The following is a 115,343-nucleotide window of genomic DNA, read 5'->3' on the forward strand; positions in this document are numbered from 1 at the left end:
TGCTGGCATCGTGGGTTGCCACGGAGGTGGCGGTGTTGGTGTGGGTGGTGCAGGTGCCGTCCAGGGCATCCGGGTTCGGGTTCGTGAAGATCACCTGGTAGGTGAACTGGGTGGGAACGCCGTCGGAGTTCCAGTCCGCGGTGCCCAGGGACACCGGGGTCTCGACGGTTCCGGCCTTGTCGTCAAAGACCTCAAGGTCCTTGTTGGTGGAGCCGGCTTCTGCGTATTTCACCTCGGCCGTGCCGGTGGCGGACACCTTATCGCCAGTGGCGTTTGCCCAGGTGGCGGTGGCGGTGTTCGCGCCTGTGTAGTCCATGTCCTGGGGGGTGCCGGTGCACGTGTAGTCAAGGACCACGGCGCCCGGGTTCCCTTCGGTTCCCACGGGGACCTCAACCTGCAGGCCGTCAAAGGTATCGTCGGCGTCCTCGGCGTTGATCTGGCAGGTCACGCCCTGGATGTCGAGGCTGTCGGAGACGGTGGCCGTGATGGCACCCTCGGCGAACTGGTTCGGGTTTTCCAGGGTGATGGTGCCGGAAACCGCGTGGTTCGAGTCCTCGAAGCCGGACGGGGTCGCGGCCACCGTGTAGTCGAAGGTTGCCGTCCCGTCCAGGCCGATCGCGACCTTGGTGGCCGAGACCTTCTTGTCCAACTCCCACAGGTATTCGCGGTCGAAGGATGCCTCGGCGGTCTTGGTGACCAACAGGCCCTCCTTGGCGCAGATCCTGACGTCCGTCGAGTCGGTGTTGTCGCCGGCGGCGCTCATCGACATGGCCTCGGCGGGGCCGTTCTCGGTGCTTTCCTCGAGCACCGCGTTGTTGGTGTAGGTGGTGCACTGTCCGGCGACTCCTGCGAGTTCCACCGGGTAGGTGAACGTCCTGGCGTCCTCGTCGTCTCCAACGCTGACGGTGCCCAGGTCGTGGGTGGCACCCGGAACCGTCTTGTCGTCGAGGACGTTGACCGTCTCGTCGATGCTGCCGGTCTGTGTGAACAGCACGTCGGCGTCGAAGGAAGCGGTGTTGTCCTGGCCGTCAACGCCGGTCCAGGTGACCGTGGCGGTGTTGGTGTGGCCCGAGTAGTCGGACTCGGCCAGCTCGCCCTCGAACACGCAGTCGTAGCTGACCGTGGTCTTGCCGCTGGTGACGGTTCCGTCCGTTTCGGTGGCCGCGGGGACCACCACGTCCGTGCCGCCGCCGGCGACGGTGCACGTTGCGCCCGGAACCGATGTGGCATCGCTGATGTCGACGCCCAGCTCGCCCAGCTGGTTCGGGTTGAACACGTCGATCGTGCCGGACATCGTCCAGTCCTGGTCGGCATGCCCGTCCAGGCTGGCGGTGACCGTGTAGTTCGCGGTCGCCTTGCCGTTGCCGTCAACGGTGAAGCCGGTCTCGTCGACCTGCTTGTCAATGCTCCAGTCGTAGTCGCGGGTGAATCCGGCCTTGACTGTCTTGACGACCGTCATGCCCTTCTCCACGCAGACCTCGACGGCCACGGAATCGGTGTTGTCCTCGTCGCTGCCGGCCTTTTCCTTGAGCACCGCGGTGTTGGTGAACGTGGTGCATTTGCCCGCCGTGCCCACCAGCTCCTGCGGGTAGGTGAAGACGTTCTCGCCGCCCAGGGTCGCGGTGCCCAGCTTCACGGGCTCCGCTTCCGGGTTGGTCAAGTCGTCGTAGACGTCGACCGAGGAGTCGGTGGTTCCATCGAGCGTGAAGTCCACGTCGACCGGATCGCTGGACGCGCTGCGGCCATCGCCCCAGGTCGCGGTCGCGGTGTTCTTGATGAAGCCGGCGTACTTGGCTTCGTCCACGCCGGCGGCAACGTCGCAGGTGTAGTCGAGCGTTGCCGTCTCACCGGCAGCGATCGTCACGTCCGCACCGCCGCTGACCGTGCAGGCGATGCCCGGGACGTTCAAGGCGTCGGTGACGTTGGCGCTGATCGAGCCGAAGTCGTTCGGGTTGTGGACGGTGATGGATCCACCGAGCGTCCAGCCCGAATCCGTGTGTGCATCCTGCGTTGCGGTCACGGTGTAGTTGGCAACGACCTTGCCCTCGCCATCGACGTTGAAGGAGGTCTCATCGACCTGCTTCTCGATCTTCCAGTCGTAGTCGCGGTCGTAGCTGGCCGTGGCGTCCTTGGAGACATCCAGGTCCGCCTCGACACAGACCGTGACGGTCTGCTCGTCGGTTGCCAGGATGTTCGTTTCCCCGGTTGCCACCATCGCCCTCGGCTCCCCGGCCATGCTGGCCAGGGTCGCGGTGTTGGCGTAGTCGGTGCAGGTGCCCAGCACGCCCGGGAACGACAGGTCGTAGGCGTCAAAAGTCGTGGGCCCGTCAATCCAGTGTGCGGTGCCCAGCAGGACCGGTTCCCCAACCGTTCCGGCCTTGTCGTCAAAGACCTGCACGTCCTCGTCCGTCACGGTGGCCTCGTAGGCGAAATTGACCGTGTTCTTGGCGGAAGCGGGTTCCCCGGCTGCGTCGGTCCATGTCACGAGCACGGTATTGGTGCCGTTGTAGCTGGCGGGTGTGCCGGCGCAGTGGTACGTCAGCTCCACGGTGCCGTCGGTGGTGCCGTCGGTGCCCGCGGGCACCAGGACCTGGAATCCGGCCTTGTCCGGATCATGATCCGTGGGGTTGGTGATGTCGCAAGCCAATCCGGCGATGCCCACGGTGTCCGTGACGGTTGCGGTGATCGCACCGTCAGCGAATTGGTTGGGGTTGGTCAGCGTGATCTTGCCGTCCAGCGTGAACCCGGTGTCGATCTTTTCCTTGGGTTCGGCCGTGACCGTGTAGGCGAACGTGGCCAATCCGTCCGGGGCGATAGTCTGCTTCGACGGCTTCGCGGACTTCTCCACGTCCCAGGTGAACAGGCGGTTGAAGGATGCGGTGGCGTCCTTGGCCACCTGCAGTCCGGCCTTGGCACAGACTTCCACGTCCTGGCTGGCCTTGTTGTTTGCGTCCTTGCCGTCGGTCGCGGTTTCCTCGTTCAGCACCGCGGTGTTGGTGTAGGTGGTGCACTGCCCGGCAGTGCCTTGGAGTTCAACCGGGTACGGGGCGAACGTCCTCGGAGCGTCGGACACGCTCGCGGTGCCCAGTTCATGCTCGGCCCCGGGAACGGTCTTGTCATCGACGACGGTGACGGAATCGTCGATGCTGCCGGTCTGCGTGAAGACGATCGGCGCGCTGTTGGTCACGGTGCGGTCCATACCGTCGACACCCTTCCAGGTGACGGTGGTGTGGTTCTTCTTGCCCGTGTAGTCGTCAGCCAAGACCTCGTCGGCAAAGGTGCAGTTGTACTGCACCGTGGCGCTTCCGTTGGTGACCACGCCCTCCGACCCGGTGGCGGCGGGAACATTCACGCCGGTGCCGTTGGCCACCGCACACATTGCTCCCGGGATCTCCGGGGTGTCGGTGACATCGACGGTGATCGCTTCCTGCTGGTTCGGGTTGAACACGGTGATCACACCGGTCATCGCCCAGTCCTGGTCCTTGTGCCCGTCCAGGAGCGCCTTGACCGTGTAGTTGGCGGTGGCCTTGCCGTTCCCGTCAACGGTGAACTTGCCCTGGTCGACCTGCTTGTCGATGCCCCAGTCGTAGTCGCGGGTGAAGCCCGCATCGACGGTCTTGACCACGGTCAGGCCGTCCTCGACGCAGACTTCGATGTCGGCGGATGATTCGTTGCCTTCGGGGTTGTCGTCGTCGCCCTCGAGAACGGCGGTGTTGGTAAAGGTGGTGCACCTGCCGGCAACGCCCTGCCAATCAACGTTGTAGTCAAAGGTCTTCGGTGACTGGTCGCGGATCACCGTGCCCAGCACGCCGTCATTCTCGGCGTAGTGGTCGTCGGTCACCGTGATCTCGGTGTCCGTTTCCGTGGCCAGTGCGAAGTTCGCGTCGATCGGGCCGCTGGAGGCGCTGCGGCTCTCTCCCCAGGTGGCCGTCGCGGTGTTGGTGATCTTGCCGGTGTAATCGGCTTCGGCCACGCCGGCTGAAACATCGCAGGTGTAGTCGAGCGTTGCCGTCTTGCCGGCAGCGACCACCACGTCCTGGCCTTCAGCGACGGAGCAGGTGATGCCCTCAACATTCAAGGCATCGGTGACATCGGCGGTGATTGAACCGAACTCGTTCGGGTTGGCCACCGTGATGGTGCCCGTGAGCTTCCACTTCGAATCCGTGTAGCCGTCCTGGGTGGCGGTCACCTTGTAGCCCGCGGTGACTTTGCCGTTCCCATCGACCTTGAAGGAGGTCTCGTCGGCCTTCTTTTCAATGTTCCAGTTGTAGTCGCGGTCGTAGGTGGCTTTGGCGGTCTTATCGACCACCAGGTCCTGTTCGACACAGACCGTGACGGCCTTGCTGTCGGAGTCCAGGGTTGCCTGGTTCCAGCCCTTCTCGGTCACGATCGCGGTGTTCGTGTAGTCGGTGCAGGTCCCCGGGGTTCCCTCGAACTTCAGGTCGTACGTGAATGCCGTGGGTACCTTGTCCTTGTTCCAGGTGGCCTCGCCCAGCAGCTCGGGGTAGTCGGTCTCGTAGACCTTGTCGTCGAAGACCAGGACGTTCTTGTCGTACTCGGTGTCGAGGAGGTACTCGACCTTGGCCGTTGCCTGGGTCGACTGCGGGGTGCCGGTCGCATCCTTCCAAGACACGTCGACCGTGTTGCTGCCCGTGTAGCTGGCGGGCTTGCCCGTGCACGTGTAGTCCAAGACGACGATGCCGTCGTCTTGCCCGATATTGGCCGGGACCAGGACCTGCAGTCCGTCGGTGGTCGGGTCGTGGTCGGTGGCCTGGATTTCGCAGGTCACGTTGCCGATGCTGACCGTGTCCGTGAGCGTTGCGGTGATCGCTCCGTCGGCGAACTGGTTCGGGTTGGTCAGGGTGATCGTGCCGTCCAGGGTTTCGTCAAAATCGTCAAAGCCGTTCGGGACTGCCTTGACGGTGTAGTTGAAGGTTGCCTTTCCATCCGGGGCGATCGTCTTTTCGGTCTTGTCGACGTCCTTGGTCACGTTCCACTGGTAGATGCGGTCGAAGGATGCCTTGGCGGTCTTGGAGACCTGCAGTCCTGCCTGGTCACACACGGTGGCGGTGGCTTCGTCGGAGGGGTTCTCCGAGCCGTCGCCTTCAAGCTCGAGCCAGGCCTTGTTGGTGAAGGTGCCGCAGGTGCCGGGATCCACTACGTGCTCCAGCTCGTACGGGAACGCCTTGGATCGAGTCGCCTTGTCCTTGACCTCGCCCCAGGAGATGGTGCCCACCTCGGTGCCTTCGGCACCGGGGGCCGCCTGGTCGTCGAATACCTTGACGGTTTCGTCGGTGATCGTACCCGGCTTGAATTCGATGGGCTTCGCCTCGCTGGTGGCTTCGCCGCCGGCCCAGGCAATCTTTGCGGTATTGGTTCCGCCGACGTAGTCGGATTCGGCTACATTGCTGGGATCACAGGCGTAGTTCACGGTCGTGGTTCCGGGAATCCAGTTCCCGTCGACCAGGGTGGCCTGCGGTACGTTGACCTGAATGCCGGCAGCGTTCAGGTTCACGTCTTGGGTGGCGTCGACGGTGCAGACCAGGCCTGTCAGCGACGTGCTATCCGAAACCGTGGTCTCGACGTCTCCGCCGAACTGGTTCGCGTTGGCCACCGTGATGGTGCCGCCCATGGACTTGGTGTCCGTGTAGCCCTCGCCGGTGACGTTGATGTCGTAGCCAACCGTCGCCTTTCCTTCGGGGCTCGCATTGACGGTCCCGTCGGTCTTGGCCGTTTTTTCGATGTCCCACGTGTAGGTGCGATCGTAGCTTGCAGCCACGGTCTTCGACACGCTCAAGCCGGCCGGGAGGCAGGCCTGGATGGTCGCGTCATCGGATGCGAGGACCTCAGTGGCGGAAACCTTGGCGGTGTTCGTGAACGGTACGCATTGTCCGGCGTCTGCCGTCGGGACCGTCCAGGTCACCTCGTAGTCCTTGGACTGTGGCTTCGTGCCGTCGGCCCCGTCAATGGTCCATGCGGGGTCAAAGGTGAACTCATCGTCGGTCACGGTCACGTTTTGGTTCAATGGGCTCTGCGTCCACGAACCAGCGGTGACCTCGGCGGCGCCCTCGTCGAACTCGCCGGGGGTTGAGGCTTCGGCCTTGCTCCAGTCAACCCTGGCGGTGTTGGTTCCCGTGTATCTGGGCTCCGAATCGAATTTACAGGCGTAGTCGAACTCGATGGAGCTGTCCTCCGGGATGACCGTCTGGAATCCGGGCTTGGTCGGGTCCAGGTCGGTCCCGGTGCCCGGGTTGGTCTGGCCGGTCACGGCACATACCGCGTCGCCGCCCACGTCCACCGCGTCGGTCAGGGTTGCGGCAACGTCCTGCCACTTGTTCGGGTTCTTCACCGTCATGGTGCCGGTCATGGCCCAGTTGCTGTCCACGTATGGCTGCGGCGTCACCGTCACCCGGTAATCGACGGTGACCTCGCCGTTCGCATTGGTGGTGTACTTCGTGTTGTCCTCAACCGGCTGGCCGTTCAGCAGCGGGGTCTTGTCGATCTTCCAGGAGTAGGCCCGGTTGAAGCTTCCCTGGACGTTTTTGGTGACTTCCAGGTTGGCACCGATGCACACCTGGACCGAAGCCGAATCGCTTCCGGTGCCGCCGTCGGCTTCCTTGTAGGTTGCGGTGTTGTCGTAGGCCGTGCATTCGCCGGAGACCCCTGGCCACTTGATGGAGTAGTTGAACGTCTTCGATGATTGCGCCGCGGTGACCTGGTTTCCGTCCGGAAGGGTGCTCAGGTCAAAGTTGTTGTCCGTGACGGTGACCTTGTCATCGGTGACGGTGGGTTCCACACCTGCGAAGGTGAAGTCCTTGGTGGCGCTGGCTTCGCCATCCGTCCCGAAGTAGGATGCTGCGTCCCAGTTGGCCTTGACGGTGTTTGTTCCCGAGGTTGCAGCCGTGGTTCCGGTCGGCATCTCACAGGTGTAGTTGAAGTTCGTCGTGCCGTTCGGAATCGAGATCGGGCCGGTAACGGCGGTGCCGCCGGCTGTTTCGATGGCACATTGCGCGCCGGGGAGGCTGTCGCTCAACGTCACGCCGTTGATCGCGGCGGAGTTGCTGTTCTCGACGGTGATGACACCGTCGACGACAAAGTTGCTGTCCTTCGGAGCACTGGCCTTGACCAACACGCTGTAGTCGACACTGACGTTCGTCGTCGGCGACTTCACGCTGGCATCCTGGCCGGTGGCAAGGTTCTTGTCGATGGTCCAGTCGTAGTCGCGGTCGAACCTGGGCTTGGCCGTCTTGGAGACCGCAAGATCCTTGTATGTCGTCTTGCTGTTGAGGAACGTACAGGCAACTTTGGCATTGTCCGCCAGATTGAATGAAGCAGTGCGTGCTGACATGTCGATCGTCGGGGTGACTCCGGTGCAGGTCAGGTCGGTGAGGTTCCAACCGGCGGAAAGGTCCCCTTCAGAAATGCTGACCCCTCCCGGTGCCACCGTGTAGGTGACGCTGTCCGGAAGGTCCGTTGCTCCGGAGTCCGAGGTTGCGCTGTCGTCCAGATCAAACGCAACCGTATCCCCGGTCTTCGCGGACTTCAGCAAGAACGAAAAGTCGGTGCCATCTGCTGGGACGGCGTCCTTGATGATCGTCACGAAGCCGGCTTGGACGTCGCTCGCCGAGATCTGGTTGTCCATCCTTCCCGTTTCAGCGCAATTCAGCGTTGACAACGACACGTGATAGGGGGAACCACTGATCGATGAGGCGCCGGTGACCGACCCATGGTCAAGTTCCGAAGCTATGTGTGCGCTGAAGAGGAGGGTAACCGAGGACGAAGTTGCATCAAAGGTGAGTTTGACGGTGTCTTCGCGTTCGCCTCCGGACCCCTCGATCACCTGGATATTGGTGATGGTACCGCCGGTCATTGAGTACTGGTCGATGAAGTCGTAGGCCCATGTGCCAGCTTTCTTGACCCGGTAATTAAAAACGAACTCGTTCTCGCCCGATGCCATGTTGATGAATTCAACCCGCTGGTGGACGTAGCCTCCTTCGTACAGGCCCTTGGACAGATTGCCGTTGGCAAATTCCGTGGTGTCGGAGCGTTGCATGAACGAATCAATCTTGCCGGTGTTGAGGTTCGTGTCGCAAACGCCGGCAACTCCGGCGAGGGCGGCCACGACGGGTTCTTCCTTTGCCAGGGACTCCTTCGATTCAGCTGCCGGTGCTTCGGTCTTCTTGGGAGCTTCGTTCGCGGGGGCCGGCGACGTCTTCGTCTCAAGGGGCTTCTTTGTCACTGGAGCTTCGGACTTGGGGGCCGCGGACTCCTGCGGTTCGGCGACCTTCTCGGCCGCGGGCGGTTCGGTGCCCTCGGCAGGTCCTTCCGCAGCCTTCTCTTCCGTGGCGGCGGCCACGGATTCCTTCTTCGACGCGTCCGATTCGACCGTCGTTTCGCCGTCCTTCACCGCGTCGAGCAGTTGCTGCTCCACGGCGGTGTCTTGGTTATCGGCTGGCGCGGCTGCGGCGGGATTGAATCCACCACCGCCAAACATCATCGTCGCAACGAGCGCCGTCGTTGCGCTGGCACCAACGGTTGAACGGACGACACCGTTCCTCCAAATGGATGCCAAAAAAGAGCCACTGCGCATCGCGCGGTGACCCTTTGGAATCCGTGCAGCATTATCCCCAATTTTGCCGAACACTTTAATTACCCCAATTACCCCAAGGGGCGCGACAACCACGCAATAAGCACCGTTTACGGAACGGCCCCAGCCGATCCGTTAGATAAGTTCAAACCCCAAGTTCAAACTTCCCCCAGTATTTATTGGGTCCCCAGCACCCAATTTTGTGTTGCTTGTGCTGCCGACATTCTAATCACACAATGTGTTCCACGTCTACTACAACCAATGGAATATCTATTTTCGGTCGAATTCAGAGGAATGGATACTCGATCTTGGGGCAGGTGTCCATCACGACTTCCAGCCCGGCTGCCTTGGCACGTGCGGCTGCCGATTCGTCAATGACACCGAGTTGCAGCCAGAGTGCATCCGCTCCGACGGCGATCGCCTGGTCAACAATGTCGCCGACTTTTTGCGAGTTCACAAAGCAGTCAACGACGGCGATGTGCCCCGGAATATCCGCCAACCGCTTGTATCCGGTGTTGCCCAGGACTTCCTCGCCGCTGAGGGATACAGGGATGACTTCCATCCCGAGTTGCTCCTGCAGAAAGTACGAGACCCCCGGTGCCACGCGCCGCGGGTTGTTGGTCAGTCCGACCACTGCCCATCGCGCGGGGGTTTGCAGGAGCCGGCGAACTACCGCCGGGTCGTTGACGTGGCGTTGGCCAACTTCGTTGCTCATGTTCCCTACGTTACCGCCATATTCTGGGTCTTGGCCCAAAGTCGATGCGTCGCCAAGACGCGACAGGGGAGCCAAAAGGTCAAGTGCCCTTCCGGCTCCCCGCATCTCCGGGGCCGCCCGATGCGATCTAGAGTGAGCGCTCCAGCGCCTGCTCGGTGTTAGCCGCCGAGTGCTCCGTGAAGGCGCCACGGAAACGCGCCGCCGGATGGGATTCCTCGAGGCGGGCACCGCGGCCGAAGACCTTCTCACGCAGGGTTCCCGGGGCGTACTCGGTCTGCGCCAGTCCGCGCTTGTGCAGCTCGGGCAGGATGCCGTCGATGAAGTCGGTGTAGGAGCCGGGCAGGATCTGGTTCATGATGTTGAGCCCGTCCATGCCGGCGTCCTGCCAGCGTTCGATCTCGTCCACGATCTGTTCCGGGGTGCCGGAGATCTGCTGGGCCTTGGCCCGGTAGCGTGCCAGGTCGCCAATGGTGGGCTTGCCTCCCGGCACCGAGGCAATGGCCGCCTCGAGGACGCCGCGGGCCCCCTCGGTCTGTACATCCCCCAGCGGGGTGTCCAGGTCCAGGCCGCCCAGGTCGATCCCGATGCCGCCACCGATGTGGGCAACGATTGCGTCGAGGTCCAGGTACTCGTCGTACTCTGCTTCCTTGCGCTTGGCTTCCTCCTCGGTGCTGCCGACCACGAAGGACAGTCCCGCAAAGACCTTCACGTCTCCCTTGGCGCGGCCTGCAGCGGCCTCGAGCTCGCGGATCTTGCCCACCTGCTTGGCCACGTACTCCGGGTGCGGGGCAAAGAGGAAGGTCGCTTCCGCATGCTGGGCAGCGAACTGCTTGCCGCGCGCGGAGGAGCCCGCCTGAAACAGGAACGGGGTGCGCTGCGGGCTTGGCAGGGCGGTGTGCGGGCCCTCGATGGAGTAGCGCTTGCCCTGGTGGTGGATCTTGTTGACCTTGGCCGGGTCGGCAAAGAGCCCCGATTCCTTGTCGGCAAGAAGTGCGTCGTCTTCCCAGGAACCCTCCCACAACTTGTAGGTGGCCTCGACGTATTCGTCGGCCCAGTCGTACCGGTCGTCGTGGGCGGCCAGGCCCGCGGCGCCGAAGTTGCGGTGCGAGTTCTCCAGCACGCTGGTCACGATGTTCCACGCAACGCGTCCGTTGGAGATGTGGTCAAGGGTGGAGAGCTGGCGCGCGAACTGGAACGGCGAGGCCTGCACCACCGAGCTGGTCATCGCCAGGCCGATGTCGCTGGTGGTCGCGGCGAGCGCCGAGAGCAGCACCAGCGGGTCGTGCGAGGGAACCTGCATGCCCTTGCGGACCATCGAGGCCCACCCGCCCTCGTGGTTGCCATACAGTCCCACGACGTCGGCAAAGAACATGTTGTCGAACTTCGCGTCCTCGAGCTGCTTGGCCAGGTCGACCCACAGCTTCAGCTCGTTGAAGCGGTGCTGCTGGGCCTCGGGATGGCGCCATTGGCCGCCGAGGATGTGGCTCGGGGTGTTCATCAGGAAGGCGCTCAGCAGCAGCCGTGGACGCGCATCAAAGGTACCCATTTACTTGCTCTCCGATTTCGAATCCTTGGCGTCCCCGATGGAGTGCAGCCCGGTGGGAATGGTGCCGTTGATGTAGTAGTCGCCCACCGAGCGGGCCTTGAAGGCCACGGGATTGTGGGTCGCGACGGTGCGGGCGTTGCGCCAGTGCCGGTCCAGGGACTTGCCGCGCGACACCGAGGAAGCACCGGTGACGTCAAAAAGTTCGCTGGTTGCATCCAGCACCAGTTTCGGGACGCTCACGTGTGCCTGCTGCACGGCAAGCTCCGCGCGGATAAAGGCAGCCGTCGGATCCAGACCCAGCGAGGTGTCGACCGCGGCATCTAGGTCGCGGGCGGCGGCGAAGACGATCGCGTCGGCCGCGTAGACGGCCGCGGCGATGCGGCCGACCTTTTCCTGGATCAGCGGGTCGTTGCGGAACAGGTCCCCGGAACCGGTGTTGAAGGTCCGGGTGCGCTCGCGCACCAGCAGTGCCGCATCCGCCAGCGCAGCGCGGCCGATGCCGGCCAGCACGCTCAGCAGCGACAGCTGGAAGAAGGCGGGCTCGAGCGTGGAGGAAACCTTGCGCGCGATGATGTCCTCGAATTCGACCACGACGTCATCAAAGATCGCGGTGCCGGTTCCCGTCAGGGGCTGGCCGAAGCCATCCCAGTCGTCAATGATCCGGACCTTGGCGTCGTCGGCGCGCACGATGGCGTACTGACGGCCCTCGACGCCTTCGGTGCTGGCCATGACCACGACCCAGTCGGCAAAGATCGACCCGGTCGTGTAGTACTTTTCCCCGTTGAGCAGCCACTGGCCGTTTTCCTCGCGGAGCTTGGTGTTGGTCGTGCCCAGGGCGTTGCCGCCCTTCTCGGTGGCCGCATTGCCGAAAATCTCGCCGGCAAGCACCCGCGGGAACCAACGGAGCCGGAATTCCTCGGGCTGCAGGGCAATGGTTTCGACAAAGGAGAAGTGCGAGCGCAACAGGTGCCCGACGTTGGAGTCGGCCGCGGAAAGTTCCACGATCAGCCGGAAGAGGTGCTCGTGGCTGACGGGTTCCCCACCGTAGGCTGCCGGGACCCGAAGCGTGGTGAAGCCCGCGTCCTTGAGCCACTTCACTGGTTCAAAGGGCAACACGTGGTCGTTTTCGCGCTCCACGGTGCCTTCGGCGATGCGCTCAAACACCGGGGCAAAGCGCGCGCTCAGCTCCGCGTAGCGGGCTTCGGCTGTTCGTTCCTTCACGTACGTTGCACTCATTTGTCTTCCTTTGCATCCATGAGTTTCAAGAAATTGTTGTCCAAGGCCTAATTCGTTGCCATCTCGCGCAGCAGCGCCCCGGGGTTCGAATCCAGCAGGAGCCTGGTGTATTCGCTGGCGGGACTGTTCAGGACCTGTGCCGCCGCCCCGACCTCGACCAGCCGGCCTTGGCGCATGACTCCCACATCGTGGGAAATGCGTTCGACCACATGCAGGTCGTGGGAAATAAAGAGGTAGGACAGGCCCTGGTTGATCTGGAGATCTTCCAGGAGCGCCAGGATCTGCGCCTGGGTCAGGACGTCGAGTGCGGAAAGGGCCTCGTCCAGCACGAGCGTCTTGGCACCCAGTGCCAGCGCCCGGGCAATGGCCACGCGTTGGCGCTGCCCGCCGGAGAGTTCCTTGGCACCCAATGCGGCCATGCGGCTGGGCAGGTTGACCGCGTCCAGCAGCTCGGCCACCCGGATCCTGCGTTCGGCCTTGCTGCCGACCTTGTAGTTTTCCAGCGGTTCGCTGATGATCCGGGACACCGAGTAGCGCGGGTCCAGGGCCGAATCCGGGTTTTGGTACACCAGCTGCAGGCTGCGCCAGAGTTCGCGCTTGGCGGCCCCGCGCACGTGGGTGACGTCCTGTCCGTGGATTTTCACGATTCCGGCGGTGGGCTCCAACAGCCTCATGATCATCCGCGCGGTCGTGGATTTCCCGGAACCGGACTCGCCCACCAGGGAGAAGGTCGTGCCGGGGCGCACCGCGAACGAAACCTCGTCCACGGCCGCGCGTTCGGTTTTCCCGCTGCCGAAGATCTTGCCCAGGCCCGCCACCTCGATGGCCGGGACCTCGATGCCGCGTGCATCGCCGGTGGTCCGTGATCCGTCGCCCGAGGCGGTGGCCTCGGTGAGCAGCATTCGGGTGTAGGGGTCTTCGGGTGCCCGCAGGATCTCACGCACCGGGCGGTCCTCGCGGATCCGCCCGTGCTGCATGACAACGATGCGGTCGGCGATGTCCGTGGCCACGGCGAGGTCGTGGGTCACGAAGATGACAGCGGTTCCGAGCTCCCGCGCCAGCTTGGTGAAGACCTCCAGGATCGTCTGCTGGACCGTGACGTCCAGGGCGGAGGTGGGCTCGTCGGCAATCAGCAGCTCGGGCTCCAGCGCGAAGGCAATGGCAATGAGCACCCGCTGCTTCAGACCGCCCGAAAGCTCGTGCGGGTACTGGCCGATGCGCTGTTCCGGGGTGTCGATCCCGACCAGTTCCAGCAGCCGGATGACTTCGGCGCGCAGCTGCGCCTTGGAGCGCTTGCGGCCCTGCGGGTGCAGGCGGAAGACCTCGGAGATCTGGGATCCCACGGTCTTCACCGGGTCCAGTGAAGCTCCCGGATCCTGCGGGACCATGCCGATACGCCGGCCGCGGATCGATTCCAGCTCCTTGGCCGCCATGTCCAGGAGGTTCCCGCCGGCCAGGTCGATGCTGCCGTCCAGGATCCTTGCGGATTCGGGAAGCAAGCCGATGATGGCCTTGGACAGGGTGGACTTGCCCGAACCCGATTCGCCGACCAGGGCAACGATTTCCCCGGGCCTGAGGGCGAGGTCGATGTTCTCCGCGGCGACGACCGCTTCGTCGCCGTGGCCGTAGGTGATGCTCAGCCCGCGGATATCCAGCAATGCTGGTGCCGAGTCGATGGTGCTCATGCTGTTCTCCTGGCTAGAAACGGAAGATCTTGTGGAGCTGGCGGCCGAGTCCCGCAAGCAGGATGACCACCGCGACGATGACCACGCCCGGAAGGGTCGTGAGCCACCAGGCCGAGGCGAGGTATTGGCGTCCCTCGGCGATGAGCAGGCCCCATTCGGGGGTCGGCGGCGGGGACCCGAAGCCCAGGAAGCCGAGCCCGGAGATCGCCAGGATGGCAACCCCGAGGTCCACGGCCAGCAGCGCCAGGACCGGGCCGCAGGAGTTGGGCAGGATGTGCTTGAAGACCACCGACCAGTAGGTCCCGCCGTTCATGAACGCGGCTTCGACGTAGTCAAGGCTGCGCACCCGCAGCACCTCGGAGCGGACGACGCGGGCGAAGGATGCGATGGAGGCGATGCCCACGCCGATGCCCAGGGAGATCGGTCCCGGCGCAAAGGCGGTGACGATGATCAGCGACACCAGGAAGCCCGGGACGGCAAGCAGCACGTCGATCAGGCGCATGGTCACGGCGTCGGCGGCACGTCCCGCGGTTGCGGCCAACAGGCCCAGGCCGGTTCCCACCACGAGGCCGATGGACACGGCCAGTCCCGCGGTCAACAGGGTCTGGCTGGTTCCATGGACCACCCGGGCAAACACGTCCCTTCCCAGGTGGTCGGTGCCGAACCAGTGTTCGGCACCGGGAGCCTGGAACTTCTGCGCGGGAACACCGCTGATGGGGTCGAATCCGCTGAAAAGCGTCGGGAACAGCGCCCAGCCCAGGACCATGGCCAGCGGGGCGCAGGTGAGCCAGAAGGCGGGGGAACGAAGGGCGCCGGCCTTCTTCCTCGGCGCGGCAACCTCGTCCACCTTGAGGGGTGCAACGACCGGGACGTTGTCCTGGGCCTCGACCCGGGTCAACGGTTCATCTAGTTTGATGCTCATGGTTTTCTCCGTTCGTTCCTAGGCCACAAGTGCGCGCGGTGCCCCGTGCGTTCCACTCTTGAGGATCCGCGGATCCAGCAGCGGGTAAAGCAGGTCGACCACCAGGTTCACCACGACGAATGCCGTGGCCGTGAGCAGTACGAGCCCCTGGACCAGGGCGACGTCCTGCGCCGTGACCGACTGCAGCACGACCTGGCCCAGGCCCGAGCGGGCGAACACCGTCTCGGTGATGACGGATCCGGCAAGCAGCGTTCCCACGGTGATCCCGCTGATGGTCATGGCCGGTGCCGCGGCGTTCTTCAGGGTGTGGCGGAAGAAGATCCACGACGGCGAAGCACCCTTGGCGCGCAGCACGTCGATGAACGGCTGGGCGTGCACATTGTCCACGCTCTTGAGGAGCACCTGGGCGATCGGGGCGGAGACGTGGATGGCCAGCACGAGCACCGGAACGGCGATCGAGGCAAAGGACCCGTCCGGGAACAGCGACATGATTCCCAGCTTGATGGACAGCACCTGCAATAGCACCAGTCCCAGCCAGAACACCGGGACCGCCGCGAAGAGCGGCGGCAGGTTGAGCACCAGCCGCTTCAGCCACGCCTTGCGTGCCAACGTGGCCGAGGCGACCAGCACCACCGCGAAGACGACCGCGGTGACGAAGGCGCTGGAGGCCAGCACCAGCGTCGATCCGACGACGGCGCCGATGCGTTCGGCAACCGGCTGGCCCGAGGCCAGCGAGTAGCCGAAGTCCCCGGTGAAGAGGCCGGCCAGTTGGCTGAAGTACTGCACGATCAAGGGCTGGTCGTAGCCGTACTGCGCCTTCATGGCGGCAATGGTTGCCGGGTCGGCCGCAGCATCGGCTGAAAGGAAGATCGTTACCGGGTCATTTGGCAGCAGCTGCACGGCCAGGAAGACCAAGGTGTAGGCAAGCCAAATGACGAGCAAGGCTTGTCCGATGCGTCGCGCGATGTATGCGGCCATGGTTGGCTACTTTCCGGTCTTCCAGGCGCCCTGGAAGATCGGGGCGGTGCCGGAGGTGAATTCAACGTGGGCGTCGGAGTTGCCGCCGTAGACCTGGACTTCGTCCCACAAGACGAGGGACAGCGCCTTTTCGGTGACCAGCTGGCGCTGTTCCTCGGCGACCAGTTCCTTGTGCTCCGCTTCGCTGGTGGCGGCGCGTTCCTTGGCGAACAGCGCGTTGAGCTCGGTGTCGGCGTTCAGCGTCTGGGTGTTGTTGGCCGGGCCGAAGACCGGGCCCAGTCCGCCGTATGCAAACTGGCGGGTCCCGAAGAACTCGATGTTCGGATCGATCATGGCCGTGGCCAGGAAGGTGTTGTCGGCGGCGCGGTTGATGAGCTTGACGCCGATTTCGCGCCACTGCTGTTCGATCAATTCGAAGGCGGGCTTGATGACGACGGAGTTGTTCGAGCTGGTGATGGTGAGTTCCAGCTTCTTGCCGTCCTTCTCGCGGACGCCGTCGGCTCCGACGACCCAGCCTGCCTCGTCGAGCAGGGCCTTGGACTTTTCCGGGTTGTAGGCCAGGTCCGCGGACAGGTCGATGAATCCGGGTGCCGCGTGGTTCAGGACGGAGTCGGCGATGACGTAGCTGTCGGAAAGCACGGTGTCCTTGATGGACTGGCGGTCGATGCCGACCTGGAGTGCCTGGCGCACCTTGGCATCGGCGAGCTTGCCGTTGCCGATGCGCACCGCTGCCATGTTCGTGGTCAGGTCGACGCCCTGGGCCGGAAGGACCTGGTCGCCGCTGCTCTTGAGTGCCTGCTCGTCCACGGGCTGGAGTCCGCGCACCAGGTCGACCTGCCCGGTTTGCACGGCGCCGGCGCGGTGGGCGACCTCGGGCAGGTACTTCACCACGAGCTTGTCCAGGTATGCGGCGCCCTGGTTGGGGGCCGTTTCCGGTGCCCACTTGTAGTCGGCGCGCTTGGCGAAGGTGACTTCCTCGTCGGTCTTTTCGGATTCAAAGACGAACGGGCCGGATCCGATGATCTTCGCGATCGCCGACTGTCCGGCATTGTCCAGCTTCAGTGTTGCCGGGGAAACCAGGCCCGCAGTGACTGACGAAGTGGCGCGCAGGAAGTTGGCGTCCGGTGCCTTGAGCGTGACCTTGACCTGGTTCTTTCCCACGACCTTCGAGGACTTGTAGGAGGCGAAGTCGACGTTCGGTGCGACCTGCGCGTCCTTGATCCCCAGCCCAAGCGCGTCAAGGTTTTCCTTCACGGCCTTGGCATCGAGCGGAGTTCCGTCGGAGAAGGTCACGCCGTCACGGATGGTGAAGGTGAATTCGGTCTGGTCCTTGCTGGCGCTGAACTCGGAGGCGATCCAGCTTACGAGCTTTCCCGATTCCGTGTCGAAATAGGTCAGGCGGTCCAGCACGCTGTTGAGGACGTTGGACTTCTCGTAGAAGCGTGCGGCCTGGGTCTGCCAGTTGTTGATCGGGGCGACCTCCGCGTAGACGAAGGTTCCTCCCTGCACCGGCTCGGTGCTGACCGGGCCGGCCGCGTTGCCCGTTGCTGGGGCTCCGGACCCGCACGCGCTCAGTGCAAGGGTGGCGACGGAAAGTACCGTAAGAATCTTGACGCTGAGGCTGGCGCGAATACGTCGCTTGGCCGGTGGGTTGGTGTTGCCCATGAGTATTTCCCTCTCGGTTCACCCGAGGAACGCCGCGACATGGCTGGTCAATCGGATACCGCGTGGGGCATGACGGTATTCGGTGGACCGCGCAGAGTTTGGCTATCTCCATCGGTCCTGGCGGTAGCACCGGCTCCCCGTGACGGGAGTGGTTGCTGCGACGTCAACGAGCCAGGTCTCTCAGTCGCTCTGGATGGTGTGTGCCCGTAAGTGGCTGGTTGCCGACTTCGAACACTTCAAGTGTGTTGCAGGATCTTCGATATGACCAAGGAAATGGGGCCCGCGGTGAAACAAACCGACGCAATGGGTCGATTCCTGGCTTGAATCGAGTCGCCGGACGTCACAAGACCGATTGTGACGCACCGATTTCCGGAAGCTTGCGTCATCATCGAGTCATGTTGACAATGAAGCGCTGGTATCGGCGGCATTTCAGCGCCCCGAAAAGCACTCCGACCAGTTCGCCGCTTGATGGTTACGGACCCTGCCAATCGCAAGATCCCATGCTCGGCCATCGCTTGCGGGCAGCGGTCCACCGTATGCCGGTGCGCCCCAAACGTGGTTGGATCGGTTCATGAAAAGCACGTTGTCGCAGCGCGCCAGGCACCGCAGGCTGCGCGTTCTGGGCATGCTCGCCGGCGGAGTCGCCGCCACTGCATTGACCGGCCTCCTGGGAGCCTGGGTTTACGCTCCGGCCGTCGGCTGGACCGTGGCAGCGCTGATTTACAACGCCTGGGTATGGATCACCATTGCCCCCATGGACCATGCCCGCACCGCGGCCCACGCACAGGAGGAGGACCCGGGATTCCAGACCACGGACCTGCTGATCCTCTTCGCGGCCATCGGCTCGCTGGCCGCGGTCGTGATGGTGATGGCCGGCAGCAGGGACCTGGCCGGAGGCGCAAGGTTGCCGTTGGCACTGCTGGCACTGACCTGCACCGCGATGTCGTGGCTGATGGTCCATACGCTCTACACGCTGCGCTACGCCATGATCTATTACAGCGGCACACCGGGCGGCATCGAATTCAACCAGGACGAGGCCCCGCAATACACGGACATCGCCTACATGGCGTTCAGCGTGGGCATGACCTACCAGGTCTCGGACACCAGCATCACCACGCGTGAAATGCGCTCGGCGGTCTTGCGCCACAGCTTGCTGGCGTTCCTCTTCGGCACCGGAATCCTCGCCACCACCATCAACCTGGTGGTCAGCCTTGCCGCGTAAATGGCTGGGGAGGCGGTGCATCCATGGTGCGCCACCTCCCCAACCGGCAGGGAACTTTGCCCCGCTATTACTTACTTGACCTCGGCGTTCGAGAACCGGTAGTTGGCCGCGCGGTGCGAGTCCTGGACCCGGTCGCCCTTGCCGAAGAGCTTGTTGCGCAGCGTGCCCTCAACGTAATCGGTCGGGTAGGCACCGCGGGCCTGCAGCTCGGGAACGATGAACTCGACGATGTCCTCGAAGGTGCCCGGGGTGATGGCGTAGGCCAGGTTGAACCCGTCCACGTCGGTGTCCTGCACCCACTCGATCAGCTTGTCGGCGACCTCGGTCGGCGAGCCCACGGTGATCGGGCCGAAGCCGCCCACGCCGACCCACTCGGCCAACTGGCGGATCGTCCACGGGTTCCCGGCGTCCCCGCTGGCCTTCTGGAAGGTCGCCACGGAGGACTGGATGGCGTTGGACTTCACGTTGTCGCCAATGACGTCGTCCGGACCGTAGGTGGACAGGTCGATGCCCATCCAGCCCGAGATCAGGGCCAGGGCGCCGTCGATGTCGGCGTAGGACTTGTAGTCCTCGAACTTTGCCTGGGCCGCTGCGGAGTCCACGTCCGTGATGATGGTCTGCATGGCGTAGATGCGCACATCGTAGCGGTCGCGGCCGGCGGCCTCGACCTCGTCGCGGATCTTGGTGACGGTGGCCTTGAGCAGTTCCTTGGTCGGGGAGGTCACGAAGACGGCTTCGGCGTTCTCCGAGGCGAACTTCAGCCCGCGCGGCGAGGTGCCCGCCTGGAAGACGACAGGGGTGCGCTGCGGGCTGGGCTCGGTGATCGCGATGCCCGGGACCTTGAAGTACTTGCCCTCGTGCTTGATCTCGTGGACCTTGGCCGGGTCGGTGAAGATGCCGCGCTCGGCGTCGCGCACCACCGCGTCCTCTTCCCAGGAGCCCTCGAGCAGTTTGTACACGACCTCCATGTACTCGTCGGCGTGGTTGTAGCGCTCGTCGTGCTCGAGCTGGTCTTCCTGGCCCATGTTCCGGGCGGCGGAGGGCAGGTAGCCGGTGACCACGTTCCAGCCGATGCGACCCTTGGTCAGGTGGTCAAGGGTGGCCAGGCGGCGGGCAAACGGGTACGGGTGCTCATAGGCGGTGCCGGCGGTGACGCCGAAGCCGAGGTTCTCGGTCACCGAGGCCATGGCCGAGACGAGCATGAACGGGTCGTTGACCGGGACCTGGGTGCCGGCACGCAGCGGAACCTCGTTGGAGCCGCCGAAGACGTCATAGGTGCCCAACACGTCGGCGATGAAGATGCCGTCGAACTTGCCCTTTTCCAGGGTCTTGGCCAGGTCGGTCCAGTAGGACAGGTCCTTGTAGCGGGCTGACTGGTCCTTGGGGTGCTTCCACAAACCCGGGGACTGGTGTCCCACGCAGTTCATGTCGAAGGCGTTGAATCGGATCTGGCGTGTGGCCGGCGTCGTGCTCATGGTTGTCCTTTGCGGGAGTGTCGGGTGGTTGTCGGTCCGGTACGGGACGGGCCGGCGGTGTGGGTTCTGGGGGCGGGATGCCTAGGGCAGTGCGGTGGCCGGGGTCGGGCCGACGTCGCCGATGGCGTTCAGCTGCTGGGGCGCCGCGCCGTTGACCTCGTAGTCGCCGATGATCCGCGACTTGTAGATCGCCGGGTTGTGCGTGGCCACGGTGCGGGCGTTGCGCCAGTGCCGGTCGAGGTTGCAGCTCGTGGCGGTTGCCGAGGCGCCCAACCCGTCAAAGAGCTTGGTCGCAGCGGAGAGCGCCAGCGGTTGCACGATGGCCTGGGCCCGGTCCGCCGAGAGCTCGCAGACCGCGAAGCGCTCGGCCGCGCTCAGCGACGTGTCGGCCAGGGCGACCTCGATCTCCGCAACCGCCGCCAGGACGATGGAATCAACCGCGAACGCGGTGCCGGAAATCTCCCCGACCAGCTGCAGGACCTGTGGCTCCTCGCGCACCGGCACCCCGGTTCCGGTGCTGAACGACCGGGTGCGGGCCTGGACGGCGGAGCGCACGTCGTTGAGCGCCGCGCGGGTGATCCCGGCCTGTACCGCCAGGAGCACCAGCTGGAAGATCGCGGATTCCGGATCGTTGATCTGCTGCTCCTCGGGAAGGACAGTGTCGACCGGGACGTTCTCGAACGTGGTCGATCCGGTCCCGGTGAGCTGCTGGCCGAAGCCGTCCCAATCATCAAAGATCTTCACGCCGGAGTGCTGGGTGGAGACCACGGCGATCTGCCGTCCGGCGCGGGTGGGGTGAGCCGCGGCGACGGCGACCCAGTCGGCGTAGATGGTGCCGGTGCAATAGTATTTTTCGCCGTTGAGGATCCAGCGCTCCCCATTCTTGGCGATGGTCGTATTCAGCGTGCCCAACCGGTTTCCGCCACGTTCGGTGTAGGCATTGCCGACGATCTGTCCGGCAACGATGCGTTCGACCCAGCGGTGCCGCAGGGCGACGTCTTCGAGCTGCAGCACGGATTCCACGAAGCCGATGTGCGAACGCCAGAGGTGTGCGACCTGCGAATCGGCCTCGCCCAGTTCGATGAGCAGGCGGAACAAATCCAGCAGGCTGGCCCCGTAGCCGCCCTCGGCCGCCGGGATGCGCAGGGCCCCGAAGCGCTCGCGGTTGAGCCAGCCGACCGGCTCGAAGGGAAGTGTCCTGTTCGCGTCGCGCTCGCTGGCCCCGGCAGCGATCTTGGCGAAGACCGGGCGGAAGATTGCGGCCAGCTCGTCGTAGTGCCCGTCCTTGGGGACTCCGGGGGTGAGCTTGAGCAGGTGCCTGGCAGGGGTGTTGCCGGTGAACGCGTCTAGATTGACGGCCCCGAAAATGTTCGGATCCGCTTCGACATTGTGTGCATCGTTGAAAGACTCGACAGCCATGATTTCTCTCCATCGGTTCTGGCGTGAGCACCTACCGCCCAATCAAGGGGAGGGGTTGCTGCGGCGTCATGGAGCCAGATCTCTCGGCCGCTCTGGATGGTTGTTGGTCATATTTCTACACGCCGCGGCGCAGGGGTGACAACTCGGATCGTCACAATTGGGCCCTGCGCCACCGGCTGGATGGCGATCCACCAACTCAGTCCGGCCCGCGGGAATCATCGGATGTGCGGCGTTCTTCAGGCCATTCATTCGAAGCATCTGCCAATATCCCTCGGACCTGCCGAAAAACCCCGTCGGCCGTACAATCATTGGCAAATAGGATGGTGGCATGAGACTTCCAGTGTCCTTCCCGGGTGCCAGCTGCACCGGGAACACTGATTCGCAGCGTTTCCGCCATTCGATAATTTTCGATTTATACGAAGATTATTCGACCTTGAAACCAAGAAAAGCCTGACATCGAACGTTCCGTCACATTACGGTCGGTTTGCTCCCGTGACACGCCATCGAGTTTGATGAATGAAACTACCCATCCCGAGCGGCCGAGAGATCTGGCTCCCTGACGCCGCAGCAACCACCTCCGTCAGGTGAAGTGCTAACGCCAGAACCGATGGAGAACAAAATGCCTGAAACCCTTTTGCCCGTGCTCGCTGCCGAGGAAACCTTGTGGAGCGAAGACGAACGCCTCGCGTTCTGGGATGCCGCGGCGCGGCGCCTGAGCTGGTCCGAGGACTGGCACACCATCCACTCGAGCACCGGTGTCGATGCCGAGGCCCGGCGCGGGCCCGAGCTTCGCTGGTTTGAGGGCGGCAAGCTCAACGCCGCCTACAACTGCGTGGACCGCCACGTGGAAGCCGGGCGCGGCGACAAGGTCGCCCTGCACTTCGAGGGCGAGCCCGGCGACAGGACGACCGTCACCTACCAGGACCTGCAGGACCGGGTGTCCCGGGCCGCCAACGCGCTGCTCGCCCTGGGCGTGGGCAAGGGCGACCGCGTGGTCATCTACCTGCCCGTGCTCGTGGAAACCGTGGTCATCACCCTGGCCTGCGCGCGCATCGGCGCGGTGCACTCGCTGGTCTTCGGCGGCTTTTCCGCAGAGGCGCTGAGGTTCCGCGTCGAAGACACCGGCGCGAAGCTGCTGGTCACCACCGATGGGCAGTTCCGCCGCGGCGAGGCCGTGCCGGTCAAGGACAACGCCGATGCCGCGGTTTCCGGGGAGAACAGCATCGAACACGTGCTGGTGCTCCGGCGCACCGGGAACGAGATCGCCTGGACCGAAGGCCGGGACGTGTGGTGGCACGAAACCGTCGACACGGCGAGCAAGGAGCACTCCCCCGAGGCATTCGACGCCGAGACCCCGCTGTTCATCATGTACACCTCCGGCACCACCGGCCAGCCCAAGGGCCTGGTCCACACCACCGGGGGCTACCTGACGCAGGCCTCCTGGAGCCACGAGTTCCTCTTCTCCCATCCGGACCCCGCGCAGCGGGAAAACGATGTCCACTGGTGCACTGCGGACCTGGCCTGGGTCACCGCGCACACCTACGAGATCTACGGGCCGCTGTCCAACGGCGTCACGCAGGTCATCTACGAGGGCGTGCCCAACGCCCCTCACCCCGGGCGCCACTTCGAGATCATCGCGCGCTACGGCGTGACCAGCTACTACACCGCGCCCACCCTGGTGCGCTCGCTGATGGGCTGGTTCCCCGAGGGGGTCCCTGCCGACTACGACCTGTCCTCGATCCGATTGGCCGGAACCGTGGGCGAGGCCGTGAACCCGGAGGCATGGCGCTGGCTGCGCAGCCAGGTCGGCCGCGACACCGAAGCCGGCATTCCGATGGTCGACACCTGGTGGCAGTCCGAAACCGGCTCCACGATCCTTTCCCCGCGGCAGGGGGACACCGAGTTCAAGCCGGGCTGCGGCACCCGGGCGCTGCCCGGGGTAACCGTGGACATCGTCGACGAACAAGGAGCCGGGGTGGAGCCGAACGTGCAGGGCAACATCGTGCTGACCAAGACCGGCCCGGCCATGGCCCGCACCGTGTGGGGAAACCCCGAGCGCTACTACACCTCCTACTGGGAAAAGTATGCCGAGCAGGGCTGGTTCCTGGCCGGGGACGGCGCACGCTTCGATGCGGACGGGGACATCTGGATCCTGGGCCGGACCGACGACGTCATCAACATCTCCGGGCACCGACTTTCGACGATCGAGATCGAATCGGCGCTGGTCACCCACCCGGCGGTCGTCGAGGCCGGGGTCTGCCCGACCAAAGATGCCAAGACCGGCCACGCGGCCACCGCTTTCGTGGTGCCCTTCGACAAGTCGGTGGTGGGCACGGACCTGTCCGGCGAGGCGCTGGCCAGGCAGCAGGCACTCACCACCGAGCTGCGCAACCACGTGGCAACCCAGATCGGTCCGATCGCCAAGCCGCGCGAAATCGTCTTCGTGCCCGACGTGCCCAAGACCCGTTCGGGCAAGATCATGCGCCGTCTGCTGACGCAGCTCTTTGAGGGCAGCGCCCTGGGCGACACCACCAGCCTGCAGAACGAGCCGTGCATCGCGGACATCAAGGAAATCTGCGAGCGCTAGAACCCCTTTTGGCGCACGGTCGGGCGCCGAACCGCACGACTTTCGCCCCCTTCCCCATGCCGCGGGAAGGGGGCGAAAGCCTTGGGCCCGGCACCCGACGCCCAAACCCATGGCGTCGGATGCACCCGACGGTTAAGCTTGGTGCTGGGCGTTCCAACCGGTCCAGCCCGCCCGGATCGCATGCCGCGATGCGGGGTTCCACCAATCACTTCAATCCGATTCCGTCCCCCTCCTGGCCAGACCCGGGCGAGCGGGAAAAGTTGGGCATGGCAATGCCGGTTGAACTCGATCAAGTGCCGCACGAGGCGTCCCTGCGCATGACGACCCCGCAGGCCGCCGCAGCCTGCGCCGTCCCGGATGCCGCCACCGATGCCGTGCTTGATTCCACGAGCCGGGAGCACTCCTCGATGCCATGCCGGGCCGTGCACGGTTCCCGGGACCTGTCGACCTGCCTTTCGGACCCGCACGGGCGTATTTTCCTGGCCTTCGCAATGCGGCCCCGCGGAACCCCCGGCCGACAAAACACCCCAAGAAGGAAGCCATGTCTGAAACCACGAGCGGCCAGTGCCCCGTATTCGACGCCGGCCGCGCCCACCCCGCCTATGCAAACACCAACACCGAGTGGTGGCCCAACAAGCTCAACCTGAAGGTCCTGGCCAAGAACACCCCCGTTTCAAACCCGCTGGATGCCGGCTTCAACTACGCCGAGGCATTCGAGGCCCTTGACCTGGAGGCCGTGAAGGCGGACCTCGCCGAGGCCATGACCAGGTCCTACGACTGGTGGCCGGCCGACTTCGGCCACTACGGCCCGTTCTTCATCCGCATGGCCTGGCATTCGTCCGGCACCTACCGCAGCCACGACGGCCGCGGCGGCGGAGGTGCGGGCCAGCAGCGCTTCGCCCCGCTGAACTCCTGGCCGGACAACGTCAACCTGGACAAGGCCCGCCGTCTGCTCTGGCCGGTCAAGAAGAAGTACGGCCAGTCCATCTCCTGGGCCGACCTGATCATCCTGGCCGGCAACGTGGCCATGGAGACCATGGGATTTGAGACCTTCGGCTTTGCCGGCGGGCGCCCGGACGTCTGGGAAGCCGACGACGACGTGTACTGGGGCCCGGAGAAGGTGTGGCTGGACAACGAGCGCTACACCGGGAACCGCGAGCTTGCCGACCCGCTGGCGGCGGTCCAGATGGGCCTGATCTATGTGAACCCGGAAGGCCCCGACGGCTTGGCCGATCCGCTGGCCGCGGCCATCGACATCCGCGAGACCTTCCGCCGCATGGGCATGAACGACGAGGAGACCGTCGCGCTGATTGCCGGCGGCCACACCTTCGGCAAGACCCACGGCGCCGACGCCGAGTCCCACAAGGGTCCCGCCCCGGAGGCCGCACCGCTTCAGATGCAGGGCCTGGGCTGGAAGTCCGGCCACGGCACCGGCCACGGGGATGACACCATCGGCTCGGGTCTGGAGGTCACCTGGACCTACCACCCCACGCGCTGGGACAACGAGTACTTCCACATCCTCTTCGCCTACGAGTGGGAAATGTTCCTCTCCCCCGCCGGCGCCCAGCAATGGCGACCGAAGGACGGCGCCGGCGCCGACATGGTCCCGATGGCCCACAACCCCTCGGTGCGCCGCGAACCTCGCATGCTCACCACGGACCTGTCCCTGCGCTTCGACCCGGTCTACGGCCCGATCTCCCGGGACTTCAAGGACAACCCGGAGAAGTTCGCCGACGTCTACGCCCGCACCTGGTTCAAGCTGACCCACCGCGACATGGGGCCCAAGTCCCGCTACCTGGGCAAGGAGGTCCCGGCGGAGGACCTGCCCTGGCAGGACCCGCTGCCGGCCGCCCCGGAAACAACCCTCGGGGAAACGGAAATCGCGGCGCTGAAGGAGCTGATCTCCTCCTCGGGCCTGGGCGTGAGGCAGCTGGTCTCCACCGCATGGAAGGCCGCTTCGACATTCCGGTCCTCGGACAAGCGCGGCGGGGCCAACGGCGGGCGCATCCGCCTTCAGCCGCAGGTCTCCTGGGCCGTGAACCAGCCCGATCAGCTGCGGGACGTCATCGCCGTGCTCGAAGGAATCGTTGACCGGTTCAACGCCACCTCGGAGACCAAGACCTCCTTCGCCGACGTGGTGGTGCTGGCCGGCAACGTGGGCATCGAGCAGGGCGCCCGCGCCGCGGGCACCGAAATCACCGTCCCGTTCACCCCGGGCCGCGTGGATGCCACCCAGGAGCAGACCGATCCGGAGCAGTTCGCCTGGCTCGAGCCGGTGGCCGACGCGTTCCGCAACTACGACTCGGGCCTCTTGAAGATGCCCAGTGAGTTCCTGCTGATCGACCGTGCGAACCTGCTGGGGCTCTCGGCCCCGGAGATGGCGGTGCTGCTTGGCGGGCTGCGCGTGCTGGGCAACAACTGGGACGGCTCGGACCTGGGCGTCTTCACCGACACCCCGGGCACGCTGACCAACGACTTCTTCGTGAAGCTCACGGAGCTGGGCCTGGAATGGGTTCCGGATGCCGAGGAGCTGACCTTTTCCACCGCCGATGGCCGCTTCACGGGCAGCCGCGTGGATTTGGTCTTCGGCTCGGATTCCGAGCTGCGCGCCCTGGCCGAGGTGTACGCCTCGGACGACGCGCAGGAGAAGTTCGTGCGCGACTTCGCCGCCGCCTGGGCCAAGCTCATGGATGCCGACCGCTTCGAATTGCGGAGGCATCTCCGGGCCTGATCGGGCCAGCGGGGGCAGGTGTTTCACCCCCTCCGGTTCCCGCCCGCATGCGGACCCGCGGCCGGCTGTTCAGCCGGCCGCGACCATCCGCTCGACCAGGTGGGCGGCGTCGGCACCGACCCCGGGGATCACCGCCGACGGCTCGGTGTGCAGCCACGGCAGCCCGATCGCGTAGAGGCCCGGCTGGACGGTGACGCCGCGGCGGTGCAGCGGGTAGCCCCATTCGTCCAGGATCGGCAGCCCCAGCCAGGAGAAGTCCAGCCGGTAGCCGGTGGCCCACACCACCGCGGCGATCCCCTCCGCATCCATGTCGAGATCGATTCCTCCCTCCGGCACCGGACCGAGGCCGGTGGCCGGTGGATCCTGCGGCAGCTCGAGCCCGGTGGCCGCTGCATAGGCATCGAACATCGGGCGGAAACGCACGTCGAAGTCGGTCTCGGCAAAGGCCACCTTGCGGGCCACATCGTCCCCGAAACCCACCGTGGACCCTTCAACCCCAAGGACCTTCCCGTGCAGCACCGCGCCACGTTCGGCGAGGCGGCGAGGAGAATCCTCGAACAGGTGCGGATGGCATTCGAAGCGGGCGGCCGGGGTCGGCAGGTCATCCACCGTGGGGACCTTCATGCCGAGTTCCGGGCCCCGTAGCAGCACCTGCATCAGCCACCAGTACAGGTTGCGGCCGCGGTAGCTGCGCGGGGCGCCGGTGCAGGAGGACACCGCCACGTGCACGCGCCGCCCCGCGGAGAGCAATTCGGAGGCGATCTGCGTGCCGGACTGCCCGGTCCCGACGACCAGTACCGCGCCCTCGGGCAATTGGCCCGGTTGCCGGTAGTCGTTGCTGTGCAGTTGCCGGACCGACTCCGGGAACCCGGCCGCCGCGGCCGGCAGGCTCGGCACCTGGAAGGGGCCGGTGGCCAGCACCACCCGGTGCGCCGAAATCGAGGCGCCCTGGGCGTGGACCAGGAAACCGCCGTTGGCCACTTCCATCCCGGTCACTTCGGTGGCCAGGCGCACCGGGGCGGCGATCCGCCCGGCGTAGTCGCGGAACAACTCGATGACGGCATCGCGGCCCGACAGCGCGTTGGGGTCGGGCCCGTCGTACGGCATGCCGGGCAGCTGGAGCGCGAAGTTCGGCGTGACCAGCCGAAAGCTGTCCCAGCGGTCCTGCCAGGCGCCGCCGAGTGCTTCGCGGCGGTCCACCAGCAGGTGCGCGATGCCGGCCTGGTTGAGCCAATAGCTGGTCGCGAGTCCGGCCTGGCCGGCGCCGACGACGAGCGTGTCCACTGTTTCGGTACCCATGATGTCCTCCCCGGGGCGGGATTGTTCCCTTGTGGTCTTGGTACCGAGGGTAGGGGGCGGAGGGGGCCGGCGACTTCCGCAGAATCACCCATCCCGGCCAAATGGGTTCTTTTGTGTAGTGTGCAGGCGCAGGTAGCGCGGCGTGCGTGCCGCATAGTGCTCGTACCGGCTCCCGAATTCCTCCAGCAGCCGGCGTTCCTCGTCCCGGATGGCCCGGTGCACCAGCAGCGCGGCGGCCGGGAGGGTCAGCGCCGTCCAGCCGCTGCCCGCCGCGGTCCCGGCGCCGGCGTGGAACAGCAACCACGCGAGGTACATCGGGTTGCGGCTGAGGCGGTAGGGCCCGGAGACGACCAGCGCCTGCGGGCGTGCCAAATCGACGGGGCGTGCTGCCCTCCAGGCAGCCGCGGCAAGCAGCACGCCGGAACCGGCCAGCAGCGTCCCGCAGGCCGCAGCGGCGGGAGGCTGCCGGGGTGTCGCGCCGAGCCTGCCCAGCAGGACCGCTGCGCCCAACCCGGCCAGGTGCGGCACGGGGACCGGGACATTGGACAGTCCGCGGCGCCACCGGGCGCTGCGGCTGTCCGCCGCCATGCTAATGGACCCCATGGTTCCCGCCGTCCGCGACCCGGCGCGCTCCGGCGCGCGCGGCGATGCCGCGGTCGTACGCATAGGCGGTGGCGGCCGCCCGGTTCTCCACCCCGATCTTCGTGTAGATGTTGCTCAGGTGCCGGGCCACGGTCTTCTCGCTGAGAAACAGTGTCTGGGCCACCTGGCGGTTGGTCATCCCCGTGGCGACCAGCCGCAGCACCTCCGTTTCGCGCGGGGAAATCGGCCCGAAGCCGACTGTCTGCGTTGCGGTGTCCGGCTTCGCCCCGGGACCGGGTACCGGGCCGGCCTCCAGCGACTTGGCGGCCCGGCCCAGCGCGGCCGCTGCCCCCAGTTCGCGCAGAGAGGCCCGAGCGGCATCCAGTTCCATCCGGGCGCCCTCCGCGTCCCCCAGCAACCGGCAGGCCTCCGACATCGGCAACCGCGTGCGGGCCACCTCCAGGGGCAGGCCCAGGGACGACCAGTGTTCCCGCGCCCGGCTGAGCAGCGCCAGCGCCTGTTCCGGATGCCTCTGCGCCAGCAGGATCCTTCCCTGCAGCAGCAGCGCCTCGGCCTGCAGCTGGACCGAGCCGAAGTAATGGGAGATCCCTGCCAGTTCGCGGGCCAGTTCGGTGGCCCGCGCCAACCGTCCGACGGCCAGCAGCGCTTCCCCCGCCGCGGGCAGCAACCGCGCCCGGTCGGTGGCGGCCGAGGCTTCGGCAAGGGCACGTTCCAGGGCCGGAGCGGCTTCCCGGGGTCGGTCCTGGTCCAGGCGCAGCAGGCCCAGCCCGGGTTGCGGCGAGACACCGAAGCCGTGTGCCCGCCCGTAGTGCCGCTCGGCCTGCGCGGCGTCACCCCGGATCCGTTCGAGTTCGCCCAGCTCGTAGTGGGCCATCCCGAGGGCCGGGTGCCGCGGCCTGGCCAGCCAGTCCGCGGCACGGGCGGCCTCCGCCGCAGCTCTGTCCAGCTCGCCGCGAAGGCGCATCAGCTGGGCGCGGTGCACCAAGCACTGCCCGCGGTATGGGACCAGGTCGGGCTGGTGGTCGCACCAATCACCCAGGGCTTCGGTCCATTCCCGGGCACGGCGCAGATCGAAGACGTCCTGGCATTCGGAGATCGCGGCACAGTAGACGATTCCCACGGCGATCGGGCACACCGGATCGCGAGTGACCACCAGCATGGCCTCGTCGATCAGCGGCAGGGCCTCGGCGATCCGTCCGAGCCGGATCAGTGCCTGGCTGCGTCCCAGGATCCCCAGGGCCAGCAGCTCCGCGTCGCCAAGCCGTTCCCCTGCCTCAAGCGCCGTGGTCGATGCGACCAGGGCGGAACCGGGATCGGAATCCAGCTGAAAGAGGGCCTCGGGAATCAGCATCAGCATCTGCTCGGCGCAATCGGGCCGGCAGTGCGGCAGCAATCGCCGGGCATTGGCCATCCAGCCTTGCGCCCGGGCCACGTCGCCGCCCAGGGCCAACTCAAGCACCAGCCAAAACGCCGCACGCACCGCCTCGGGAAACCGTCCGGCGGCCATCTGGCCGTGGTACGCGCGTTCAAGGTTGTCGCGGCTTTCGGCGTCGAAGCCCAGCAGATAGGCCGCGATGGCCAGGCGGAGCAGGTCCGTTCCGTCCAGCGGCGCCTGGTTCCGCGCCGCGGAAAGGCCTCTGTGCGCGGCCTTCCAATCTTGCCCCGCAAAGCTTTCACGGCCCTGTTCCAAGGCCCCGTTTGTCGCCACGACGACCACCTCTGCGGCCAGAATACCGCAGTTGCGAGGTACGGTGGCCGCCGCGTCGAGACGGTCTTGGGCTGCGTTGTTTGGCCTCGCGGCTAGAGCGAAATCTCCACGTAGCCCATGGCCCCGCGGCGTGTCACGGTGACCTGTCCCAGCCCGGCGTCCCGCACCTCGTCAAAGAGCTCACCGGCCGTGCGCGCCACCGCGATGTCGCCGTGCGCCTTCAGCAAGCCCAGGTAGGCGTTGGACCGTCGCGGGCCCTTGACCAATGAGGCCAGGAACAGTTTTCCGTGATCCTCCAGCTGCCGGCCAAGCGCCCGGACGGTGGCAGCGACATCCGGGACCAGGTGCAGCAGCCCGAGCCCCAGGATCGTCTCGTAGCGCAGGTCCTGGGGCGGTTCAAGCATGTCCCGGCATTCCAGGGTGATCCGTTCGGGCAGGGTCCCGCCAGCCGCCTCGGTGATGGCCTGTCCGGCCAGCTTGAGCATCGGCGCGCTCATGTCCACCAGGGTTGTTATCCGGGCGCTGGCCACGTGAAGGGCCGCGGTGGCCTGCGCCGTGCCGACGGCCACCTCCAGCATCGGGCCGGTTCCCGAGCCGATCGCCCGGGCCGCGAAGGCGGTGTATTGCCGGGGATCGGCACCCCAGAACATCTGGTTGTACAGCCTTGAGCCGACCATCGCGTCATAGGCACGCGCAAAGCGCGCATAGTATTCGGGGTCCCCGAAAAACGTTTCGTTCATGCACACATGGTGCGCCCGCCGGAGCGGTCTTTTCTAGTGCACGGCCTCGCGGAAATGCTCGCGCAGCTTGTGCACGTCGACGTGCACGATTTCGCCGTTGCGCATGATGGGGCGCTTGGGTCCGCCGCCGATGGTGTCCAGGGCCAGGCGGATCAGCGTTCCGTGGGCCACCGCGATGATGTTCCGGCCCTCGTGGCGCTGGATCAGTTCGTGCAGCACAGCCAGGCCGCGGGTTGCCACCGCGTCCTCGGGTTCGGCCGATTGCAGCAGCTGGTCGATCCTCTCGCGCGGCAGGTCGCGGACCACCTCGCCCTCGGCCTGCCCGTAGCTGCGTTCCTGCAGGCCATCGAGCTTTTCGGTCAGCGCGAGACCCAGGTTCTGCCCGATCAGTTCCGCCGTCTCGACTGCACGCTCGAGCGACGAGGAGACCAGCACGTCCCAGGATCCGGAGCCGAGTTCCTGGCCCGCGACGTGGGCCTGTTCGCGGCCCAGGTCGTTGAGCGGAATATCCGTTTGCCCCTGGAGGCGGCCCTCGGCGTTCCAGGCGGTCTCACCGTGCCGAACCAAAACCAATGTTGCACTCATGCCCCCAAGCCTACCGGGCGCGGTTTGCCGGCAGTTCCGGATGCAGGATCTTCGATTTGCCTCCCCGCGTCCGCAACCTAAGCTCACATTCTTTGGCCGCGGGCGGTTTTCTTGCCACAATGGATGGCAGACCACCATCCCGAGCGGCCGAGAGATCTGGTTCAGTGACGCCGCAGCAACCTTCCACACTCCGGTGGACCAGGTGCTACCGCCAGAAGCGATGGAGAGCGCGCAAGCAATCTTTGGGAGTGCCGGGCCCCGCCACGGCATCGACCCTGCATTGACCCCGGGAAACCACGCAACACAGCCCCACCCCCCTCAGGGCATGGCATCCACTGGCAGTGGAAGGCCGCGCCCGCACATGCAAGGAGTCAGCCACCGATCATGGCCGAACATCAATTTGGATTCCGCACGCGCGCACTTCACGCCGGCGGCACCCCGGACGCCGAGCACGGTTCCCGTGCCGTGCCGATCTACCAGACCACCTCGTTTGTCTTCAAGGACTCCGACGACGCCGCGAACCTCTTTGCGCTGCAAAAGTACGGCAACATCTACTCGCGCATCGGCAACCCCACGGTTGCGGCATTCGAGGAACGCATCGCGTCCCTCGAGGGCGGCATCGGCGCGGTGGCCACCGGCTCGGGCATGGCCGCCGAGTTCATCACCTTCGCCGCGCTGGCCGGCGCCGGGGACCACATCGTGGCCTCCTCGAAGCTCTACGGCGGCACCATCACGCAACTTGACGTGACGCTGCGCCGCTTCGGCGTCGAGACCACCTTCATCGATTCCACGGACCCGGCGGAATTCGCCGCGGCGATCCGGGAAAACACCAAGGCGATCTACACCGAGGTCGTCGCCAACCCCTCCGGCGACATCGCCGACCTCAAGGGCCTGGCAGAGGTCGCACACGCCGCGGGCCTGCCGCTGGTGGTCGACTCGACGCTGACCCCGCCGTACCTGCTGCGCCCGATCGAGCATGGCGCGGACATCGTGATCCATTCGGCCACCAAGTTCCTCGGCGGCCACGGCACCACCCTGGGCGGCGTCGTCGTGGAGGCCGGCACCTTCAACTGGGGCAACGGCAAGTTCCCGACCATGACCGAACCGGTCGCCTCCTACGGCAACGTCTCCTGGTGGGACAACTTCGGCGAGTACGGATTCCTGACCAAGCTGCGTTCCGAGCAGTTGCGCGACATCGGACCGGCGCTTCCGGCGCAGTCCGCGTTCCAGCTGCTGCAGGGCGTCGAAACCCTGCCCCAGCGCATGGACTCGCACCTTTCCAACGCCAAGGCCGTGGCGCAATGGCTGGAAAACGACCCGCGCATCTCCTACGTGAACTTCGCGGGACTGCCCTCCCACCCGCACTTCGAGCGAGCGAAGGAGCTGCTGCCCCTGGGTGTCGGCTCGGTGTTCAGCTTCGGAGTCAAGGGCGGCCGCGCCGCAGGCACCGCCTTCATCGAGGCGCTGCAGCTGGCCAGCCACCTGGCCAACATCGGGGATGTGCGCACCCTGGTGCTGCACCCTGCCTCCACCACGCACCAGCAGCTGAGCACCGAGCAGCTGGCTGCCGCGGGTGTTCCCGAGGACCTGATCCGCTTCTCGGTGGGCCTCGAGGACCTCGAGGACATCCTCTGGGACCTCGACCAGGCGCTGACCGCCTCGCAGCAGGTTGCCAATGCTCCTGCCGAGGAAACCTACGACGGGGCTGCCTGCTCCATCGATGCGGCTCGCGCGGCCGCCGTGACGGGAGCCAAGTAATGACCGCCACAGATACCCGCAGCTGGGTCGGCCCGAACGCGGCCGAGCGCCTGGAGATCCTGCGCAACACCAAGTCGATCGCGATCGTGGGGGCCTCGAACAAGCCCTCGCGCGCGAGCTACTTCGTGGCGACCTACCTGCTCTCCAGCTCCAAGTACAAGGTCTACTTCGTGAACCCGGTGCTCGATGAGATCCTGGGCCAGCCGGTCTACAAGTCGCTCGCGGACCTGCCAGAGACCCCGGATTTGGTCGAGGTCTTCCGCAAGCACGACGATTTGCCCGGCGTCCTGGACGAGTCGATCGCCGTCGGCGCCAAGACCCTGTGGCTGCAGCTGGGTTCCTGGCACGAGGAGGTCGCGGCGAAGGCCGAGGCCAACGGCCTGGACGTGGTCATGGACCGCTGCGTGAAGATCGAGCACGCCCGCTTCCACGGCGGGCTGCGTCTGGCCGGATTCAACACCGGCGTCATCTCCTCCAAGCGCCAGCTGCTCGCCTAGCAAGCCGAACAGCGCGAAGGGTCCGGGTCCGAAACCATCTGGTTCAGGATCCGGACCCTTCGTTTTTGGCTGGAACTCCGGCCGTTAGCGCAGCCCCGGCAGATCCTCGCGGGCCATGACCATGGAAAAGTTCCACAGCTTGCGTTCGGTGCCGTCGCCGGCAGCGGCAATGCTCCCCGCCTTGGTCCGGCGCAGCAGTTCCAGCACGCCCTCCTCGAGCTCTTCGGCTTCACGGGCATTGAGCCTGAGGCTTGAGATGTCCAGCATGGCCCGGGCCTCGGGCTCGGAGCCGGTGGCGTATTTGGTGCCCCAGTCGACCACGGCCCGCAATTGCCTGATCTGGTCCTCGGCCTCCTGCCCCAGGTAGGCCCGCAGGGCCAGGGCGTCGTCGGTCTCGCTTGGCCGGTTGGGCGAGCCCACACTCAGTCCGCCGGGCACCGCTCGCCAGACCCGGTCGCGCTTGTCTCGGGCCAGTTCCGGGGCGTCCTCGATGATATGTGCCTCGGCCAGCACCCGCAGGTGGAAGCTCAGCGAGTTGGCCGGCACGCCCAGGCGCACGGCCAGGTCGGCGGCCCGGGCGGCCTCCACGGCGGAAAGCTCGGCAAGGATGCGTCGGCGCAGCGGGTTGGCCATGGCCTTGAGCATGGGCGTGGTCATCGTGGTGCGGTCGGGTTGCCTGGTCTCCGGTTCCGGGTTGCTCATGGTTCCAAGTGTAGCGAATCCACAAAATTAGTTGCGCAACTGTTATTGCGCAATTAAGTTTGCGGGTTTACCGTGGGTTGCATGGAGAACATCTCGCAGCACCGCACCCTCCCCCTGTGGCGCGACCGGCAATACCTGTTGTGGCTCGGTTCCGACACCGGCTCGGCGATGGGCATGGCCCTGCAATCATTCACCGTCCCGCTGGTGGCGCTGGTGGCGACAGGATCGCCCGCGCAGGCGGGGCTCATTGCTGCCCTGGGCCAGCTGGTGCGGGTGGTGTGCACGCTGCCCGGCGGCGTGCTCGCCGACCGTCGGGACCGGCGCAAGCTCATGGCGCTCGGCGGCGTGCTGGGAGCCGTCGGCGGCATCGGGTTGTGCCTGGCCGTCGTCGGCGGCGTCCTGGGCTTCTGGACGCTGCTGGTGCTGCACCTGTTCATGTCTGCGCGCAACGGCGTCTTTGGTTCCGCCTCGGATGCCGCGCTCAAGGACCTGGTGCCGGAGTCCCGGCTGGCTTCCGCCCTGGCAGCGAACCAGGGCCGCGATGCGGTGATCTCGCTGGCGGGCGGACCGCTGGGCGGACTGCTGCTGTCGGTGTCGCAGGTCCTGGCCTTCGGAGCCATGGCCGGAGCCCATGCGGTGGCAGCGCTGGGCGCCCGGCTCATCGACTCCCCCGCAGCTCCGCCGGTGCCGGATTCCCGGACCGCAGAGGCCCCGAAACCAGACGATGGATCCGGGGCGTTGCGCAGCTACCTCGCCGAAGGGACCGCCGGGATGGCATGGCTGCTGCGGCGCCGGGATTTGCGCGGCATCCTGCTGATCTCCACCCTGCTGAACCTGGGCATCAATGCGTCGATCATCTCCGTCATTTTTGCCTTGCAGCAGCGCGGGGAATCGGCTGCCACCATCGGCTGGGTCTCGGCAAGCATGGGTGCCGGGATGTTGCTGGGGAGCCTGCCGGCCGCCGCGCTGCTCAAGCGCCTGCCGACAGGGCTCGCGGTGTGCAGCGGGCTGGTGGTGATGGCCTGCGCCATGGCCCTGCTGCCATTCACCCAGTCGCCCATCTGGGCCTCGGTGCTCTTTGGCATCTCGATCTTCGGCGCACCCACCATCAACGCCGGGCTGGGCGGCTACTTCATGGCCGCGGTGCCCAGCGAGCTGCTGGGCCGGGCCACCAGCGCCTCGGCCTTGCTGGGCATGGCAGCGGTTCCGCTGGCACCGTTGATTGCAGGATTCGGCTATCCGGCATGGGGTTGGTCGGGCCTGCTGGCCTGCTGCGCAGGGATCTGCGTGTTCGCCACCGTCCTGGCCGTGGCAAACCGGCCCTTGCGCACCCTGCCCGTCCAGGCGGAGTGGGCAGGGCACGCGTCGGTCCACACGAATCACGGCACCACGGCCCCGGCTTCGGGGCGCTAGGTGTTCGGGCCTACCAGTCGGCGTCTTCGTCGTCGTCGGCCTCGGAAATCCCCAGGTCCGGCTGCTGGTTCGAATCGAACTCGGCCCAGGCCTCGGTAAAGCCGAGGATGTCCTCGAGCGCCTCTTCCTCTTCGTCCTCCAGCAGCTCCAGGGCCTCCGGGGTGTCAAGAATGGTGCCGATGGCCGATGCGGGGTGCTCCTCGAAGTAGTCGACAGGAGAGTACTCGGCGTTGAAGGTCATGTCCTTGCTCTGCCCGTACAGGTCGATGAACGCCCGCACTGCCTTGGGGACCCGAGCCAGGTCCAGGCCCGACAAGGAGTCGTTGTATGCCTGCGCCGTCGCCTCGGCCCATTCCTCGATGATCGCTTCATTCATTTGCGAGTTGTTGTTGCCCACTGCCTTTTCCTGCCTGTTCGGAGATACTTCGAGCACCAATAGTAATGGGCGGAACCCGGGTGCGTACATGCCGAAAATGTGACGTTCGCCCGGGCCCGGCACATGCCGCGTCCGTGGCGTCGCACCTGGCGCCCGCGACGGCAAAAAGGGAGCCGGCGCTGGATGCCCGTCGGGCTTCCAGCACCGGCTCCCGGCAAGGCCTTGCTACAGTCGGCGGTTGGCCAGCACCGGCAGGAACTCGCGCACCTCGTCGATGCGGCGGCGGGTGACATCGGTGGTCACCAGCCCCTCGGAGTCCTCGCCCAGGTACTCGATCGGGACACCCATCGGGTCCAGGATCGCGGAATGGCCAATGGTGTGGCTGGAACTGGTTCCGGCCGCGGCGACCCACACCGTGTTCTCGATGGCACGGGCCCGCAACAGGGTTTCCCAGTGCTCGATCTTGTGCTCGCCCTTGAACCAGGCAGCGGGCACGAGCAAAAGCTCGGCCCCCTCGGTGACCAGCCGGCGGGCAACCTCCGGGAATCGCAGGTCGTAACAGGTCAGCACGCCTACCTTCAGGCCACCGATCTCAAAGATGGGAACCTGCCCCACATCCCCGGCCTTGATGGACTTGGATTCCTGGTAGGAGAAGGCGTCGTAGAGGTGGATCTTGCGGTACGTGCCCAGGATCGAGCCGTCGGCCCCCAGCACCGCCAGGGTGTTGTAGGGGCGGTCGTCGCCGCTTTGCTCGTACCCTCCGGCCACGATGGCGATGCCATGTTCTGCCGCCAGGAAGGACAGCTGCTGGACGAACGTGGTCCAGTTCCCTTCGATGGCCGCGTTCAGCGGGCCGGTCACCTGGGACACGGCGAGCATGGCTTCCTCGGGGAACAGCACCAATTCGGAGTCCTCGGCCTTCGCCTTGGCGACCAGGCTGCCCATGATCTTCAAGTTCTCGGTGACGGACCCGGAGGGGGCAAACTGACCAACACTGACCTTCATGGCGATTCCCTTCGTCGCTGAGTGCTTCCATCCAGCGTAACGACAATCGCCCATACGGTGGATCCGTCACCGCCGATTTCGCCATAGCCTGAGGAATGTGACGAGAAAACTAGGCAATAAGTGGTTTACGCTGGCGGTGCTGGCCGGGGCCCTGGCCATGATCGTGCTCGATGGCACGATCGTCGGGGTCTCCCTGCCGGCCATGATCCAGGACCTGGGCATGGGCCTGACCCAGGCCCAGTGGGTCAATTCCCTCTACTCCGTGGTGCTGGCGGCGCTGCTGATGACCGCCGGACGGCTCGGCGACAGGGTGGGACGCCGCCGGTTGCTGGCCCTGGGCGTCGGGCTCTTCGTGCTCGGCAGTCTTTCGGCAGCCCTTGCCACAGGACCCGGCACGTTGATCACCTCGCGCGCGCTGCAGGGCATCGGCGGTGCCGCAGTGTTGCCGTCCACGCTTTCGAGCATGAACTCGCTCTTCCGCGGCAAGGAACGGGCTGCGGCGTTCGGCGTGTGGGGCGCCGTCATGTCGGGTGCCGCAGCCATCGGCCCATTGGCCGGCGGCGCCTTCACCACCTACCTGGACTGGCGGTGGATCTTCTGGGTCAACCTGCCCCTGGGCATTCTGGTGATCCTGGGCATCTGGCGTTTTGTCCCGGAAACGACCAACGCTGCCAAGGGTCGCGGTGCCGACCTCCTCGGCGTGCTGCTCAGTGCCGTTGGGTTCGGGTTGCTGGTCTTTGCGCTCATCGAGGGTCCAAGCTGGGGATGGTGGTTCCCGCGCTCCGCGGTGGACTTCGGGCCGCTCGAGTGGCCGGCCGACGCGGCAGTCTCGCTGATCCCGCTGCTGGGGCTCGCGGCCCTCGCCTCACTGGCTGCGTTCATTGGCTGGGAGCTGCGCCGCGCCAGGACGGGCAAAAGCACGCTGCTGGATCTCTCGCTTTTCACCCACCCAACGTTTTCCTGGGGCAACGCCACCGCCACGATGGTGGCAATGGGAGAGTTCGGGCTGCTGCTGGTGCTGCCGCTTTACCTGATCAACGTGCTGGGCACCGACCCCATGGGCGCAGGGCTCATCCTCGCCGGCATGGCCGCCGGTGCATTCCTCTCCGGGGCCCTGGCCCGCCGCCTGGCCGAGGCCATGGGTGCCGACCGCGTCGTGATGCTGGGGCTGGGCATGGAAATCACCGGCGTGGCGGCCCTGCTGTTCGTGCTGGGGGCCGGGGCCCCGCTGCTGCCGCTGGTGGGCTCCCTGGTGTTCTACGGGCTGGGCCTGGGGTTGGCCTCCGCCCAGCTGACCAGCACCGTGTTGCGCGACATTCCCACCGAGTCCTCGGGCCAGGGCTCGGCAACCCAGAGCACCGTGCGGCAGCTGGGCGCCGGGTTCGGCACGGCCATTGCCGGCAGCGTTCTGGCCGTGGCCACCACGCATGCCGCCACCACCAACCTGGTGTCCCTTGCGCTGCCCGGCCTCGACGCCGGCGACTGGGCGCGGAAGCTCAGCGATTCGGCCGGCGGGCTGATCCCGCTCATCCAGCACGGCAACGCCGGAGCGGCCTTCGGGCCACACGCCGCGCAGGTCGCCGGGGCCATGTCCGAGGCATTCACCTCGGGAGTCCAGGCGGCCATGGTTGCCGCCGTCATCTGCCTGGCCATTGGCTGGGTCGGTTCGTTGCAGGTCAGCCGCGCAGCCCGGCGCGCGCAGCTGGTTCCCGCAACCGACCACTGAGCAAACGCCAAGGGCGTGGTTCCCGCACCGGCTGGAGTTCATCCTGCCGGTGCGGGAACCACGCCCCCTTGTTGTGTGGAACCTAGTCGTTGATCAGGTCGTGGCGCACGATGGTCTGCTCGCGATCCGGTCCAACACCAATTGCCGAGAAGCGGGTACCGCTCATGGCCTCGAGTGCCAGCACGTAGTTGCGTGCGTTCTCCGGAAGGTCTTCCATGGTGCGGGCCGTGGTGATGTCCTCGGTCCAGCCATCGAAGTACTCGAAGATCGGCTTGGCGTGGTGGAAATCGGTCTGCGTCATCGGCATTTCGTCGTGGCGCACCCCGTCCACGTCGTAGGCCACGCACACCGGGATCTTCTCGATGTTGGACAGCACATCGAGCTTGGTGACGAAGTAGTCGGTGAAGCCGTTCACGCGCGAGGCGTGGCGGGCCAGGACCGCGTCGTACCAGCCGCAGCGGCGCGGGCGGCCGGTGTTCACGCCGAACTCGCCGCCGGTCTTCTGCAGGTAATCGCCCATGTCGTCAAAGAGCTCGGTGGGGAACGGTCCTGCACCCACGCGGGTGGTGTAGGCCTTGATGATGCCGATCGAGCGGCTGATGCGGGTCGGGCCGATGCCCGAACCCACCGAGGCGCCGCCTGCGGTCGGGTTCGAGGAGGTCACGAACGGGTAGGTGCCGTGGTCCACGTCCAGGAACGTGGCCTGGCCGCCCTCCATGAGCACGACCTTCCCGGCATCCAGGGCGTTGTTCAGCTCGAGGGTCGCATCGATCACCAACGGGCGCAGTCGCTCGGCGTAGGAGAGGAAGTACTCGACGATTTCCTCGACCTCGACGTTGCGGCGGTTGTAGACCTTGACCAGCAGCTCGTTCTTCTGGCGCAGTGCGCCCTCGACCTTCTGGCGCAGGATGGATTCGTCGAAGACGTCCTGCACCCGGATGCCGAGGCGGCCGATCTTGTCCATGTATGCCGGGCCGATGCCGCGCCCGGTGGTGCCGATGGCGCGCTTACCCAGGAAGCGTTCGGTGACCTTGTCCATGGTCTGGTGGTACGGGGCAACCAGGTGTGCGTTGGCCGAGACCCGCAGCTTCGAGGTGTCCGCACCGCGGGCTTCGAGCCCGTCGATCTCTTCAAAGAGCGCTTCGAGGTTCACGACGCAGCCGTTGCCGATGATCGGGATGGCATTTGGCGAAAGAATGCCGGCGGGAAGGAGCTTGAGCTCATACTTTTCACCGCCAACGACGACTGTATGGCCGGCGTTGTTGCCGCCGTTTGGCTTCACAACATAGTCGACCTGGCCACCCAAAAGGTCTGTGGCCTTGCCTTTGCCTTCGTCGCCCCACTGGGCTCCGACGATCACGATTGCTGGCATGGGATCCTCCCCCTTGCTCGATTCAGCGCGGCCGGCACATGGTGCCGGGTCCCGGCGGTGCCGGGCGCAGAAATGCCCCTCGCTCTTCGATTGGCCCAAGCAGGATCAGGAAGAACAGTAAGGGGCTCTTACGTCACGAGTTTACCCGATGAAGGATCAATGGGTGGATTTATGCTTCCTTGGGCTCGTCCTCTGTCTCGATCGCCGCAGTTAATGCGGCCCGCACCAATGTTTCCCAGTGGGCAATCGAACTTTCGGGAACCGACACCCAGTCGCGGAAGGGCCGCCCCTGCCCCGAGGGGTCGAAAAGAGCCGCGCCGGGATAGTCCATGGCCGTGCGCATGGCTTCGCTGTCGCGCCCGACCTTGAATCCCATGGTGTCCGCGAGCAGGCAGGCAATGGCCTTGGATTCGTACTTCAAGGCGTCTTTGCCAAACATCTTTCCAGCAACCACTCCCTCGCCGAGCAGGGCACGGGTGAGCCGCTGAAACTCGTTCATTGCTTCTGGTGTCGGAAATTGCATACTCATGCCCCCATCAAACCTCGCCATTGCCCCTCGCGTCGAGGGGATGGCGCGTAAAGATTCCCGGTGGAAGCAAAAAGCGACCATTCCTACCTGGCGGACTGGCGCTGGCTGCGTTTTTCCCTCAGCCACCAGAACGGGAGCAGGAACGTCCCCAGTGCGCTGACAAGCCAGACCAGCAGGGCGCCCAGCACCCAGGTGCTCACCCCGGTGATATGCAAGCCGCCGCGGAAGAGTTGGGCGATGAAGGGCGCCCGTGCTGTGGCAAGCAATCCCGCCCCACCCAGGAACGCCGAGGCGTAGCAATTGGCAATGGTTGCGACATACGGGGTGATGAGCGTCTGCACCACTGTGGACACCAGCACGGCGGCAACGAACCCGGACACCCGGATGTTGAAGCCATCCAGGATCCAGCTTGTCACGAGGAGTCCCGGCATCGAGGAAACCGCCAAGATAACGGCCTAACCAGGAAGCGAATCGTGGTCCCGAGTGCACGGCCGGCGACAGGCGCGGCGCAGCTCTGCCGGGCAGAGTTTCCAACTGCGCCGCCTAGACTTGGGCCATGGCCCTGACGCGAGAACAACTTATCGATGCCGCGGTCGGCATTCTCTCCGAATTCGGCCTGGCCGACCTGTCCATGCGTCGGCTGGCCCGGGAACTCGATGTCCAGGTCGGGGCGCTGTACTGGCATGTGAAGTCCAAGCAGGAACTGCTCGTGGACGTCGCGGCCAAGCTCCTGGATTCGGTGCCCCGACCCGCGACCCCGACCCCGGCATTGGCGCCCCTGTCGATCGCTGCGCTGCTGCGCCAGCTGCGCAGCGCGTTGATCGCCGTGCCCGACTCTGCCGAGGTCATGCAGCTGGCCCAGTCCATGCGGCCCGAATCGCTGGACCCGATGGGTTGGTTGTTGGAATTCCTGCAGCTCGCAGGCGTCCCGCAGAATGACGCGACCTACGCCCGCCACGTGCTGGTCAACCATTTGCTGGGGTCGATTGCCTCCCACCAGGAAGCGGTGGCGCTTTCGGCAGAAGCGGAGCCTGATACGGTCTCCACCGAGTGGGAAGAGTCAGCCTTTGACTACGGGGTGCGGGTGATCCTGCAGGGCTTGGCCCTGGAGCACCCGGCAGTCGTTTAGCTGCCCAATCGTCCGTTCGAGGCCTCAAGATAGCAGGCGCCGCACAGCGACTCGTACCAAACCTCGTCCCCGTCGATGGCCACCTGGTCGCCGTCGAAGATGATCCGGGTGCCGATGCGCCGGGTGTTGAACACCGCTTTCCTGCCGCAGCGGCAAATGGTCTTGAGCTCCTCAAGGCTGTGCGCGATTTCCAGCAGGCGCCGTGATCCGGGAAACGCGTGGGTGCGGAAGTCCGAGCGGATCCCGTAGGCAAGCACCGGGACGTTGTCCAGGATGGCTATGCGGAACAGGTCGTCGACCTGCTCAGGAGTCAGGAACTGGGCCTCGTCAACCAGCAGGCACGCCACCGGCGGGGCATCCACGTGCTGGACCAACGCGTCGGGGTCGTCGCCCGCCGCCTGCCGGGCGAAAAGTTCCCGGATGTCCTCGGTCGGGGGGATCAGGAAATCCACGTCCCGGCTCATGCCCAGGCGGGACACGATGCGGGAGTCACCCTTGGTGTCGACCCCCGGCTTCGTCAACAGGACCCGCTGCCCGCGCTCCTCGTAATTGAAAGCGGCCTGGAGCAATCCCGTGGATTTGCCGGAATTCATTGCCCCATAACGGAAATACAGCTTCGCCACATCGGTCCTTTCGAGTTGGGCATCGTGGAAGATTCTATGCGCTGAACCATTCACCCACGGACCGACCGGAGTGGGCAGCGCACGCAAATGTCCCGGTGCCCGGGGACTTTGCGGTCCCCTGGCACCGGGACATCACGGCCGCGGCGCCGGCCAAAAGACGGGCACCGGCGATGCCTCTAGGTCACGGCGTGGCGCGTGCGGTAGGCCGGCACGTCCCAGGAACTTGTTTCCAGGACGTCGCGCAGGATCTCCACGGCATCCCAGATATCGGTGTAGGAAAGGTACAGCGGGGTGAGGCCAAAGCGCAGCACCTCGGGTTCACGGTAATCGCCGATGACACCGCGGTCGGTCAGCGCCTGGATGATCGCGTACCCCTCGGGGTGGCGGAAGCTGACGTGGCTGCCGCGCTCGGCATGGACCTCGGGGGTGACCAGCTCGAGCCCGAACTCGCCGCAGCGCTCGCGCACCAGGGCGATGAACAGGTCGGCCAGCGCGAGGGACTTGGCGCGCACCAGGTCGATGTCGGCCTCCAGTGCCACGTCCAGCCCGCATTCGACCATGGCCATGGAGGTGATGGGCTGGGTGCCGCACAAGAAACGGCGCACGTCGTTGGCAGCGGTGTAGCTGTCGGCCATCTCGAACGGTGCTGCATGGGACCACCACCCGGTCAGCGGTTGCCAGAATCGGCCCTGGTGGCGCTCGTTGACCCAGATGAACGCCGGGGAGCCCGGGCCGCCGTTGAGGTACTTGTAGGTGCAGCCCACCGCGTAGTCGGCGTCGGCGCCGTTGAGGTCCACCGGCACGGCCCCTGCTGCATGGGCAAGGTCCCAGATGACCAGTGCACCGGCCGCATGCGCTGCGGCGGTGACGGAGTCCATGTCCCACATGGCGCCGGTGCGGTAGTTGACGTGGGACAGGGCAAGCACCGCCACCGAATCGTCCAGAGCCTGCTCCAGGGTCAGGTTCTCGTCGATCAGGCGCACTTCGTAGTGCTCGCTGGTCTCGGAGTTGACCGAGTTCAGGAAGTCGCTGATCCCTTCGGCAATGTAGATGTCGGTGGGGAAGTTGTCGCGTTCGGTCAGGATCACGCGCCGCTCCGGGGCGTCCTGCTGCTGGATGCGCACCGCCGAGGCCAGCGCCTTGAACAGGTTCAGGCTGGTGGTGTCGGTGACGACGGTTTCACCATCGTTTCCGCCGATGATCCGGGCCAGCTTGTCACCAAGCCTGCTGGGCATCTCAAACCAGCCGGCGGTGTTCCAGGAACGGATCAGGCCGTGGGCCCATTCGTTGTTGATGACCTCGGCCGCACGTTCGGCGGCACCAAGCGGCAGCGGTCCCAGTGAGTTTCCATCGAGGTAGATCAGCCCCTCGGGGAGGGAGAAGCGATCCTTGAACGAAGCCAACGGGTCAGTTGCATCCGCTGCCTGGAGACTTGCGCGGTCCGTGTGGATGGGATTGCTCATGGTGAGGTTCGATGGCCTTTCTGGAATGCGTGCCGGGACCCCTGCCATCGCTCGGCGAACAACGACGGGGAATGCCCATCATAGAATTATTCATGGTGCACTAGATAGGGCCCTGAATAAGTGCCCAAAACCTCAGGAGTTTTCCGTGCTAAATTCTGGTTCCATCAAGAACCATGCCGGCTGGCAGAATGCTGTTCGCCTCGATGAAGTCGACTTGCGGATCCTTCGCGAGCTCAGCGCAGACGCGCGCATGCCCAACAACCTTCTGGCCTCGCGCGCAGGGGTCGCCCCGTCCACGTGCCTTGGCCGCGTCCGTGCGCTGCAGGATGCCGGGGTGATCCGCGGGTTCCATGCCGATATCGATCCGGCCACGCTGGGCCTGCGCGTTGCCGCCATGGTTTCGGTGGTGGTGCGCTCCGAGGCGCGCAACGCCATGCTGGAATCGGCGCGCACCCTGCGCGGGCTTCCCGAGGTCCAGGACGTGTTTGTGCTTGGCGGGACACCGGACATCCTGGTTCATGTCGTCACCGACTCCATCGAGTCCCTGCGGGATTTCGTGGCCGCGCACCTCGGGGCAAACCCCGCCTTCTCCTCGACGCAAACCAACATCGTCTTCGAGCACCTGTCCGCGGCCAACCCGAACTGACAATTGCCGGGCGAGGCCAATCACGTCGTTACGGGGCTGCCTCCGCATAGGAACGCAACGACTTCAAGGTGCCGGCCTCGGAACCGGCGATGGCGGCCAGCAGGTCCCCGACCTCTTCCCGCAACTCCTCGGCCGCGTCCACGCTGATGGTCAGCCGCACGCGCGTTTGCTCGGATTCCTCGTTGAGTTCATAGCGGTAGAGCACGCTGATGTCTCCGCCTCCGGAAGACAAGGCAATCACGTGCTCTTCGCGCAGCTCAGTGATGATCAGCTGGCGTTCGTGGGTTCCGGAGCGGTAGTCAAGCACCGCCCCGGGGCTGGTGAGCTGTTCCGGTTCCATGGAATCGACGCCCGGCATCCATTTCGGGGCCGCAACCCAATCGGTGAGCAGTTCCCACACCCGTGTCACCGAGAGGTGAATCAGCTCCTGAGTATCCAAAGCCTGAAACTGTGTCATAGCCGAATCGTGTCACGCGTCGGTCCAAAAGGAAACGCTTAATGGGCCCGCGGCTTCCTGCGCCTGCGCAATGCGACGGCGCCGAGCAGGAGCATTGCGGCACCCACCCCGGCGTAGGCCAATACACCGCTGGACCCGGTCTCGGCCAAATCCCCAGTCCGGGAACCCACGACCGGCTTGAGGACCGCCTTGACGATCGGCTTCTTGTCCAGGACCGGCTTGGTGACGGTGCCAGCGGGCTTGATTTCGGGCTTGGCGGTTTCGGCGGGCTCCGTCGGTTCCGGCTTTGCTGACGGTTGGGGCGACTCCGATTCCTTCGGATCGAAGATCCCGGCATCCACCTCGCCGTTCTCGATCAACCCGAAGACGATCTCCTCAAAAACTTCCTGTGCGGCAGCTTCATTGCCGTCGAACATCCACAGCAAGTGCCCGTAGAGCGCGTCAAGATCCGATTCCCGACCGTGCTCCACGAGTCCTGCAATGATGGAATCGAGTTCCTGGAACGCTGGCTCGTTCTCGAGCTCTTGGGCGATCTGCGCGTCGAAGTCCTCCCATTCGGCATCGGTCCAGTTTTCCGCGCCTTCGGGTATTTCGATTCCTTCAAGCCACCATGGCAGGTCAACAAGCTCGCCCTCAGCCTCGGTGGCATCGTCTTCCTCGCTTTCGAGAACTCCGGATTCCTCGGCCTGCGTGGATGTCGGCCCGGGGATCGTCGATTCCGTGACCGGCGCCGTTACAAGAACTGAGGTATCTTCCGGATCGGTGACGGTGATCGAACCGGTGCCTTGGGTTTCAGCGACGGCCACGCCGTTGGGGGCCTCGGTCGTGTCACCTTCGGGCGGAACTAGTGTTTGAGGCGGCTCCGATGCCGAATTGCTGCCCGGGGAAGCCTGCTGGGCATCGACCGAGATTTCGTCTTGAACGGGCTCGACGCCATCCGTTTCCGAGTTCTCCGTAGCAGCAACACCGAGTCCGGCGCGGCCGCCGGACTCGGTTCTTCGTCTTTGGTTTCAGCAGCGGGCACGGTGGGCTCTTGAATGCCTTCGGTCACGTCGCCTTGCGTTGTTTCAGCCTTGCCCTCGAGGATCTGTGCTTCCACGGGGGCGGAGCTGAACAGCAACCCGGAGGCCACAGCGGTGGTGAGCAGCGCGGTACGGAGATTCTTTGCCATTTGTGCGTTCCTGTCCCAGGGCCAATGCGGTGAAGGCAGGAATCAACACCAAGAAACCAGCGGTCAGATCCCTATTGAGGTGTGGTGCGACAACGACGTTGAGGATCAATCTATGGCACCGCACGGGTTTCCACCAGTCACAATTCGGCAACGGCTTCAACGGGAATCACTCCGGGGGATTCTGGCTCACGCAAGTCGGTTCGTCACCGACGTATAACCAGAAGGAGTTTGCCGAATCAGGCTCGCCCAATGCGTTGTTCCCCAAATCTCTAAAGTGCCGGCCCGAGAGCAGCGAACTTTTTGTCCTTGGGTGCGGCCACAGGCTGAAGGCTGTCCGATCTCGCGATCAAGCCAGGGTCCAGCTTCCTGGCCTGCCCTGGATCCGATCCACAGCGGCCTTCACGCTGGGCCAGCTCAGTTCGTCATGGGGGGATAGATACTGCCGCCGATGGATCGGGCAAACCGGTCGTCCGCCATGCCGTTAATGATGAGGTTCGCGAAGTCCCGATCGGGCAACTCGCCGACCATCTTGTGGGCCTCGTTCGGTCCAGGTGCCAAACCCGAAGGGCGCCTTTTCAGCACCGTCCATTCCGGAACCGACGCACGGATTGGCGGGAATTCGCGGAGTTAATAGTTACGCAAAGGACCTCGCTGAGCAATGGTGTTTCTTGGAGTGTCCCAACATGTTTTCGGGTCCCGACGTGCATTTGGCAGCGACCCAGGCGGGGTCGGTTATGCACCTCTCACGGTGGCTTTTCTTGTTACAAAACCATCACCATCGAAACCCATTGAACATCCAGGAAAGCCTTGCTTCCCGAAGATTCCGACGTGCAAACACCCGCAGCTCCATGAGCAAGGCGTAATACTTTTCGGTCTCAGCTTCATCGGGCGATCCATCGGGCTTCTGGACATAGACAACGAGGAGGCCGTCCGGGTGCGCACCGATTGAATTCAACACCGCCTTGCAAATCTCATGCAGTTGATCCGGCGTCACTCCGTTTTCGAGCCGACCCGCTGCTTCCTCATACATTCGTGCTATTTGAGGTTGGCGCATTCCATCGACGTAGTTCTTAAAACTACGCATTTGACGGGCCACGTCCTTGAATGATTTGCGAACTTGCTTAGGGTCCATTCGGCTAATGTCACTCCTGATTTCTGTTCTTCATGTAAGCCTCGTTAGCTTCGCAGTACCGAAGCCACAATCCATCGTTTTGGGATGGAGCCCTTGACACCTCGCTGGAATCAGGATGGCAATGGCCGCCGATCATATACCTCCGGCGAGGTGAACCATGTCGGATTCGGATCCGCTTCACCGGTCTCCGCAAAATACCGTGCGGCAGCAACGACTGCCTCCCGGCATAAAGTTTCCTCGAAGGTGCACGTTCCCTTCAGCTCGCCAATAACAACACCGGGTGCTGCCCGATTCAGCACCCTGCGTTGTCAGGACGCTCCAGGAGTCTGCTTTCCTCGTATCCGGAGAGAAGTAGAACACCATGTTGCCTCGGGCATCGCCACCAGTCCGGCCGCAGGTGATGTTCGAAGCGATTTTGAATGGGCTTGCCGGTTGCGCTAGTTGTCCCGGATGCACCATTCCGCGGCGTAATCGCCGAAGTCCACGGCGGCCGAGACCCGATAGAAACGTCTGATCAGCCCAGTTCGTCTTGGGGGTATAGAGACTGCCACCGATGGATCGGGGCAAACTGGTCGTCCGCGATGCCGTTGATGATGGTGCTCGCGAAGTCCCGATCGAGCAACTCGCCGACCAGCTTGTGGGCCTCGTTCGGTCCAGGGGCCCAACCCGAAGGGCACCTTTTCAGCACCGTCCATTCCGGAACCGACGCACGAATTGGCGTGAATTCGATTTCCACCATCTGCTCGGAACCCTCGCCCACCCAGCGCGCCCTTACCCGCGGGACAGGAAGAAGCCCGGACCACGCGCTCACGCCATCCGAATCAGGAACCAGGGCCCACAAGGAAGCGACCTCACCCTCCGCAACCCCAAACCGCCGCGCCATTCGGTCCAGCGCGACCGCATACCTGCGCGGAACCGACAACTTCCGGTCGATCGACACCGCGATGAGCCGCCCCATGGCAGGACCCGCAAGGCCCTGGCCAAGAAGCGAATACACATCCAAGACCCTCGAGTCACCCAAAAGGCGGCTGAACCACTCGGCCACCCATTGGCACTGCATGAGATCGGCACGCGCAGCATCGTCCGATTCCGGCCATAGGGGGTCGGCATCATCTGAATCCAACCCGCGCCAAGGCCCCTGTTCCTCGCTCTTGGCACGAATGGCCCACAAGGGCCAACGCCTGCCGGCCGAGCGATCGGCTGCCTCGACAATCCTTGCCGCATCCTGCGCATCAATCAGGTTCGATGACCCCAGTTTGCTTCCGGGTTCCCGCTTCACGCTCATGACATCTGCGGGAAACCGCGTCCGCAGACGGAACGCGGGAATGGACGCACCTCGCGGAACGGCCTCCACCTCATACACGGCCGCAGATGAACGATGCATATCCGGGATGAATATCCGACGGACACGAAACCTTGGACTACTCACAATTGGCTCTTTCATCCCAGGAGCCTGCCCAAATGGACGGGCCGCTGGGTGTCTTGGACATACTTTGGGTAGCTATTTACGGACTCAAGCTCCATGTTGTAGTACACGCTCGGAGCGGGACCCGACTCCCCAATATCTATGATCGTTTTTCCTTGCCTAACCTGCCCATTGATCCAAACCTTATTGAACGCTAAATCAACCTTCTCCGTGAACGCTTCACTGGTGTGATCCTTAAAGAAATTATGAATGCGCTGTGGCGTGGCGTTGTAGTAACCATAATCATGGGCATCCGCATACGGTATTACGCGCCCTTCCATCCAGCGACCCATCACAATGGTGTCGGCCTGGGGGCGCGTCGTCAGAGGCGCCAGGAGTCGTCCCGCTATCTTATGACCGACACCTGCTCCTGCACCGCCCATGGCTCCACCACTAAGTAGACCCATTCCGGTGGCGCCCAGGAACCCTGTCGCCGTATGCGGCCCCGGTCCGGTGGCATAGGTGTATGCGTTTCCGGTGCCACCGGAAGCCGCGCCCGAGGCCATGCCTTCCCCTACGGCGGCCTTGATCCCGGTTACGCCAGCAGCGCCGAGACGCCCCGCCATGGCCAGACCGCCCAATCCTCCGGCTAGCCCCATGACAGCGGTTTGGCCCCAGTTGACGTCACCCGTCGTGGCTTTTTGGATAATCACGTCGGCCCCGGCACCGATGAGCATCATGCCCGCTGGTCCACCCACGCCGGTTGCCATGAGGACCCCGCCGGCCACCACCATGGCGCCGCCAGCGAAATACTCCCAGTTGTCGGCACACCAGTCCCCGGCGGCAGCCAGGGCGCCATTGTTGCCGTCACGGTACGCCTGCAGATCCGCCTCGGTCACGGCCTGCAAACCGAGCGGATCGATCGCATGCAACGGGTCGTTGCCGGCAAACGAATACGGGTTTCCGGCCCAGCCCGAACCCGCCACCGGATCCAGCGGATCAACCGACAGGAACCCACGCGTCAACGGGTCGTAGGCGCGGGCGCCAAACCAGTCCAGCCCCGCCACCTGCAATCCGCCGGAAGCGCCCACGGCCAACCCCGAGGGGATCCCCGGAAGGGCATCCGCTGCAGTGCCCCACGGACTGCCCGCCTGCGTCGGGTGCGCACTGCGCCACCCGGCCGAGAGCACCGTGCCGCCGATGGCCGTCACGCCGCCGGGCAGTGCCACCACGGACTGGTCACCCACGGACATCAGGCGGGGGGCAACCTCCGCCGAATCCCACCACACCGCGGCACCATCAACCTCTGCCAGCTCGCCAAGTGCATCAACCCACAATTCGCTGCGGGACGTTTCCCCGCCGGAATCCTCCGTGGCCACGGCACCCAGCCAGCCCGCGGGGGACCATTCGAAGGACCGCACCGAACCATCGGGGGCCACGGCCTCGGTCCGGCGGCCCAAGCCGTCGTAGGCATAGGTGCTGGCTCCGGCGTCGTCGGTGCGGGAACGCAACTGGCCCGCAGCATCATAGGCGAGCTCCGCGCCGAGCCCTTGAACGGATTCGGCGACCAGCCGGCCGGAAAGGTCGTAGCGCCACTCGGAGACCACGCCGTCCCCGCGCACCGAACGCTCCAGCTGGCACGCGGCGTCATAGAAGAACCGGGTTTCGGTGCCGCCGGCCAGGATTGCGGCAATGCGTCCGTCGGCGTCGCGGCGAATGAGGGTCTCGGTCACCCCGTCGACGGTGGTCGTCGTGTGGCGCACCAACGCACCCTCGACGTAATCCCAGTTTTGGACCGCGTCGCTGGCGACAGCGCCGACCATCCGCCCGGCGGCGTCCCGCTCGTAGGCAATCCGGCCGAAGACCGGATGCTCGACGACAACCACGCGCCCGGCGGCATCATGGCCGAACTCGGTGCGCGTTCCCAGCGGGTCGACCATGGCGGTGCGGTTGCCGTCCGCGTCGTATTCCCATGACGGACCGGCCCCGTTGCGCAGCCGCTGGATGAGCTGCCCGCGTCGGTTGAAGCGCAGCAGTTGCTCGACCGCGGCCCCGTCTTCCCGGGTGCGGTCGGTGATCCGCACGGTCCTGGAGCGTGCATCGCGGCTGACCTGCATCAGCACCTGTCCGTTGACGCCAAGCCAGACCTGGCGGCCGGCGGCGTCGTAGCGCCATTCGGTGCGCCGACCCTCCGGGTCGCACTGCCACAGCTGGCGCCCGGCCGGGTCGAATCCCGCGGTCGTGCTCCGGCCCAGCGGATCGGTTTCGGCAACGACCTGGTCGGATTCGTTGTAGCTTCGGCGCGTGGTGGCGCCCAGCGGATCGGTGACGGTGACCAGGCGGCCGCGCGTATCGTACTCGTAGCGGGTCACCCCGCCCAGTCCGTTGACGGCCTCGACCAATTGTCCCGCCGCGTCGTAGCGGAACTTGCGCCGCCCGAAGGATGAATCCACGGCCCGGACCATGCGGCCGGCAAGGTCATACTCGAAGCGCGAGGTTCCGCGGCCCGGGGTGTAGCGCGAGGCGACCCTGCCGACGGCGTCGTATCCCAGGCGCTCGGTTTCCCCGCCGGGGAAGACGCGGGCGACGACGCGGGAGTCGGCGTCGTATTCCAGGGTGGTGCGCGCACCGGTCGGGTCGATGCTCGCGGCCGGGCGGCCCGCGGCGTCGTACGCGAAGCCCGTGACGGCCCCGCCCGGGGAGCGGTGCTCGATGACCCGGCCGGCCGCGTCGCGGCGCAGCAGGGTCAGCCCGCCCTCGGCGTCCACCAGTTCAACCGGGCGGCCGCACGCGTCGTAGGTGACCAGCTCGGTGCTGCCGTCGGGCCGCTCGGTGGCCACGGGCCGGCCGAACTCGTCGCAGCGCACGCTGCTGCGCTCGAAGGCGTCCTGGACGGTCACGGTTCCGGAGGCCGCATCCGCCGACATCTGCCGACGCACGCCGGTCGGGTCCACCACGGCGGTGAGCTCGCCGTTCTTGTTGTACTCGCGGGACCAGGCGTGTCCCGACGGGTCGGTGACCTGCGTCAGGCGCGAGAGCGCGTCGTGGTCAAAACCCCAGCGGGCCCCGTCGGGCAGCTCGACGCCCGTGACCAGGCCGAAGTCGTCGAAGCTGCGCGTGACAGCGCGGCCCAGCGGGTCGACGGATTTGGCCAGCTGACCGTGGGGGCCGTAATGCATCTCGGTGCGGGCACCGAGCGGGTCGGTGACAACCGCCAGGGCGCCCCCGGGTGCGTACTCGAACTTCCACAGCGCCCCGTCAGCGTCCCGGCGGGAGACCAGCCGCCCGCATGCGTCATACAGGTAGGTGGTCCGGGCCCCACCCGGGGACACCGCCCCGGTGACCCGGCCGGCGGCATCACGGTGCAGCGTGGCGGTGTCCCCGAACGCGTTGGTGATGGTGGACAGGTCCCCGTGCGCGTCGTGGCCGAAGGACAGGGTGACCCCGACCGGGTCGGTGACCTTCTCCAACAGGCCCTCGCGCCAGTGCAGCTGCGTGCGCCCGCCCTCGGGATCGATGATGATCGAGGGGTTGCGCGAGGAGCCGTCCGCGTATTCGTAGTGCACGGTGGCGCCGGATTCGGCCACCACCGCCACCGGGCGGTCGGCCTCGTCGTAGCCGTAGGTGATGTCGGCCCCGCTGGGGGTGAGGGTGCGGATCTTGCGGCCGCGCCGGTCGTAGGCGTGCACGGTCAGGGAGCCGTCGCGCTCGGTGGCGGAGACCAGGTTGCCGTACCTGTCGTAGCTCATGGATTGCCGGTTGTCGTCCGCGTCGATGACGCCGACCAGGCGGCCCTTGGCATCGGCGATCCACGCGTTCGAACGGGTCCCGTCCGCATCGGAGACCACGGTGAGGCGGCCGGGCAGGTAGGCGAAGCGGGTGACCCTGCCAAAGGCCGAAACCTGGGTCTTCACCCGTCCGTGCTCGTCGTAGGTGTTGACCGCTTCTTCGACGCCCGCGGCGTCGGTGACCGCCTCGATCAGGCCCGCGTCGTTCCAGCGGTAGCTGCGCACCCCGCCGGGCCCGGCGGCGGAGAGCAACTGCCCGTTCTTGTCGTATTCGAACTCCACGCGGCGTCCGTCGGAGGCCGCAAGCGCCGTGATCCGCTCCCCCGTGAATTCGGTGCGCACCCAGCGGCCTCGTTCGTGGGCCAGCTCGGCGATGCGTCCCTCGGCGTTCCGGCGAACCAGCACCGCGGTGCCCGGGCCGGTGTCCGAGGACAGCCAGGTCCCGGCCGTCGTGAACACCCAGCGGGCGCCGGCGTTGTCGCGCACCACGAGCACCTCGGCGGATTCCGATTCATATTTGGCGCGTACCTCGTCGCTCGGGATTTCCCGGGCCAGCCAGGAGCTCTCCCCCTCGGCCCGGTCCCAGCCCTCGCCGAGGCGGGGGAACCACAGGTGGCGTCCGTCGGACAGCACCATCCAGGCGCCCTCGTCCTCCAGCTCGAGGCGGGTGTCGAACACCGAGGCCCAGCCAAGGCCAAAGGCCCCGATCCGTTCGTCAAGGGAGTTGTAGGTCCGTGTGGCCACCAGCGCCGCTGCGGCCCCCGCGAATCCGAGGTCGACCTCGGTTTCCAGGAAGTTGCCGGTGGAGGTGTTCACCGGGTCCATCGAATAGCCGGTGGTTGGAGGGGCGCCGAGGGCGAATGCCGCGTCGATGGCGATGTCCTGGCGGGTCGCCCCGACCCCTTGGGACGCCAGCGCCGCCATAAGCGCCGAGTCGGCAAGCCGCGAGACGTTTCCTTCGCCGCCGGCCGCGGCGAACGCGTTGGCGATGGTCAGTGCCCAGGCCACGTCCTGGCCGTTGGCCTCGAGCCACTTGTCGAAGCCGTTGACGACCCCGTTGGCGTGCAGGGAGCCGAAGCTGCAGCGGGATGCGAAGTCTGCGAGGTGTCCGCGCAATGCCGCGGGCCGGCCTGCAAGTTCGGTGTCCAGGTTCGCTGAACCGGTGGCGAATGACCGCAGGTCGCTGGGGCGGGCCGCCGATACACCGGTGTTGGAACCACCGCCCGGGGCCGGTGTCTGCCGGACCCCGGCCACCGGGGCCGAGGCCTCGATGCTCACTTCCCGGGCCGGGGGCCCGACGGGCGGATCTTCCTCGCCGAACACCCAGTCCCATCCCCTGGCCAGGAAGTTGTCCCGGCGTTCGTCGGTTCGCTGCTTCCATTCGCGGGCCAGGCGGCGGCGTTCGTTTTCCTTGCTGGCTTCTTCCTTCAGCGACTTGGCGCCGGCGGCTGCCTCGCGCAGGCGTGCCGCGAGCTCGGTCGCGTCCGCGGACGCGACGCGTGCGTTGTCGGCGAAGAGCTGCGAGAAGTGTCCCTTGAACTCGGTTCCGGCCGTCGCCACCAGGGACGAGCGGGAGCCGGACTGCTCCTCGATGCTCAACGCCGCGAGGTTGAACGCAGCGATCAGGGCGTCTGCCGTCCCGTTGTCGAACACAACGTCATGGTCAAAGACCCCCAGATCGGCCACGCAAAAACTCCCTCATCAACCCGCGGAACCCGCAGGTCCCCGAACAACGACCCGAGGAACCTCAGCGGCCTCGGCTTACCTAATAAGGACGGAAAACGCCCCCGCCGCCAGGGGCGGCGCCACCTTTTGGCGGCAACGGGGGCGTTCCAGGGGCTGGCTAGCTTCCGCCGCCCGCGGTGAAGATGTTCGTCGAGATCTGGTTCAGTTGGCCTCGAAGCTGCTCAAGTTCGGTGCGGGCCTTGTCCAGCGCGGCCTTCGTCTCGGGCCACGTTGAACCGCGGAACTGGGAAGCCAGGGGGCCGTCCCACACGTTCGGGTCCGACAAGACCCGTCCCTGGGCATCCAGCTGGCTGATCTGGTCGGTGAAACCGCCGTTGATGATCGCCTGGATCTGCTGAATGGCCGTCTTGGCCTGCTCCGTTGATAGGACACGCGACATGAAATCCTCCAAGAATCTTGGTGATGCCCCCGCGCCGATGCGCAATTCGGAGACTCGAACGAAATAACACTAACAAGATGACAAGGCTCGGCCAAGTAACGCGCGGCACATATTTCCTACATCCGCGCGAAGCGGGCGCATTTTGGCGAAACGCGCCGTATTCACTTGTCAGCGACAGGGTTTGGCTGCGGCGCGGGTTTATCGATTCGGACGATGCACCACCTATTATTCAAGAGGAATTTGAATCATGAAGGGGAGCAAGTGGCCAGCACACGCCCAGCCAAGAAACACGCAGCACGACGAATATCCAGCCCGGGGCCCGTCCGTGCGGCCGGCGCGCTCCTGGCAGTGGCCGCCTTGGCGTTCACCGCATCGTGCACCAACGCGCCGAACGTGGTCGGCACGCCCTCGCGCGTGCTGCAGTCGGTAAACGTGGACCTTGCCTCCAACGGTTCGATCTCGGCGGTCAACGGGACCGCCATCTCGGTGGATGACACCACGGGTGATTCCTCCAGCGCGGACACCTCCTATGTTCCGGGCGAGGTCGCCAACGACCTGCCCGTCCGGGTGAGCGCGCAGTACCGCACCGCGGAGAAGACCGGCACCAATCTCGAGGAGCTGGCAGGCTACACCGGCCGAATCGAGATCGGGTTGACCGTGGAAAACCTGACGGTGGCCCCGCGGGACGTGACCTTCGACGTCGCGGGCCATTCCCGCACCGAACCGGCGCTCGTGGGCGCCCCGATGACCATCGCCGCCTCCACGGTGCTCGCCGGGGTCTCCCCCGGCAACATCGTGGGCGAATCCGGCTCCGGCTCCGCCGGGACCAACGGCATCATCAGCGCCTCGCCCGAGGGCGAAGCAGTCATCCAGTGGGCAACGCTCCTGGCCCCTCCGGCCACGGGCGCCAGCACCACGCTGCGCCTTGTCGCCGACGTCACCGATTTCGCCGTCCCGGGCATCGATGTGGCCGTGCAGCCGGGCATGTCCACCGATCTCTCCGTCGACGGTGTGCTGGCCTCCGCGTTCGACACCAGCCCCACCTCCGAGCTCGCCCTGCAGCGGCGCACCATCGACCTCATCGCCGAGGTCAACGACGTGCTCAGTCGCGCGGGCTCCACCATCACCGACGTGCGCAGCAACCTGGAGAGCACCTCGAAGACCCTGGGCGTGAGCACCGCGGCGCACTTGAAGGACAGTAGCGACTCCCTGGCCGGGACCCTCAGCGGTCTCAAGGAGCAGCTCGGTTCGCTGAAGACCGACCTGGATTCCACCGTCACCGGTGCCGAGACCACGACCCTGGCGCAGCTTTCGCAGACCGTCAACACCGTCGACGCCATGCTGGGCGACACCTCGGTTGCCGTGCCGCGACCCGTGATCAACGGCCAGGGCTGTTCGGCGATTGTCGCTCCGCCCGGCGAGGCCGCGACCGTTTACTCCAGCCTCGTGCTGATGTCCGCCCAGCTCGACGGCTACGCTCAATCGACTGCGGGTTGCCGCGACGAGGTGGCCACCGCACTGCAGAAGACCGTGGGCCCTGCCCAGCCGAATGCGGAGAACTGCACCGAGGCATCCCTGACCTGCGCGTTCCACGCTTCGTCGATCACCGTGACCGGCGCCCTGTTGAAGCTGGTCGGCCAGGGCGACGAATTGGTCGCCACCCTGAAGCCGGAGGTCATCACCGGCGCACGGGCCCAGCACCGGAACCTCTCGGATTCCATCGAGGCGCTGTCCACCCAGGTCCAGGCGCTGGACGAGGCCTCTGCCAAGGGCGAATCCAACAAGGCTCAAGCGGCCAAGGACTCCATCGCGGCCCTGAAGGCAACCCTCGAGGACGCCTACGCGCCACTTGACGCCGTGGGCAAAGCAGTCGAGGCCCTGGTCAACACTGAGCAGACCCGGATCGGTGGCATCCGCAAGACCGCGCTGGGCGCCGGCGCCCTGGTGGACGGCTGGAAGAACGACACGCAAAACCCTTGGATCTATGAGCCGATCAAAAACGAGAACCCTGTCGGTGTCATGGTCGACCGAAACACCCAGATGAAGGTCCAAAACGACGAACTCGCAGACAAGCTGTGCAAGCTGATCAAGACCGAGGAAGCTGAACCGACCCTCAAGACAGGAAGCAAGAAGCTCAAGGACCTTCGCGCGTACCTGACCGATGTCCCCTGCCCCGGCAACGAGGACGGTCCGTTGACGGTGCCCGAGCAAGAACCGATGGACCAGCAGCTGTCCACCCAGGAGCAGGATCTGACCGACCATGCCAAGGACCTTACGGTCCAGGCCGGCGAGCGGGCCGAGCAGGCCCGGGACCAGGCCACGGCGTGGACGAGCTGGGTGGAAGAACAGGCCGGCATCTGGGACGAGCGCGCCAAGAAGCAGAGAGCTGCATGGAAAGACGTAACCTCGGCGACCACGGACCCGGTCTCTGGTGAACTCATCAAGGCAGATATCGAGGCCGCCAAGGCCGGCCTCGATGCGATCGGTGAGAGCGTCGACTCCCTGGAAGCCAACGTCAACGAGGGCGACAGCCTCAAGGGCTCCATTGCCGATCTGCACACGCGCATCGAGGAGGCCAAGGTGAGCCGCGATTTGATGGGCGGCGCCCTTCAAACCCTGCAGACGCAGCAGGACGCCCTCGAAGGAAGCATCAAGAAGGCCTTCGCGGACACCCAGACCGCGATGACCAAGGAGGTCACCGCGCTGATCGACAGCCAGATCCGCGTGGTCTCCGCCCAGGGCGCCGAGGGCAACGACGCAGTCGTGAAGGCCTTCGACCGCTCGGTTGCCGGCCTGTCCGCCACCGCCGCCGACGTTGAGGTCAGCGCCAAACGCACGGTCGACGGCCAGCACGCCGAACTCACCAAGCAGGACGCCGGCCTCTCCGAGGCGGTCAGCAAGCAGACCGCCGCTTCGCTTGAGGGCATCGCCCGGAGCACCGGGGCCTCGACGCGGGACGTCGAGGGCGCCTCGAAGCTCCTGGCCTCCGGCCTTTCCAAGGTCATGCTCGATCTGGGCGACCGCAAGGTCAACGGGTCCGGCCTGCTCGGCTCCATGGCCACCAGCGCCGCGAAGGCTGACACGGCCGACTACCAGCTGGCCCTGGCCACCAAGAACGCCCAGGGCTACGCCAACGTGCGGGCCGAGGACGTTGCCGGGATCCTGCGGCGCCAGGCGCAGTTCAAGGCCTCGCTCGAGGCGGTGTCGGCGCTGCCGACCTTCCACCTCGAGGTGCCCGCGGGCGCCGCGACGCAGACGCTGTATTCCTTCCGCCTGGGAAGCGCCAAGTGAGCCGGCTGGCAACGCGACGCAACCTCATTTCGGCAGCCGTCGTGGTGGTGGCAGTGGCCACCGTCATCGCACTTGCGGTTTTCCTGTTCCGGCCGGCCGACGCGGCCAAGGGCGATCCGGTGGAGGCGGGGGTCCCGGTGGCGTTGGCCGCCGCCAACGTCCCGGCCGGCACCACGCTCGGCGTCGTGCTGACGCTCGGCTCCGGGACCGGCGCGGCGTGGAAGGACGCGGCCCAGGGCGCGGCGGTCGCCGCGCACCGCTTCTCCCTTTCGGGCACGCCCGTCACCCTGTCCACCGCCGATGACCGGGGCACCGCCGAGGGCGCACGCAAGGCCGTTGCGAAGCTGGTTTCCGAGAACGTTGCCGGGATCGTGGTGGCCACAGACGGTCCGCAGGTGCGCGACGCGCTTGCCGCGGCCGCCGACGCCGGGATCCCGGTGCTGCTGCCCTACGACGCGGGCAAGATCGAATCCGCCGGGCCCGCCTGGCGCACGGGACCCACCGCGGCGCAGCTGTCCAAGGCACTGTCCGCGGCCCTGGCCGGCGCGAAGCGCCCGCTGCTCATCGACGCCGGCGGCGGGGCCCCGGATTTCGTGGACGTCTCCGCGAGCATTTCCTTCAAGCCGGGCGCCGATCCGGAAGCGCTGGCCGCCGATGTCGCCCGCCGCACCGGGGGCGCGGAACCCGAAAAGGCCGACGGCTCCCCGGGCCGGGCCCCGGTGACCAAACCCGCCGATGCCATCCTGCTCACGGGCAGCCAGGCCCAGCAGGCAACCGTCGTCCACGCCCTGCAATCGGCCAACGTCGCCGTCCCCCTCGTGCTGGCGCCCGGGGCCACCAGCCCCGCATTCGCCGCCGGGCTCGCCGAGGCCGGCGGCACCGCCTCCGGGCGGCTGTCCACCGTCGGCGCGGGCGCCACAGACGCCGCGGCCCTGCGCCCGGATGACTCCGGCCGGGCCATGTCCGGCTTCCTCGCCGGCCTGCGGGTCCTGGCCCAGGAGCCCGGGGCCAAGAACCTGACCGGGGATGTGCCCTTCGCCGAGGTGGCGCATGCCGCGGACTCGCGCAGCCACGACGCCGTGGTGGCCCTGGTCCGTGCGGTCTCCGCCGCCGGCAGCAACGATCCGGCCAAGGTCGCCCAAAACCTCGGAACCCTCGTGCTGGGCCCCGCGGACGGGGTCGCCGGAGGCGCACTGGACTTCACCCGTCCCGACGCCCTGGACGGGGAAGCGGTGGTGCTGCACCTCTCGGGCCAGGACCTGGGCCTGCGCCCGCAGGGTTCCTCCGGCGGTGCGCCGGTCTCCTGGTTCGCGCGCCCCGCCATAGACTGACCCACAGGTTCCCCCAACGAAAGGAGCGCGCGGTGCGCGTGCTGATCCGGACCGATGGCCAGCGGCTTGACCGGGAGTTGGGCAGCTTCGCTCCCGCCACGACGCTCGCGCAGCTGCTGGTTTCCGCCGGCGCCGCCGCCCCGGCCCTCGGCTCCACGCTCTACGTGGACGCCGCCGCGGTGCCCGCCGACACCCCGCTTGCCGAGTTGCTGCTGCTGGAGGGCAGCACCATCTCACTGGCCCCGGTCCCGCGCCCGGAGCCGCTGCGCCGCTGGAGCGCCACGGTCTCCGGCGGCCTGGAAGCCGGGACCATCGTCCCGCTGCCGGCCCACCGTCCGCTGGTCATCGGCCGCTCCCCGCAGGCGGATCTGGTGCTGGAAACCGAAAGCGCCTCCTGGAACCACGCCAGCGTGCAGCTCGAGGGCGAGGGCGTGCGGGTGAGGGACGCCGGCTCGACCAACGGCACGCTGCTCGCCGGGGAACCGGTGGACCAGGACGGAGTACTGCTCACCGCGCCGGCCACCCTGCTCATGGGTGGCACGACGGTGCTGCTGCGTCCGGGGCTCGTCGAAAGCCTCGCCCCGGAACCCGGGTCGCTGCACAACCTCACCCCCGCTGCCACCGCGCCCTTCAACCGGCCCCCGCGCCCCGGAAACCCGCCGGAACCCGATCCGCTGTCCGCGCCGGTGCGCAAGGACGTCCCGCCGGCCTCCAAGTTCAGCTACATCACGGTGCTGGCCCCGCTGCTGCTGGCCGGGGCCATGGTCCTGATGCTCGGGGACGCCCGCTTCGCGATGTTCGCCGCGCTGAGCCCGGTCATGGCCGTGGGCATGTTCTTCGAGCAGAAGCACCGCCGGAAAAGGAACCTCAAGGAAGAGGACGAGCGGTTCACCGCGGCCCTGGCCGACTTCGCCGCCGAGGTCGCCGACGCTGCGGCCGCCCAGGGAACCCGCCGCCACGCACGGATCCCCGATCCTGCAACGGTGCTGCGCATCGCCGCGCTGCCCACCACCGCGCTGTGGCAGCGCAGAAACGGTTCCCCGGGGTTCCTGGCGCTGAACGCCGGGACCGGGGACGTGCCCTGGGCCCCGAAGCTCGATGAGCGCTCCGCCCCGGTGCCCGACAAGCTGGTCCGCGAGGCCCTGGACGCCAGCCGGATCCCCGCCGCACCGGTGCTGGTGGACCTCACCGACGCCGGGGTCGTGGGCATCGTCGGGGATCGCGCCGGCGCCCTGGCGCTCGCCCGCTCGCTGCTCACCCAGGCCGCGGTGCACGCCGGGCCGGCGGACCTGTCCGTCGCGGTGTTCTGCGACCGCGGGCGCCACGAGGACTGGGCGTGGGCCTCCTGGCTGCCGCACACCCGCCGGCCGGGCACCTCCGAACGCTGGCTGTCCGATGACCGCAAGCGCAGCGCCGCCCTGCTGCGGGCCCTGCGCGAGGGCCTCGACGAATCCCCGGGCGGAACCACGTTGCTGGTGCTCGATTCCGAGGTGCTCACCGAGGGCCGCGACGCCCCGGCGCGCGAGCTTTTGGGCCACGGACGCCTCATCCCGGGCCTGGGCACCCGCGGCCCGGCGCAGGGGCCGCGGGTGGGCGGCATCGTGATCGCCGCTTCCGAGCAGCAGCTGCCCGCCTCCTGCACCACCGTCATCACCGTCGGCGCCGATGCCGCCGCCTCGGTGCACGACCTCGGCGAGCTCACTTTCGTTCCCGACGTGGTGCTCGCCGGTCTCGGCATCGAAGCGGCAGAGCGCTGCGCCATGGACCTGGCCCGCTTCGAGGACCCCGAGCTGGTGGTGCCCGGGGCGGCACTGCCCTCCCTGGTGCGCCTGCCCGAGCTGCCCGGCATGCCGGCGCCCGACGCGGCGTCGATCCGTGCGGCGTGGGCCAGGGCCAAGGGGTTCTCCGCCCCGATCGGCACCTCAGAGTCCGGGACGATGTCCTTGGATTTGGTCAAGGACGGGCCGCACGGGCTGGTCGGCGGCACCACCGGATCGGGCAAGAGCGAATTCCTGCGCTCGCTGGTGGCCGGGCTCGCGGCCCGCAACGACGCCACCCGGCTGAACTTCATCCTCATCGACTTCAAGGGCGGCGCCGCGTTTGCCGCCTGCGAGGGGCTGCCGCACACCATCGGCACCATCTCCAACCTCGACGAGCAGCTGGCCGACCGGGCCCTGCGCTCCCTCGAGGCGGAGATGGCCCGGCGCCAGCGCATCTTCGCCGCGGCCGGGGAGGACATCGACAACCTCGACGCCTACCTGGCAACCAACCCGGAAGAGCCCATGCCGCGGCTGCTGCTGGTGGTCGACGAGTTCGCGATGCTTGCCAAGGACTTCCCCGAGGTGCTCTCCTCGCTGGTCTCGGTCGCCGCGGTCGGGCGAACCCTGGGCGTGCACATGATCCTGGCGACCCAGCGCCCCGCCGGGGTGGTCAACGACGACATCCTGGCCAACACCAACCTGCGGGTCGCCCTGCGCGTGCAAAGCCGCGACGATTCCTCCAACGTCATCGGCGTGCCGGCGGCCGCGGGCATCACCCGCGCGCAGACGGGTCGGGCCTACATCAAGCTGGGGCAGGACGAGATCACCGGTGTGCAGACCGCGCTGGTCACCGGGCGCGCCTCCCGGGCCGATTCCACCGAGCTGGTGCTCAACGACATCGGGCACTTCGGGCATCGGGCACCCGTGCGGGCCCCGGCACCGGGCACCGAATCCGGGGCCAGCGACCTGGACGAGCTCATCGAGGCCATCAACGAAGCCCACGCGGCGGCGGGCTTCGGGGTGCCGCGGCCCGTGTGGCCCGTGGCGCTGGGAGAACGCGTCGCCCTGGCCGGCTTCGGCCCCGCGGACGAGGGCGCCGATACCGCGCCGGGGCACCGGGCCCCCGGGGTTCCGGTGGTCGGAGCGGTGCGCGGGCGCTGCATCGAGGTCGCCCTGAAGGACGAGCCTGAGGCCCAACGCCAGTCTCCGGCCGGCTGGGACCTGGGACTCGGCAACCTGCTGCTGCTGGGCATCGCCGGATCGGGCACCAGCACCACGCTGGCCTCCCTGGCCCTGGCCGCAGCGGCCGCCACGGACCCGAAGGACCTTGACCTGTTGGTGCTGGACACCGGGTCCCGCGCCCTGGCCCCGCTGGCCGCCCTGCCGCACACCTCCGCGTACGTGGGCACCGGCCCCGGCTCCCGGGAACAGCAGGCCCGCTTCCTGCGCCACCTGCGCACCGAGCTTCTCCGCCGCCGCGCCGATCCGGCCCTGCGCCGGGAGACCCTGGTGCTGATCGACGGGCTGGCAACGCTGCGCGACGAATTCGCCGACTACGACGGGCAGGGCCTGCTCGACGCGCTGAACCGCGCCTACGCCGACGGCCCGGCCCTGGGCCTGCACTTCGCCGTGTCCACGACCCGGGCCAAGGCGGTGCCCTCGGCCATCGACGAGGTCACCGTCCAGAAGTGGCTCTACCGGCTGGCGGACCCCTACGACTACTCGGCCCTGGGCGTGCGCGGGTCCAACATCCCGGCCGCGGTCCCCGGCCGCTGCGTCGATGCCGGCTCGCTGCGCCAGTTGCATGTCGCAACCCCCGCCATCTCCCTGGCCGCCGCCGTGGCGCAGGTGGCGGCGCGCTGGGCGGATGCGGAGCCGAAGCCCGCTGCCATCGGCCGGCTGCCCGAACAGCTCACGGTCGGCCAGCTCGGTGTACCGGCCTCGCTGGCCGGCGAGCCGTGGCGCTTCCCGGTCGGGTTGCGCGAGGAGGACCTGGCCCCGGGCGTGCTGGAGGTCTACGACGGCGAGCACGTGCTCATCTCCGGGCCCGCACGCTCGGGCAAGTCCACGCTGCTGCTGGGCCTGGCCGAATCGATCCGCGCCGCGGCCACGGCCGACGGGCAGCCCGTGGCGCTCTGGGGCGCCTGCGACAGGCGCTCCCCGCTGGCCACCGCGGACCTGGACCGCGTGGCGGTGGGTCCGGAGGACCTGCCGGCGCTGCTGGCCTCGATCCGGCTCGAGCGCGGGCCCGTGGTGCTGCTCATCGACGACGCGGAACGCTTCGAGGACTCCGACCAGGCGCTGGCGAACCTGCTGGCCTCCTCGGCGCGGGTCTGCGTGATCGCCGCGGGCCGCTCGGCGGACCTGCGGGGGCTGTATGCGCACTGGACCAAGACGCTGCGCAAGTCCCGCTGCGGGGTGCTGCTGGTCCCGGACGTCGACTACGACGGCGAGCTGCTCGGGGTGGCCCTGCCGCGCCGGGCCCCGGTGGCGGTGACCCCGGGGCGCGGCTACCTCTGCGTCGGCGGGGCCCCGGCCTTCATCCAGGCCATGGGTCCGGGCGCCGCAAGCGGCGACTGAAACGTGCCGGGGCGGCGGGTCAGTCGCGGGTGGTGATGGAAAAGGGTTCGCTGGCCAGGTCGGTGAAGTTTCCGACCCCGGCCCGCAGGATGCAGCTCGGGGAGACCGTCAGCGCGGTGACCACCAGCCCGTCGGCGGAGACCGCCAGGGAGCCGGAGCAGCCGTCGGAGAAGCGCACCCCGTCCTCTCCCCCGGCGACAGCGGCGAGCATCGCCGAGGCCTTGCCCGTGGACGGGGAGGTGTACAGCGGGTTCAGCAGGTCCTCGCCGCCGGGCCACACCGGCACCAGGGTGACCGGCAGGGCCGTCTGGCTCACGGTGCGCGCCGGGGTGGTGACCAGGATGTCGCGCAGGCGCTGCACAGGGTATGCGGGTCCGGCAGCCGCGGGATCCGAGACCGCCGCGGTGGTGGCCGCGGCGGCGTCCTTGAGCCATTGTTCCAGGGCGTTCTCGCCGGATAGTTCCACGGGGATCGTGGCGCGCAGCTGGATGCTGCCCTTGGCCGGGACGCCGACCCCGGCAAGGCTCCAGCCGCAGGGTGCGTCGATGCCCGTCAGGCTCGGTTGGTTGCGGGTTGCCCCGGACTTTTCCCAGCGCGCCGGCGGGCATGGGGCCGCGGCGGAGGCACCCGGGAGCACCTCGAGGAAGGGCCCGGACAGCGGCGCCTTCTGCGCCGTGTAGGTGATCTCCAGCGAGACCTCGCGGGCGCGGGCGTCATAACGGGCGCTGCGGCCGATCGACAGCCCGGAGGGCAGCGGGGCGTCCTGCTGGCTCGCGATGGAATCGGCCACCGGGGCCGCGGCCGGGGCCTTCGGGGTGGCCAGCGCCAGGGCGCCGACGGTGATCGCGACGGCCGCCACGAGCCCGGCGGCGATCCACATGACGGCCTTGCGGCCCAGCCACGCCGGGCGCCGGAGTGCTGTGCGTGGGGAGGCGGGTGCCGCACCGGCGCCGGGCAGTGTCCCGGGCCGGGAGATGGAGCGGACCACGGTGTGCCCGGCCGCCGGTCCCAGCTCGGGAAGCGCGGAGGCGGGCAGGGAAGTGCCCGGTGCGGAGGCGGGCTCCGGCTGCAAACCCGCCCCGCGCAACACCGTCGCCGGGCGCGCCAGGGGCTCGAATTCCCCGGGTTCCCCGGCCACCGGCAACGGCGGCAGGTCGGGAAGGCCGGCGGCCAGCCGGCGCAGCAACGCGGCGGCCTCGGGCGCGCCGGGCCGCCGGCGCGGGTCCTTGCCGAGCAGCGCCTCGAGCGCCTCCCACAATTCGTCGGGCACCAAAAGCCGCGGCGGCATGGTGGTCACGTGGCGGTAGGCGAGGGTGAAGTCGGTTCCGGTGCCGGCGAACGGGGTCCGTCCGGCCAGCAGCTCGTAGAGCATGATCCCGGTGGCGTAGAGGTCTGCGGCGGGCCCGACCTCGCCGGAGCTGAGCAGTTCGGGCGGCATGTAGGCGGGGGTGCCGACCAGGCCGGTGGTGTGCCTGGCCCGCTCGTGCATGACCGCGGCGATGCCGAAGTCCGAGACGCGCACCGCGTTGGCGAGCCCCGGGGTCCAGGGTTGGGCCAGCAGCACGTTGTCGGGCTTGATGTCCCGGTGCGCGGTGTTTCGGGTGTGCGCGTACGCGAGCGCGTCGAGCACCTCGGCGCAGAGCACCAGGGCGTCCGCTGCGGGCAGCGTGCGGTGTTCGGCCAGCAGGTCGCGCAGCGAGCCGCCGGGCACCAGGTCCATGAGGATGGCCAGCCGCTCGCCCTCGACGACCAGGTCCCGGACCTTGACGATGTTCGGGTGCCGCAGCCCCAGCAGCACCGAGCGTTCCTTCACGAAGCGTTCCACCAGGGCCGGGTCGTGCGCGTGTTCCGGGCGCAGCACCTTGGCCGCAAGATCGGTCCCGCCCGAGGGCGCGCTGACCCGCCACACCTCGCCCACTGCGCCGGAACCGAGGGGCTCGACGAAGCGGTAGGAGGCGCCGAGCGCGTCACCGGGCTGCACGTTTGCCATGTTGGGTTGCTTGCTCCTTGGTTAAGCAGCAATTGTTCGTGCCGGACCACAAAGGTCGGCACGAACAATTGCTGCCCGGGCCCCGCAGGGGGGCCGGCGGGACTACTCGGCTTCGAGCGCGGCTACGGCCAGCGGGTCGGAGTCGTTGAGGAAGCGGCCGATGCGGTCGACTTCCTCGGCCTCGCCGATGGCCGCGGCGGCACGCTGCAGCGCGTAGAGCGAACGCAGGAATCCGCGATTGGACTCGTGCGCCCACGGCACCGGGCCCTGGCCGCGCCAGCCGGCCTTGCGCAAGGCATCCAGTCCGCGGTGGTAGCCCACGCGGGCATAGGCGTAGGACTCGACGATGTGGCCCTCGGCGTGCGCCTCGTTGGCCAGCAGCGCCCAGCCGGTCGAGGAGGCCGGGAAGGCCGCGGCGATGTCCACGGCCTCGTCTCCGGCCGCCAGCCGCGCGTTGACCTCGGTTTCCTCCGGCAACAGCGTTGCGGGGATGCCCAGCAGGTTTGCTCCAAGATCGGCCATGGTTACTTCAATGCCTTTCCGGCGGAGCCGAGCTGCTGTGCGGCCTCCACGATGCGGGCGGCCATGGACTCTTCGGCCTTGGCACCCCAGACGCGCGGATCGTAGGCCTTCTTGTTGCCGACCTCGCCGTCGACCTTCAGCACGCCGTCGTAGTTGGAGAACATGTGTCCAACGACCGGGCGGGTGAAGGCGTACTGGGTGTCGGTGTCGATGTTCATCTTGATGACGCCGTAGGCGACGGCGTCGGAAATTTCCTTGGCCGAGGAGCCGGAGCCGCCGTGGAAGACCAGGTCGAACGGGTTGGCCTTGCCGATCTTGGCGCCGACCTTTTCCTGGATGTCCTTGAGCAGCTCGGGGCGCAGCTTGACGTTGCCCGGCTTGTAGATGCCGTGCACGTTGCCGAAGGTCAGCGCGGTGATGTAGCGGCCCTGCTCGCCGGAGCCCAGTGCGGCAACGGTGGCCAGGGCATCTTCGACGGTGGAGTAGAGCTTGTCGTTGATGGCGTTTTCCACGCCGTCTTCCTCGCCGCCGACGGCGCCGATCTCGACCTCGAGGATCTGCTTGGCGGCGGCGGTGCGCGGCAGCAGTTCCGCGGCGATGCGCAGGTTCTCTTCAAGGGTTTCGGCGGAGCCATCCCACATGTGGGAGTTGAAGAACGGGTTGCGTCCGGCGGCGACCTCGGCCTCGGATGCGGCCAGCAGCGGCAGCACGAAGTCCTCGAGCTTGTCGGCCGGGCAGTGGTCGGTGTGCAGGGCGATGTTCACGCCGTAGCCCTTGGCCACTTCGCGGGCGAAGGCGGCGAAGGCCAGCGATCCGGTGACCATGTTCTTGACCGAGGAACCCGACCAGTAGGCTGCACCGCCGGTGGACACCTGGATGATTCCGTCGGATTCGGCCTCGGCGAAGCCGCGGATGGCGGCGTTCAAGGTCTGCGACGACGTCACGTTGACTGCGGGGAAGGCGTAGCCGCCGGCCTTCGCAGAATCAATCATGGCGTTGTACTGTTCCGGGGTTGCGATGGGCATACTGACTCCTATGTAGATAAGGAATGTGTGGGGAGTAGACCTCGTTGGCTACCTCCATCCTAGCTACTTGTGTGCTGGATCGCTCACGGGATGACGCACCGGCCCGGAGGGTGACATGCCAAGGGCGCCGGTTCACGGCGCCCCTGGCATGCGATTCACTTGTCGGCGGCCGCTTCACCTCCCGTGTCGGCGGGTGCGTCGGCTGCGCTTTCGGCGGCAGGCTTGGCCACCGGTTCCGGGGCCTTTGGCTTGACGGCTTCGGCCTTTGCGGGGGCCGGGGCCGGTGCGGCAACCTTTTTCACCGGGGCAACCGGTGCCTTGGGTGCCACGGGCTTCGGCTTGGCCACGGGTGCGGCCTTGACGGCTTCGGCCGGGGCCTTCGGCGCGGCGACCGGCTTGGGTGCCGGTGCGGCAACCTTTTTGACCGGGGCCGGTGCTGCGACCTTCTTGGGCGCCGGAGCTGCGACCTTCTTGCCCGGGGCCGGGGCCTCGGCCTTCTTGGGTGCCGGAGCTACGACCGTCTTGGCCTCGGGTTCCCCTGCGGGCTTCACCGGGGGCTGTTCGACGGCTGGCGCCTTCTGGACCGCGGGGGCTTCCTGGTCGGATTCCTTCTTCGCCGGTTCGATTTCGGCTGAATCCGAGGTGGTCCCGTCGTCCTTGGGAGTGGACGTCTTCGGTTCGGATTCCACCTCCGGTGCTGCGCCTTCGGCCTTCGGTGCAGTTGCCCCGTCCGTTGGTCCGGTCGAGGGCTCATCGGTCTCAGTTCCCGGAAGTGGGACCTCAAGCGTCGGAACTTCGTTCACCTCGGGCAGCGGGGCGGTCGTTTCCGGTGCCTGGGTCGTTGGCGACTCGGGTGCCGGCGTGGTCGGAGCCGGCGTCGTTGGTGCCGGCGTGGTCGGAGCCGGCGTGGTCGGAGCCGGCGTCGTTGGTGCCGGCGTGGTCGGAGCCGGGGTGGTCGGAGCCGGAGTGGATTCCGGCTTCGGCTTCGGCTTTGCCTGAGGTGCCGGAGCCTGGGTGGTGGGTGCAGGCTTGGTGTCAGGCGTCGGCTTCACATGCGGCGCAGGCTTCGGCTTTGCTTCCGGCTTGTGTGTTGCCGGTGGCTCAGCCTTCGGTGCAGCGACCGGTGCCCGGTGCCGGCTTGGTGCCGGACTTGGGTTGTGCGCGCGCGGTGCCGAGGCCCAGCGTGTCGGGAAGTCCGCCGCACCGCCCTCGGATGAGCGGGGAGCCCCGGTGTTGCGGATCGGTTCGGCGGCGATGGTGGTGCGGCGCGAATCGATCATGGGGTTGGGCTGGCCCGAGATCGGAGGCAGGAAGTTCCGTGGATCGTTCCAGCGCCCATTGATGATGACCTCGAAGTGCACGTGGCAACCCGTGGAGTTCCCCGTGGTGCCGCTCAACGCGATGAGCTGGCCCTGCTTGACGATGTCGCCCACCTTGGCAATGAGCCGGGAATTGTGGCTGTAGCCGGTGCGCACGGAGGACCCGTGGTCGATGGTCACGCGCATGCCGGAGTGCCCGGCCCAGGCCGACTGGATCACCACGCCGTCGGCGGATGCATACACCGGCGACCCGCACGGAACGGCGTAGTCCTGGCCGATGTGGATCTGCGTGCCTGCGCCGGTCGGGTTGTGTCGCCACCCGTACGGGCTGGTGATGTGCCGCGATGTCACCGGATGCATGAGTTGGATGTTTCCGGGAAGCGCCCCAAGCACTCCCACGTTCTGGCCAACCATGAAGCCGGCGGCATTGGGCTGCGCAGCAGCCCCCGGGCCGGAGCCGGAGTGCGTCTGGAAGGCAGGTAAGGCACCGGCCGGTTCCCCGTCGATGCCGATCCCGGCGGCGGTGCTGGTGATGCCCAGCGTCTGCCACGCGATCGCGTCCACGCCGCTGAGCAATGAGACCCTGACCGGCTGCACGTATGCCGTGGCTTCGTAGTTCGGTGCTTGTACGGGTTGCGGTGCGATTTGGTCCGCGGATAGTCCCAAGCCGGGCGCACCCGACATCGCCACGGCCGCGGCCACGGCAAGCCCCAAGGCTGAAATTTGTGGGATCTTGTTCGTTGAACGGCCGACTCTGCCCGGCACGGGACCCCTATTGACCTGATGTTTTTTCATCGGTAACAACCCCCTGTTGAGTCACCATGAAGTTTTTGCGCAGCCAAATGAGGGAGGTGGCCTGGCCGAGACCAGCGAGTTGTCCGTGTCACCCCAAGTAACTGAACACTTAGGCATCACCGTAACGCACGAGTGGCAAGGAATAAAGGGTTCATTCCGCAAGATCCCCAATTGATTTCATCGCACCCGATTTTCCCGCCCTTGAAGGGATGCGGAAATCGCGCCGACACTGGCCTGGACGGGCTTGTTCTTGTTCGCGCGCGTTGCCATGACGGGCTCGCTATTCCCTGCCCAGGCCGAAGCTACTGCCCCGTGTGGGAGCGCATGTCACTTCATCGATGATTCCGCAGCGGACCCCGGGGTGCGGAAATCCGCCTGCCCCGCAGGGACCGGCTCCTTCGATCCGTGTGGCGTGGAATGACTACGAGGATGGAGTTGCGGTCGCGGAAGACGACGGCGTCGCAGCTGTTCCGTCACCGGTAGTCCCCGCGCCACTTGAGGATTTCGCGCTCGGAGTCCCGACACCCGGATCGGACAACGTGCTTGCAGACCCGGTCGGTGCACTGGTCGAAGACGTGGTCGGCGTGGAGGATTGAGACCCAGTGGATGCGCTGGACGGCGAACCGGTCGGATCGTCAGACGGTGGATCGGCCGGTGTCGCGCTGGTCGGGGATGAACTGGGTGGAGGCGTTGTTTCTTCGCTGGGCTCCGGCGTCGGGGTCGGCGTCGGGCTCGCGTCGGGAGTTGGCGTGGCCGAGGGTTCCGGGGATGTGTCCGGTGTCGGCTTGGGAGTGGGTGTCGTGCCGGGTTTGGTCGTTTCGCTTGGCCTGGTCGTTTCGCTCGGCTTCGGCGACGCCGTTTCGTTCTCTGGCGCCTTGGTCGAAGGTGCGGGCTTGGTCGGATCTGGCATCGGTACGTCGATGTCGTGCCCGTTCTCGCTTTCGCTCCGGGGTTCCCCGGTGTTTCGAATGGGTTCGGCCGCGATGGTGGTCCTGCGGGAATCGAGAATCGGGTTGGGTTGGCCGGGAATCAGCGGCAGGAAGTTGCGTGGATCGTTCCAGCGTCCATTGATGATGACCTCGAAGTGCACATGGCACCCGGTCGAGTTTCCGGTGGTCCCGCTCAGGGCAATCAGTTGGCCTTGCTTGACCACGTCCCCGACCTTGGCCACGAGCGTCGAGTTGTGGCTGTAGCCGGTGCGCACCGAGGACCCGTGGTCGATCGTCACGCGCATGCCCGAGTGTCCCGCCCAGGCCGACTGGATGACGGTTCCGTCCGCGCTGGCATACACCGGCGACCCGCAGGCAATGGCATAATCCTGGCCGATGTGGATCTGTGTGCCGGCGCCGGTCGGGTTGTTCCGCCAACCGTAGGGGCTGGTGATGTGCCGGGATGAGACCGGATGGATCAACTGGATCCCCGCGGGAAGCACACCGAGCGGGCCCACGTTTTGACCCACGAGTTGGGCGGACGCTCCGGAGATGCCCAGCAAGGCACCGGGGTCGGAGGCGTCTACAACCTTGACACCGGCAGCGGCGCTGGTGATGTTTTCCGATTCCCAGCGGATCGCGTCGACTCCGCCGAACAGCCCGACCTCGACCGGCTGCTTGAACGCGGCCTCGTCCACCTGGAGCGGGGAAGACGCCACAGGCATGGCGTCGATCTGGCGCCCGTCAAGGGTGGGGGAAACCGATAGGGCAAGTGTCGCAAGAACCGCGATCCCCAGGGCCGCGGCCTTGGGGTTTTTCTGCTTGGTGCGCAGTTCGCGGCGCGCGGGCAGCGGGAGCGGGTGGTTGACTTGGTGCTTTTTCACCAGCGGATGGCTCCGTTCACCGACTCGAGACCTTGGCCGTTGCCGGCGCGGACCTTGGGTCGTTCCCCGGAGCGTGGGTGCCGGTGGTTTCACCGGCCCGTTGCACTGGATCGAACGCCCACGGTTCACGCTAACGCACGCGGGGCGGTGAGTGAAGGGATATTCGCTAAACGTTTGGCTTTCTAGACAAACGACTACCCGAGGTTAGACCGACTGGTCGAAAACGTGCCGGCGGATCCACGCATGCATGGCGATCCCGGCGGCCGAGGCGGCATTGATGGAGCGGGTGGAGCCGAACTGCTCGATCGACAGGGTTGCTTCGGCACTTTGGTGGACTTCCTCGCTCAGCCCCGGCCCTTCCTGGCCAAAGACCAGCACGCAATTGCGCGGCAGCTCGTAGGTTTCCAGCTTCTGGGAATCCGGGAAGATGTCGATCCCGATGATCGACAACCCCTCCCCCTTGGCCCAGGCAACGAAGTCCTCGACCGTGGGGTGGTGGCGCACATGCTGGTAGCGGTCGGTGACCATCGCGCCGCGCTTGTTCCAGCGCCGGCGTCCGATGATGTGCACTTCCTTGGCCAGGAAGGCGTTGGCGGTGCGCACGACCGTGCCGATGTTCATGTCGTGCTGCCAGTTCTCGATGGCGATGTGGAAGTCGTGGCGGCGCTCGTCCAGGTCCGCGACGATCGCCTCCATGCTCCAGTAGCGGTACTTGTCCGCCACATTGCGCCGGTCCCCGGTTTCCAGCAGCTCGGCATCGAAGTGCTCACCGGAAGGCAGCTCGCCCTCCCACGGGCCAACGCCCACCTCGGGGCGCTCCTCATGGACGGGATCGTACTCGGTGGGCTCTGGTGCGGGGGTTTCAACGGCGGAAGTCACGTCTTAAGGGTAGTCGCCAATCCACGCACACCGGATTCCGGGTGCTGCACGGCACACCCGGAGCGCCGCTCCCGCACCTGCCCGGTTGATGGCAAACTGGCCTAAGGCACTTTTGGTCCGCCGGGAATCCCCGGCCCGGCACGCAAGGAGGATCCATGCCCATCATTGACAATGCGATTTACGTTTCGGGCAAGCGCGTGATCCATCCGCCGGATCTCAGCTCCACGTTCGAGTCCATGAAGGAGTGCGGCGGCATGGCCTGGCTCGGGCTCTACCGTCCCGACATGGCCGAGATGCAGGAGGTTGCCGCGGAGCTTGGCCTGCACGAGCTGGCGGTGGAAGACACCCTCTCCGGCCACCAGCGCCCCAAGTTGGAGCACTACGGCGACCACCTGTTCGTGGTCCTGCGCCCGGCCCGCTACATCGACGAGTCCGAAAAGGTCGAGTTCGGGGAGTTGCACGTCTATGTCGGGGTCGACTTCGTGGTCACCGTCCGCCATGCCGAGTCGCCCAAGCTGGCCCAGGTGCGCCAGCGGCTCGAAGATGAGCCGGGGCTGCTGGGCATTGGCCCGGCAGCGGTACTCTACGCGGTCCTTGACCAGGTCGTTGACGAATACGAGCCGGTGTTTGCCGGCCTGAGCAACGACATCGATGAGATCGAGGACCAGCTTTTCTCCGGGACCTCCCACGTCTCGCGGCGGATCTACGAACTGTCCCGGGAAGTCATTGATTTCCAGCGCGCGCTGGCACCATTGGACGACGTGCTGGCCCGCTTGCGCAGGGACTTCAGGCTCAGCGACATCTCCGAGGAAGACGCCCTGGAACTTGACCGCAAACTCATCGACGTCCAGGACCACGCGATCCGGCTCACCGAGCGCATCACCTCCTTTCGGGCCCTGCTGTCCAACGCCCTGTCGCTGTCCTCGACCCTGGCCTCGCAGCGGGCCACCGAGGCCGGCCTGGCCCAGAACGAACAGATGAAGAAGATTTCCTCGTGGGCAGCGATCATTTTCGCCCCGAGCCTGGTCACCGGAATCTACGGCATGAACTTCAAGCACATGCCGGAACTGGAATTCAGCTTTGGCTATCCGGCGGCGATCGGGCTGATGTTGGCACTGGCCGTGAGCCTCTTTGCCATTTTCAAGAAGAACAATTGGTTATAGTCTTCGCAATCCCCGCCCACGGCCGCGGAACCTGAAAGACTGGTTCTCAGCAGGTTGTCTCTTGAAAGGAACACCCACTCGTGCCAACGCATGAACCACGCAACGTCCACGACATTGAATGCTGGCTCACGGACATGGACGGGGTGCTGGTCCACGAGAACCAGGCCATCGACGGTGCCGCGGACATGATTGAGCATTGGGTCTCCACCGGCAAGCGCTTCCTGGTGCTGACCAACAACTCCATCTACACCCCGCGCGACCTGCGCGCCAGGCTGCTGTCCTCCGGGCTCGATGTCCCCGAGGCGAACATCTGGACCTCGGCCATGGCCACCGCGGAGTTCCTGCGGCGCCAGCGCCCGGGCGGGCGCGCCTTCGTGATCGGCGAGGCCGGGCTGACCACCGCATTGCACGAGGCAGGGTTCATCCTCACCGACCAGGAGCCCGAGTACGTGGTGCTGGGCGAAACCCGCACCTACTCCTTCGAGGCCATCACCAAGGCCATCCGGCTGATTGCCGCGGGAGCCCGCTTCATCACCACCAACCCTGATGCCACCGGCCCCTCCCCGGAAGGCCTGCTCCCGGCCACCGGATCGGTGGCCGCACTGATCACCCAGGCCACCGGGCGCGACCCGTATGTGGTGGGCAAACCGAACCCGATGATGTTCCGCTCGGCCCTGAACCGGATCGACGCGCATTCGGAGACCACCGCAATGATCGGGGACCGCATGGACACCGACATCATTGCCGGGATGGAGGCCGGGCTGCTGACCATCCTGGTGCACACCGGGATCACCAAGCCCGGCGACGTGGCTTCGTTCCCGTTCCGCCCGGACCTTGAGCACGATTCGGTGGCAGACATCCTGGCCGAGCTTCGCGAGGGGCGCGACTCCCACCACGCGGGCCCGGCCTCGGGACCGCACGAACACTAGGCAGCACCCCGGCACCAGAAGCGGCAGTGCCCCGCATGGGGCACTGCCGCTCTCCCTCAAGGATCAGGTCCTTCTAGAGCATCTCCAGCTGGTCCGCCACGACCCGGCCGTCATGGATGACGGTGCGGTCGGCGCCGCGGTCCATGACGGCGCTGGTCACGGTCTCCCCCGCAAGCAACACGAGGTCCGCCCGGTCCCCGACCGCCAGTCCCGGACGGTCGCTGGTCGAGCGCAACCGGCCCAGGCTCCGGTCCATGATGCCCGCCCCGCCCCAGGTGGCAATGGCCGCGGCGTGTTCGATCAATTCGTCCTGCCGCAACCCGTGGGTGAAGGCCAGCTGCCAGGTGCGCGAGAGCAGGTCGCAGTCCCCGTAGGGGCTCCAGTAGTCGCGTTGCCCGTCCTCGCCGAGCCCCACCCGGATGCCTGCCTCGGTCATGGCCGCGAGATTGAATTGCTTGCCCGAGGTGGCCGGGGCAACCGTGGCCCAGGAGATGTCCAGGGCGCCCATCTGCTCGATGACCCGCGCGGTGGCAGCCTCCGAGACGTTCCCCAGCTCGTACGCGTGCGAGAGCGTCACCCTGCCCTCCATGCCCAGGGCGCGGGTGCGTTCCATGATGAGCTCGGTGCTGAAATGCGCCAGGTGCCCGGGCTCGTGCAGGTGGATGTCGACGTCCACCTGGTATTTCTCTGCCAGCCCGAACACGATGTCCAGATGCCGCACCGGGTCCCGGTCCAGCTGGCACGGGTCGATGCCGCCCATGACCGTGGCCCCGAGCTTCAACGATTCTTCCAGGTAGTGCACGGTGCCGGGTTCGCGCAGCAGCCCGGCCTGCGGGAATGCCATGATCTGCACGTCGGCACGGTCGCCGAATTTTTCCTTGGCCGCGAGCACCGCCTCGAACTTCTCCAGCTTGCAGTCGACATCGATCTGCGCGTAGCTGCGCACCCGCGTGGTGCCGTGCGCGATCATGCGCTGCAGGGTTTCGGCGACCCGCTCCGGCAGCGGAACCTCGGCCTTGCGCCAATGGTGACGGTCGTTGAGCATCATGCCCCAGACCCCCGGGGCCCCGGTGTGTTCGCGGAACGGCAGCCCGATCCGCGTCGAGTCCAGGTGCACATGGACATCGGAGAACGCGGGAAGCGCCAGCCGCCCACGGCCCTCGATGCCACCGGCCACCGGGAGGCGTGGGTTGTGCGGGGAAACGGAGCCGATCAGTCCGTCGGTGATTTCAAGGTCCACCGCTTCGTTTCCCCATGGCCTCACGTTGCTGATGAGCACTGCGCATTTCCCCTTTGCTGGTTGCTTGCCGCATTCCTTCGGCCTCACGATTCCCAACTCTTCCACGCGGGAATCGTCGGTCAAGGCATTTGGGGTGGCGTTGCCTGGTCTTCTTCCCCGTGGCTGCCGGCGGTCGCTATGTGGGTCATCGATTTCCAGACCAGCAGCAGGATGATGAACGAGCCGAAGAACCCGAACCAGAACGGCGCCCGGTAGCTGAACACCTGGCCCAGCACACCGCCGAGCAGGGAACCGGTGGCGATGCCGCCGATGCTGCCAAGCATGTAGACCGAGTTGATCCGGCCGCGCAGCCGATCGGGCACCGCCCGCTGGCGCACCGTGGAGGAGACCGAGCCCCAAACCAGGGCGTGGATGCCGAAGAGGAACAGGATGGCCATGGCCAGCCATGCCTGATGGGTGAGCACCAGGGCCAGATGGGTGACGGTTTCCAGGACCAGTCCGGTGCGCAGCAAGGTGGCGTAGCTGAACTTGCGTTCCAGCAACGGAAAGAGCAAGGAACCAATGATGCCGCCCACGGCGCTTGCGCTCATCAGCAGTCCGTAGCCGATGTCCCCCAGTGCCAGCTGGTCCGTCGCATAGAGCACCAGCATCGCGAATGTGGCCCCGAAGGTGACATTGAAGCAGGTGATCAGGATCGCCAGGGTGCGCACGGCAAAATGCCTGCGCATCCAGCCGAGTCCTTCCCGGACCTCCAGCAGCATCGAGGTGCCCGGTGCCCTGGAGCTTCCTGGTGCCGGCAGCGGGACGGCCACCTTGGAATAGAGCACCACGGCCAGGGCCAGCAGCGCGGCAAATCCCGCGTAGGGAAGCGAGTGGGATATCGCGAAGAGCATGGCTCCCAGCGGTGGTCCGGCCAGTTGATTGGTCACGGTGATGGTGCCAAAGAGCCGCGAGTTGGCCAGCCCCAGCTGCGCGCTGGGCACCAGTGTGGGGATCAGCGAGGTGGAGGCGTTGTCCGCAAAGGCCTCCGCGGTGCCCAGGAGGAAGAGGCAGCCATAGAGCACCGGCAGGCCCAGCGCTCCGGAGAAGATGATGGCGGCCAAGGAGATGATCACCAGCATCCGCAGGAGGTTGACCAGGATCATGAGCTTGCGCCGGTCCACCCGGTCCACCACCGCACCCGCGAGCAGCCCGAAGAGCACCCACGGGATCTGTTGGGCGAAGGGTGCCAGGGCCACGGCCAACGGGTCGCGGGTGATGGTGGTGACCAGCAGGGGTCCCGCGGCCAACAGCATGCCGTCGCCGAGGTTGCTGGTCGCTGCACCGGCCCACAGCCAGCGGAAGGGAACCGGCAGCGACGAAGATGGTTGCTTGGTGGTCACGGACCCCAGCGTACGGGCTACCCCGGCTCCAGGCGTTGGCGTGCCGGAATGCCCGTTGGGAGATTCCCAGTCAGTGCTGCGGGTGCTCGGGGTGCAATTCCGAATGCGGCGCCTGCATCTGGTGCAACAGCCGGTGGACATCGGGGTGGGTCAGGGTCCAGCGGCGGTAGCGGCCGTCGGCGCGCACGCTCACCACGCCCGCCTTGTGCAAGGTGGCCAGTGCCTGGGTGACGGTGTTGGCGCCAAGTGCCGTGGCGGCGGCCAGCTGGCTGACCGAGGAGTCCGGGGCGGCATGCATGGCGATGAGGATCTTCATCCGCGTGGCATCCGCAACCAGGGCAAAGACGTCGATCCAGTCGGGCATGTTTGGCGCCGAGGCGGCCACCGCGTCCGCCCCGATCTTGCTGTGTTCCGTTTCCGGCATGCGGTCATCTCCTTCCCTTCGTTGCGGGCTGGTGCCCAAGCTCACCGGACTCATTCCCCGAACCCTTAATCTGTCTGTCCAGACAGATGTACAGTAGGGGCGTTGCCGCATCCCGTTTGCCCGCCGGTGACCTGGATGAAAGGCCTAAACCCCGAACGTGCGCAATCCACAACGCCTGACGACGCTGGCCATTCTTGCCTCCATTCTATTGGTCGGCACCGGTTGCGCGCCCGCAGCACCCGGGTCCGGCAGGGAAGGGCCCGCCCAGCCCTCGCTGGCCCTGCTCACTGCGGCTCTTCCCGAGACGCTTAACCCGCTGGCCGGATTCGACAACAATGGCACGGGCAAGATCAACGAATCCCTCTACACCCTCACCGGCTCCCCCGACCACTTGCCGCAAATCACGCCCCTGCTGGCAGCGGACGAACCAACCGTATCCGCCGATGCGCGCACGTGGACGGTCCCGCTGCGCCAGGATGCCCGGTTCAGCGACGGAACCGCCTTTGATGCCGCGGATGTCGTGGCAAGCTACAAGGCCATCATGGATCCGGCGAGCGCCTCGCCGATCTTCGGCACGCTCTCAAACGTCGTGGACGTCAAGGCCCTGGACCCACACACCGTCGAATTCACGCTGCGCGAATCCCAGGTCTCCTTCAAGACGGCCATGCTCATCGGCATTGCCCCGTCCGAAGCCATCGAGCCCGGACAACGGGTCGAGGAATCGGCCTTGAACCGCAAACCGGTGGGCACCGGACCCTACCTGGTGGATTCGATCGGCCCCTCGCGCCTGGTCCTGGTGGCCAACCCGGGATACCGCGACGGGGAGGTCGCGCTCAAGCGCGTCACCTACGAGGCCGCACCCGATGACAACGCCCGGGCCCAGCGCATGCTGGCCGGGGAATTCGACGGCACCGTGCTGCCCCCGCGCCTGGCGGCCACCTTCTCGGCCAACCCCGCCTTCGAGCTGGTGACGGCCACCTCCGCGGATTGGCGCGGACTCTCCCTTCCTGCCGACAACCCGCTGACTTCCGACCCTAAGGTGCGCCTGGCGCTGAACCTTGCGGTGGACCGGCAGGCGCTGGTCGACGGGGTCCTGGCCGGCGCCGGGCGCCCGGCACACACCTTCGCCCCGGCCGAGTACGGGGATGCGTTCGACCCCGCGGCCGTCTTTGCCCACGACCCGGCCCGCGCCGCACAGCTGTTGGACGAGGCCGGCTGGGTTCTCGGAGACGACTCCATGCGTTCCAAGGACGGGGCCCCTGCCGCGTTCACGCTGATGTACAACCCCGGGGACCAGCTGCGCCGGGACTTGTCCCTGGCGTTCTCCGCCCAGATGAAACAGCTGGGCATCGACGTGCCGGTCGAGGCGGCGACCTTCGAGATGGCCGAGCCGCGGATGGGCACCGACGCGATCATGCTCGGCGGCGGAGACACCCCCTACGACGTGGACACCCAGCTGTACAAGATGCTGCACTCCTCCTACCCGGCGACCGGCGCCTACTACGACAACCCGAGCAGGTTCGCCGACCCGGCCATGGACAAGGCACTGGAAACAGGACGCACCACCCTGGATCAGGCCAAGCGGGCCGCAGCATACCGCGAGGTGGCGCGCCTCTACGTCACCGAGCCCTCGATGGTCCTGCTCGCTTTCATCGACCACACCTACATCCAGCGCACCTCCGTCTCCGAGGCCTGGACCGGCACCGGGACGCTGCTCGAACCCCACGACCACGGCACCGCGTGGGGCCCGTGGGTCAAGATCGGCCAATGGGTCCCGAAGCAATGAGCACGCACGTCCCGCCGGCGGGTACTCAACGGCGCCGCTCGCGTACCGGCGAGGCCTTCTCCCTGCTCGGACGCCGGGCCCTGGTGGGGATCCCGGCCACGGCGGCGATCACCGCTGCGGTCTTCTGGCTCGCGTCCCTGGCCCCCTTCAACCCCCTGGCCCTGTACATGGGCACGCAATATGAACACGCGACCCCGGGCCAGCGCGAAAAGCTGGCTGCCGAGCTGGGGCTCAACGACGCCTGGTACGCGATCTGGGGGCGCTGGGCATCCGGCGCCCTGCACGGGGACTGGGGAACCTCCCGGCTCTTTGGCCAGCCGGTGGCCGACGTGGTTTCCGAACGCCTCCCCTACACCGCGTTGCTGGTGGGGCTCGGGCTGGTGGTCGCCATTGCGCTCTCGGTGCTGCTGGCGGTGGGTGCAGCCCGGCGCCCGGGCTCCCCCATGGACGCCCTCGCCCTGGGCCTGGTGCACCTTGCCCAGGCGATCCCGCCCTTCGTCCTGGGCCTGGTGGCCATCGCCGTCTTTGCGATCGGCCTGGGCATGCCGGCCGGTGGCGCCGCGTCGGGCGGGGCCGACCCCACGCCCGCGGGCCTTGCCCTGCACCTGGTCCTGCCCGTGGGCGTGCTGGCGGTGACCCTGCTGCCGTGGCTGGTGCTGAACCTGCGGGCCTCACTGCTCGAGGCGCTGGAATCCGACGCGGTGCTGGCCGCGCGCGGCCGCGGGCTGGGCGAGTTCAACGTGCTGCGAACCCACGTGCTTCCGGTGGCGTTGCTGCCGTTCATGACGGTGGTGGGTTCCAGGCTCGGCGAGCTGGTCACCGGGGCGCTGCTCATCGAGGCGGTGTTCTCCTGGCCCGGCCTGGCCTCGGCCACGGTGTCCTCGGCGACCGCCGGCGACTTCCCGTTGCTGGCCGCGGTGACCGCTCTGACCTGCGCGGCGGTCTTTGCCGGCTCCGCGTTGGCCGACGCCTGCTACCTGCTGCTTGATCCGCGGGTGGGCGATGTCTAGGCCCCGCCCGTTGCCCCTGGTGCTGCTGGGGCTTGCCCTCGCCTACGCCGTGCTGGTCCCGTGGCTGCAACCCCTGGATCCACGCGCGGTGGACCTGTCCGCGGTGCTGCAGGCCCCTTCCGGGGAGCATTTCTTCGGCACCGACCAATTGGGCCGGGACGTATGGATTCGTGCGGCCCAGGGCCTGCGCATGTCCCTGCTGCTGGCGCTGGGTGCCTCGGTGTTCTCCACGGTGCTCGGTGTGGGCGTGGGGCTGCTGGCCGCCTGGCGCGGGGGGATCGTCGACCGCATTGCCATGCGCCTGGTGGACACCGCCAACGCCCTGCCACACCTGCTGCTGGCGGTGGTCATCGTGGCCCTGTGGCGCGGGCAGTGGTGGGCGATCGTGCCGTCCATTGCGTTGACCCACTGGACGCAGGTGGCACGGATCGTGCGCTCGCGGTTGCTGGCCGAGCGCACGGCCGACTACGTGCAGCTGGCCCGGGCCTCCGGAGCCCCGGCGGCAGCGATCTGGTGTACCCACCTGGTTCCGGCCGTTGCGCCGCAGGCCGCCATCGCGCTGGTGCTGCAGCTGCCCCATGCCATTTGGCATGAAAGCTCGCTCTCCTTCCTGGGGGTGGGGCTTCCGCCCGAATCCGCATCGCTGGGCCTGCTGCTGGAGGATGCCCGCGGCGGGCTGCTGGCCGGGGCCTGGTGGCTGCTGGTGTTCCCCGCCGGGCTGCTGGTACTGGTCAGCTGGTGCACCGCTTCGATCATCGACACCGCGGGGATGTCCAGGCGCCGCCGCCGACTGTCCCGGTTCCTCGGTCAAGTTCCCGGCACCGGCACGGCAGCATCCGCGGCCGCTGCGGCCACCCGCTCCGCCGCGGACCATGCCCCCGGCAGTCCGGCGATCCTGGTTTCCGGCCTGGACCTCCGGCTCCCCTCGAGCACCGACCCGCGGGCAAGCACGTTGGTGCTCAAGGGAATCGACTACCGGGCCGAAGCCGGGCGCATCAATGTCATCTTGGGGGCCTCGGGGGCGGGCAAGTCCCTGCTGCTGCGGACCCTGGTGGGGCTGCTGCCCGCCGGTGCCCGTTTCACGGGAAACATCGCGCTCAACGGGCAGACACTGGATGCGGCCGGGCTGGCCGCCGCGCGGGGCACCGACACGGTCCTGGTTCCGGGATCGTCCGGCACCGCGCTGAACCCCGTGCGCAGGGTTGCCGCGCAGATGCGGCAAACACTCCGGGCCTCAGGGCGGCCCTGCTCCCGGGCCGAGGTCTTGGCGGCGCTCGGGGCTGCCGCCGTCGACGGCGAGCTGGCCGGGCGCCACCCCCACGAACTTTCCGGCGGGCAGGCCCAGCGCGTGGCCCTTGCGCTGGGCGTTGCCGCGGGCTCACGGATCCTGCTGGTGGACGAGCCCACCAGCGCATTGGATGCCGATACGGTTGGCCTCATCGAAACGCTTCTGCGGGGCCGGGCAGCGGCGGGCACCACCGTCGTCATGGTCACCCACGACCTCGAGCTGGCCCGCCGCATCGCCGACCATGTGGCGGTCCTCCGGGACGGGCGGATCGTCGAATCCGGCACCGCCGCCGAGGTGCTGGCCAACCTGGCGCATCCGGAGACCGGCGTGCTGCTGGGGGCGCCGGCATGAGCCTGGAACTGAGGGATGTCTCCTACACGCACCCCGGGACCGACCCGGCTGCCGGGAGGCTGCTTGACGGTCTGGACCTGTCCGTGGGCGCGGGGGAAGTCACGGGGCTCTGCGCCCCGTCGGGTGCCGGCAAATCGACGCTGCTGCGCATTGCCGCCTTGATGGTGCCCGCGGATGCGGGGACCGTGCGCATCAACGGGCAGGAATTCTCCCGCGGCACCCCGGTGCCGCGGGAGGTGCGCCGATCCGTGGGGGTGGTGCTGCAGTCACCGCGCGCAGCGGCCGATCCGCGGATGCGCCTGGATGCCCTGGTCTGCGCCCCGCTGGCCTTTCGCGAAGGCGCATGGCGTCCGCGGCCGCGGCGCCATGCCGGGCGCCTGGCCGAATTGGCCGAACTGGCGCAGCTGGATCCGGAGCTCCTGCACCGCTACCCGCACCAGGTCTCGGACGGGCAGCTTCAGCGGGCCATGGTGGCCCGCGCCCTGGCACTGGACCCGGACGTGCTGATCTGCGACGAACCCACGGCCCAGCTCGATTCCGAAAGCACCGCCGCCGTCCTGGGGATGCTGGCGAACCGTGCCGCAGCGGGGACCGCGGTCCTCATCGCCTCGCACGATACCGCCGCGCTGTCGGGGGTCGCCGACAAGATGCTGGACCTGGGGGGGATCAACCGGGCAGGGGATCGTGCCGGGCACGCCTAAAACCCGCATGCCGCCCGGTGGACAGGTTCCGGACGGGGAGACGGCTCACGGTGAATCGGCGACCTGTTTCGAGAAGCCCCTCCGGGACCCGGGCACCGGCCCTTGGACCGACAGGTTGGCGGGCCCTGGACGGGAACCGTCCCCGGCACCGCGGACGGGGTTGCCGACCGCTTTCAAGTGGAGCATCACGTCGGCGCTCAGGGTGTCGTAGAACGGAACCTCGATCCATCGCCGCACGGCACCCAGCGCGCCAAGGACAATGAAGCCGGTCAGCAGTTTGTCGGCCAACGAATGAACCACATTCGATCCCAGGACGGCCACGGACAGGGGATTGCCCATCTGGGCGAGGTTCCGGGTCGTGTTCTCCGAGGCGTGGCCGGTTCCGCCGTTGAACAGCAGGACCAGCAACGTGGTTGCGACCACCGAACAGCTGAGGGCGACCAGGACATTGAGCAACAGGTATCTGGGGAAGGTTTGGCACAGCCGGAGGCGGCGGGCGCCGTACCCCCACACCAGGGCGCCGACGACGTTGACCAGCGCGAAGGCAATCGATGAAGAGTCGGTGATGCCCAGGCCAATGGCGTTCGTTGACAACCCCACGGCCACGCCCGCCCAGGGGCCAAGCGCGATTGCGGCTATCGCCGTGCCCACCATGTCGAAGTAGAGCGGCAGCCCCAACCTGGCCACGAGGGTGAACCCCAAGACGTTCAAAACGATACATGCCAAAATCAGCATGAGTTTTCGGCCATTGGCCGGAGCCGCCGTTTCGGCCACCTCGGGCAGCGGGTCCGACGGGGCAGGTTCGGGCATGACGGCCGGCGCCGGCGGCGGGTTCCTTCTGGCGAGAAGGCACCGCTCCTCCCATTGTGCGGCCTCGATTTCGGAGGCCCCGAGGACGCGGGCAATTTCGCCGACGAGATGGGGGTTGACCCGCGTGCGTCCGGTCCGGAAGGCGTCGTAGACGGTGGTGCGGGCCGGTCGGGCACTGCCGGCGTCCACGCCGTTGCGTTCCCGGTGGGCGGCAATGCGCCGAACGATCTCGGCGTAGGCTACGTCGCCGGCGGCGAAGCGCAATCGCTGCAGGTCCTGCGCAATTTCGTCATACGAGCCCGCAGGGGCTTCCGCTGCGCGGGGCTGGTCGGTCATTCGGTCCTCTTTGGCAACGGTCGCGCGATTCCCGCGCAATGCATTACCTGCAATCTTAGGCATCCGGCCGCCTCGCTAGGAACGATGTGACGACCCGTTCGGAGAATTCGGCCTTGTTCGGGGTTGTTCGAGAATCGGCAGTTTGGGCATTTTCGCTTGCCGCGTCAGCTATCTTGGGAGTTGGGTGGCGGCCAGCGATCGAAAACCAGGCGTCTCGATCTTGAGTCCTGGCCACCGAGAGCCTCGGCCCGCGGCACCATGGGATGTTCAGGCCCTGGGTATATTACTCAATTGGAATTTGATACCAAGGCGCTGTCTGGCATCCAGAGGCGAGAACCGTGGCGGTTTCAGGACGATCGCCCGTGTACTCGGCACGACCAAACTTGGGGGCGTGCCGGGTACAGGGGCCGGTCGGCAAGCCCGAACCTTGCGCGCGGCGGGAGAACACGAATCTGGCTCCCTGCGCAAGCTCCCCTCGGTCCGGGTGCCGGGCCGCCTGCATTGGCGTGTGGGGCGCACGCCCTAGTACTTGCGCAGGTTCAGCGGTTTTTGGCCCCTCAGGTGGAGGCGAAGCTCGTCGACCACGGCCATCAGGACCGCGTTGATGGCTTCGGTGGAGTTCGACAGTGCCCGCACCGCGACGCCCGGGCCCGGCACCTGGCTGATGCCCAGGTGCACCGGCGTGCGCTGTGCTTCCCCGATGCGGTAAGCCAGCTCGCGGATGCGTTCGACATCCGACGCCCCGATCTTCGCATCGATGGCCAGCAGCATGCCCACGTGCGTGAAGTCCTGCAGGAAAAGCAGTGAGTCCAGCGAGTCCTCCCCGGGCCGCACCAGCAGGTTGTCCAGCACCGCCAGGCGCCCGTCCACCGAGACCTCGGTGCGCAGGCGCACCTCGTCGTAGCGGAAGAGCTTCCCGTCCGGGCTCCACCCGGGGGTGAGCACCTCGCAGAAAAGCAGGCTGGAGTCCTGGTGCATGTCCACCCGCGTGAACTGCCGGTAGCTGGCTCCGCGGTAGGCAATGAGCTGGTCGGGCACGTATTCGAGCACCGCGCCCGGCCCCAGGCGCACCACCATGTCCTGGCGGGCAAAGGTCCCCGGGGTCTTGTAGACCTTGGTCGCCGACTGGGTGGTCAGCAGCAGCGAGGTGTCCTCGTCCACCGAGACCTCGATGCCGTAGTTGTCCCCGCCCAGGTACCCGCCCCCGGGGTTCACGATGGTGTAGCAGACCTGGGCGGTGTCATCGAGGTAGTGCGGGCGCAGGATCCGCAGCGCGCCCTGGTGGTACTGCCGCGTGGCAATGGCCTTGCCGGCGCGCGTGCCCACCTGCAGGCGCAGCTCGCCGACGAGCTTGGTTCCTTCAAAGGGCGAGGGGCCCAGCTCCCGGATCGCCGGCTGTTCGGCCATTTTCGGTGCCATTGGCCCTAGCCCAGATCCAGCATCAGCACCTCGTGCTTGAGCCAGTCGATGACGGTGTCCAGTCCCTCGTCGGTCTTGAGGTTGGTGAAGCAGAAGGGCTTCTCGCCGCGGAATTCCTTGGAATCGCGTTCCATCACCGACAGGTCGGCACCCACATACGGGGCCAGGTCGGTCTTGTTGATGATGAACAGGTCGGACTTGATCATGCCCTGCCCGGCCTTGCGCGGGATCTTCTCGCCCTGGGCCACGTCGATGATGTAGATGGAGAAGTCAACGAGTTCCGGGGAGAACGTGGCCGAGAGGTTGTCTCCCCCGGATTCGACGAAGATGATCTGCAGGTCCGGGTGCTTGGCCTTCAGCTCCTCGATGGCCGCGGAGTTCATCGAGGTGTCCTCGCGGATCGCGGTGTGCGGGCAGCCGCCGGTCTCGATGCCGACGATCCGATCCAGCGGCAGCACGCCGTTGGCCGCCAGGATCTTGGCGTCCTCGATGGTGTAGATGTCGTTGGTGATCGCGGCCATCGACACCTCGTCGTTCAGCCGCCGGGTGATCCGCTCGATGAGCTGGGTCTTGCCCGCTCCCACGGGCCCGCCGATGCCAATGCAAATCGGTTCCATCATGCACTTCCTTACTTTTGTGGGTTTCGCGCGCCGCGTGTCCGTCTGGTCAGGACATGAACATGCGGGCGCGCAAGTGTTCGTGGCGCATCTGCGCTATTTCCAGGCCCGGTGCCGCCGCGCCCAGGTCTTCCTCGTCGAGGGTGAAGATGGTCTGAACGGCCGCCAGCACCGGGGCATGCATGGCCCGCAGCACCCGCTGCCCGGCGTTCTGCCCGATGGGGATCCCGCGGATCGCGTTCTGCGTCAGCGAGGTGATGGTCGAGAACAGGTAGGCGGCCACGGTGTCCGCGCACGGGGCGCCTGCACCTTTCGCGCCCAGGGCGAAGGCGATGCCCGGATGCCCGGAGCATTCACCGGATTCCACCTGCAGGCGGTAGGCCTCCAGCTCGGGGGTGGGGAAGACGCTGGTGGCCACATGCAGCATGCGCGCACCCATCTTCACCCCGGCCTCGCGGATCTGTCGCGGCACCGCCGCGGCAGTCACCAGCGCATCGATGCGTGCCAGCTCCTCTCCCCCGGCGGCCTCGTGGGCCAGGCGCACGGTGAGCCCGTCGGTGTAGGCCAGCGACTGGGACAGGAACTTTTCAAGCCACAGCGTGAAGCTGGCCTCGTCGTGCACGGCCTGGGTGGACAGATAGCTTTCCAGGCCCATGGAGTGGCTGAACGCCCCGGTGGGCAGCGCCGAGTCGGTCAGTTGCAGCAGCGTGAGCAGGTGCCCCGCCGCCTTCCTAGTGGGTGTGTTCGGCATGGCGGAACGGCACCGGCATCACGCGTTCCTGGCGCTGGTACGGGGTGTGGTGGTGCTTGAGGAAGTCCTCCACGGTGTGGTCGTACTGCACCACCATCACCGCCGTGCCGTAGTCGGAATCCGCGTCGAAGAACTGGGCCTGCAGGTGCCGGTTGCCCAGCGCGTGCGCGACCTGCCCCATCTCGAAGACGGATCCCGGGGCAATGACCAGGACGTCGGTGGGCAGCACCGAGATCGTGATGATTTCCTTCTCGTTGCGGAAGAGGATGTCCCCGTCGGCAAGGTCGGGTCCCGGGGCCAGGCGGATGCCCAGCTCCCGGCCGTGGTCGGTGGTGACGCGCTGGATGCGCTTGACCAGGGCCGAGGAAGGCAGCACGACTTTTTCCTCGTGCAGCTTCGCCAGCTCGGCCTCGGGGACATCTTTCTTGTTCCCCGTTAGCTGCTCGATGATCATGAAACTCCTTGTGGTTCTTGCCGTCGTTTTAGAAGAGGAAGTAGCGCTGGGCCATGGGCAGCACGCTGGAGGGCTCGCAGGTGGCCAGCACGCCGTCGACGGTGACCTGGTAGGTCTGCGGGTCGACCTGGATGTCCGGGGTTTCTCCGTTGAATTTCATGTCTGCCTTGGTCAGCGAGCGGATCCCCGACACCGGGCGGATGACCTTGCGCAGCCGCAGGCGTTCTGGAACGCCCTCCTCGATGGCTGCCTGGGACAGGAAGGTGATCGAGGATTGGTGCACCGCTGTGCCCAGCGCGCCGAAGTTCTCTCGCAGCGTGCGCGGCTGCGGGGTGGGGATCGAGCCGTTCGCGTCGCCCATCAGCGACTGCACGATCAGCCCGCCCTTGATCACCATCTCCGGTTTCACACCGAAGAAGGCCGGATCCCAGAGCACCAGGTCGGCGAATTTGCCTTCCTCGATGCTGCCGATGGAATCGGAGATGCCGTGGGCGATCGCCGGGTTGATGGTGTACTTCGCCACGAAGCGCTTGATCCGGAAGTTGTCCCCGACCTCCGGGTCGCCCTCCAGCTTGCCGCGCTGGCGCTTCATGGCGTCGGCGACCTGCCAGGTGCGCAGCACCGTCTCCCCGACGCGTCCCATGGCCTGGGAGTCGGAGGAGGTCATGGAGAACACGCCCATGTCGTGCAGCACGTCCTCCGCGGCGATGGTCTCGGCGCGGATGCGCGAGTCGGCAAAGGCCACGTCCTCGGGGATGTCGGCGTTGAGGTGGTGTGCCACCATGAGCATGTCGAGGTGCTCGTCCACCGTGTTGTTCGTGTACGGCAGGGTCGGGTTGGTGGAGGCCGGCAGCACGTTGGGCAGGCCCGCCATGCGGATGATGTCCGGTGCGTGCCCGCCGCCGGCGCCCTCGGTGTGGAAGGTGTGGATGACGCGGCCGTCGATGGCCTCGATGGTGTCCTCGACGAAGCCGCATTCGTTCAGCGTGTCGGCGTGGATGGCGATCTGCACGTCGAATTCGTCGGCGATCTTCAGGGAGTTGTCGATCGAGGAATGGGTTGCTCCCCAGTCCTCGTGGATCTTCAGGCCGATGGCTCCGGCCCTGATCTGCTCGGCCAGCGGTGCTCGCGCGCTGGCGTGGCCCTTGCCCAGGAAGCCGATGTTCATCGGCAGGTTTTCCACGGCCTGCAGCATCCGGGCGATGTGCCAAGGGCCGGGGGTCACGGTGGTCGCCTTGGATGCGTCGGAGGGCCCGGCGCCGCCGCCGATCATGGTGGTGACGCCGGAGGCCAGCGCCACGGGGATCTGCTGTGGGCTCACGAAGTGCACGTGGGTGTCGATGGCCCCGGCGGTGAGGATCTTGTGTTCACCGGCAATGATGTCGGTGGCTGCACCGATGGTGATGTTGACCCCGTTGGTGATGTCCGGGTTGCCGGCCTTGCCGATCTTGAAGATGTGCCCGTCGCGCAGGGCCACGTCGGCCTTGTAGATGCCGGTGTAGTCCAGCACCACCACGTTGGTGATGACGGTGTCCGGGATGTCCTGGTCGCGGGTCATCTGGCCGTTTTGGCCCATGCCATCGCGAATGACCTTGCCGCCGCCGAATACGACCTCGTCGCCGTAGTTGGTGTAGTCGTGCTCGATCTCGGCCAGCAGCTCGGTGTCTGCCAGGCGAATGGCGTCCCCGGTGGTAGGCCCGTACATTTCCGCATAGTGCTTGCGGCTCATCTCGAAGCTCATGCCTGGTCCTCCTCCTTCGTCTCTTCCTTCGAAGCCGACTCGGCTTCCGCCTTTTCGCTTTCCTCGGTTGCGCGGCGCACCTCGTCGGGGTGCGGCGGCAGGGATTCGTCGACCTCGTCGACGCCGAAGTCGGTGTGGAAGCCCACCGATTCGCGGCCCAGGTTCGGCAGGTCGATGTCGTAGTCGGAAACAATTTCCGCTTCGGTCACCGGGTTGATGCCGGCGGAACCGCCAATGGCCTCGGTTTCGACCGCGGGGATGGTTTCGCCCAGCGGCCCGTTCACCCGGTCCTGGAATCCGTAGACGTGGCGGCGGCCGGAGAATTCGACCAGGTGGACGGTCTTGGCGTCCCCGGGCTCGAAACGCACAGCGGTGCCGGCGGGAATGTCCAGGCGGAAGCCTCGGGCGGCGACCCGGTCCAGGTCCAGCTGCGGGTTGACCTCGGCGAAGTGGTAATGCGATCCGACCTGGATGGGGCGGTCCCCGTGGTTGACCAGGTTCAGGATTCGGGTTTCGAGCTCCGAATTGCAGAGCACGGGCTCGTCACGCAGGATGTATTCTCCCGGTTTCATGATCTTCTCTCCCTTATGCCTAGCGAATCGGATTGTGGACGGTGACCAGCTTGGTTCCGTCGGGGAAGGTCGCTTCGACCTGCACGTCGGAAATCATGTCGGCGACCCCCTCCATGACCTGCTCACGGGTCAGGATGGTGGTTCCGTAGCTCATCAGGTCGGCCACCGTGCGCCCGTCCCGGGCACCTTCAATGAGTTCGTAGGTAATGATGGCGACGGACTCGGGGTGGTTGAGCAGCAGTCCGCGGGCCTGGCGGCGGCGCGCCAAATCGGCGGCAACAACCACCATGAGTTTCTCGTGCTCACGCGGGGTCAAATGCATCTAGGGCTCCAGTTCTCAACAGCGGTAATCATAAACGCCACCCGTTATCTTCAACCGGCGGGTAGATGCGCCGGGAGGTCCGTGGATATCGCAAGAATAGCAGAAGAAAACCGGCAATCAGCCGCCGATTCGGGCGGCGCGCCAGCACCGTGGTCCACCCGTGGTTCCCCACCCGTGGGCGGCGGCCCCGCCAAGACGTCCAATCCGTTGCTGACCTCGGCATATAACACGCGTCCCGCGGTTTCCACCCTTGGTGAAACCCGCGGGACGCGTGGCTTTGGCCCGGTGGCGCGGACGGGCCTAGAGCCCCAGTTCGTCCTTGCCGAAGGCGAAGAGGTACGGCACCCCGGCCTCGGCCTCGATGCGCTCCTTGGAGCCGGTGTCGCGGTCAACGATCACTGCCACGGCAACGACGTTGCCGCCGGCCTTGCGGACGCCCTCGACGGCGGTCAGCGCGGAGCCGCCGGTGGTCGAGGTGTCTTCCAGGACAACGACGTTGCGGCCCTCGACCGAGGGCCCCTCGACCTGGCGGCCCATGCCGTAGGACTTCTGTGCCTTGCGCACCACGAACGCGTCGATCGCACGTCCGTTGTGTCCGGCGGCGTGCATCAGTGCGGTGCCCACCGGGTCGGCGCCCATGGTCAGGCCTCCGGCGTTGGTGAAGTCGATGCCGGCCGCATCGAGCATTTCGAGCATGACCGAGCCGACCAGCGGCGCGGCCTCGTGGTGCAAGGTGATGCGGCGTAGGTCGATGTAGTAGTCGGCCTCCTTGCCGGAGGAAAGGATGACCTTGCCGTGGACCACGGCAAGTTCCTTGATGAGTTCGAGCAGGCGTGCGCGGGCAGCAGTGTTGGTCATGGGTCCAATTCTAGTTTGGAGTTCGGCCCTCCCGCGTTCGCCGTGCCCGCATGTCCCCCGGGCCTGCGAAGCTCCGGTCCCGGCCGGCCTGGGGTGGCGGCGCCGGGATCCCGCTACAGACAGGCAGGTGGTCCCGGGGTTAGGGTGGGGACATGACCGATTCTCGCCCTTTGGGTTACTGGCTTAAATTGGTTGACTCGCTCATTTCCGAGCAGTTCGCCAACTCCCTCGAAGAGCACGGCGTCACGCGCCGGCAATGGCAATTACTCAATGTCCTCTCGCTGGGACCGGCCACCGGCGGGGAGCTCACCGCGGCGCTCGCCCCGTTCTTCGGCGAGGCCCAGGCCGAGGACGAACCGACCAGCCCGTCCGAGCACCTGGCGGAACTGGTGGAATCGGGCTGGATTGCCGAGGAAGGGCACACCTTCACGCTCACCGAGCGCGGAGCGGTGTCGCTGGATCGGCTGACCGAGATCGTCGACGAAATGCGCGAGGAGTCCAGCGCGGGGATCACCTCCGAGGAATACTCCACCACCGTCGACTCCCTGAAGAAGATGGCCGTCAACCTCGGCTGGGACCCCGACAAGCCTCCGGCCGACGTCTAGGGCAATGCTCCCGAGGTCTCGTCCCGGGGACGGGATAGGCTTGGGGCATGCGCGAACTACAGGCCGTCATCATCAAGGAAATGGGTGTCAAGCCCCGGATCGATCCCGCCGCGGAGGTCCGTGCACGCATTGATTTCCTCAAGGAGTACCTCCTTGCCACGCACACCAACGGGTTTGTGCTGGGCATTTCCGGAGGGCTGGACTCCACCCTGGCCGGGCGCCTGGCCCAGCTCGCTGCCGAGGAACTGCGCGCCGCGGGAACCGATGCCAGGTTCGTGGCGGTGCGCCTTCCCTACGGCACCCAGCTCGACGAGGACGATGCGCAGGCCGCATTGGACTTCGTGGCCGCCGACGTGGAGCGGACCTTCAACGTCAAGGCCGGCGTCGATGGCCTCGAGTCGGCCTTCCACAAGGCCGTGGGCACCCCTACTTCCGATTTCAACAAGGGCAACATCAAGGCGCGCATGCGCATGATCGCCCAGTACACCCTGGCCGGCGAGGACAACCTGCTGGTCATCGGCACCGACCACGGTGCAGAGTCGGTCACCGGCTTCTTCACCAAGTTCGGGGACGGCGGAGCGGACCTCCTGCCGCTGTACGGACTGAACAAGCGCCAGAACCGCGAGCTGCTGCGGCACCTGGGCTCGCCGAAGCAATTGTGGGAGAAGGTCCCCACCGCCGACCTGCTCGACGGGCAGCCGCTGCGCACCGACGAAGACGAGCTGGGCATCACCTACGATCACATCGACGATTACCTGGAGGGTCGTGAGATCCCCCGGGACGCGGCGGAGAACATCGAGTCGAAGTTCCTGCGCTCGCGACACAAGCGCACCACCCCTGTCACCATCTTTGACACATGGTGGAAGAGCTAGGCCGTCCCTTGACTTCGCAAAGGATTGAGCCAGTGGAAAACACCGTGAACGACCAAGCATCGAGCACCGAAGACGCCGCGGCCGAGGAATTCCCGGATCCGACCGGCGAGCTGGTCCAGCCCATCATCCTGCTGGTGGACCGCGAGGAACCCTGCCCGGAGGACGAGGGCATTGCCGTTGCGGCATTGGCCTCGGTCAACGCGTTGCTGGCCAACCCGCGGCACCCGTATTGGCGGCCCTGGGCGCAGGGTGCCTTTGCCAAGAGCGTCCGCCGGGCCGACGCGAAGATGTTCGCAAAGGTCGCCGGGGAGTTCCCCGGACATGTCCTGGCCGAGGTCGGATCCGCACGGGCCATGGGGTTTGCCCCGATGCAGGCCGACTCGCTGCCCAAGCGCCTGGCCAAGCTCCAGGTTTCGGGAACCACGCTGCCGCCGGGCGAGCCCATGGAATCCACGACGGTGCGCATTGCGCTGAACGATTCGCTGGGGATGAGCACCGGGAAGGCCGCCGCACAGGCTGCCCACGCGCTGTTCGCCTGGGTCCTGGAGGGAAACCCGGAGGAGCTTGATGCCTGGCGGTCCTCCGGGTGCCCGCTGTCGATCCAGCGGCTGGATTCCAAGGCGTTCCGGAAGAACGCCCGCGCGGCCAGCGGTCCGGTGATCCGTGATGCCGGCCGGACCGAGATCACCCCGGGGTCGGCAACCGCCTTCGTCAGTGTGGGTTGACGAACGCCGAGTGTCCGGTGACGGCCCGGCCGACGATCAATGAATTGATCTCGTACGTGCCTTCATAGGTGTACAGGATTTCCACGTCCCCGAAGAGCTTGGCCATCTCGTAGTCGCTGGTCACGCCGTTGCCTCCCATCAGGGCGCGGCCCTTGGCCGCCGATTCGCGGGCAAGGCGGGTGGTGGTCGACTTGGCCATGGCGGCCTGGACCATTTCAAGTTGCCCGGTTTCCTGGATCCGGGCCACGTCCGCCATGAGGGAAAGGCTGGCCATGGCGTTGCCCAGGATTTCCGCCAGCGGCAGCTGCACCAGCTGGAACCCGGCAATGGGCGAACCGAACTGGGTGCGCGCCAGCGCGTAGTCGCGCGCGATGTCGAAGATCCCCAGTTGCACGCCGGCCGCCTGCCATCCGACCCAGGCACGCGAATGCTTGAGTAGTTCGTTGGCGGCCGCGAAGGTCCTGGCACCGGGGAGCCTGTTGCTTTCGGGCACCCGCACCGAGTCCAGCTTGATGTCGGCGTTCTGCATGATCCGCAGGCCGATCTTGTTGCAGATCTTGGTGGTGGTGAACCCGGGGCGGTCCGATTCGACGATGAAGGCCTTGATCTCGTTGTCCGTGGTGTCCCGGGCCCAGACCAGGGAAAAGTCCGCCATGGAGGCCGCACCGATCCAGCGCTTGGCGCCGCTGATGACCCATTCATCGCCCTCGCGGGTGGCGGTGGTGGACAGTCCCCCGGCGATGTCGGAGCCATGGTCGGGTTCGGTCAGTGCGAAGGAGCCCAGCGCGGTGAACCGGGCCAGCGCGGGCAGCCACCTCGCTTTCTGCTGGGTCGATCCCAGTTCCTGGATCATGCCGACGATCAATTCGTTGTGGATGCCGATCAGGGCCGAGAGTGAAACATCGGCGCGGGCGGCCTCGACATACACAAGTCCCTTGAACAGTTCGCTGCTGTCTTCCAGTTCGATTCCCCCGAGGCCGTATTCGGCCATCTCGCGCAGCAGGTGGTGCGGGAATTCCTCGCGGTTCCAGTAGTCGAGGGATTCGGGGCGCACCCGATCCTGCAGGAAGGCGCGGATGCCCCGCAAGCGGGTTCGTTCACCCGGTTCCAGCAGCTGCCAAATATGCATCAGGTCCACATCGGGAAATGGCAGCTTGTTGGCAGATGGCTCGCGGCCGGTTGTGGTGAGTGATGCGCTGGTCTCGCTCAGTGGCATGAGAGGGGTGACTCCTTGTCCGGTGAAATGGTTGGCTCGATGTTTGCAAGCCCTTCCAAACCCTTGGATATCAAAGTATATTTGCAAGTGATCCGAATCACTAGGTCTTCCTACTAATTGGGGGCCGGACGAAAGGACGGCAATGACGGTTACCGAAGAATTCCGTGCGGCACGCGACCGGCTCCTGGACTTGCGCACCAACTACACCGGCGCCCTGGCTGAGTTCCAGTGGCCGGCGTTCACCGAGTTCAACTTCGGTCTCGACTGGTTCGATGCGGTCGCCAAGGATTCCGCCCGCGCCGGCGCCAATGCCCTGGTCATTGTCGAGAAGGATGGCTCCTCGACCCGCCGCACCTGGGCCGAGCTTTCGGCCCGCTCCAGCCAGGTCGCCAACTGGATGCGCTCGATCGGGATGAAGCGCGGCGAAAAGATGATCGTCATGCTGGGGAACCGCGTGGAGCTCTGGGAAATCATGCTCGCCGGCATCAAGCTCGGCATGGTCATGATCCCCACCACCACGCAGATGACCCCCGCGGACCTGCAGGACAGGGTAGATCGGGGCGGGGCACGCTGGGCATTGGCCGGAACCGGGGACACCCAAAAATTCGACAAGCTCACCGGCGACTACACGGTCATCCACGTCGACGGCAACGCACCGTCCGGCGCCCTCGACTACAGCGACAGCGCCGGCCACCCGGCGGAATTTGTTCCCGAGGTTCCCACCAAGGCCGACGAAACCCTGCTGCTGTATTTCACCTCCGGCACGACCTCCAAGGCCAAGCTGGTCGAGCACACCCACACCTCCTATCCGGTCGGGCACCTGAGCACGATGTTCTGGATCGGGCTGGAGCCCGGGGATGTGCACTTGAATGTCGCTTCCCCGGGCTGGGCCAAGCACGCGTGGAGCAACTTCTTCGCCCCCTGGATCGCAGAGGCCACCGTCTTCCTCTACAACTACGACCGCTTCGACGCCAAGGCGCTCATGGCCCAGATGGACGCCGAATCCGTCACCAGCTTCTGCGCACCGCCCACGGTGTGGCGGCTGCTCATCCAGGCCGACCTCACGGCGCTGAAGAACCCGCCTACCAAGCTCGTCTCGGCCGGCGAGCCGCTGAACGCGGAGGTCATCGACCAGGTCAACCGCGCGTGGGGGCAAACGATCCGCGACGGCTTCGGACAGACCGAAACCACCGTGCAGATCGCCAACCCACCGGGGCTGCCGATCAAGATCGGAGCCATGGGCCGCCCCATGCCCGGCTACGACGTGGTCCTGATTGACCCGGCCACCGGCGCGGCCGGACGCGAGGGGGAAATCTGCCTGCGGCTGGATCCGCGCCCGCTGGGGCTGATGAAGTCGTACTACGGGGATGCGGAAAAGACCGCGGACGCCTTTCGTGACAGCGTTTACCACACCGGGGACATGGCCGAGATGGACGAACAGGGCGTCATCACCTATGTGGGGCGCGGGGATGACGTATTCAAGTCCAGCGACTACCGGCTCAGCCCCTTCGAGCTGGAGTCGGTGCTGATCCAGCACCCTGCGGTGGCCGAGGCGGCGGTGGTCCCGTCCCCCGATGCGCTGCGACTCTCCGTCCCCAAGGCCTTCGTTGTCGCCGCCGAGGGGTACGCGCCCTCGGCGGAATTGGCGGAAAGCATCCTGCGCCATTGCCGGGAAAACCTGGCACCCTACAAACGGATCCGCCGTCTGGAATTCGCCGATCTTCCGAAGACCATCTCCGGGAAGATCCGCCGGGTGGAGCTGCGGCGCAACGAAGTGGCACGCCACGAAGGCACCGGCGGGCTCGAAGCCCAGGGCATGGAATACCGCGACGACGATTTCCCGTCCCTGAAATCCTGATCCCCACGTGGGCTTGGATAAGCTGGGGCACGAGTTCTATCCGGAGGGAAAATTGAGCCAGCCACTATCGCGCGACCCGATCCTGGAAGCGCAACGCAATTGGGAACGCCACGGATGGGAGGAAGTTGCCGAGCCCATGGCGGCTATCACCGCCCTGATGCGGACGCAACAGATCCTTTTGCAGCGCGCCGAAACGGTGCTCAAGCCCTTCGGACTCACCTTCGCCCGCTACGAGATGCTCGCCCTGCTCAGCTTCACCCGCGACGGCGCGCTGGCCATGAACAGGGCCAGCGCGCTGCTCCAGGTGCATGCCACGTCCGTGACCAACGCGGTGGACCGCCTGGAGCGCGCCGGGCTGGTGGCCCGCACCAAGCACCCCACCGACAAGCGCACCACGCTCATCGCCCTGTCCCCGCAGGGCCGCGAACTGGCAGCCGCGGCAACGAAGGAACTGAACGCCACGGTCTTTGCCGACTCGGGTTTTTCGGACCGGGACATCTCCACATTGATCAGGATCTTCTCCAAGTTCCGCCGGGATGCCGGCGACTTTGCGCCGGAGGCTTCCGGCCCCGAGTGATTGTGGAGGTAGATCATGAGTCCAGAAAAAAATCAGCGCAGATCCGCCAAGGAATCCGCCTCAGCGAACAATGCGCCGTCACCTGTTAGTCGGGCACCCTCCAGCGACGATGTTCATTCGGTGGTCTATTTCAAGCGCCACGAAAGCAATGACCCCCGTCAGGCTTCTCCGGGTCGAGATTTTTTGCAATCTTGTCCACCAAAAGTCCGATCGACCATGCGCGCAGTCCTCACGGCGGTAGCCGCGGCCCCTCCAAAAAGTTTTCCGGCGGCGGGTACTGGGAAGCAATGCACGATGGCATGGCAGGATGGTTTGAAATTCGCGTCGATGGGCCGAAACGCAGTCAGTACCGCCTATTTTGCAGACTGGATTATGAGGCTCAGGGGATCGTCAAGCCTTTGCTTGTGGTCTTCGAGGGCCGCGGCAAGCCGTTTCGGACGACCCTGTCCGATGATGATTACGCTGCCGTGCGCGAACTTGGCCATGAATACTTCGCGCGCAATCCACGCACCATAATCTGACCCGTTGCCTACGCCGGGGCAGAGGTCAAGCGGCTGGGGCGCCTGATCCCATCCAAGTATTTGGCGAGGTCCACCGTGTTTGCCGATCGACCCTCAAGCAGAGGCTGCGTGACCTTTGACCGCTCAAGATCGGGCAGCGGCTCCAGCGTCACTCTTAGGCCCAGGGCTGCGGCCACTTCGGCCAGCGTTCCGAGAGTTGGATTGGGAGCACCCCCCGAAAAGAGCCGCCTCATTGTTGCCGGATCAGCGCTAATGGCACGGGCGAGACTTGCCTTCGTGAGCCCTGCCGCTTCGCGAGCTTCGTCCAACGCATTCACGATGTTATCGATGGTGGCTATCCGCATTGATTCAACGACGTATTCCCGGAGGAACTCAGGATCCTCGAGGTCCTCGACCAAATCGTCCCAAAATGTGGTTGATGCTTCCATCAGCCTCTCCTCATATCGACCTTGAATGTAACATTTATGTTACGCCAAATTCAAGCGGTGGTGCGATGGGGAGAAGGATCAATGGCCGCTGGCAGTGACGCCGGGGCGCCCGCATCTGGGGCATTTCACTCGTCGCCACGGCAGCGCAACAGCGCCTCCGGCGCGGCAACACGGCGCGACGCACCGATGAGCGTCACATTCACACATATCGGTGATCGTACTCACATAATCTACGTAGGACATCCTACGTCGTACGTCCTGATCGAATCAGCCCCCAACGATTCTGTGTGAAAGGAATCCGCACACCATGACATATTCCCCCCAACGTCCGGGCGCACGCCGGAAGGCCGCCTGGCTCGGCTCGCTGGCCGCGCTGAGCATGATCCTCCCGGCCGCCACTGCGGGTGCCGCGTTCGGCGCCACCGCCATCCCCGGCGCCGACCCCACCGCCACCCCCGGAAGCTTCAGCGAACAGAACCTCGCCGCCGACAGGACCGAGAACAACTGGTTCTACCGCATCCCCGCCCTGGCCCACCTGGGCGACGGGGTCGTGCTGGCTTCCTGGGACGCACGCCCGGGAAGCTCGGCCGACGCGCCGAACCCCAACACCATCGTCCAGCGCCGGTCCACGGACAACGGCGAGACCTGGGGCCCGCTGACCACCATCGCCGCGGGCCACATCGCCGATGCCGGCGGACCGAAGTACGGCTACTCCGATCCCAGCTACGTGGTTGACGCAGAATCCGGGAAGGTCTTTGCCTTCTTCGTCTACTCCAAGGACCAGGGCTTCCACGGCAGCGCCTTCGGCAACGACGACGCCGACCGACAAGTCATCAGCGCCGCGGTTGTGGAATCCGCCGACGGGGGCCTGACCTGGAGCGAACCACGGCTGATCACCGATGTGGTCAAGCCGGGCGCAGACCGGAGTCCGGAAGCCGGGGACGTGCGCAGCATGTTCGCCACCTCCGGCGAGGGCATCCAGCTCACGCGCGGCGAATACAAGGGCCGCCTGATCCAGCAGTATGCCGGTGATGTGCAGCAGGCAGACGGCTCCCGGACCATCCAGTCCTACTCCGTGTACTCGGACGACCACGGCGCCACCTGGCAGCGCGGCGAATTCGTCGGCTCCTCCATGGACGAGAACAAGGTCGTGGAACTCTCCGACGGACGGGTCATGCTCAACTCCCGTGACTCGTCCAACGGCGGCTACCGCAAGGTCGCGATCTCCACCGACGGCGGCCACAGCTACTCGGAGCCCAGGCAGGACAAGAACCTGCCCGACCCCACCAACAACGCCCACATCACCCAGTTGCACCCGGGCGCCGCGGCCGGAAGCGCGGACGCGGAAAAGCTGCTGTACACCGGCGCCAACTCGCAGACCGGACGCCAGAACGTCTCCGCCCGCGTCTCCTGCGACGACGGTGCAACCTGGCCGGGCCTGCGCACCATCCGCCACGGCTTCTCCGCCTACTCCTCGTCCACGGCTCTGGCCGACGGCAAGATCGGCGTGCTCTACGAGGGCAACTACACCGATTCGATGCCGTTCGCGTCCTTCGACGAGGAATGGATCAACTACGTTTGCGCGCCACAGGCCGCCGAAGACTTCAACGCCGATCCCGGAACCACCCACCAGCTCCCGGTGACCATCACCAACCAGGAAGCCACCGCGATCAGCGGTTCGCTGAAGCTAACCGCGGACAAGCGGTTCTCCGCGAACACCGTGGAAATCGGCGAGCTGGCCCCCGGCGAATCGCGCACCGTGGAACTTGACGTGAAGGTCCCGGCCACGGCCAATGGCTCCTACCTGCTGCAGACCGTCTTCACCGCCGCCGACGGCACCGAAGCCCAGGGCAACGTGCGCGCCACGGTCGCCGGCCAGGAAGTCACCGGCCTGGAGATCACCGGCACCCGTACCGACACCGACCGCGACCTCGCCGCCAACCCGTATGCCGCGGGCGAGAAGGTCCCGTACTCCTTCAAGGTAACCAGCGCCTCGAACATCGCCCAGTGGGTGGTGCCGACCGAGGGCAACTTCGCCCCGTTCGCCGCCAAGCCGGTGGGCGAAGCGAGCCCGGCCGGCAACTGCCGCTACGGCAACCTGGCCGCCGAAACCTCCTACAACTGCACCACCCCGCGCCACACGGTGACCGACGAGGAACTGCTCGACGGCTTCTTCACCCCGCTGACCACGTGGACCTCCGGGCGCATCGGCGTCTACCACGACGTGGTCGACAGCTACGAGATCGTTGGCGACGAGGTCGACCTGCTGGCACGGGCGCCCAAGCTCGAGGCCGCCTCGGGCGCCCCGGAGCTCCAGGACCTCGACGCGGACGGCCACGCCTCGGTGGGCGACACCGTCACCCACGTCGTCACCCTGCAGAACACCGGCAACGTCAGGCTCACCGCCATTGCCGGCGATCACGCAGTGGCCGGCGAGCTCGCCGCCGGTGCCAGCGTCCAGGCCACGGTGACCCACACCGTCACGGCCGAGGACCTGGCCGCCGGCGAACTGGCCGAACGCACCCTGGTGTTCACCGCCGCCAACGGCGCCACCGCGCTGGAGGCCGCCGCGACCCTGGGCGGGATCGAATTGGTCCAGGTTCCCGGAGAGGACGCCACCGGCACCCCTGCCAAGGCCGTGCTCTCCCACGACAACGGGCAGGACACCGGCCTGTCCGACGGCGACTACCGGGTCACCATGGACCTGACCTGGGGAACCAACGCCACCAGCTTCACGCTGTACGAAAACGACGTGGCGATCTCCACGCAACAGCTCGCCGCCAACACCCCCGAGGCCCAGCAGGCCTTCGTCGCAGTGACCGGCAAGCCCAACGGCACCTACCGCTACCGCGGGGAACTGGCCAACGCTGCAGGAACCACCGAAACCGCAACGCTGGTCGTGAAGGTGCGCGACGCCAACCCGGCAGCCCCGGCCATCAGCCTGGAAGGGACGAAGTTCGCCGACTCCTACACCGTGCACACCAACCTGTGGCAAGGCACCAACGCCACCGGGTACACGCTGTATGAGAACGGCATCGCCATCGACACGCAGGACCTGGCCTCCGCCACCCCGGCGGCGCAGAAGGCCGAGACCCCGTTCACCGACAAGGCCCCGGGCACCTACCGGTACGTCGCGGAGCTGTCCAACGCGGCAGGTTCCACCCGGTCCAAGACCCTCGTGGTCACCGTCAAGTAACTCCACGCAGCAACGCAACAGCCCGGTGCCCCGCAGCCGTTTTCGGCGGGGCACCGGGCTGTTGGCCTCAGAGGCGGTTCTCTAGGCGGGGACGAGCTCGGAGGCGCCCAGCACGCCGTCGCGCATGGTGGCGACCGAGTTGGTGAGCGAAATGAATTCGGTGTCGTGCGTGACCATGACCGTCGCAACCGAGAACTCGCGGGTCACCTCGGCCAGCAGGCGCACGATCGATTCACTGCGCTCGTGGTCAAGGGCGGCCGTCGGCTCGTCGACCAGCAGCACCTTCGGTTCACCCATCAGGGCACGGGCAATGTTCACGCGCTGGCGCTGTCCGCCGGAGAGCTGGTGCGGGCGCTTCTTGGCGCTGTCTTCAAGCCCCACGACCTCAAGCAGCTCCAGGGCGCGGGCCTTGGCGGGCTTCAAAGGCTTGCCCCGCAGGTGGTCGGAGATCATCAGCTGCTCGACCGCGGTCAGCGAGGCCAGCAGGTTGGGCTGCTGGAAGATGATGCCCACCTTCTCGCGCCGCAGCGTGGTCATTTCCTTGTCGTTCAGGTCGCTGGCGGTGGTGCCGTCGATGATGACCAGCCCGCTGGTGGGACGGATCAGGGTTGCCGCGGCGGCCAGCAGCGAGGACTTGCCGGAGCCCGACGGGCCGATCAGCGAGAGCATCTGCCCGGCGCCCACACCCAGGTTCACCGAGTCCAGCGCCTTGATGGTGCCCTGGCCATCCGGGTATTCAAGGGTCAGGTCGATCAGTTGCAGGGGCATGTTGGTGGTTGCGGCACGCCGGGTTGGTTCTGGGGTGGTCATGGGATTCCTTTGCACTAAAGATTCAGGGGAAACGTCGGTTGGCGGGGGGCGGGCCCGCACGGTGCTAGTTGCCGCCGAGGGCAATCAGCGCGTCGACCTTGGTGACGCGGGAGACGGCGAGCGCCGCCCCGGCCAGGCCGAGCAGCACCACCCCGGCGATGGGCAGCAGCGTGGTCGCGGGGGTCAGCAGGAAGGGTGCGGCCTTGGCGGCGAAGGTGCCGCCAAGGATGCCGATGCCTCCGCCGATCCCTGCCCCGAGCAGCAGCACGATGCTGGCCTGGGTGATGGCGTCCTTCAGCACGTAGCCTCCCGATCCGCCCAGGGCCTTGAGCACCGCGATGTCGCGGGTGCGCTGCACGGTCCAGACCGTGAGGAAGGCCAGGATCACCAGGGCCGAGATGCCGTAGAGGAAGCCCTGCATCATCAACAGCGAGCCGTTCTCGCTCTTGTAGGACCCCAGCGCCGCGTACGAGCCGGTGCGGGTGGTGCTGACGGTGGCCGCTGCGGCATTAGCGGCATCCGTGTCCACGGTGGCGCCGTCCTGGTTGGTGACGGCGATGACGGTTCCGACTTGGGTGCCCTCGCCCAGGTGCGCGAGCTTTGCCCATGAATCCAGGTCCGTGTAGAGGACCGAGGTGTGCGAGTACCAGTTGTCGGCGGCGATCCCGCCGACCACCAGGTCCACCCCGGCCATGGAGATGGTGTCGCCGACCTTCAGGGACAGGTCCTTGGCGACCGAGTCGCCGATGACGACCTTCCCGGCCTCGATGGGCAGCGGCGCCAGCGCGCTGCCGTCCGGGATGCCAAAGACCGCGACGTTGGTGGTGCCGGTGCTGGTCTCGGAACCGGCCGCGGAACCGGTCAGGCGGGTCTGGGTGATGCCGAGCGCCTGCGCCGAGGCGACGCCCGGGCGGTTGCCCCAGGCCCGCACCTGGTCGGCAGTGACCTGGCTTTCGGTGAACGAGGCCTTGGGATCGTTGCCGCTGGCCGCCCCGAAGACGATGGTGTCGACGGGCCGGTTTTCGCTGCCGAGGTTTTTCAGCGCGGAAGTGGATTGGTTGCCCAGCCCCGCGGTGAGCCCGGAGAGCATGACCAGCAGCAGCGTGATGAGGGCAACCACCGACCCCATGAGGGCGAAGCGGCCCTTGGCGAAGCGGATGTCGCGGATGGCAAGAAACACGGGTGGGGTTCGCTTTCAGTGGATGGAGCGGGGACCTTGCCGACGGCAACCTCCCCCTTCTTATCTCCCATCCTCTGTTTTCCCGGGCCCGTGCACATCGACCATACGGTTGATTGGTGCCGCTTGGTTGGCGCGGTCCTATTCGGGCATTTCCCCGCGCACCCACGCGATGTAGCGATGCAGCGTGGTCTCGACGGTGGCGTGGGCGTCGGACTCCAGCACCCCGAAGGCGCTGTACAGCCGCTCGAATTCCAGCGGCATCACGGTGTCCAGGATCCGTTCGATGATGCCAGCCGGCAACGGAATGTTGTTCACGTAGCTGCGCATGGCGTTGGCCGATTTCCGGTCCCCGCCCACGGCGATGGTGTCCCCGGTGACCAGCACCCCGGCGCCGGCCTGGCCGGCCGGCCAGTGCACGACCGAACTGCCGGCAAAGTGCCCGCCGCATGGGTGCATCACCAGCCCCGGCAGCAGCTCGATGCTTCCCTCCCAGAGCCTGATGGCCGGATCCGGCCTCCGGATCCACTGTTCGTCCGCCTTGGCCACGTAGACCGGGGCATGGCCGAAGCGGTGGCTGTACTGGATCGAGGAACCGGTCAGGTGCGGGTGGCTCGAGGCGATGGCCGCCACCCCGCCGAGCTCCTCGATCCGCGCAGCTCCTGCCTCGTCGATGAAGCCGGGCGGTTCAAAGAGCAGGTTCCCGCCGGGCGTGGACACCAACAGCCCGCGCTGCCCGATGCCCAGGCGCGGCGTGGTGGTGACGGCGTGCAGCCCGGGTTCAAGTTCGGTGACCATGAGCCGGTGGCCGGCGGCCTCGAGCTCTTCGCGGGTGGTCCAGGCCTGGCCGGTGGCCGGGACCCACTGGCGTTCGTCCTCGCAGATCGCGCAGTGCTCCGGCGGGAGGGCGGTGTCCGGGTGCTCGATGGCGCAGGTCGCACAGGTGAAGATGGTCATCGCGGTTCCCTTCCGTGTCGGATGCGGGTCGTTGGGCTCCCGCCGGCGAACGTGCCCGGCTAGCCTTGCGAGCCGTCCCTGATGTCGGTGATGATGCCGGAGAAGTCGCGTCCGGCCCCGCCCTCGTCGGCGAACTTGCGGTAGATCTGCGCGGCCAGCGGACCCAGCTGGGCGGCGACCCCCGCATGCTCGAGCGCATTCAGGGCCAGGCCCAGGTCCTTGGCCATCAACGCCCCGGCGAACCCCGGGACATAGTCGCGGTTGGCCGGCGAGGCTGGCACCGGGCCGGGGACCGGGCAGTTGGTGGTGACCGACCAGCATTGGCCCGAGGCCGTGGAGATCACGTCGAAGAGCGCCTGGTGGGTCAGCCCGAGCTTTTCGCCGAGCACGAAGGCCTCGGCCGCGCCGATCATGGAGATGCCCAAAAGCATGTTGTTGCAGATCTTTGCCGCCTGGCCGGCCCCGTGCCCGCCGCAATGCACCAGTTTCTTGCCCATGACCTCCAGCAGCGGGGTGATCTGTTCCAGGTCGGGGGCCTCGGCACCGATCATGAACGTCAGCGTCCCGGCCTCGGCACCGACCACGCCGCCGGAGACCGGGGCGTCGGCGGAGCGGTGCCCTGCGGCCAGCGCAAGTTCCGCGGCCTCGCGGGCCTGGGCCACGTCGATGGTGGAGCAGTCCAGGAACAAGGTGTCCGGGCCGGCGACCTCGAGCAGGCCGGGCTCCCCGACGCCGCGGTAGGAGTCGAGCAGGATGTCGCCGGAGGGGAACATCGTCAACACGATGGCCGCACCGGTGGCGGCCTGCGCGGCGCTGGCGGCGCAGGGCACCCCGGCGGCTGTGGCCGCGTCAACTGCCGCGGGCACCACGTCGAAGCCCGCGACGTCGAAGCCGGCCTTGATGAGGTTCACCGCCATGGGTTCACCCATGTGCCCGAGTCCCAGGAATGCAATCTTGCCCGCGGAGGCGGGTGTCTTCTCGCTCATGTTCTTCCTCCGGTCGTTGTCGCCGCGTCGCGAAGGGCGCGTGGATTGAGTTTGAGTTCGCGGCTCCCCAGGGAGGCAAAGCTGGCTTCCACCAGTTCGCTGTCCACCTCGGCCAGGGTTGCGGGGTTCCAGGCCGGGGCGTAGTCCTTGTCGATGACCTGGGCGCGGATGCCCTCGGGGAAATCACTGGACTCCAGGGCACGCAGCCCCACCCGGTATTCCTGTTCGAGGGCCTCTTCGAGGGTTGCCAGCTCCCTGGCCCGGCGCAGCGAGGCCAGGGTCAGTTTCAGCGCCGTCGGCGACTTCTTCGCCAGCGTTTGCACCGAAATCCGGGCCTCCTCGTTGCCGTCGTCGGCCAGGACCACCAGTGCGGCGACGATTTCTTCGACCTCGTCGTGCCCGTATGCGGCATCGAGCCAGGGGCGCCAGGATTCCAGCTGGGAAGCCGGGGCCGGCAGGATGTAGCCGGGCAACAGGTCATCGACCGGGGTTTCCTCCAGGGCACTGAAGAGTTCCTCCGCACGGTTGAAGTCGATCAGGTTGTCGGCCAGGCCCAGGTAGAGCACCTCGGCGGCGCCCAGGTGTTCCCCGGTCAGTGCGGCGTGGGTGCCGCTCTGCCCCGGGGCGCGGGAGAGGAGGTAGGTGCCCCCGACATCCGGGACGAACCCGATGGTGGTTTCCGGCATGCCGCTGCGGGTGCGGGTGGTGACCAGCCGGTGGCTGCCGTGGGCGGAGATTCCCACGCCGCCGCCCAGCACCAGCCCGTCCATGTAGGCGATGTAGGGCTTTGGATAGGCGTTGATCAGGGAGTTGAGCCGGTATTCGGTGGCCCAGAAGCCTGCGGTCTGCGTGCCGCCGGAGGCGATGTCGCGGTGGATCGCCACGATATCCCCTCCGGCGCACAGCCCGCGCTCCCCGGCCCCGCGCACCAGCACCTGGCTCACCGCCGGGTCCCGCGCCCAGGCGGTGAGGGTTTCGAGCATGCCCGCCGCCATGTAAGCGGTCAAGGCGTTCACCGCCCGCGGCCGGTTCAACGTGATCACGCCCAGGGTGCCGCGCACCTCAAAGAGGACTTCGGGTTCGGCCATGGACTAGCTGCCCTCCGGCATCACGAAGCTGGCACCCTCGCGGATGCCCGAGGGCCAGCGGGTGGTGACGGTCTTGGTCTTGGTGCAGAAGCGGAAGCCGTCGGCCCCGTGCTCGCTGAGGTCACCGAACCCGGAGGCCTTCCAGCCGCCGAAGGTGTAGTAGGCGATCGGCACGGGGATCGGCACGTTGACCCCGACCATGCCGACCTGCACGCGCGAGGAGAAGTTCCGCGCGGTGTCCCCGTCCCGGGTGAAGATGGACACCCCGTTGCCGTACTGGTGCTCGCTGGGCAGCCGCAGCGCCTCCTCGTAGTCCTTGGCGCGCACCACGCAGAGCACCGGCCCGAAGATCTCCTCCTGGTAGATCCGCATGTCCTCGGTGACGTTGTCAAAGAGCGTGGGGCCGACCCAGAAGCCGTCCTCGTGCCCGGCCACGTTCAGCCCGCGGCCGTCGATCAGCAGCGAGGCGCCCTCGTCCACGCCGACCTGGATGTAGTTTTCGATGCGTTCCTTGGCGCTTTGGGCCACGACCGGGCCGAAGTCGGCGCCCTCGTCCATGCCGTCGCCGACCTTCAGCTTTCCGATGCGTTCCTTCAGCTTGGAGACCAGGGCATCTGCCGTGGCCTCGCCGACAGGGATGGCCACGGAGATGGCCATGCAGCGTTCGCCGGCGGACCCGTAGCCTGCTCCCATGAGGGCATCGGCGACCATTTCCAGGTCGGCGTCGGGCATGATCACCAGGTGGTTCTTGGCCCCGCCGAAGCACTGGGCGCGCTTGCCGTGCGCGGCGGCGGAGGCATAGATGCTTTGGGCGATCGGCGTGGAGCCGGTGAAGCCGATGGCCTTCACGCGCGGGTCCTCGAGCAGCGTGTCCACTGCTTCCTTGTCGCCGTTGACGACGTTGAACACCCCGTCGGGCAGGCCGGCCTCGGTGAAGAGTTCGGCCAGGCGCAGCGGCACGGAGGGGTCGCGCTCGGAGGGCTTGAGGATATAGGAGTTGCCGGAGGCCAGGGCCGGGCCGGCCTTCCACAGCGGGATCATGGCAGGGAAGTTGAACGGGGTGATTCCGGCGATCACTCCCAGTGGCTGGCGCATCGAGTGCACGTCGATGCCGGTCCCGGCACTGTCGGAGAATTCGCCCTTGAGCAGGGACGGGGCCGCGGCGCAGAACTCGATGACCTCGAGCCCGCGCTGGATGTCCCCCTTGGAGTCGGGGAAGGTCTTGCCGTGCTCGCTGGTCAGCAGCGCTGCCAGCTCGTCCATGTTTGCGTAGACGAGCTCGACGAACTTGTTCAGGATGCGGGCCCGGCGCTGCGGGTTCACCTGCCCCCATTCGACCTGGGCCGCCTCTGCCACGGCGATGGCGGCGCGGACCTCGTCGGCCGAGGCCAGCGGAAGCTTCGACTGCACGGCCCCCGTGGAGGGGTTGTACACATCGGAGAAACGCCCGGAGGTTCCGGCGACGCGGGTGCCGCCCACGTAGTGGGTCAGTTCACGAGTCATGTGATTGATGCTCCTTCGGCAAGAATATGCGAAAACGCGGCAGCAGCCTGTGATGCGCACCACGCCCTGTACCCAAAAATATACTCGGACTTCCTACTAAATTGCTAGGGTTGGGGCTTCCCGCCGATTGCTGGTTCCCAAACCTGACCGCGTGCACCGAAGTTGATAGGTTGGGAGGGTGAAGATTGCTACTTGGAATGTGAACTCCCTCCGTGCCCGTGCCGACCGCGTCGAGGACTGGCTGCGCCGCAGTGACGTCGATGTCTTGGCTATCCAGGAAACCAAGTGCAAGGACGAGAATTTCCCCTGGGAACTGTTCGAGAACAACGACTACGAGGTTGCCCACTTCGGCTTCAGCCAGTGGAACGGCGTGGCCATCGCCTCCCGCGTGGGCCTTGACGAAGTCGAGCGGACCTTTGCGGACCAGCCGGCCTTCGGCAAGGGCGGGGTCGATCCGGTGCAGGAGGCCCGCGCGATCGGCGCGACCTGCGGCGGGGTGCGCGTCTGGAGCCTGTATGTGCCCAACGGCCGCGCCCTGGAAGACGAGCACATGCCCTACAAGCTCTCCTGGCTCGACACGCTGAACAAGCAGGCGGCGGGCTGGCTCGAGCAGAACCCCGAGGCACAGGTCGCCTTGATGGGAGATTTCAACATCGCCCCGCGCGACGAGGATGTCTGGGACATCGACTTCTTCCACGAGAACAACCTCACCCACGTCTCGGCCCCGGAGCGAGCCGCCTTCGAGGCCTTCGAGCAGACCGGATTCGTCGACGTGGTCCGCCCGCGCACCGACACCCCCAAGACCTACACCTACTGGGACTACACGCAGCTGCGGTTCCCGAAGAACGAGGGCATGCGCATCGACTTCACCCTGGCCTCCCCCGCGCTGGCCGCACGCGTCGTCGGCGCGCAGATCGACCGCGAGGAACGCAAGGGCAAGGGCGCCTCGGACCACGTCCCGGTGATCGTGGAGCTGGACTAGGCCATGGCGCAGGCAAGCGGTGCCAGTCGGCGGGCCCTCCCGCCGACCTCCTACCTGCGCGTCTTCGAACCCCTGCGCGCCTTTTCGGATGCCGACCAGCGGGTGGCCGTGGCCACCGGCCGGATGAACCGAGAAGCGCTGGAGGATGCCCACGCGGCCGCGGCCCTGGCGCGACTGACCCGGCCGGCCTCCGACCCGTTCCCGCACCACCACACCGAGGTCTTCCGCAGGCTCGTCACCACCTCCTGGGACGGCACCGTCAACACCCTGTACTGCCCGGACCAGCTGGCCACGCGCACCATCCTGGCCTCGGAACAGCTCGACGGGTCGATGCGCCCGCAGCTGCTGGAATTGCTGGTCCCCAGCGCCGCACGGGCGGCCAATGCCGCGCGCGTGGACCGGCAGCGCTTCACCGACGACCTGGCCCACATGCACACCCGCACCGCGACCTGGGGCATCCCCTTTGGCTGGCTGATCCTGGTGCACGAGGACGACGAAGTGGACATCGTCGAGGACGGCGAGGAACTTCTCTCCAGCCGGATCTACACCCCGCTTAACCAGGCCCTGGACCGGGTCCGCTATGCCGCGGCCACCCTGGCCATCCACGCACCGGAGATGGACCTGCTGGACGAGCTCGCGGCCCTGAGCGAATGGCTGCAGCTCTTTGACAAGGAGTCGGTGGTCGAACTCGACTACGGGCGCATCGCCACCCTGGTGTGGCCCGATGATTCCCCGCACGACCTGCGCCTGGGCATCGAGTCGCTGGCCGAATCGGACATGACCGGGGCCGCGGCGTCCTACCGCAGGCTCTCGAACCGCTGGCTGGCGGTCCGCCAGCTCGCCCGGGCCAACTGACTACCCCTCAGACGCCCCGTGCCTGCCATGCTTGGGGCATGGAGATCATCGAAGGACCGTGGGTCGCCGCGGAACACGCTCTTGCCCTCGAACAGGTGCCGGCGGACGTACTGGCCGCCCTGGCCGGCGGGGACCTCGAGGCGGCCCGCGGCATGACGACGCTGCCGCTGACCGGCTACCTCGTCGCCGGGGAATGCCGCGGCGTGTGGCGACGGCGCCTGGCGCAGATTGCCATGAACCCGGGCGATGCCGCATGGGTGACCCGGCTGGCCGTGGACCTGGGCTCGGGGAGCATTGTTGGCCGGGCAGGATTCCACGGGCCCCCGAACGAAGATGGAATGGTCGAGGTCGGCTATGCGATCGATCCGGACCGGCGCCGCCGGGGGCATGCCCGCGCCGCCCTGGAGATCCTGCTGGAGGTCGCGCGGGCGCATCCGGGGGTGGCCGTCGTCCGGGCCACGGTTCGCCCCGACAACCTTGCCTCCCGGCGGCTTTTGGACCAATACGGTTTCCTCGAGGTGGGCGTCCAGTGGGACGACGAGGATGGCCTCGAAACCATTCTGGAGGTCGCTGCCGGCGCCGGGGCGTGAGGGCCAGGGCGCCCCTTTCCGGTTGATAGTCTCAAGTGGTGACGTTGATCCCGGTCCTTCTGCTCTTTGCCCTGTACCTCTACCTGCGCCGCAGGGACCGCCGGATGCTGCGCAACGGCGTGGTCCTGGTGGCCGCCTGCTATCTGCTGCTGCTCGAGGTGGGAAACCTGGTTTCACGCTGGGTCCCGGGTGCGTCCTACGTCTTCTTGGCCCTGCTGGCCCTGGCCCCGCTGGCAGTGCTGGCGCTGGCCGCCGCGCTGATCCACAACGGCGTGGTGATGAACAGGAACGAGGGCAGGCGCTTGGGCAACATGGTCTCCCTGCTGCTGGGCCTGCTGCTGGTTGCCCTGCCGATCCTGGCCGTGGCGCTGGTGCTCACGCTCAATCCCCTGGCCATCGGGCTGGCGGCGCTGCTCTTCTTCCTGTGCAGCTACTTCGGTGTGGTGTTCGTGGTGTTCCTGGCCTACGCCATCGCCTACGGGCGCATGCCGTTCGGCGAGTCTCCGCAGGGGATCGTGGTGCTCGGTTCGAGGCTGATCGACGGCAAGGTGCCCCCGCTGCTTCGCAGCCGCCTGGACAGGGCCCTGCAGATCTACCGCGACACCTCGCCGAGGCCGCTGCTGATTCCCTCCGGCGGGCAGGGCCACGACGAGCCATGGCCCGAGGGCAGGGCCATGGGCGAGTACCTGCTGGCCGCCGGCGCGGCCCCGGGGGATGTCTTGGTGGAGGACAAGGCCGTGAACACCGAGGAGAACCTGCTGCTCTCGGCCGAGCTGTTTGCCGAGTCGGGGCGCAGCGGACCATTGCTGGCGGTGACCAACAACTACCACGTGCTGCGGGCGGCGCTGCTGGCCCGCAAGCTGCGGATCGATGCCGAGGTGGTGGGAGCCCCCACCGCCAGGTACTACCTGCCCAGCGCCTTCCTGCGCGAATACGTGGCGGTGCTCGTCGAGCACAAATGGCTGCACGTGCTGCTGTGCCTGCCCTTCATGGGATTCACCGCCGTGCTGGTCACGGCGGTCATCGCCAACCAGCGCTGACGCTCAGGTCACAGGACGCGTTCGGTCCTTGCAAAGCGGGAGCGCGTGCCCACCACCAGGTAGATGAGCACGGGTCCTCCAACTCCCAGGGCGTCCTGGGCGAGCCTCGCGGCCCGGGCGACATCCCTGCCCAGCGCCCCAGGGGCGGTTCCCTTGCGGGGCTGGACCTTGATGCGCAGCCCGACCTCGGGCTCCAGTTCCCACACGCTGACATTGATCGAGACCATGTCGCTGCGCCGGCCCAGGAAGTGGCGCAACGCCTGCTCCACGGTGCTCTGGGAAATTTCCACCCGGCCGGGCATGGCACCGTCGGGAATGAACCTGGAGACGTAGTCGCCGCCGCGGCCCCTGCCCTGGACGGCGATCCACCACAGCATCAACAGGATGGCACAAATCAGCAAGGCGGCCACCACGATCCACAGCCAGGAGTCCTTTTGCCCCGGCAACGTGGTCCGGGCCAGCATCGCGTCGAACCACGCGCCGAGGTCCGAGGCCACGTTCCGCCATCCGCGGGCGTAGCCCTCGGAGCTCGCGACCAGCACCGCGTTCAACCCACCTGCCAACAGCATCAGGCCCAACAGGGAAATGACAAGCCGGTTGAGCAGCCTGGGGGTCTGGTTCATTGTCCGACCACCCCGCGCTCGGCGACCCGCAGGTGGACCCGTGGAGCGGGTTCCACCAGGTTCAGCCGCAACTCCTCTTCCAGGCCGGCGACGACCGTGGCCGGGTTGACCGGGGTGCCGGAGGTCGGGCTGAGCTGCACCTCGACGCGTTCGCCGTTCACCGTGACCAGCACCTGGCCCGGGCCGACGCCGGCTTCGGCCCTTGCCCGGCGGGCCAGCGAGGCGGCCAGCACCTGGTCGTCGACGATCAGGATTGCGTCCTCGCAAGCCAGGGAGTGCCGCGCGCGCCTTCCGCGGCGCAGTCCGTGCACCAGGAGCAGCAGGCCAAACAGTGCTGACGCCAGGCCGATGGCCCCCAGCCCGGCCGGCTCCAGGTTCCCGGGCAGGGTGGAAATCCAGAGCCACCAGGTTTCCGGGGTGGCCACCAGGGGTTCCTGGCCAAGGGCCTTGAGCGCGGCTTCAAAGAGGGCATAGAGGCACACCAGGATGACCAGTGCGGCCGCGGTGATGGCCGCCGGGGAGCGGCCGCTGGTCAATTCGCGTTCACGGATTTGCCCGAGTTGTTCCTCTTTCAACCCCTCACCTCCGCGGCCGCGTCAATGATTCCGGTGACCCGCACATCCACCCGGCTGACCAGGGAGCCGGTGAGTGCGGTGAACTGCTCGCCGATGCCCGCGCGTTTCACGCACACCCTCTCAAGTACCGTGCCGCGGGCCATGCCGTCGGCGTCCGCGAGCGGTACCGGCAGCTGGATGAAAAGGGCCAGGTATCCGGCGTCATCGCGCAGGAACGCCCTCACCAGGGAGGGGGAGACACCAAAGATTTCGGCCGCCACCGCACGCGCCGTCCCCGCCAGGGCCTGGGCGCTGACCCGTGTGTAGCCCGCGCGCGCCGGCACCCCGGGATCGCGCAGCGTGGCAAGGGGCGGCTGGCTCATGACGAGGATCGTCGCCCGGTCAGTGCGTCCCGGATCGCACGAAGGTCGACCCGTCCACCGGCGACCCGGGCAACCAGGGCGCCGATCGCCATGAACAAGGCCATGAGCAGGAACCCGCCCAGTCCGTGGGCCAGTGCCGCCCAGGCCAGGATGGCTCCCAATAGCGCACCAATCAGTGTGGGTTTCACGCTTGTCCCTCCACGGTCGCATCGCGACGTTTCTCGGATCCCGCAACGGATACGGGAATGTGGACGTCGCCGATTTCGATATTGACCTCAATGACCTCGAAGTCGGTGAGCTCCTGGACGGCGTTGAATACCGCTTCGCGCACCGCGGCGGCCAGGTCGTGGAGACGATACCCGTAGGTGGCGGTGATCACCAGGTCGATGGCGACTTGCCGGGTCCCCACTTGGACGCTGACCCCGTGGGCCGGCTCCTGGGCTGATCCCACGGCGCCGCGCAGGGCACCGAGCGCACGCGAGGTGCCCAATCCCATGGAATGCACTCCCGGAATTGCGCGTGCCGCCGCGGCGGCGACCTTTGCGACGGCAAGGTCGGTGATTCTTGTGGTTCCGCTGGCTTCCGTCGCGGGCAGGTTGCGCACCGTCAATTCATGATCCACGGTTCCGGTCCTCTCTACGCTCGCCACACGGTACTCGGCGTACGTCCCCAGCCTACAACTGAATGTGATGCATATCGCAAGGGTTGTCAGGTGGGCGAGGACTTCTCCACCGAGCGGGCCCAGCCCCGGCGCGTCGCGCGGGCCGCGATTTCGGGGCAGACACTTTTTGTCCTATAGGCCGCGATTTCTTGGGCTTACAGGTCAGAAAGTGTGTCCGTGAGGGGCCTGCATCCCAACGACGGCGCGGCAGAACGGGGTTTCTTATAGTCTTGGGCCATTAAACGTGAATGGTTCTGGAAATTCGAGGCACTGTGAAGTATGTGGATCTCGTCTGAAACGCAATGGAAAGACAACGGCAGGGACCCAGCGCTGGAGGTGCATTGACTGCGGGGCCAGCAGCGTGCGCAGACGGGCGGACCTGGCCCGCAGGGCCGAGCTGGACCGGTTCGTGGCCTGGCTGATGGGCAAGGATTCCCAGGCCGAGATCGGGCCCGGCAGCGGGCGGACCTTCCGCCGCTCCACCCGGTGGTGCTGGAACATCGAACCCGCCCCGGCGGTGACCGGCGAGATCCACGGGCAGGTCCAGATGGACGGCATCTACCTGGGCCGGGGGTGGTGCTGCCTGATCGCGATCGCCGACGGGCACGTCATCGGCTGGCAGTGGTGCGACACGGAAAAGTCGGCCGCCTGGCTGGCCCTGATGGAAGCGATCCCGGCCCCGCGGGCGGTGGTCATCGACGGCGGCTCGGGGCTGGCCTCGGCCCTGTCGCGGGCCTGGCCCGAGACCCGGATCCAGCGCTGCCTGGTCCATGTCCAGCGCAACGTGCGCACCTACCTGACGCTGCGGCCGCGCACCGACGCCGGGCGGGCGTTGCGCCGTATTTCCCTGGCCCTGACGCGGCTGAAGACCACGCAGGAGGCCGCCGCCTGGGTGCTGGTGCTGAACCAGTGGTACACCGAGCACGGCGAGCTGATCAAGGCGCGCACCTACCAGCAGGGTCCCGCGGGTTTCCGCCCCGCCGGCGTCCGGGCGGGCCAGGCCTGGTGGTACACCCACGACCGGCTGCGCAAGGCCTACCGGCTCATGGAGCGCCTGGCCAGGAACGGGCACCTGTTCACCTATCTGCACCCGGAGCTGGCCGATATCGGCGTCGACTCGACGACCAACCGGATCGAGGGCGGGGTCAACACGCACCTGCGCGCCCTGCTGCGCACCCACCGGGGCATGCCCCCGGCCCACGCCAAGCGCGCCGTCGAATGGTGGCTCTACACCCACACCGAAAACCCGGCCGCGCCCCACACCCTCATCCGTCCCGAGCACCTCAAGCCATTGCCGAGGCAAGCACCCCGTGAGGAACCGGTTGGGCCGGAGTTGCTCGGCACCGCACTGAGCGAGTCCGAGGGGCTGTGGGCCCGGAAGGGATGGGCCGGCAGGCCCTGCTGAAACACGGTCCGACATGGCAATGCCCCGGGTGACACACCCGGGGCAGACACACATTTTGTCCTATAGGCCATTTCTTGTTAAAGCAAAAACCCCCTTGTTTCCAAGAGGGTTTTAGATGGTGGCTCCGACCGGCGTCGATCCGGTGACCTTTCGATTTTCAGTCGAACGCTCTACCAACTGAGCTACAGAGCCTGGCATCATCAGGCAAGATGATCACCGAGATCTTCCAGCGAACCAGAAAACCAAAGCGACCCTGACGGGACTTGAACCCGCGACCTCCGCCGTGACAGGGCGGCGCGCTAACCAACTGCGCTACAGGGCCTTACTTGCGAAGTCTCCCTCGCTCACAAGACAAGAACTCTACCAGAGCTTTTCGCTCGTGCAAAATCCGCATTTCATGCGTACCCCCAACGGGATTCGAACCCGTGCCGCTGCCGTGAAAGGGCAGTGTCCTAGGCCGCTAGACGATGGGGGCCAGGAACCTCTGCCGCGAATTTCTCCGCAGCAGTGGACTCCAACAACTATAGAGGTAAATTTCCCACCGCGCAAAACGAACCGATCGAGACCGCAAAATGCGACCCTCGTCACCCCGATTTCCGTGCCTCACCTCACCAAACCACGTCCCCTGCCGGCAGCTGCGCTCGGTAGAGTGCAGCACATGGGGTACGAAATGACGGACGATGAATTTGAGTTGGTGGCCGAGCGCGCCCTGGACGAAATCCCGGAGGCCCTGCTTTCGATGATGGAAAACGTGGCCATCTTCATCGAGGACGCCTACAAGCCGCTGCCGAACGAGGACCCGGGCACCAAACTACTTGGCCTCTACGAGGGCACGGCGCTGACCGAGCGCGACTCGGGGTGGGGCGCCGGGGCCATGCCCGACCGCATCACGATCTTCAAGGATGCAATCCTTGAAATATGCTCCTCGGAAAAGCAGGTGATCGAAGAGGTTGGCATCACGATCGTTCACGAAATCGCCCACCACTTCGGCATCGACGACGATCGGCTGCACGAGCTCGGGTGGGGCTGACGGGCGGTTTCGCTCGAAAAGTTTCCTGTGACTTTCCCCGGCCGCGGCCCATTGGCGCATCGCCCCCGGCCAGCCCGGCGTTTCGACAATCCGAAATGTAACGAAACGGTCTCGGAAATCGTCCAAAATCACCGTTTTTCGCGAACCGGGTCTCGACAAGCCCCAAAAGCTCCTGCATTATCGTTATGCATTCGTTGCATAAGCCACCCCAGCACACTCCTA

General features: G+C 66.7%; 91 protein-coding genes, 3 tRNA genes, 1 pseudogene and 4 riboswitches (1 of these 99 running past the window's edge). Of the genes and pseudogenes, 31 read left to right on the forward strand and 64 right to left on the reverse strand.

Features of this window, described 5'->3' with window-relative positions; translation table 11 throughout:
- The 8 genes from JOF46_RS01210 to JOF46_RS01245 form a co-directional block, all read right to left on the reverse strand.
- Positions 1 to 8,431 carry the 5' portion of a DUF7927 domain-containing protein gene (locus tag JOF46_RS01210; RefSeq protein WP_209905651.1) on the reverse strand. 1,979 nt of this gene lie to the left of the window's left edge, so the window shows 8,431 of its 10,410 coding nt (coding positions 1-8,431); it begins with the start codon at positions 8,429 to 8,431; the stop codon falls past the left edge of the window.
- A gap of 442 nt (positions 8,432 to 8,873) precedes the next feature.
- The gene (locus JOF46_RS01215) at positions 8,874 to 9,302 is read right to left on the reverse strand and encodes a CoA-binding protein (RefSeq protein ID WP_209905652.1); all 429 of its coding nucleotides are present in this window, start codon (positions 9,300 to 9,302) and stop codon (positions 8,874 to 8,876) included.
- 127 nt (positions 9,303 to 9,429) lie between these two features.
- Entirely contained in the window at positions 9,430 to 10,848 is a 1,419-nt protein-coding gene (locus JOF46_RS01220) for an NtaA/DmoA family FMN-dependent monooxygenase (protein WP_209905653.1), read from the reverse strand.
- Positions 10,849 to 12,084 carry an acyl-CoA dehydrogenase family protein gene (locus tag JOF46_RS01225; RefSeq protein WP_209905654.1) on the reverse strand — a complete coding sequence of 412 codons (1,236 nt, stop codon included), beginning with the start codon at positions 12,082 to 12,084 and terminating at the stop codon, positions 10,849 to 10,851.
- Between the two features lie 47 nt (positions 12,085 to 12,131).
- Complete coding sequence (locus JOF46_RS01230) at positions 12,132 to 13,769, reverse strand: dipeptide ABC transporter ATP-binding protein (protein ID WP_209905655.1); 1,638 nt, start codon at positions 13,767 to 13,769, stop codon at positions 12,132 to 12,134.
- A 13-nt stretch (positions 13,770 to 13,782) separates the two neighbouring features.
- A complete protein-coding gene (locus JOF46_RS01235) occupies positions 13,783 to 14,691 on the reverse strand; it encodes an ABC transporter permease (RefSeq protein ID WP_209905656.1) in 909 nt (302 codons plus the stop codon).
- A gap of 18 nt (positions 14,692 to 14,709) precedes the next feature.
- A complete protein-coding gene (locus tag JOF46_RS01240; RefSeq protein ID WP_209905657.1) occupies positions 14,710 to 15,669 on the reverse strand; it encodes an ABC transporter permease in 960 nt (319 codons plus the stop codon).
- Between the two features lie 6 nt (positions 15,670 to 15,675).
- Positions 15,676 to 17,334, reverse strand: coding sequence for an ABC transporter substrate-binding protein (locus tag JOF46_RS01245; protein ID WP_209905658.1), 1,659 nt, complete (start codon positions 17,332 to 17,334; stop codon positions 15,676 to 15,678).
- Positions 17,335 to 17,439: 105 nt separating this feature from the next.
- Positions 17,440 to 17,534: riboswitch (SAM riboswitch) on the reverse strand.
- A gap of 371 nt (positions 17,535 to 17,905) precedes the next feature.
- Between JOF46_RS01245 and JOF46_RS01250 the strand changes: the two genes are divergently transcribed.
- On the forward strand, positions 17,906 to 18,556 hold the full coding sequence (locus tag JOF46_RS01250) for a DUF1345 domain-containing protein (RefSeq protein ID WP_245347960.1): 651 nt from the start codon (positions 17,906 to 17,908) through the stop codon (positions 18,554 to 18,556).
- A 71-nt stretch (positions 18,557 to 18,627) separates the two neighbouring features.
- On the opposite strand, the gene JOF46_RS01255 is transcribed toward JOF46_RS01250, so the two are convergent.
- Entirely contained in the window at positions 18,628 to 20,031 is a 1,404-nt protein-coding gene (locus JOF46_RS01255) for an LLM class flavin-dependent oxidoreductase (protein WP_209905659.1), read from the reverse strand.
- A gap of 81 nt (positions 20,032 to 20,112) precedes the next feature.
- Entirely contained in the window at positions 20,113 to 21,450 is a 1,338-nt protein-coding gene (locus tag JOF46_RS01260; protein ID WP_209905660.1) for an acyl-CoA dehydrogenase family protein, read from the reverse strand.
- Between the two features lie 6 nt (positions 21,451 to 21,456).
- Positions 21,457 to 21,553: riboswitch (SAM riboswitch) on the reverse strand.
- A 420-nt stretch (positions 21,554 to 21,973) separates the two neighbouring features.
- A riboswitch (SAM riboswitch) is annotated at positions 21,974 to 22,064 on the forward strand.
- 5 nt (positions 22,065 to 22,069) lie between these two features.
- Between JOF46_RS01260 and acs the strand changes: the two genes are divergently transcribed.
- Both acs and katG read left to right on the forward strand, forming a co-directional pair.
- Entirely contained in the window at positions 22,070 to 24,037 is a 1,968-nt protein-coding gene (gene acs, locus JOF46_RS01265) for an acetate--CoA ligase (protein ID WP_209905661.1), read from the forward strand.
- Positions 24,038 to 24,578: 541 nt separating this feature from the next.
- Positions 24,579 to 26,768 carry a catalase/peroxidase HPI gene (gene katG / locus JOF46_RS01270; protein ID WP_209905662.1) on the forward strand — a complete coding sequence of 730 codons (2,190 nt, stop codon included), beginning with the start codon at positions 24,579 to 24,581 and terminating at the stop codon, positions 26,766 to 26,768.
- Between the two features lie 69 nt (positions 26,769 to 26,837).
- On the opposite strand, the gene JOF46_RS01275 is transcribed toward katG, so the two are convergent.
- The 5 genes from JOF46_RS01275 to JOF46_RS01295 form a co-directional block, all read right to left on the reverse strand.
- Complete coding sequence (locus JOF46_RS01275; protein WP_209905663.1) at positions 26,838 to 28,067, reverse strand: flavin-containing monooxygenase; 1,230 nt, start codon at positions 28,065 to 28,067, stop codon at positions 26,838 to 26,840.
- 84 nt (positions 28,068 to 28,151) lie between these two features.
- Positions 28,152 to 28,655 carry a methyltransferase family protein gene (locus JOF46_RS01280; RefSeq protein ID WP_209905664.1) on the reverse strand — a complete coding sequence of 168 codons (504 nt, stop codon included), beginning with the start codon at positions 28,653 to 28,655 and terminating at the stop codon, positions 28,152 to 28,154.
- A gap of 1 nt (position 28,656) precedes the next feature.
- Positions 28,657 to 30,378, reverse strand: a complete 1,722-nt coding sequence (locus tag JOF46_RS22635) for a LuxR C-terminal-related transcriptional regulator (protein WP_209905665.1) — start codon at positions 30,376 to 30,378, stop codon at positions 28,657 to 28,659.
- Positions 30,379 to 30,470: 92 nt separating this feature from the next.
- A complete protein-coding gene (locus JOF46_RS01290; protein WP_209905666.1) occupies positions 30,471 to 31,118 on the reverse strand; it encodes a methyltransferase domain-containing protein in 648 nt (215 codons plus the stop codon).
- A gap of 33 nt (positions 31,119 to 31,151) precedes the next feature.
- Positions 31,152 to 31,703 carry a histidine phosphatase family protein gene (locus tag JOF46_RS01295; RefSeq protein WP_209905667.1) on the reverse strand — a complete coding sequence of 184 codons (552 nt, stop codon included), beginning with the start codon at positions 31,701 to 31,703 and terminating at the stop codon, positions 31,152 to 31,154.
- Between the two features lie 131 nt (positions 31,704 to 31,834).
- Positions 31,835 to 31,930, forward strand: a riboswitch (SAM riboswitch).
- 157 nt (positions 31,931 to 32,087) lie between these two features.
- Here JOF46_RS01295 and JOF46_RS01300 point away from each other — a divergent pair.
- Together JOF46_RS01300 and JOF46_RS01305 are read left to right on the forward strand one after the other, a co-directional pair.
- On the forward strand, positions 32,088 to 33,461 hold the full coding sequence (locus JOF46_RS01300) for an O-acetylhomoserine aminocarboxypropyltransferase/cysteine synthase family protein (RefSeq protein ID WP_209905668.1): 1,374 nt from the start codon (positions 32,088 to 32,090) through the stop codon (positions 33,459 to 33,461).
- Positions 33,461 to 33,958, forward strand: coding sequence for a CoA-binding protein (locus tag JOF46_RS01305; RefSeq protein ID WP_209905669.1), 498 nt, complete (start codon positions 33,461 to 33,463; stop codon positions 33,956 to 33,958). Before JOF46_RS01300 ends, JOF46_RS01305 begins: the two co-directional genes overlap by 1 nt.
- Before the next feature lie 84 nt (positions 33,959 to 34,042).
- Here the strand turns inward: JOF46_RS01305 and JOF46_RS01310 are convergent, their stop codons facing one another.
- Complete coding sequence (locus JOF46_RS01310) at positions 34,043 to 34,660, reverse strand: winged helix-turn-helix domain-containing protein (RefSeq protein WP_209905670.1); 618 nt, start codon at positions 34,658 to 34,660, stop codon at positions 34,043 to 34,045.
- 81 nt (positions 34,661 to 34,741) lie between these two features.
- Between JOF46_RS01310 and JOF46_RS01315 the strand changes: the two genes are divergently transcribed.
- Positions 34,742 to 36,073: an MFS transporter gene (locus tag JOF46_RS01315; protein WP_209905671.1), complete on the forward strand. Its 1,332-nt coding sequence runs from the start codon at positions 34,742 to 34,744 to the stop codon at positions 36,071 to 36,073.
- Positions 36,074 to 36,083: 10 nt separating this feature from the next.
- Here the strand turns inward: JOF46_RS01315 and JOF46_RS01320 are convergent, their stop codons facing one another.
- The gene (locus JOF46_RS01320) at positions 36,084 to 36,539 is read right to left on the reverse strand and encodes a hypothetical protein (protein ID WP_209905672.1); all 456 of its coding nucleotides are present in this window, start codon (positions 36,537 to 36,539) and stop codon (positions 36,084 to 36,086) included.
- 135 nt (positions 36,540 to 36,674) lie between these two features.
- A complete protein-coding gene (locus JOF46_RS01325) occupies positions 36,675 to 37,454 on the reverse strand; it encodes a carbon-nitrogen hydrolase family protein (protein ID WP_209905673.1) in 780 nt (259 codons plus the stop codon).
- A 97-nt stretch (positions 37,455 to 37,551) separates the two neighbouring features.
- On the opposite strand from JOF46_RS01325, the gene JOF46_RS01330 reads away from it, so the two are divergent.
- On the forward strand, positions 37,552 to 39,180 hold the full coding sequence (locus JOF46_RS01330; protein WP_342592328.1) for an MFS transporter: 1,629 nt from the start codon (positions 37,552 to 37,554) through the stop codon (positions 39,178 to 39,180).
- Between the two features lie 82 nt (positions 39,181 to 39,262).
- Here JOF46_RS01330 and JOF46_RS01335 read toward each other — a convergent pair whose 3' ends face one another.
- The 3 genes from JOF46_RS01335 to JOF46_RS01345 form a co-directional block, all read right to left on the reverse strand.
- Positions 39,263 to 40,552, reverse strand: coding sequence for an adenylosuccinate synthase (locus JOF46_RS01335; protein ID WP_209905674.1), 1,290 nt, complete (start codon positions 40,550 to 40,552; stop codon positions 39,263 to 39,265).
- Between the two features lie 169 nt (positions 40,553 to 40,721).
- On the reverse strand, positions 40,722 to 41,075 hold the full coding sequence (locus JOF46_RS01340; protein WP_209905675.1) for a hypothetical protein: 354 nt from the start codon (positions 41,073 to 41,075) through the stop codon (positions 40,722 to 40,724).
- An 89-nt stretch (positions 41,076 to 41,164) separates the two neighbouring features.
- On the reverse strand, positions 41,165 to 41,497 hold the full coding sequence (locus tag JOF46_RS01345; protein WP_209905676.1) for a phage holin family protein: 333 nt from the start codon (positions 41,495 to 41,497) through the stop codon (positions 41,165 to 41,167).
- A gap of 140 nt (positions 41,498 to 41,637) precedes the next feature.
- Here JOF46_RS01345 and JOF46_RS01350 point away from each other — a divergent pair, with 140 nt between their 5' ends.
- Positions 41,638 to 42,210, forward strand: a complete 573-nt coding sequence (locus tag JOF46_RS01350; RefSeq protein ID WP_209905677.1) for a TetR family transcriptional regulator — start codon at positions 41,638 to 41,640, stop codon at positions 42,208 to 42,210.
- Here the strand turns inward: JOF46_RS01350 and JOF46_RS01355 are convergent.
- Positions 42,207 to 42,833: a thymidine kinase gene (locus tag JOF46_RS01355; protein ID WP_209905678.1), complete on the reverse strand. Its 627-nt coding sequence runs from the start codon at positions 42,831 to 42,833 to the stop codon at positions 42,207 to 42,209. The two genes, JOF46_RS01350 and JOF46_RS01355, sit on opposite strands and share 4 nt — an antisense overlap.
- A 176-nt stretch (positions 42,834 to 43,009) precedes the next feature.
- Positions 43,010 to 44,296, reverse strand: a complete 1,287-nt coding sequence (kynU, locus tag JOF46_RS01360; RefSeq protein WP_209905679.1) for a kynureninase — start codon at positions 44,294 to 44,296, stop codon at positions 43,010 to 43,012.
- Positions 44,297 to 44,441: 145 nt separating this feature from the next.
- Between kynU and JOF46_RS01365 the strand changes: the two genes are divergently transcribed.
- Positions 44,442 to 44,942 (forward strand): Lrp/AsnC family transcriptional regulator, encoded by a 501-nt coding sequence (locus JOF46_RS01365; RefSeq protein WP_342592329.1) that lies wholly within the window; start codon positions 44,442 to 44,444, stop codon positions 44,940 to 44,942.
- Positions 44,943 to 44,970: 28 nt separating this feature from the next.
- On the opposite strand, the gene JOF46_RS01370 is transcribed toward JOF46_RS01365, so the two are convergent.
- The 7 genes from JOF46_RS01370 to JOF46_RS01400 all read right to left on the reverse strand — a co-directional run bounded on the left by JOF46_RS01370 (position 44,971) and on the right by JOF46_RS01400 (position 55,020).
- Entirely contained in the window at positions 44,971 to 45,381 is a 411-nt protein-coding gene (locus JOF46_RS01370) for an SRPBCC family protein (RefSeq protein WP_209905681.1), read from the reverse strand.
- A gap of 56 nt (positions 45,382 to 45,437) precedes the next feature.
- Positions 45,438 to 46,205, reverse strand: a complete 768-nt coding sequence (locus JOF46_RS22640; protein WP_209905682.1) for an LPXTG cell wall anchor domain-containing protein — start codon at positions 46,203 to 46,205, stop codon at positions 45,438 to 45,440.
- Positions 46,206 to 46,243: 38 nt separating this feature from the next.
- Positions 46,244 to 46,570 (reverse strand): hypothetical protein, encoded by a 327-nt coding sequence (locus JOF46_RS01380; RefSeq protein WP_209905683.1) that lies wholly within the window; start codon positions 46,568 to 46,570, stop codon positions 46,244 to 46,246.
- Between the two features lie 772 nt (positions 46,571 to 47,342).
- Positions 47,343 to 47,600 carry a hypothetical protein gene (locus JOF46_RS01385; RefSeq protein ID WP_209905684.1) on the reverse strand — a complete coding sequence of 86 codons (258 nt, stop codon included), beginning with the start codon at positions 47,598 to 47,600 and terminating at the stop codon, positions 47,343 to 47,345.
- A 616-nt stretch (positions 47,601 to 48,216) separates the two neighbouring features.
- Positions 48,217 to 48,987, reverse strand: coding sequence for a hypothetical protein (locus tag JOF46_RS01390; RefSeq protein WP_209905685.1), 771 nt, complete (start codon positions 48,985 to 48,987; stop codon positions 48,217 to 48,219).
- Between the two features lie 155 nt (positions 48,988 to 49,142).
- Positions 49,143 to 54,581, reverse strand: a complete 5,439-nt coding sequence (locus JOF46_RS01395) for a DUF6531 domain-containing protein (RefSeq protein WP_209905686.1) — start codon at positions 54,579 to 54,581, stop codon at positions 49,143 to 49,145.
- Positions 54,582 to 54,738: 157 nt separating this feature from the next.
- A complete protein-coding gene (locus tag JOF46_RS01400) occupies positions 54,739 to 55,020 on the reverse strand; it encodes a pyrophosphorylase (RefSeq protein ID WP_209905687.1) in 282 nt (93 codons plus the stop codon).
- A 261-nt stretch (positions 55,021 to 55,281) separates the two neighbouring features.
- Here JOF46_RS01400 and JOF46_RS01405 point away from each other — a divergent pair, with 261 nt between their 5' ends.
- The 3 genes from JOF46_RS01405 to JOF46_RS01415 are packed head-to-tail and all read left to right on the forward strand — an operon-like array spanning position 55,282 to position 63,982.
- Positions 55,282 to 58,311 carry a hypothetical protein gene (locus JOF46_RS01405; protein ID WP_245347963.1) on the forward strand — a complete coding sequence of 1,010 codons (3,030 nt, stop codon included), beginning with the start codon at positions 55,282 to 55,284 and terminating at the stop codon, positions 58,309 to 58,311.
- Positions 58,308 to 59,642 (forward strand): type 1 periplasmic-binding domain-containing protein, encoded by a 1,335-nt coding sequence (locus tag JOF46_RS01410; protein ID WP_209905688.1) that lies wholly within the window; start codon positions 58,308 to 58,310, stop codon positions 59,640 to 59,642. Before JOF46_RS01405 ends, JOF46_RS01410 begins: the two co-directional genes overlap by 4 nt.
- A gap of 32 nt (positions 59,643 to 59,674) precedes the next feature.
- Complete coding sequence (locus JOF46_RS01415) at positions 59,675 to 63,982, forward strand: type VII secretion EssC family protein (protein WP_209905689.1); 4,308 nt, start codon at positions 59,675 to 59,677, stop codon at positions 63,980 to 63,982.
- Positions 63,983 to 64,001: 19 nt separating this feature from the next.
- Here the strand turns inward: JOF46_RS01415 and JOF46_RS01420 are convergent, their stop codons facing one another.
- The 6 genes from JOF46_RS01420 to JOF46_RS01445 form a co-directional block, all read right to left on the reverse strand.
- Positions 64,002 to 65,972, reverse strand: coding sequence for a serine/threonine-protein kinase (locus tag JOF46_RS01420; RefSeq protein WP_209905690.1), 1,971 nt, complete (start codon positions 65,970 to 65,972; stop codon positions 64,002 to 64,004).
- Between the two features lie 102 nt (positions 65,973 to 66,074).
- Positions 66,075 to 66,494, reverse strand: coding sequence for a DUF3151 domain-containing protein (locus JOF46_RS01425; RefSeq protein WP_209905691.1), 420 nt, complete (start codon positions 66,492 to 66,494; stop codon positions 66,075 to 66,077).
- Between the two features lie 2 nt (positions 66,495 to 66,496).
- A complete protein-coding gene (fbaA, locus tag JOF46_RS01430; RefSeq protein WP_209905692.1) occupies positions 66,497 to 67,519 on the reverse strand; it encodes a class II fructose-bisphosphate aldolase in 1,023 nt (340 codons plus the stop codon).
- A 155-nt stretch (positions 67,520 to 67,674) separates the two neighbouring features.
- Positions 67,675 to 69,552 (reverse strand): M23 family metallopeptidase, encoded by a 1,878-nt coding sequence (locus JOF46_RS01435; RefSeq protein ID WP_209905693.1) that lies wholly within the window; start codon positions 69,550 to 69,552, stop codon positions 67,675 to 67,677.
- Between the two features lie 502 nt (positions 69,553 to 70,054).
- Positions 70,055 to 71,446: a M23 family metallopeptidase gene (locus JOF46_RS01440; protein ID WP_209905694.1), complete on the reverse strand. Its 1,392-nt coding sequence runs from the start codon at positions 71,444 to 71,446 to the stop codon at positions 70,055 to 70,057.
- 204 nt (positions 71,447 to 71,650) lie between these two features.
- Positions 71,651 to 72,325 carry a TrmH family RNA methyltransferase gene (locus JOF46_RS01445; RefSeq protein ID WP_209905695.1) on the reverse strand — a complete coding sequence of 225 codons (675 nt, stop codon included), beginning with the start codon at positions 72,323 to 72,325 and terminating at the stop codon, positions 71,651 to 71,653.
- 155 nt (positions 72,326 to 72,480) lie between these two features.
- Here JOF46_RS01445 and corA point away from each other — a divergent pair, with 155 nt between their 5' ends.
- Together corA and JOF46_RS01455 are read left to right on the forward strand one after the other, a co-directional pair.
- Positions 72,481 to 73,488, forward strand: a complete 1,008-nt coding sequence (corA, locus tag JOF46_RS01450; RefSeq protein ID WP_209905696.1) for a magnesium/cobalt transporter CorA — start codon at positions 72,481 to 72,483, stop codon at positions 73,486 to 73,488.
- A gap of 134 nt (positions 73,489 to 73,622) precedes the next feature.
- Positions 73,623 to 74,417 (forward strand): HAD-IIA family hydrolase, encoded by a 795-nt coding sequence (locus JOF46_RS01455; protein ID WP_209911430.1) that lies wholly within the window; start codon positions 73,623 to 73,625, stop codon positions 74,415 to 74,417.
- Between the two features lie 73 nt (positions 74,418 to 74,490).
- Here JOF46_RS01455 and JOF46_RS01460 read toward each other — a convergent pair whose 3' ends face one another.
- The 3 genes from JOF46_RS01460 to JOF46_RS01470 form a co-directional block, all read right to left on the reverse strand.
- A complete protein-coding gene (locus JOF46_RS01460) occupies positions 74,491 to 75,696 on the reverse strand; it encodes an amidohydrolase family protein (protein ID WP_209905697.1) in 1,206 nt (401 codons plus the stop codon).
- A gap of 80 nt (positions 75,697 to 75,776) precedes the next feature.
- Positions 75,777 to 77,039 carry an MFS transporter gene (locus JOF46_RS01465; protein ID WP_209905698.1) on the reverse strand — a complete coding sequence of 421 codons (1,263 nt, stop codon included), beginning with the start codon at positions 77,037 to 77,039 and terminating at the stop codon, positions 75,777 to 75,779.
- A gap of 70 nt (positions 77,040 to 77,109) precedes the next feature.
- Entirely contained in the window at positions 77,110 to 77,463 is a 354-nt protein-coding gene (locus JOF46_RS01470; RefSeq protein ID WP_209905699.1) for an ArsR/SmtB family transcription factor, read from the reverse strand.
- A 157-nt stretch (positions 77,464 to 77,620) separates the two neighbouring features.
- Here JOF46_RS01470 and JOF46_RS01475 point away from each other — a divergent pair, with 157 nt between their 5' ends.
- The 4 genes from JOF46_RS01475 to JOF46_RS01490 are packed head-to-tail and all read left to right on the forward strand — an operon-like array spanning position 77,621 to position 82,599.
- Positions 77,621 to 79,249 carry an ABC transporter substrate-binding protein gene (locus JOF46_RS01475; RefSeq protein ID WP_342592330.1) on the forward strand — a complete coding sequence of 543 codons (1,629 nt, stop codon included), beginning with the start codon at positions 77,621 to 77,623 and terminating at the stop codon, positions 79,247 to 79,249.
- A complete protein-coding gene (locus tag JOF46_RS01480; protein WP_209905700.1) occupies positions 79,246 to 80,259 on the forward strand; it encodes an ABC transporter permease in 1,014 nt (337 codons plus the stop codon). Before JOF46_RS01475 ends, JOF46_RS01480 begins: the two co-directional genes overlap by 4 nt.
- The gene (locus tag JOF46_RS01485; RefSeq protein WP_209905701.1) at positions 80,252 to 81,898 is read left to right on the forward strand and encodes an ABC transporter permease subunit; all 1,647 of its coding nucleotides are present in this window, start codon (positions 80,252 to 80,254) and stop codon (positions 81,896 to 81,898) included. Before JOF46_RS01480 ends, JOF46_RS01485 begins: the two co-directional genes overlap by 8 nt.
- The gene (locus JOF46_RS01490) at positions 81,895 to 82,599 is read left to right on the forward strand and encodes an ABC transporter ATP-binding protein (protein ID WP_209905702.1); all 705 of its coding nucleotides are present in this window, start codon (positions 81,895 to 81,897) and stop codon (positions 82,597 to 82,599) included. Before JOF46_RS01485 ends, JOF46_RS01490 begins: the two co-directional genes overlap by 4 nt.
- Positions 82,600 to 82,644: 45 nt before the next feature.
- On the opposite strand, the gene JOF46_RS01495 is transcribed toward JOF46_RS01490, so the two are convergent.
- From JOF46_RS01495 to pyrE, 9 genes and pseudogenes are all read right to left on the reverse strand, one after another.
- Positions 82,645 to 83,745: an ECF transporter S component gene (locus JOF46_RS01495; RefSeq protein ID WP_209905703.1), complete on the reverse strand. Its 1,101-nt coding sequence runs from the start codon at positions 83,743 to 83,745 to the stop codon at positions 82,645 to 82,647.
- Between the two features lie 522 nt (positions 83,746 to 84,267).
- Positions 84,268 to 85,152: an urease accessory protein UreD gene (locus JOF46_RS01500; protein WP_245347964.1), complete on the reverse strand. Its 885-nt coding sequence runs from the start codon at positions 85,150 to 85,152 to the stop codon at positions 84,268 to 84,270.
- A 17-nt stretch (positions 85,153 to 85,169) separates the two neighbouring features.
- Positions 85,170 to 85,784 carry an urease accessory protein UreG gene (gene ureG, locus JOF46_RS01505; RefSeq protein ID WP_209905705.1) on the reverse strand — a complete coding sequence of 205 codons (615 nt, stop codon included), beginning with the start codon at positions 85,782 to 85,784 and terminating at the stop codon, positions 85,170 to 85,172.
- Positions 85,785 to 85,830: 46 nt separating this feature from the next.
- Entirely contained in the window at positions 85,831 to 86,532 is a 702-nt protein-coding gene (locus JOF46_RS01510; protein WP_209905706.1) for an urease accessory protein UreF, read from the reverse strand.
- The gene (ureE, locus tag JOF46_RS01515; protein WP_209905707.1) at positions 86,513 to 86,986 is read right to left on the reverse strand and encodes an urease accessory protein UreE; all 474 of its coding nucleotides are present in this window, start codon (positions 86,984 to 86,986) and stop codon (positions 86,513 to 86,515) included. The genes JOF46_RS01510 and ureE overlap by 20 nt, the downstream gene beginning before the upstream one ends.
- A gap of 28 nt (positions 86,987 to 87,014) precedes the next feature.
- Positions 87,015 to 88,727, reverse strand: a complete 1,713-nt coding sequence (gene ureC, locus JOF46_RS01520; protein WP_209905708.1) for an urease subunit alpha — start codon at positions 88,725 to 88,727, stop codon at positions 87,015 to 87,017.
- 269 nt (positions 88,728 to 88,996) lie between these two features.
- Positions 88,997 to 89,299 (reverse strand): annotated as a pseudogene (locus JOF46_RS22090) (urease subunit beta); the annotation flags it as partial.
- A gap of 19 nt (positions 89,300 to 89,318) precedes the next feature.
- Entirely contained in the window at positions 89,319 to 89,621 is a 303-nt protein-coding gene (locus tag JOF46_RS01530; RefSeq protein ID WP_113762848.1) for an urease subunit gamma, read from the reverse strand.
- Between the two features lie 300 nt (positions 89,622 to 89,921).
- The gene (gene pyrE, locus JOF46_RS01535; protein ID WP_209905710.1) at positions 89,922 to 90,479 is read right to left on the reverse strand and encodes an orotate phosphoribosyltransferase; all 558 of its coding nucleotides are present in this window, start codon (positions 90,477 to 90,479) and stop codon (positions 89,922 to 89,924) included.
- A 152-nt stretch (positions 90,480 to 90,631) separates the two neighbouring features.
- Here pyrE and JOF46_RS01540 point away from each other — a divergent pair, with 152 nt between their 5' ends.
- From JOF46_RS01540 to JOF46_RS01550, 3 genes are read left to right on the forward strand one after another with little or no spacing between them, the layout of a single operon-like run.
- Positions 90,632 to 91,084, forward strand: a complete 453-nt coding sequence (locus JOF46_RS01540; RefSeq protein ID WP_113762850.1) for a MarR family winged helix-turn-helix transcriptional regulator — start codon at positions 90,632 to 90,634, stop codon at positions 91,082 to 91,084.
- Between the two features lie 47 nt (positions 91,085 to 91,131).
- Entirely contained in the window at positions 91,132 to 91,956 is an 825-nt protein-coding gene (nadE, locus tag JOF46_RS01545) for an ammonia-dependent NAD(+) synthetase (protein ID WP_209905711.1), read from the forward strand.
- Positions 91,957 to 91,988: 32 nt separating this feature from the next.
- Positions 91,989 to 92,681, forward strand: a complete 693-nt coding sequence (locus JOF46_RS01550; protein ID WP_342592331.1) for a peptidyl-tRNA hydrolase — start codon at positions 91,989 to 91,991, stop codon at positions 92,679 to 92,681.
- Here the strand turns inward: JOF46_RS01550 and JOF46_RS01555 are convergent.
- Positions 92,668 to 93,897, reverse strand: coding sequence for an acyl-CoA dehydrogenase family protein (locus JOF46_RS01555; RefSeq protein WP_209905713.1), 1,230 nt, complete (start codon positions 93,895 to 93,897; stop codon positions 92,668 to 92,670). The two genes, JOF46_RS01550 and JOF46_RS01555, sit on opposite strands and share 14 nt — an antisense overlap.
- 142 nt (positions 93,898 to 94,039) lie before the next feature.
- Between JOF46_RS01555 and JOF46_RS01560 the strand changes: the two genes are divergently transcribed.
- The 3 genes from JOF46_RS01560 (at position 94,040) to JOF46_RS01570 (ending at position 96,853) form a co-directional block, all read left to right on the forward strand.
- Positions 94,040 to 95,755 carry an AMP-binding protein gene (locus tag JOF46_RS01560; protein WP_209905714.1) on the forward strand — a complete coding sequence of 572 codons (1,716 nt, stop codon included), beginning with the start codon at positions 94,040 to 94,042 and terminating at the stop codon, positions 95,753 to 95,755.
- A gap of 52 nt (positions 95,756 to 95,807) precedes the next feature.
- Positions 95,808 to 96,332, forward strand: coding sequence for a MarR family winged helix-turn-helix transcriptional regulator (locus JOF46_RS01565; protein WP_209905715.1), 525 nt, complete (start codon positions 95,808 to 95,810; stop codon positions 96,330 to 96,332).
- A 191-nt stretch (positions 96,333 to 96,523) separates the two neighbouring features.
- Entirely contained in the window at positions 96,524 to 96,853 is a 330-nt protein-coding gene (locus tag JOF46_RS01570; RefSeq protein WP_209905716.1) for a hypothetical protein, read from the forward strand.
- An 8-nt stretch (positions 96,854 to 96,861) separates the two neighbouring features.
- Here the strand turns inward: JOF46_RS01570 and JOF46_RS01575 are convergent, their stop codons facing one another.
- Positions 96,862 to 97,281, reverse strand: a complete 420-nt coding sequence (locus JOF46_RS01575) for a helix-turn-helix domain-containing transcriptional regulator (protein WP_209905717.1) — start codon at positions 97,279 to 97,281, stop codon at positions 96,862 to 96,864.
- A 307-nt stretch (positions 97,282 to 97,588) separates the two neighbouring features.
- Here JOF46_RS01575 and JOF46_RS01580 point away from each other — a divergent pair, with 307 nt between their 5' ends.
- A complete protein-coding gene (locus JOF46_RS01580; RefSeq protein WP_245347965.1) occupies positions 97,589 to 100,477 on the forward strand; it encodes an exo-alpha-sialidase in 2,889 nt (962 codons plus the stop codon).
- A gap of 81 nt (positions 100,478 to 100,558) precedes the next feature.
- Here the strand turns inward: JOF46_RS01580 and JOF46_RS01585 are convergent, their stop codons facing one another.
- The 6 genes from JOF46_RS01585 to JOF46_RS01610 form a co-directional block, all read right to left on the reverse strand.
- A complete protein-coding gene (locus JOF46_RS01585) occupies positions 100,559 to 101,287 on the reverse strand; it encodes an ABC transporter ATP-binding protein (protein ID WP_209905718.1) in 729 nt (242 codons plus the stop codon).
- 64 nt (positions 101,288 to 101,351) lie between these two features.
- Positions 101,352 to 102,467 (reverse strand): ABC transporter permease, encoded by a 1,116-nt coding sequence (locus tag JOF46_RS01590; RefSeq protein ID WP_209905719.1) that lies wholly within the window; start codon positions 102,465 to 102,467, stop codon positions 101,352 to 101,354.
- 138 nt (positions 102,468 to 102,605) lie between these two features.
- Entirely contained in the window at positions 102,606 to 103,421 is an 816-nt protein-coding gene (locus JOF46_RS01595; protein ID WP_209905720.1) for an MBL fold metallo-hydrolase, read from the reverse strand.
- Positions 103,422 to 103,480: 59 nt separating this feature from the next.
- A complete protein-coding gene (gene mmsB, locus JOF46_RS01600; RefSeq protein ID WP_209905721.1) occupies positions 103,481 to 104,407 on the reverse strand; it encodes a 3-hydroxyisobutyrate dehydrogenase in 927 nt (308 codons plus the stop codon).
- Positions 104,404 to 105,495, reverse strand: a complete 1,092-nt coding sequence (locus tag JOF46_RS01605) for an enoyl-CoA hydratase/isomerase family protein (RefSeq protein WP_209905722.1) — start codon at positions 105,493 to 105,495, stop codon at positions 104,404 to 104,406. Before JOF46_RS01605 ends, mmsB begins: the two co-directional genes overlap by 4 nt.
- Before the next feature lie 3 nt (positions 105,496 to 105,498).
- A complete protein-coding gene (locus tag JOF46_RS01610) occupies positions 105,499 to 106,998 on the reverse strand; it encodes a CoA-acylating methylmalonate-semialdehyde dehydrogenase (RefSeq protein WP_209905723.1) in 1,500 nt (499 codons plus the stop codon).
- 178 nt (positions 106,999 to 107,176) lie between these two features.
- Here JOF46_RS01610 and JOF46_RS01615 point away from each other — a divergent pair, with 178 nt between their 5' ends.
- The 4 genes from JOF46_RS01615 to JOF46_RS01630 are packed head-to-tail and all read left to right on the forward strand — an operon-like array spanning position 107,177 to position 110,465.
- Complete coding sequence (locus tag JOF46_RS01615; protein ID WP_209905724.1) at positions 107,177 to 107,980, forward strand: exodeoxyribonuclease III; 804 nt, start codon at positions 107,177 to 107,179, stop codon at positions 107,978 to 107,980.
- A gap of 3 nt (positions 107,981 to 107,983) precedes the next feature.
- Positions 107,984 to 108,835, forward strand: coding sequence for a DUF8083 family protein (locus tag JOF46_RS01620; RefSeq protein ID WP_209905725.1), 852 nt, complete (start codon positions 107,984 to 107,986; stop codon positions 108,833 to 108,835).
- 38 nt (positions 108,836 to 108,873) lie between these two features.
- Positions 108,874 to 109,425 carry a GNAT family N-acetyltransferase gene (locus JOF46_RS01625; RefSeq protein ID WP_209905726.1) on the forward strand — a complete coding sequence of 184 codons (552 nt, stop codon included), beginning with the start codon at positions 108,874 to 108,876 and terminating at the stop codon, positions 109,423 to 109,425.
- A gap of 38 nt (positions 109,426 to 109,463) precedes the next feature.
- On the forward strand, positions 109,464 to 110,465 hold the full coding sequence (locus JOF46_RS01630; protein WP_209905727.1) for a YdcF family protein: 1,002 nt from the start codon (positions 109,464 to 109,466) through the stop codon (positions 110,463 to 110,465).
- A gap of 8 nt (positions 110,466 to 110,473) precedes the next feature.
- On the opposite strand, the gene JOF46_RS01635 is transcribed toward JOF46_RS01630, so the two are convergent.
- From JOF46_RS01635 to JOF46_RS01655, 5 genes are read right to left on the reverse strand one after another with little or no spacing between them, the layout of a single operon-like run.
- Positions 110,474 to 111,088 (reverse strand): Asp23/Gls24 family envelope stress response protein, encoded by a 615-nt coding sequence (locus JOF46_RS01635; RefSeq protein WP_209905728.1) that lies wholly within the window; start codon positions 111,086 to 111,088, stop codon positions 110,474 to 110,476.
- Entirely contained in the window at positions 111,085 to 111,663 is a 579-nt protein-coding gene (locus JOF46_RS01640) for a hypothetical protein (protein WP_209905729.1), read from the reverse strand. The genes JOF46_RS01635 and JOF46_RS01640 overlap by 4 nt, the downstream gene beginning before the upstream one ends.
- Positions 111,660 to 112,025, reverse strand: a complete 366-nt coding sequence (locus JOF46_RS01645; RefSeq protein ID WP_209905730.1) for a hypothetical protein — start codon at positions 112,023 to 112,025, stop codon at positions 111,660 to 111,662. The genes JOF46_RS01640 and JOF46_RS01645 overlap by 4 nt, the downstream gene beginning before the upstream one ends.
- Positions 112,022 to 112,213, reverse strand: a complete 192-nt coding sequence (locus tag JOF46_RS01650) for a hypothetical protein (RefSeq protein ID WP_209905731.1) — start codon at positions 112,211 to 112,213, stop codon at positions 112,022 to 112,024. Before JOF46_RS01650 ends, JOF46_RS01645 begins: the two co-directional genes overlap by 4 nt.
- Complete coding sequence (locus JOF46_RS01655) at positions 112,210 to 112,647, reverse strand: Asp23/Gls24 family envelope stress response protein (protein ID WP_209905732.1); 438 nt, start codon at positions 112,645 to 112,647, stop codon at positions 112,210 to 112,212. The genes JOF46_RS01650 and JOF46_RS01655 overlap by 4 nt, the downstream gene beginning before the upstream one ends.
- Positions 112,648 to 112,876: 229 nt before the next feature.
- On the opposite strand from JOF46_RS01655, the gene JOF46_RS01660 reads away from it, so the two are divergent.
- On the forward strand, positions 112,877 to 114,091 hold the full coding sequence (locus JOF46_RS01660; RefSeq protein ID WP_209911439.1) for an IS1249 family transposase: 1,215 nt from the start codon (positions 112,877 to 112,879) through the stop codon (positions 114,089 to 114,091).
- 116 nt (positions 114,092 to 114,207) lie between these two features.
- Here JOF46_RS01660 and JOF46_RS01665 read toward each other — a convergent pair.
- The 3 genes from JOF46_RS01665 to JOF46_RS01675 all read right to left on the reverse strand — a co-directional run bounded on the left by JOF46_RS01665 (position 114,208) and on the right by JOF46_RS01675 (position 114,566).
- A tRNA-Phe gene (locus tag JOF46_RS01665) sits at positions 114,208 to 114,283 on the reverse strand.
- A gap of 56 nt (positions 114,284 to 114,339) precedes the next feature.
- Positions 114,340 to 114,413 (reverse strand) — tRNA-Asp (locus JOF46_RS01670).
- Positions 114,414 to 114,493: 80 nt separating this feature from the next.
- Positions 114,494 to 114,566: transfer RNA gene (locus tag JOF46_RS01675), tRNA-Glu, on the reverse strand.
- Positions 114,567 to 114,761: 195 nt separating this feature from the next.
- On the opposite strand from JOF46_RS01675, the gene JOF46_RS01680 reads away from it, so the two are divergent.
- Positions 114,762 to 115,121 (forward strand): metallopeptidase family protein, encoded by a 360-nt coding sequence (locus JOF46_RS01680; protein ID WP_209905733.1) that lies wholly within the window; start codon positions 114,762 to 114,764, stop codon positions 115,119 to 115,121.
- Positions 115,122 to 115,343 lie beyond the last annotated feature (222 nt).

This window comes from Paeniglutamicibacter psychrophenolicus, assembly GCF_017876575.1.
GTDB classification, from domain to species: Bacteria; Actinomycetota; Actinomycetes; order Actinomycetales; family Micrococcaceae; genus Paeniglutamicibacter; species Paeniglutamicibacter psychrophenolicus.

Excerpts from the sequence above, each read along its gene's own strand:
- JOF46_RS01315 (WP_209905671.1), top strand. The coding sequence starts at position 34,742 with ATGGAGAACATCTCGCAGCACCGCACCCTCCCCCTGTGGCGCGACCGG.
- JOF46_RS01380 (WP_209905683.1), bottom strand. The coding sequence starts at position 46,570 with ATGGCAAAGAATCTCCGTACCGCGCTGCTCACCACCGCTGTGGCCTCC.
- corA (WP_209905696.1), top strand. The coding sequence starts at position 72,481 with ATGCCCATCATTGACAATGCGATTTACGTTTCGGGCAAGCGCGTGATC.
- JOF46_RS01680 (WP_209905733.1), top strand. The coding sequence starts at position 114,762 with ATGACGGACGATGAATTTGAGTTGGTGGCCGAGCGCGCCCTGGACGAA.
- JOF46_RS01245 (WP_209905658.1), bottom strand. The coding sequence starts at position 17,334 with ATGGGCAACACCAACCCACCGGCCAAGCGACGTATTCGCGCCAGCCTC.
- JOF46_RS01605 (WP_209905722.1), bottom strand. The coding sequence starts at position 105,495 with ATGGCCGAACCCGAAGTCCTCTTTGAGGTGCGCGGCACCCTGGGCGTG.
- JOF46_RS01635 (WP_209905728.1), bottom strand. The coding sequence starts at position 111,088 with ATGAACCAGACCCCCAGGCTGCTCAACCGGCTTGTCATTTCCCTGTTG.
- JOF46_RS01335 (WP_209905674.1), bottom strand. The coding sequence starts at position 40,552 with ATGCCAGCAATCGTGATCGTCGGAGCCCAGTGGGGCGACGAAGGCAAA.
- JOF46_RS01510 (WP_209905706.1), bottom strand. The coding sequence starts at position 86,532 with ATGCCGAACACACCCACTAGGAAGGCGGCGGGGCACCTGCTCACGCTG.
- JOF46_RS01400 (WP_209905687.1), bottom strand. The coding sequence starts at position 55,020 with ATGTCGCGTGTCCTATCAACGGAGCAGGCCAAGACGGCCATTCAGCAG.
- JOF46_RS01235 (WP_209905656.1), bottom strand. The coding sequence starts at position 14,691 with ATGAGCATCAAACTAGATGAACCGTTGACCCGGGTCGAGGCCCAGGAC.
- JOF46_RS01350 (WP_209905677.1), top strand. The coding sequence starts at position 41,638 with ATGGCCCTGACGCGAGAACAACTTATCGATGCCGCGGTCGGCATTCTC.
- JOF46_RS01230 (WP_209905655.1), bottom strand. The coding sequence starts at position 13,769 with ATGAGCACCATCGACTCGGCACCAGCATTGCTGGATATCCGCGGGCTG.
- JOF46_RS01625 (WP_209905726.1), top strand. The coding sequence starts at position 108,874 with ATGGAGATCATCGAAGGACCGTGGGTCGCCGCGGAACACGCTCTTGCC.
- JOF46_RS01305 (WP_209905669.1), top strand. The coding sequence starts at position 33,461 with ATGACCGCCACAGATACCCGCAGCTGGGTCGGCCCGAACGCGGCCGAG.
- JOF46_RS01215 (WP_209905652.1), bottom strand. The coding sequence starts at position 9,302 with ATGAGCAACGAAGTTGGCCAACGCCACGTCAACGACCCGGCGGTAGTT.
- JOF46_RS01575 (WP_209905717.1), bottom strand. The coding sequence starts at position 97,281 with ATGGAAGCATCAACCACATTTTGGGACGATTTGGTCGAGGACCTCGAG.
- JOF46_RS01585 (WP_209905718.1), bottom strand. The coding sequence starts at position 101,287 with ATGACCACCCCAGAACCAACCCGGCGTGCCGCAACCACCAACATGCCC.
- JOF46_RS01420 (WP_209905690.1), bottom strand. The coding sequence starts at position 65,972 with ATGGCAAACGTGCAGCCCGGTGACGCGCTCGGCGCCTCCTACCGCTTC.
- JOF46_RS01255 (WP_209905659.1), bottom strand. The coding sequence starts at position 20,031 with ATGAGCACGACGCCGGCCACACGCCAGATCCGATTCAACGCCTTCGAC.
- JOF46_RS01340 (WP_209905675.1), bottom strand. The coding sequence starts at position 41,075 with ATGCAATTTCCGACACCAGAAGCAATGAACGAGTTTCAGCGGCTCACC.
- acs (WP_209905661.1), top strand. The coding sequence starts at position 22,070 with ATGCCTGAAACCCTTTTGCCCGTGCTCGCTGCCGAGGAAACCTTGTGG.
- ureE (WP_209905707.1), bottom strand. The coding sequence starts at position 86,986 with ATGATCATCGAGCAGCTAACGGGGAACAAGAAAGATGTCCCCGAGGCC.
- JOF46_RS01620 (WP_209905725.1), top strand. The coding sequence starts at position 107,984 with ATGGCGCAGGCAAGCGGTGCCAGTCGGCGGGCCCTCCCGCCGACCTCC.
- JOF46_RS01470 (WP_209905699.1), bottom strand. The coding sequence starts at position 77,463 with ATGCCGGAAACGGAACACAGCAAGATCGGGGCGGACGCGGTGGCCGCC.
- mmsB (WP_209905721.1), bottom strand. The coding sequence starts at position 104,407 with ATGAGCGAGAAGACACCCGCCTCCGCGGGCAAGATTGCATTCCTGGGA.
- JOF46_RS01225 (WP_209905654.1), bottom strand. The coding sequence starts at position 12,084 with ATGAGTGCAACGTACGTGAAGGAACGAACAGCCGAAGCCCGCTACGCG.
- JOF46_RS01425 (WP_209905691.1), bottom strand. The coding sequence starts at position 66,494 with ATGGCCGATCTTGGAGCAAACCTGCTGGGCATCCCCGCAACGCTGTTG.
- JOF46_RS01645 (WP_209905730.1), bottom strand. The coding sequence starts at position 112,025 with ATGAGCCAGCCGCCCCTTGCCACGCTGCGCGATCCCGGGGTGCCGGCG.
- JOF46_RS01555 (WP_209905713.1), bottom strand. The coding sequence starts at position 93,897 with ATGCCACTGAGCGAGACCAGCGCATCACTCACCACAACCGGCCGCGAG.
- JOF46_RS01490 (WP_209905702.1), top strand. The coding sequence starts at position 81,895 with ATGAGCCTGGAACTGAGGGATGTCTCCTACACGCACCCCGGGACCGAC.
- JOF46_RS01530 (WP_113762848.1), bottom strand. The coding sequence starts at position 89,621 with ATGCATTTGACCCCGCGTGAGCACGAGAAACTCATGGTGGTTGTTGCC.
- JOF46_RS01560 (WP_209905714.1), top strand. The coding sequence starts at position 94,040 with ATGACGGTTACCGAAGAATTCCGTGCGGCACGCGACCGGCTCCTGGAC.
- ureG (WP_209905705.1), bottom strand. The coding sequence starts at position 85,784 with ATGATGGAACCGATTTGCATTGGCATCGGCGGGCCCGTGGGAGCGGGC.
- JOF46_RS01540 (WP_113762850.1), top strand. The coding sequence starts at position 90,632 with ATGACCGATTCTCGCCCTTTGGGTTACTGGCTTAAATTGGTTGACTCG.
- JOF46_RS01290 (WP_209905666.1), bottom strand. The coding sequence starts at position 31,118 with ATGAACGAAACGTTTTTCGGGGACCCCGAATACTATGCGCGCTTTGCG.
- pyrE (WP_209905710.1), bottom strand. The coding sequence starts at position 90,479 with ATGACCAACACTGCTGCCCGCGCACGCCTGCTCGAACTCATCAAGGAA.
- JOF46_RS01480 (WP_209905700.1), top strand. The coding sequence starts at position 79,246 with ATGAGCACGCACGTCCCGCCGGCGGGTACTCAACGGCGCCGCTCGCGT.
- JOF46_RS01385 (WP_209905684.1), bottom strand. The coding sequence starts at position 47,600 with ATGTATGAGGAAGCAGCGGGTCGGCTCGAAAACGGAGTGACGCCGGAT.
- JOF46_RS01500 (WP_245347964.1), bottom strand. The coding sequence starts at position 85,152 with ATGGCCGAACAGCCGGCGATCCGGGAGCTGGGCCCCTCGCCCTTTGAA.
- ureC (WP_209905708.1), bottom strand. The coding sequence starts at position 88,727 with ATGAGCTTCGAGATGAGCCGCAAGCACTATGCGGAAATGTACGGGCCT.
- JOF46_RS01495 (WP_209905703.1), bottom strand. The coding sequence starts at position 83,745 with ATGACCGACCAGCCCCGCGCAGCGGAAGCCCCTGCGGGCTCGTATGAC.
- JOF46_RS01455 (WP_209911430.1), top strand. The coding sequence starts at position 73,623 with ATGGACGGGGTGCTGGTCCACGAGAACCAGGCCATCGACGGTGCCGCG.
- nadE (WP_209905711.1), top strand. The coding sequence starts at position 91,132 with ATGCGCGAACTACAGGCCGTCATCATCAAGGAAATGGGTGTCAAGCCC.
- fbaA (WP_209905692.1), bottom strand. The coding sequence starts at position 67,519 with ATGCCCATCGCAACCCCGGAACAGTACAACGCCATGATTGATTCTGCG.
- katG (WP_209905662.1), top strand. The coding sequence starts at position 24,579 with ATGTCTGAAACCACGAGCGGCCAGTGCCCCGTATTCGACGCCGGCCGC.
- JOF46_RS01580 (WP_245347965.1), top strand. The coding sequence starts at position 97,589 with ATGACATATTCCCCCCAACGTCCGGGCGCACGCCGGAAGGCCGCCTGG.
- JOF46_RS01485 (WP_209905701.1), top strand. The coding sequence starts at position 80,252 with ATGTCTAGGCCCCGCCCGTTGCCCCTGGTGCTGCTGGGGCTTGCCCTC.
- JOF46_RS01240 (WP_209905657.1), bottom strand. The coding sequence starts at position 15,669 with ATGGCCGCATACATCGCGCGACGCATCGGACAAGCCTTGCTCGTCATT.
- JOF46_RS01320 (WP_209905672.1), bottom strand. The coding sequence starts at position 36,539 with ATGTACGCACCCGGGTTCCGCCCATTACTATTGGTGCTCGAAGTATCT.
- JOF46_RS01275 (WP_209905663.1), bottom strand. The coding sequence starts at position 28,067 with ATGGGTACCGAAACAGTGGACACGCTCGTCGTCGGCGCCGGCCAGGCC.
- JOF46_RS01310 (WP_209905670.1), bottom strand. The coding sequence starts at position 34,660 with ATGAGCAACCCGGAACCGGAGACCAGGCAACCCGACCGCACCACGATG.
- JOF46_RS01250 (WP_245347960.1), top strand. The coding sequence starts at position 17,906 with ATGAAAAGCACGTTGTCGCAGCGCGCCAGGCACCGCAGGCTGCGCGTT.
- JOF46_RS01595 (WP_209905720.1), bottom strand. The coding sequence starts at position 103,421 with ATGACCATCTTCACCTGTGCGACCTGCGCCATCGAGCACCCGGACACC.
- JOF46_RS01295 (WP_209905667.1), bottom strand. The coding sequence starts at position 31,703 with ATGAGTGCAACATTGGTTTTGGTTCGGCACGGTGAGACCGCCTGGAAC.
- JOF46_RS01220 (WP_209905653.1), bottom strand. The coding sequence starts at position 10,848 with ATGGGTACCTTTGATGCGCGTCCACGGCTGCTGCTGAGCGCCTTCCTG.
- JOF46_RS01280 (WP_209905664.1), bottom strand. The coding sequence starts at position 28,655 with ATGGCGGCGGACAGCCGCAGCGCCCGGTGGCGCCGCGGACTGTCCAAT.
- JOF46_RS01610 (WP_209905723.1), bottom strand. The coding sequence starts at position 106,998 with ATGACTCGTGAACTGACCCACTACGTGGGCGGCACCCGCGTCGCCGGA.
- JOF46_RS01390 (WP_209905685.1), bottom strand. The coding sequence starts at position 48,987 with ATGAGCGTGAAGCGGGAACCCGGAAGCAAACTGGGGTCATCGAACCTG.
- JOF46_RS01260 (WP_209905660.1), bottom strand. The coding sequence starts at position 21,450 with ATGGCTGTCGAGTCTTTCAACGATGCACACAATGTCGAAGCGGATCCG.
- JOF46_RS01300 (WP_209905668.1), top strand. The coding sequence starts at position 32,088 with ATGGCCGAACATCAATTTGGATTCCGCACGCGCGCACTTCACGCCGGC.
- kynU (WP_209905679.1), bottom strand. The coding sequence starts at position 44,296 with ATGAGCAATCCCATCCACACGGACCGCGCAAGTCTCCAGGCAGCGGAT.
- JOF46_RS01325 (WP_209905673.1), bottom strand. The coding sequence starts at position 37,454 with ATGAAGGTCAGTGTTGGTCAGTTTGCCCCCTCCGGGTCCGTCACCGAG.